Here is a 113,735-nt window from a genome sequence, read left to right as displayed (position 1 = left end):
GTTGCCGTTCACAAAGGCCCCGCCAGAGCGGCGTAGGGAGATGGAAGAAAGGTTCTCGCGCGCAGTGCGGCTAAGGCGCATATCACCGCCGGGCAGCATCCAGATATCGATGTCCAACCCAAGTTGATGCGAGCGATGGCCCGAGGTCATCGGCCCGCCCCTCGGCTGGCTGATATCCCCGATATAAAGGCCGTTCCACCCCGGTTGTTTGGCGGCAAAACGGCTGAGGTCCTGCACGTAGTCGATTGCCTCTGGATGGCCCCAGTTTCGGTTCCGCGACAGCCGCATCGCCTGCCATGTGGGCCCGGTTTCCGGCAACTGCACTGAACCGGCAGCGCAGCCGCGCGAATAACTGCCGAAAGCGGCCGGTTTTTGCTGTGAACTGGCCCTCTGCGCGCCAAATAACTGTTTGGCCAAAGGCTCGGCCGTTGCTGTACTTGCCAGGGTAAGCGCGGCCAAAACTATCAAAAAACGTCGTAAAATCATCTGCTCTGATCCCCTTCCGGTTTCACCCAGCGCATTAGGAACAGCCCCAGAATAAACAACAGGACGATGGGTGACACCCCCAGTCGCGCGCTGCCAGTCACGGTTGTGGCAATCCCGATCAGCAGCGGCGCGGCAAAGGCTGTGGCGCGACCCGACAGTCCATAAAGCCCAAAGCTTTCAACCGGGGTGGCGGGATCCGTGTGGCGCACCATCATCGAGCGGCTGGCCGATTGCAGAATCCCCCCCATGCCGCCGATCAGAACGCCGCAGCCAAAGAACACCAGATCCGGCAGGTTGGACCCTTCGGGCAGGCTGATGCCATAAATCTGCGTCCGGTCCATCATCACCACGGTGGCGCAGACAAAGATCAGCACCCAGATCGCGGTCAAAATCACCGGTTTAGGGCCGTATTTCCGATCCATCTTGCCGCCGATCCAAGCAAAGATGGCCGAGGCCAGAACGCTGACGATCCCGAACACGCCGATCTTGATCAGGTCCCATTCCAGCACCAGCCGCGCGTAAACGCCGCCAAAGCTGTAAAGCCCGTTCAGCGCGTCGCGGTAGAACATGGACGAACCCAGATAAGCCGCCAGACTGCCCCGATGACGCAAGGCGGCGATCGACTTGCCTAAAAGGCGCAACGCCTCTCCGACGCTGCCCTTCTTTTCGGTTTGCGGATCATCGCGCACCCACAGGAAATAGGGCACCATGAACAGAACGAACCACCCGGCGGTGAACGGACCGACAAAACGCGTGCCCTCGCGCGCGGCGGCGTCCAGCCCGAACAATGGCTCCATTCCGATCAGGGTCTTGCCATTGGGCTGTTCCACAAACAGCGCCAGCATGATCGCGAGCGAGATCAGACCGCCGAAATAGCCGAACGCAAAGCCCGAGCCGGAAATCTCGCCCACCTCATCGTCATTCCCCAGATCGGGCAACTGCGAGTTGATGAAGATCAGCGCATATTCCGCCCCTACAAAGCCCAGACCAAAAGCCGACAGCATCAGCCACATATTCGAGCCATCGGGCAGCGTGTACCACAGCGCAGCCGAGCCCACCGCATACATCACCGAAAAGGCAAATATCCAGGGGATGCGCCGCCCCGACACATCCGCCATTGCGCCCAGCAAGGGCGCCCCGAACGCGATGATCAGACCGGTGATGGTCAGGCAGTTTGCCCAGACCGTCTGCGCCTGCGCGGCGGCGGCCTCGGCACCAAGCCCGGTATTGGCGTAATACCCGGCGGCGACCCCTGCGAAATAGGGGCCGAACACAAATGTCACCAGCAAGGTGTGATAGGGCTGACTGGCCCAGTCGAAAAACCACCATCCCCAGATGCGCTTGCGCTTGGAAATCTCTGCCATGACTGCCCCTGTTCTTCTTTGACTTCATAAGACGGGGCTTTGTCCCAATTCGCAAGCTTTCAGTTGGCGCAGGCTTGCTCTTTGCGGCAGAGGATCTTAGGTCTCAGGCAACGAACGAGGAGTATTCGAACATGATGGCAATCTTTGGCCCGTTAGATTTGGTTCTGAGCATCGCATACTGGTTCGTTATCGTTCATGTCATCATGAGTTGGCTGATCAACTTTCAAGTTCTGAACCTGCATCAGCAGTTCGTCGCTCAGATCTGGTATGGCCTGAACCGCATTCTCGAACCGATTTATCGCCCAATTCGCCGCGTAATGCCGGACTTGGGCGGTATTGATTTGACACCATTGGTGGTGCTTATCGTCATCATTTCGCTTAGAAGTTATATTCTGCCGGAACTGTTCAGAGCTTTAAGCTGACACTGATCCCTCTTGTTCACCGAATCTTAGTATGTGATTGTCCTGTCTTAAGAGCAGATAAACCTTAAAACAGGGCACCCCCGCAGATGTTCGACTCCGCGCCTTTGCTGCGAGATGTCTTTGGATTCGACGCCTTCCGCCCCGGGCAGGAAGAGATTGTCGATGCCGTGACCGCTGGCGAAAACGTGCTGGCGATCATGCCCACGGGGGGCGGTAAATCCTTATGTTTCCAACTGCCTGCCCTGCTGCGCTACGGGGTCACGGTGGTAATCTCGCCTCTCATCGCCCTGATGCGCGATCAGGTGCGCGGCTTGCAAGAGGCGGGCGTTGAGGCCGGGGCGCTGACCTCCGGCAATACACAGGAAGAAACCGATGCCGTGTGGGACGCATTGGAGGCCGGGCGGCTGAAGCTGCTCTATATGGCCCCCGAACGTCTGTCTGCCGTGTCGGCACTGGGGATGCTGCGCCGGATCAACGTCAGCCTGATCGCCGTGGACGAGGCGCATTGCGTCAGCCAATGGGGCCACGATTTCCGCCCTGATTATTTGCGGATCGGAGAGCTACGGCGCGCGCTGAACGTGCCGCTGGCCGCCTTCACCGCCACGGCGGATGCGGAAACGCAGGACGAGATTGTCGAGAAACTGTTCGACGGCACCGCGCCGCGCAAGTTCCTGCGCGGGTTCGACCGACCCAACATCCATCTGGCCTTTGCCGCCAAGGACGGGCCACGCAAGCAGGTCCTCGACTTTGCCGCTGCCCGCAAGGGTCAGTCCGGCATCGTCTATTGCGGCACGCGCAACAAGACCGAGGTGCTGGCGCAGGCCCTGCGCGCCGAGGGCCACTCGGCCTGCCATTACCACGGCGGGATGGAGGCCGAGGACCGCCGCATCGTCGAAACCCGTTTCGCCCGCGAAGATGGGCTGATCGTGGTTGCCACCGTGGCTTTCGGTATGGGCATCGACAAACCCGATATCCGTTGGGTCGCCCACGCGGACCTGCCCAAGTCCATCGAGGCTTATTATCAGGAAATCGGCCGCGCCGGTCGCGACGGTGGCCCCGCCGAGACCCTAACCCTGTTTGGGCCGGATGATATCCGCCTGCGCCGATCCCAGATCGACGAAGGACTGGCCCCACCTGAACGGCGCATGGCCGATCATGCGCGGCTGAATGCCCTGCTAGGGCTGGCCGAGGCGCTGGTTTGCCGCCGTCAGACCCTGCTGGGCTATTTCGGCGAGCAGATCGACCCCTGTAGTAAATGCGACCTGTGCGATACTCCTCCGGACGTGTTTGACGGCACCACCCCTGTCCGTATGGCCTTGTCCGCCATCCTGCGGACCGAGGAATGGTTCGGCGCGGGCCATCTGATCGACATTCTGCTGGGCAATGAGACCGACAAGATCCGCGCCCGCCGTCACGACAACCTGTCCACTTACGGCATCGGCAAGGATTGGTCACGGCCCCAATGGCAGGCGATTTTCCGGCAGATGATGGGTCACGATCTGGTCCGCCCCGATCCCGACCGCCACGGCGCGCTGCGCATGACCGAGGCCGCCAAACCGATCCTGAAAGGCGAGACGCAGATCAACCTGCGCAAAGACACGATCCGCAAGGCCACCCGGCGGCCAGCGGTCAAGGCGATGGTGTCCGAGGAAGACGCGCCGCTGCTGTCCGCGCTCAAGGCCAAGCGCCGCGCGCTGGCGGAATCCGCACGGGTTCCGGCTTATGTCATTTTCCCTGACCGCACCCTGATCGAAATGGCCGAGACCCGCCCCGCGACGCTGGACGACATGGCCCGGATCGGCGGGGTCGGCGCGAAGAAGCTGGAACGCTACGGCGATACGTTTCTGGAGGTGATTGCGGGCGCGGTCGAGGCCCTTCACCCCGCGCGCCGCAAGCTGGCAGGCCGCGATCAGGGCGAGATTTATGACCGTTTGCTCGAGGTGCAATCTCAGCTGTCGCGTGGCCCGGACGGGATCGACAAACCGCTGACCTGCTCCGCCTCGCTATTGGCCAAGGTGGCGCAGCTGCGCCCCGACGATCCGCGCGCGCTCGAACAGGTTCTGGGCGACCGCCGTCACGAAAGGTTTGGCGCGGCCTTTCTGGACGTGCTGCGGGATGCGGGCTAAATACCCGGCATCAGGCAAGGAACGAGGGCGGATATGCTGGTAGTGATTTCCCCGGCCAAACGGCTGGACTGGGCAGAGCGGGATATTGAGGTCACAGCACCCGATTTTCAGGACGACGCGATCCGCCTGTCAAAAACCGCCCGCAACCTGACGCTGGGCGATCTGAAAAAGCTGATGGACCTGAGCGACGATCTGGCCCGCCTGAACCGCGACCGCTATCGCGCCTTTGCCGACGCGCCTGAGGCTGACACCACCCGCCCCGCCGCGCTGGCCTTTGCCGGGGATACCTATCAGGGGCTCGAGGCAGCCTCGCTGGACGCGGATGAGATGGCCTGGGCGCAGGATCATCTGCGCATTCTGTCGGGTCTTTACGGCGTGCTGCGCCCGCTGGACGCGATTCAGCCCTATCGGTTGGAGATGGGCAGCAAACTGAAAACCCGCCGCGGCAAGAACCTGTATGAATACTGGCGCGACCAGTTGAGCAAATCTCTGAACGCGCAGGCCGAAGAGATTGGTGGCGATGTTCTGGTGAACTGCGCAAGTCAGGAATATTTCGGTGCAGTCGACCTGAAGGCACTGAAACTGCGCGTGATCACGCCCGTGTTCATGGAAGACAAGGGCGGCACACCCAAGATCGTCAGCTTCTTTGCCAAGAAAGCGCGCGGCGCGATGGCGCGCTATATCATTCAGCATCGGTTGACCGATCCCAAAGGGCTGCTCGATTTCGACAGCGGCGGGTATGAATACCGCCCGGAACTGTCTGAGGAAAACAAGCCGGTTTTCCTGCGCCCTTATCAGGCTTGAACCTTACGCATGAAACCGGCCTGTGGTCCTGGTTGTTGATGGCGGAGCGAGGGGCGCTGCCCCTCGCGCTCCCCGAGATATTTTTGGCCAGATGAAGGGGATCCGGTTGCGCGGTTTGAAGCGTGGCGTGTGTGGGGCGAGCGGCGCTAGCCTGTCGGTGCCGGGCTGTCCGAGACCGGTTGGGCTTCATCCGGGCGGTGATCCAGAATCATCTGGTGGATCAGCTTCTTGTGCAGCGGTTTGGTCAGGTAGTGATCAAGCCCGGCGGACAGGATGCCCTGATCGTCACCCGCCATGGCATGCGCGGTCAGGGCAACAATGGGGACATGGCCGCCCGTTTCAATCTCATGCCGCCGGATTTCGGCGGTCGCCTGCTTGCCGTCCATTTTAGGCATGGAAATGTCCATGAAAATCAGGTCAGGGGCGAATTCCTGATAGGTTTCAACCGCCTCTAGCCCATTGCCTGCAAACTGAAGATCGATGTTCAGGTCTTTCACCATCTTCTTCAGGATCAGTTGGTTGGTGCGATTGTCCTCGGCCGCAAGGACGCGCATCCGCCTTTGGCGTTCTGGTTTCTGCGCAGAGCCAGCTTCGGCCACTTCCGGGGGGTCGGGTTTCAACGCGGCGTTGCCCAGCGCCATGAGGCGGCTATAAAGCTCGGATCGCGGGATTGGCTTTTGCAGAACGCCTTCGATCAGGTGCCGGGCGGGATCGGCGTAGATGACGCCCGGATTTGCCGACATGATCACCACCGGCAGCTCTGACCAGCCGCGATCTTTCACAGTTGTCGCAAGTTCCAGCCCGTCCATATCCGGCAGGTCGTGGTCACACAGGACCAGATCGACGGTTGCATCCAGCTTTGCCAAAGCCTCACCCCCCGAGGCGCACATCGTGACGTCTGCGCCAAGGCGGCCGAGTTGCTTGGCAAGGATGGCGCGGTTCACGGCCATATCTTCGACCACCATCACATGTTTCAGGCGACCATCCAGATCAGGCGGCGCGGGCTGAGGACCTTCGGCGGTGGGCAGCGACACCCGGAACCCAAAGCAAGAGCCCTGCCCCACCTCGCTTTCGACCCAGACTGTGCCGCCCATCATGGTGATCAGGCGCTTGGTGATCGCAAGACCCAGCCCGGTGCCTTCGAATTGGCGATTACGCTCATCCTCGACCTGGTTGAACTCGCCAAAGATGTGACTGATCTTGTCCGGCGCGATTCCGATGCCGGTGTCTTCGATCGCGATATGGATGTCGCATTCCTGCGTGTCCGGATGCGGTACGCCGGTAACCCGGATCAGGACGTGACCGTCACTGGTGAATTTGACGGCGTTGCCCACCAAGTTGGTCAGCACCTGCCGCACCCGACCCGGATCGCCCACAAACAGCGTTGGCAGGAACAGGTCGTAATCCACCAGCAGCGTCAGTCCCTTGTCCCGCACGCTGGGCTGCAACAGCATCGCCACTTCCAGAATGCAGCGTTCCAGATCGAACTGTTCGGGATGCAGGATCAGCTTGTCGGCTTCGATCTTCGAATAATCCAGCACGTCATTGATGATAACCAACAGCGCCTCGCCCGAGTTGCGGATGGTGTTGACGTAAAGGCGTTGTTCCTCGTCCATCGGGGTTTCGGACAGCAACTCGGTCATGCCGACGATGCCGTTCATCGGTGTGCGGATCTCATGGCTCATATTCGCAAGAAAAGCCGACTTGGCGCGGTTGGCGGCCTCGGCCCGGTCGCGGGCGGCCTGCAATTCAGCTTCGTGCCGGACCGAGGCGGTGATGTTCAGCGCCAGGCTGACCACATCGCCGCCATTGCCGCGTTGATCGATCAGGCGGATATATTCGCCGTTCCACAATTGAATTACTTCGGACGGCGGATTGGCCAATGCCCATCGATCCTGCATCCGGGTGCGCCATTCGGCGGCTTTCTCATCGCCGATATCCACGATCCCCTCGGTCGTCAGCAGGTCGAGAATCCTTGTATATGAGATACCCGGCGCGACCTCGTCCAACCCCTCAAATACGCTCAGATAAGCGGTGTTGGCGCTGATCAGGCGGCTGTCACCGTCAAAAAATGCGAACCCGTCCTGAATCGTCTGGATCGAATGCCACAGGCGGCGTTCTGCAACCTCGACCTTGGCATGCGCCACTGTCAGATCGGATTTGACCTTTTCGTTTTCATCCCGGACCGTCTCAACCTCGGCCTGAGTCTCACCGATGCGCTTGGTCAGGGCCATGGCGTGGCGACCCAGTTTGCGATTGGCCGCGTAAAGCTCGGCCTGTTTCATTTCCAGCATCCGCTCGGCCGCGAGACGCGCGCGCCGTTCCTGTGCCAGTTTCTGCGCAAGGCTCATGATGTTCAATTCCGGTCTGATCCGCAGCCAGCATCCGACCAACCGATGAAAAAGTGTTTAAGCCGTTGCGTGACCCGCGGGCCGCATGCGAGATTGATGGGGAATAGGAGGCCCCGATGCACCGCTTTGTTTTTATTTCAATTGCTTACATCTTTTCTTTGCTGATCCTGCCCATGGCGTCAGTGGCCCAGACAACGGTGCCGGAATTCCGCTATATCACCACGCGGGATGCGGATTTTTATGGCTCGGATCTGGACGCGCTGTTCGACACGGATCTGCAATCCTGCATTCGGGCGTGCTCGGCCAATCAGCAATGCACAGCGTTCACCTACAACACCCGATCCGATGCCTGTTTTCCCAAAAGCGGCGTGAACCGGCAGGAGCCCTATCAGGGCGCAGTGTCGGCGCAGAAGGTGTCGACGTCGGAACAGACCCTAACACTGGCGAAAACGCGCGCAGATGCGTTGACCTTCATCCGCCAGAAAGACCTCAACAGCGCAGCGCAGCAGGCGCGCGACCTTGGGTTTTTGCACAATGCCGGGGATCGTGATCTGCAGACTTTGCTGGATGCGGCGCGGAACGCGGATACCGACAGGTTGGCAATGCTCTGGACCGGGGCGGCTGTGACCCTGAGCGACGCGCCAGAATTGTGGGCGGAATATGCAAGGCTGTTGCTGGGCCTGGACCCCAATGGCTATCGCGAAGGGCGTGAGTTGCGAGAACGTGCCCTGAACGCAGCCGTCAACGGGTATCTACGTTCGGATGCGCCGGGGACTCAGATCGCGGCTTTGATGATCCTGGCGGACGCGCTGGAAGCGGCGGATCGCGGGCGGGACATGGTGTCTGCCCTGCGTCTGGCGGAACAGGTTCAGCCGCGTGCGGATGTGCTGGCCGCGTTGGATGAGGCAATCGGGAAATATGGCTTCCGCGTCATCGACAGCACCGTTGAAAGCAACGCCGCCGCGCCGCGTATCTGTGTTGAGTTCTCGGAACCGCTGGTCAAGGCCGGGGTCGATTATGACCCCTATGTGCAGCGCAGCACCGAGGGGTTGGTGGTGCAGGTTGAAGGCAAAAACCTCTGCGTTGATGGCGTGGCGCACGGCCAACGCTATCGTCTGAGCTTGCGTGAGGGGCTTCCAGCCGCATCGGGCGAGGCTTTGAACCGCACGGTGGAATTGACGCATTACGTGCGGGATCGCGCGCCGTCGGTCCGCTTTCCCGGACGCAGCTATGTGCTGCCGAAATCGGCGGATGCCGCCCTGCCGGTCGAAACGGTAAATACCGCATCTCTGGACCTGACCCTGCGGCGTGTCAGTGACCGCAACCTGATCCGCGCGGTGCAGCAGGATTTCTTTGGCCGCCCGCTAAGCGATTGGCAGGAAGAGACGTTCTCGGAAGAGATCGCCGAGGATATCTGGACCGGCACAGCTGATATTTCGAACGAGTTGAACCAAACCATGACCGCCCGTCTGCCGATGGCCGAGGCGATTGCCGAGCAGCCCGCAGGCATCTACGCGCTGACGGCGCGTGTTCCGGGCGTCGATCCCTATGACGATCCGGGTGCGACGCAATGGTTTGTCCTGACCGATCTGGGGATCAGCACGGCTTTGGGCACTGACGGTCTGCATGTGACCGTGCGTGGGCTTCATGATGCCGCGCCTCGGGCGGGGATCGACGTCTCGCTGGTGTCCAACGCCAATGCCGTGATTGCCCAGGCGCAGACCGATGACAGTGGCTACGTGCGGTTTGAACCCGGTTTGACTCGCGGCACGGGCGCAAGCGCGCCTGCTTTGGTGATGGTATCCGACGGGGATACAGATTTCAGCTTTCTATCTCTGACCGACCCGGCCTTTGACCTTTCGGATCGCGGGGTCGAAGGGCGCGCGCCTGCCGGGCCGGTGGATGTGTTCCTGACCACCGACCGGGGGGCCTATCGCGCGGGCGAGGTGATCCATGTCACCGCGTTGACGCGCGATAGCACAGCGCAGGCGATTGACGGCCTGCCGCTGACGGCCATTCTTTCGCGCCCGGATGGGGTGGAGTACCGCCGCGCAATCTCGGATGGTGGGGTCGCCGGGGGGCATGTCTTTGCTTTGCCCGTCGCGGCCGATGTGCCGCGCGGGGCGTGGAAGATCGAAATCAAGTCCGATCCCAAGGGCGCAGCGCTGGCCCGCCAAACCGTTCTGATCGAGGATTTCCTGCCCGAACGCATCGACTTTGACCTGACCCTGCCGGACGCCCCGCTGCGCCCCGGCGACACGCCGCCCTTGCAGATCGACGCGCGTTATCTGTTCGGCGCGCCGGGGTCGGATCTGGGCATCGACGGTCAGGTCATCGCCCGCCCTGCGGACACCGTTCCCGGCTATGAAACCTATCGCTTTGGCCGGTACGACGCCGAAACCTCGACCAAAAGCACTTATTTCGGTGACGCCCGCACGGATGCCGCCGGGCAAGCCACAATTGCCGTGGAAATCCCTGTGTTAGAGACCGATGGCGCTCCGGTCGAAGCGGTTGTCATCGCCCGTCTGTCCGATGGATCAGGTCGTCCGGTGGAGCGTCGGCTGACAGCCCCAGTCAGATCTGCGCAAGCGATGATCGGTGTCCGGCCCTTGTTCGACGATGTGATCCCCGAGGGGACCGAGGCCGCCTTTCAGATCGTCGGCCTGTCGCCCGACCTGACCCCGGAACCCATGCGCCTGCGCTGGACGCTGAACAAGGTGGAAACCCGCTATCAGTGGTACCAGCTATACGGCGACTGGAATTGGGAGCCGACCACCCGCCGCACCCGCATTGCCACGGGTGAGGTCGAAACGACCACAGACCCGCTGACCCTGACGCAGCCCGTAGATTGGGGGCAGTATGAACTGGTCGTTCAACGCCTTGATGGCGCTTACGCCGAGACGGCGGTTGAGTTCTCGGCAGGTTGGTATCAGGCGGCAGATGCATCCACCTCGCCCGACCGGTTGGAGATGTCGCTGGACCGCGACAGCTATCGCCCCGGCGACACCGCGCAATTGCGGATCGTCCCACGTATGGCCGGTATGGCACAGATCGAAGTGCTATCGAACCGCCTGATCCACCGCCAGATGGTCGAGGTGCCCGAAGGCGAATCCGTGATCCCCATCGAAATCACCGAAGACTGGGGCGCGGGCGCCTATGTCACCGCCACGGTGATCCGCCCGATGGACGTCGCCGCAGGCCAGAACCCGGCGCGGGCCATGGGTGTGGCCCATGCGACGGTCGAACCGGTGGGGCGCATGCTGGATGTGGCCATCGACGTGCCCCAGGTGACCGCGCCGCGGGAAACACAAAAAGCCCGTATCAGGGTCGAAAATGCGCGCGAAGGCGACCCGGTCTGGCTGACCTTGGCGGCTGTGGATGTGGGCATCCTCAACCTGACCGGATTCGAAACCCCGGACCCGCAGGGATATTTCTTTGGCCAGCGTCGTCTGGGCGTGGACCTGCGCGATGTCTATGGGCGTCTGATCGATGGCATGAACGGTGCGATGGGAACGATCCGCTCGGGCGGTGACAACGCTGGCACACGCCGACAATCTCCGCCACCAACGCAGGACCTGATGGCCGTTTTCAGCGGACCGGTTCAGGTCGATGCAAATGGCGAGGTCGAGATTGACATCCCCCTGCCCGCCTTCAACGGAACCGTGCGCCTGATGGCTGTGGCGTGGTCAAACGCTGCCGTCGGTCAGGCCGAGGCCGAAATGATCGTCCGCGACCCGGTGGTCGTCACCGCCAGCCTGCCACGCTTTCTAGCCCCCGGCGATCAAAGCCGAATGCTGTTGGAAATCGTCCATGCCGACGGGCCAAGCGGGGAAATGGCACTGGGGCTGACATCCTCATCCACGCTGCAACTAGGCTCAGCGCCCAGCAGTTTCGTGCTGGAAGACGGCGGCAAAACCACGTTCGAGATCCCGGTCAGCGCTCTTGCGGTTGGCGATCCTGAAATCAGCGTTGCGATCACCACTCCGGATGGCCGCGATCTATCGCAGACCCTGAGATTGCCTATCCGTGCAAATGACCCTGCTGTGGCTCAAACACGGCGGTTTTCGCTGGGCGAAGGCGATAGTTTCCTGCTTACACAGGATGTGTTTGACGGGTTCCAGCCCGGTTCGGCCAAGGCCATCCTGTCCGCCGGAGCGCTGGCGAAATTCGACACGCCCGGCTTGCTGGACCAACTGAACCGCTACCCCTATGGCTGCACCGAACAGATCACCAGCAAGGCGCTGCCCCTGCTCTATCTGTCATCGGTCGCGCAAGCCTCGGGGCTGGGGGATGGCCCGGCGGTGGATCAGCGCATCACCGACTCGATCCGCAGCATCCTGACCCGGCAGGCCCCGAACGGCGCCTTTGGCCTGTGGCGCGCGGGCAGCGGGGATTTCTGGCTGGACGCATATGTCACCGACTTCCTGTCGCGCGCCCGTGCGCAGGGGCACCCGGTGTCCGACCGCGCCTTTGCCCAAGCCATGGACAACCTGCGCAACCGCATCAACTATGCGCCCGACTTCGACAAGGGGGGTCAGGACATTGCCTATGCCCTGATGGTGCTGGCGCGCGAAGGGGCGGCCTCGATGGGCGATCTGCGATACTACGCAGACGCCAAGGGCGACGCGTTCGACACTCCGCTGGCTGCGGCTCAATTGGGGGCGGCGCTGGCCTCTTATGGGGATCAGACCCGCGCTGACGCCATGTTCGCCCGTGCCGCCCAAATGCTGCAACGCCGCCCCGCGCAAGAGAAATACCTGTGGCGTGCAGATTACGGCACCGATCTGCGCGACGCCGCCGGTCTGCTGACACTGGCCGTGGGTGCGGGCAGTCAGGCCGTGGACCGCGACGCCCTGATCCAGCGCGTCAGCGCCGGTCGCGGGTATCTGTCGACGCAGGAGGCATCGTGGTCTTTGCTGGCAGCCCACGCGCTGGTCTCGGACCCATCCGGGTCGCGGTTGATGGTGAACGGCGCGCCGGTCTCTGGCCCCTTCGTTCAGGTGCTGGAAAGCGGATTGACGGAAGAGCTGAACATCACCGCCACCGATGCAAACCCAACCGACATCACGTTGACTGTCACCGGCATCCCGACCGCACCGCCCGAGGCCGGTGGCACCGGCTATGCGATCGAGCGCAGCTATTACTCGATGGACGGTGAGCCGCTGGACCCGGCCAACTTCGCCATCGGCGACCGGTTTGTCACGGTTCTAACAGTCACGCCCTTTGAGCGCGGTGGCGCGCGGCTGATGGTGGATGACCCTCTGGCTGCGGGGATCGAGATCGACAATCCGAACCTGCTGCGTTCGGGCGATGTGCGCGCGCTGGACTGGTTGGACCTGTCCGAGGCGACGCATACCGAGTTCCGCTCGGACCGGTTTCTGGCCGCGGTTGATCTGTCGGGCGGTGAGACCGTGACGCTGGCCTATGTGGCCCGCGCGGTCACGCCGGGCACGTTCCACCACCCGGCGGCCTCGGTCGAGGATATGTACCGCCCGCAAAACCGCGCCCGGACCGGAACCGGGCAGATCGAGGTTCGGTGATCCGTCGCCCGACATATCAATCTGTGGGGCGTCAGGATGCCTAGAAGCACCACGATATTGATGGTGCTGGCGAGTGCACTCTACCTGACTGCCTATGCGCGGGACCGGGCGGCGGAGTGGGTGGATGCAACCGTCCTGCCCCCTGTTCTGGCGGAAACCTCGGTCGAGATGCGAGACCGGAACGGCACGTTGTTGCGCGCCTTCCCGGTCGAAGACGGGATCTGGCGGCTGCGCCCCGGTCCGGTCGATCCCGCCTTTACCGACATGCTGATCCGGTACGAGGATAAGCGGTTCTGGTCCCATTCCGGCGTCGATCCAATGGCGATGATCCGCGCTGCGGGGCAGGCGCTGTGGAACGGGCGCACTGTTTCGGGCGGATCGACCCTGACCATGCAGGTCGCGCGGCTGATCGAGGACGGCCCCACCGGGCGCTGGAGCGGCAAGATCCGCCAGGTTAGGGTCGCTTTGGCGCTGGAACGACGCCTGAGCAAAGACCAGATTCTGGGCCTGTATCTGACCCATGCGCCCTATGGCGGCAACCTGGAAGGTATCCGGGCGGGCACCCGCGCCTGGTTCGGCAAAGACCCGGTTCGCCTGACGCCTGCACAAGCTGCGTTGCTGGTCGCCCTGCCCCAATCCCCGGAAACGCGGCGACCCGACCGTGCCGCCGAAACCGCTCGAACAGCGCGCGACCGGGTTTTGCGACGGATGCAGCGGCACGGGGTGCTGTCTGACGCCCAGATGCTGAGCGCGCTGACCGAAACGGTTCCCACGCAGATGAAGGCCTTCCCGCGCCTCGCACCTCATCTGACCGACCGGGCCCAGCGCGCAAACCCCGAGACCGAGGCGCTGGATTTGACATTGGACGCCGGGTTGCAGGCCCGGCTGGAATCGCTGGTGGCTCAGGCCGCCGATCAGGCGGGGCCGCGCATCTCCGGTGCCCTGATCGTGGCAGATCACCGCAGCGGAGAGATTCTGGCCTCGGTCGGATCGGCGGGCTATCAGGACGACCGGCAAGGCTTTGTCGACATGACCCGCGCATTGCGCTCACCGGGCTCCACGCTGAAGCCCATGATCTATGGGCTGGCCTTCGATCAGGGGCTGGCCCATCCCGAAACCCTGATCAGCGACAGCCCGGTGATGTTCGGGCGCTATGCGCCGCGCAATTTCGATGGTGTCTTTCGGGGGGACATCCGGATGCGTGACGCGCTGCAATTGTCACTGAACATCCCGGTGGTGCGCCTGACCGACGCGCTTGGTCCCGCGCGGGTGATGGCCGCGCTGCAACAGGCCGGAAGTGATCCGCAACTTGGCGGCGGGACACCGGGCCTTGCCATCTCGCTGGGTGGTGTGGGGCTTAGCCTGCACGATCTGGTGCAACTCTACGCCACGCTTGCGGCAGGTGGACAAGGGCCGGTTCTGCATCATGACGCACTGGCCGAGCGGACCGAAACCGCCCGCGCCCTGTCGGACGTCGCCGCGTGGCAGGTGAGCGACGTATTGGCTGGACTCGCCCCGCCACCGGGGGCCGCCGCGCAGGGGTTGGCCTACAAGACCGGCACATCCTACGGGCATCGGGATGCCTGGGCCATTGGCTTTGACGGCCAGCATGTGATCGGCGTCTGGCTGGGCCGCGCCGACGGAACGCCGGTGCCCGGCGCGTTTGGCGGTGAACTGGCCGCGCCCCTACTGTTCGAGGCGTTTGGGCATCTGAAACCCATCCCCGTTCCGCTGCGCCCGCCTCCCCCATCCACCCTGATTGTCGGAGCCGCTGAATTGCCGCAACCCCTGCAACGGTTTCAGCCGCGCGGGGCTGCATTTGAGGATGACCCGAGCGCCCCTGACGTGATTTTCCCGCCAAATAATGCCGTATTAGAGACGGACGGAGCCCCTTTGACCGTCAAACTGCGCGGCGGGGTCGGGCCGTTTTCCCTGCTGGCCGACGGGGTTCCGGTTTTGACCGGACAGCGGCACCGCGAGTTCGAAATACCCAACCCGGGGCCGGGGTTTTCCGCGCTGGTGGTGGTTGACGCCCATGGCGCGTCTGACCGGGTTTCAGTTGGGATCGACTGAAAGGAGATCGATATGCGGTTTTGGCTTGCACTGGCTGTCGTGATGGCGGCCTCTTCGGCGTCTGCCGAATGTGCCTCGGACGCGCAGATCGACGCCTTTGTGCGCGATTATCTCGCCAACACCCCAACAACCGCCCTGTCGCCGGATGGAACGATGGAGGATGCGCTGTGTACCCAGGCCAAGCTGGCCGAGGCCATGGAACCGCATCTGGGCCCGGTCATCGGCTACAAGGCGGGCCTGACCAGCGCACCGGCGCAGGAACGGTTCGGGGCGTCCGAACCGGTTCAGGGCCTTTTGTACCGGGACATGATGCTGGACGATGGGGCCACGGTTCCGGTGAATTGGGGGGCCCGGCCCGTATTCGAGGCCGACCTGATCCTTGTCGTCGGCGACCCCGCAATCAATCAGGCCACAACCCCCGAGGAGGTCATCCGCAACGTCTCGGCCATTCGTCCGTTCATCGAACTGCCCGATCTGACACTGGCCGAGGGGCAGCCGATCACGCCTGTGACCCTTACGGCCATTGGTGTGGGGCCGAAACTGGGCGTGTTAGGCTCGGAAATCGCCGTAACGGACCCATTGGCTATGACAACGGCGCTAAGTGACATGACGGTCACGCTCAGCGCAGCAGATGGCGAAATACTGGCGCAAGCGCCGGGGCAGGCAGTGCTGGGGCATCCGGCCAATGCGGTGATTTGGCTGACCTCCAAAGGCATCACCTTTGAGCCCGGCGACATGGTTTCAGTCGGCTCTTTTGGTCCGCTGTTTCCGCCGGCCAAAGGCAAAGGCGGCGCGTCTGTCAGCTATGAGGGGCTGCCGGGGAACTCATCGGTCAGCGTTATTTTCAGCGAAGACTAACGACGGCCTTCGCGCAGCCAACCACCCAGCAGGAACCCACCCGCCAGCAACAGAACCAGCCAGGGCGGCAGCAACCCGGCCTGCGTGACATCGCGGGTCTCATAAGCCTCGCGCGGGGTCAGACCGATCCAGCCGCGTCCCGCCGCAGGACGCCCGGCCCGGACGTTGCGGATCGAAGGCAAGCCATCTTCCAAGCGGATCACCCCGCCACGCATCCCCGCGATCACAGGATCAAGCACATCGCCGGTGGCGATGGTGCGTTCAAATTCCTTGGGTGCAGCGGGGCCAAGGCCGATCACCGCCATCAACTCGCCTTCCTGCAAACGGTAGAGGCCGATCTCAGGCCCGAAATACTGCGCTTCGAACCGGCCCGGAGTGACCTCGTCCAGCGTGATCTCAAGCGTCTCGCCATTGGGGCGGGTGATTGTGACCGGCCCGACCTCATCCTCAAGCGTCTGACGGATGATGCGCATGGATTGACCATTGGCCTCGGCCCATAGCGCCTCTTCCTCAAGCTCGGGCTCTTTCATCATCCAATGGGCCAACCGGCGCAGCAGTTCTAGCTGCGGCCCGCCACCCTCGTAACCCCTGCTCCACAGCCAGGCATGGTCCGAGGCCAGCATCGCCACGCGCCCCTCGCCCACGCGGTCCAGTACCAGCAGCGGGCGTTCGTCCAGACCGGTCATCAGAACCTGACCCGAGCGCTGGTTCACATCGATCTGACGCAGCCATGCGCCCCAATCCTCGGAATCGCCCAGATTGGTGGTCACCGGATGCCGATGCCCCAGATCGCTGACCATGGGCACATAGCGTTCCTCGATCACCCGCGCCGTGGGTTGCGCGGGCAGGATGGGCGCAAGCGGTGAGCGGAAGATACTGTCTGCACTGGCGAAATCGGGACCCGCCGCGATCAGCACAGCACCGCCGCCGTTGATGTAATCGGTCACGTTATCCAGATAGATCGCGGGCAGGATGCCGCGACGTTTGTAGCGGTCAAAGATAATCAGATCGAAATCGTTGATCTTTTCCAGAAACAGCTCGCGCGTCGGGAAGGCGATCAGTGACAGTTCATCGACCGGGACGCCATCCTGCTTTTCCGGCGGGCGCAGAATGGTGAAATGCACCAGATCAACGGAACTGTCTGATTTCAAAAGGTTCCGCCATGTACGGCCACCGGGATGCGGCTCGCCCGAAACCAGCAGAACGCGCAGCCGGTCGCGCACGCCGTTCATCTGGATCAGCGCAGTGTTGTTGCGGTCGGTCAATTCGCCTTCGGCCTGCGGGACCGAGAACTGGATCACGTTGCGCCCGCCATGGGGCAGCGTGATCGGCAGTTCTACATCCACACCGATCGGGATACGGAACTCTTCCGCCTCGCCACCGTCGACCGAGATCTGAAGCGGCGCGTTGGGCGCTCCGCCCGGCGCGGCACCGCTGTCCTCGACGCGCAGGGTCAGGGTCACAGGCTCGCCGATAATGGCAAAGGCGGGTGCATTGCGAACGATCAGCCTGCGGTCCCAGTCGCTTTCGCGCCCGGTTTGCAGCAGATGCAGGGGCGCAGGCAGATCCGGGGCCTGATCGACATCGTGCACGATCCCGTCCGAGACGACCAGAACGCCCGCAATCCGTGCGCGCGGTTCCTCGGCCAAAGCGGCGTTGACGGCGGCCATGACCTGCGTGCCCTCATCACCGTCCCCGTCGCCAACGCGAATGCGGCGCAGTTCGGTGTTGTCACGGGATTCGATCTCGGCGGCCAGCGCCTCGGCGGCCTCGGCAGTCTGATCAGCGCGGTCGGAAAGCGTCTGACTGGCGCTTTCATCCTCAATCATCAGGACAATGTCGGTCAGCGGCGCGCGGTCTTCGATCTGGTACACGGGGCCAGCCAGCGCGGCGATCAACACCAAAGCCGCCAGGCCCCGCAGCGCCCAGCCGGACAGGCCGCGCCAGACAGCCAGAATCACCCCGCCAACCGCAAGCGCGGCGACAACGGCCAGAACGGGCCATGGGATCAGCGGATCGAATATGACGGTTCCGGTCATTGTCCCAACCTGTCCAGCAGAGCAGGCACATGCACCTGATCGGATTTGTAATTCCCGGTCAGCACATGCATCACCAGATTGACGCCAAAGCGGCTGGCCAGCTCGCGCTGCCGCTCACCCGCATAGCCGCGACCCACCGGCAGCAGGGCCTGCCCGTTGCGATCCACGGCCCAGGCCCCGGCCCAGTCATTGCCGCCGATCACCACCGGCGTCACATTGTCGTTGAGGTTGCGGAAAGGCATCCCCTCGATCTGTTCCGCATCCAACGGCGCGGCTTCGACCCAGACCTCGGTGCCTGAATAACGGCCCGGGAAGTCCTGCAGCAGATAGAAGGTCCGCGTCAGGACATGGTCTCGGGGAATCGGCTCTAACGCGGGAATATTCAGCGGCCCGGCCAGTTGTTGCAGCTTGCGCCCATTGGGGCTTGAGGCCCCGAACCCTGCGATATCGGCGTCCCGCGTGTCGAACAGGATCATCCCGCCCGAGCGCAGATAGGCGTTCAGCTTGGCATAAGCCTCGGCTGAGGGCTGCGACTGATCAGGCGTGATCGGCCAATAGAGCAGCGGGAAAAAGGCAAGCTCATCGCGTTCCAGATCCACGCCGATGGGTTCCGCCGGTTCCACGGATGTGCGGTAGAACAGCGTTTGCGCCAGCCCGCGCAGGCCCGCCTGCGCGATATCGTCCACCTGAGGATCCCCGGTCAGGACGTGGGCCAGAACCAATTCATGGGTGGCGGCCAGGGCGAAATCTGTCTCATCCGGCGTTTGCGCCTGTGCCTCGGGCACCAGCAGCATGGCCGCAAGGGCCGCTGCGGTCGCCTTGGCCAGACCCAACCGACCCGACAGCGCGAGTGAGGCGATCACGTCGATGGTCAACAGGATCAGCGCAAGGCTGAGCAGCAGGCCGCCCAACGGCGTCTCGGTCGTGACCTCCTGCCCCCGGATCGGCACGTCCGAGGGCCAGACCACCGGGCTCAGCACCGACTCCTCGGACAGAACGTTGCGCGCCAGCTTCTGCTTGCCGCTTTCATATAGACCCGGGCGAATGTCGGGGCCGATCTGACCCGAGACAAGTTCCACCCCGTCCACACCGGCCAATGTGCCCGCGTCGGACAGCACGCCAAAGCCGTCCATGATCTGAACCGGCTCCCACGTGGTGCCTTGCAACTGTTCCACTTGCCGGGATTTGGCCGCCGAGGCGACAGCCAGACGGTCCAGCATTTCCACGAACAGGCCCGACAACGGCAGGCTGGACCATTCCGCATCCGCCGTCACGTGGAACAGCACGACCTGCCCCAAACCCAGCGCCTTGCGCGTGACCAGTGGTGTTCCGTCCGACAGCGACGCAATCACCCGATCCGCCAGATTAGGGTCTGGTTGCGCCATGACCTGTGTTGAAACCACCACGTCATCCGGGATTTGCAACCCGTAGAAGGGCGAGTCTTCGGGGAACGGGGCCAGCGTCTTGGCCTCACCCCAACTCATCGCGCCGCCGACGGTGCGACCGCCGCTGCGCAGCCTTACCGGCAACAGCGTATCTTCCTCATCGCGGCCCAGATCGCTGGCCGCCATACGCGGCCCGGCAAAGCGCAGCAGCAGCCCGCCCTGTTCGACCCATGCGGTCAGATCAGCCTCTTCCATGGCTGACATCTGGGCCACATCCGACAGAACGATGACATCCGGATTCGCAGGCAAAACCTCAAGCAACCCGCCTTCGACAAAATCCGCTGTGGGGACCAGCACCTGAGTCAGGTAGTGCAAGGGTGATAGCAACTCCAACCCTTCGCGGTTGATCGATCCGGCAATCAGCGCGACCTCGCGCCGACGCAGGCTGTCATCGGTCAGGGTGACGGCCCCGGCGGACCGCTGGCCCTGAAGCTCGAACCGGGTGATCCGTGCGCGCAGTTCAGAGGGCAAAGCCAGCTCGATCCGCGCCTCGGTTGCGCCATTCTCAAAGGTCATGTCTGCGGATTGCAGAACGCGCGCTGTCCCCGCCGGGTCGCGACCCTGCGCCAGAACGGTAACGCGCTGTTCCGGTCCGGGTTCGGCCCGCAGCGCGGTCAGTTGGATCACCCCATCCTGATAGGCCGCGGGCAACAACGCCACCGCCCCGGAATTGGGCTGATACACCGTGACCTCGCCACGGGATTGCAGATCAGACACTAAATCGGCGTGACCCTCATAGCTCAGCCGGTCGCTGAACCAATGGGTGTCAAAACCGCCATCGACCTGATCCAGCGCCGCAAAGACCTGTGCGATCTGCGTCTCGGTCGGTTGCCACGGGTTCGGTGCCAGCCCCGGCAAACGGTTCCGCCACGCCTCAGCCGCCTGAAACACCGGTGTTTCCGGCTCGGTCAGGCGCAGGATCGAGACAGGTCGCCCTGCACGCCCGGCCTCGGTCAGTTGCGCATCGATCTGATCCAGCGTCGCCGACCAGCGTGTCGCCCCGGCCCAGCTGGCATCCAGCACCAGCAACAACGGCCCGGTGCCCGTCTGATCGCGCGACGGGTTCAGAACTGGCCCTGCCAGCCCGATGATGATCGCCGCCGCTGCCAGCATCCGCAGCATAAGCAGCCACCACGGGGTGCGGTCCGAGACACTCTCGTCATCCTTCAAGCCCAGCAGCAAAGTTACCGCCGGGAACAAACGCCGGATCGGCGCGGGCGGCACGGCGCGCAGGATCAGCCACAGGATCGGCAGGGTCAGCAGACCCAGCAGCACCCATGGGGCGGTAAAGCCGATGCCCGCCAGAACCGTCATCGCATTCCCCCGTCCAGCGCCCGATAGAGCCATAACAGAGCCGCTTGTGCGCTGTCTCCGGTGTGGTGCAGGCCCAGTTGCCAGCCAGTTGCGCGGCACAATTGGGTCAGCGCGTCCTTACGCTGTGCCAACCGGTCCAGATATCGATCACGCAGGTCTCCGGCCTTCAGCGTCTCGTGCCGGGTCGTGCCGCCGACACTTTCAAAGATGGTGCGGCCGCGATAGGGGAAGCTCTCTTCGGTTGGGTCCAACACCTGCAGGATCACACCCCGCACGCCCCGGTCGGCGGCTTTGGTCAAGGCCAGTTCGACCTCATCCATCGGGCCGAGGAAATCGGATATGAACACAGCCCGCGCATGCGGGATCATCGCCCGATGTTCGGGCGGGGCATAGTCAGGTTCGGCATCCTCGGACCACGCCTGCGCCAGCCGGATGATCTGCGCATTGCCACGCCGGGGTGGCAGGGTGGTTCCGGTCAGGCCCACACGCTCGCCCCCGCGCACCAATAGGATCGAGGTTGCCAATCCCAGCAAACGCGCCCGGTCGGCCTTGGTCGGCAACTCTTTGTTCGACGCAAAGCGCATCGAGGCACCCTGATCGACCCACAGCATCACCGATTGCGCAATCTGCCATTCGCGTTCGCGCACAAATTGCTGATCACCGCGCGCTGATCGCCTGTGATCGATCATCCGCCGACTGTCACCGATCTGTGCCGGGCGGTACTGCCAGAAATCATCGCCCAACCCCGAGCGTCGCCGCCCGTGGTCACCCAGCAGGACGGTCCCGGCCAGATGTTCGGCACGCGCCAACAGGGGCGGCAGCCGGGACGCCTCGGCCTCGGATCTTTCGCGAAGGGTCAGCGCGGCATTCACGCCGCGGCCTCGGTCCGGATCAGACCGGCGGCGGTGGATTCGATCAGTTCAGACAAGCTGTCGCCGCGTGCCCGCGCCGCAAAGTTCAGCGCCATACGGTGGCTCAGGACCGGGCGGGCCATATCCAGCACATCCTCGGCATTCGGGGACAGCCGCCCTTGCAGCATCGCGCGCGCTCGCACGGTCATCATCAATGCCTGCGCCGCACGCGGGCCGGGGCCCCAGGCGACGGTTTCGGCGACACGTTCCGAGACTCCGGGCTCATCAGGGCGGAAGGCGCGGACCAGATCGAGGATCAATTCGACGACCGAGTCCCCAACCGGCATCCGACGCAGCAGGACCTGCGCGGCCAGCAACTCTTCCTTGGTGAAAATCTGATGCGCCGCGTCCTCTTCGACGCCTGTTGTCGCCAACAGAATATCCCGCTCGGTCTGGCGATCCGGGTATTCGACGTCGATCTGAACAAGGAACCTGTCCAGTTGCGCCTCGGGCAGCGGATAGGTGCCCTCTTGCTCAATCGGGTTCTGCGTGGCCAAAACGTGGAAGGGCACACCTAACGAGCGATCCTCGCCCGCCACTGTCACCGTTCGTTCCTGCATCGCCTGCAGCAGCGCCGACTGGGTGCGCGGGCTGGCGCGGTTGATCTCATCCGCCATCAGCAACTGGCAAAAGATCGGACCCGAGATAAAGCGGAAATGACGGGTGCCATCATCGGCGGTGTCCAGAACCTCGGACCCCAGAATGTCGGCGGGCATCAGGTCCGGCGTGAACTGGATGCGATTGCCGTGCAGCCCCATCACGGTCGACAGCGTCTCGACCAAACGTGTCTTGCCCAGACCGGGCAAACCGATCAACAGCGCATGCCCACCGCACAACAGCGCGGTCAGGGTCAGCTCCACGACCCGTTCCTGCCCGATGAAGCGGCGAGTGATCGAGGACTTGGCCTCTTGCAGTTTTGTTTCCAGCGCTTCGATCTCGGACACGAGGTCGGCAGGTTCGGTCATGACTTTCCCTTCCGTGGACTATTATAAATGAAGTGTATCGCGCTAAGAGGAAATGGCAAAAGCAATGAGCGGACAAAAACCTGTGAAACCTTCGCCGGATGGTCTGGCTGCATCAGTCAAAGCGGCCAAAACCAGGGGTTTACCGCCCGTTCACCTGTGGAATCCTCCGTTTTGCGGCGATCTGGACATCCGGATCGCACGGGATGGTACCTGGAGTTACTTAGGGTCGCCGATCAACCGGTTCGAGTTGGTAAAGCTATTTTCCTCAATTCTTAAGAAAGAAGGCGACAGATATTACCTCGTCACCCCGGTCGAGAAGGTGGGAATCACCGTCGAGGATGCGCCCTTTGTCGCCGTGGACTTTGACCAAACAGGCGACGGCGCGGCGCAAGAGCTAACATTCACGACACATGTGGGCGATACGGCGGTGGCCGGGCCGGACCATCCCATCCGCATTGTCACCGATCCCGAAACAGAAGAACCCGCACCCTATATATTGATCCGCGCCGACCTTGAGGCGCGCATCGACCGCAAAAGCTTTTACCGGCTGGTCGACATCGGGACCGAGCACGAGGGGTGGTTCGGCGTCTGGTCCGGCGGGCAGTTTTTCCCGTTGATTGCGGCAGAGGCACTGACCGACGTTTAGGCCGGGCGCGGGAACCTGCGGTCCTGCGCGACCACCACCGCCAAAGCAACGATCCCCGCGCCCAGCGCGCGGGTCCAGTCCCATGCCTCGCCCAGCACCAGCATGATGATCATGACGTAGAAGGGCGCGACATTGATGTGGAACGAGGTCAGCGCGACGCCCATTTTGCCGACAGCGGCAATGAAGAACACCTGGCTGATGCCCATTGAGACCAGCGCATTAATCACCAGCATCGCGCCTTGGGCAAAATCAACGGGCAGTGAGGGGCGCAGATCAAACCCAAGCAGATACGCCCCCAACAGCAGCACTGCCGCCATCATCAACGCGCCGACAAAAGTGATCGTCGACCGGCCCATCTGGCTGAGGTCAGGGAAGTCGCGCGCTGTGGCCATGCTGCCCCAGCAGAACAGAAACGTGGACACAACCGCGCAGGCCGCCCCCAAACCCAGCTGAGCCGGAGCCAGCGCACTGGTGGCGATGATCCCACCGATGATCGAGACCAACACGCCGAGGGCAAAGTTCCATCGCAGGCGTCGCGTGCCGGTTGCCATTTCAAGCAAAGTGGCGGCCAAAGGCGCGCAAGATGCGATGATCGCCACCGTCACCGGATCGGTCAGCTTTTGCGCCAGAAGGATCAGGAACATGCCACCGCCGAACCCCACCGCTCCGACATACAGCGCCCGGCCCCAGCGGGCGTTCAGCACCCGCGCCGGACCGTCAAGCCAGATCCAGATCGGAACCATGACGGCCAAAGCCAACGCCATCCGCGCGGCAAACAGCGTAATCGGAGGCCAGCTTTGCAACAGGACCTCTGCCGCCGGAAACCCTGCCGCCCATGTCAGCATCGACGCGACCGCCAACCCGTTGCCGGACAGCGCAGCATTGCGGTCGGCGGGCAAAGAGAGTGCGGTCCCGCGCGCGGGGTCAGGGCTGTAAGCCATAAAGATCGGGCCTTTTTGTCAAAGCGGCGTCGGAAATGATTCGCCGCATTGGGGCGGATGGTCCCTCAGACCCGATCCTTGATCTGGTCGATTTTCGACAATCTGTCGTTTTCAGTCCCTTTCCTGAAAACCGCCCGCTCGCTAAGGTCCGGGGACCAAACACCTGGACCGCTCATGCCCAGATTTGCCGCCAATCTCTCGCTGCTCTTTACCGAGCTGCCCTACCTGGATCGCTTTGCCGCTGCAGCCGAGGCCGGGTTCAAGGCAGTCGAGATTCTGTTCCCCTATGATCTGGCCGCGAAAGAGACCCGCCGCGCCCTGTTGGCCAATGGGCTGGAACTGGTTCTGATCAACGCCCCACCGCCCAACTACACCGGCGGGCAGCCCGGTTACGCGGCAATTCCCGGCGGCGAGGCGCGGTTTCAATCCGATATCCGCAGGGTTCTGCGCTATGCCGACGCGCTGCGCCCGAAGATCATCCATATCATGTCCGGCTATGCGTCCGGGCCACAGGCGATGGCCAGCTTCGTGCAAAACCTGCAATGGGCGGCCGAGATCGCGCCCACCCAGCAGTTCACCATCGAGCCGCTGAACCCGGTGTCCCAACCGGACTACTTCCTGAACGACTACGCGCTGGCAGCCGAGGTTCTGGACCAGGTGGATCGCCGCAATATCGGTCTGCAATATGACAGCTTTCACGCCGATATGATCCATGGCGACGCGTTGGCCGTCTGGGATCAATACCATGACCGCGTGGTGCACGCTCAGATCGGGGCCGCGCCGGGTCGGTCGGAACCCGGCAGCGGACACACGGATTTCGACAGGCTTTTCAGTGCGATGGACAATAGCGGCTATGCTGGGTGGGTCAGCGCGGAATACACGCCTTCAACGCGCCGGACCGAGGAGTCGCTGGACTGGATGCGGTAGCCTGACAGCAACCACTGGCATTTGCGGCCAAAATACCCCACATGTTGCCAAGGCCAACGAACGGATGATGCCCATGACCGCCGCCCGCTTATCGCATGTCGTGTTTTGCCTGATCATGTCAGGGCTGATGTCCTGCATCGTAACCGGTATTGCGACGGTCAAGGCCGTGGGGCTGGGGCCCACCACCGTCTCGGACTGGATGGCCTCGTGGATGTTCTGCTGGCCCATCGCCTTCGCGGTCATTGTGGTTCTTGGGCCTGCAGTGAAACGGCTGGTGGACCGACTGGTCAGGCCCAAAGCCTGACCCGCTGCGAAGAGGGCCCGCCGGGCCTGATGAGCAGCGCTTTCCTTAATGCGCTTCGGCCCAGTTGGCCCCCTGCCCGGCATCCACCTCCAGCTTCACATCCAGCTTGACGGCCGGGTCCGATGCACCCTCCATCACGTCGCGCGCCACACCGATCACCTGATCCACCGCATCTTCGGCCACTTCAAACAGCAATTCGTCATGCACCTGCAACAGCATCCTGGCAGGCAGCCCGTTGATCGCATCCGGCATCCGCACCATCGCGCGCCGGATCACATCCGCCGCCGTCCCCTGAATCGGCGCGTTGATCGCCGCCCGGCGCGAAAACCCGGCATGTGGCCCCTTGGCATTGATCTCGGGCGTATGGATTTTCCGCCCGAACAGGGTCTGCACGTAGCCATGTTCCTTGGCAAAGGCGACCGTATCGTCCATGTACTGGCGAATGCCCGGGAAGCGCTCGAAATACCGGTCAATGAACCCCTGCGCCTCGGCCCGGGGGATGCGCAGGTTGCGCGCCAGACCAAAGCCCGAGATACCATAGATCACACCAAAGTTGATCGCCTTGGCCTGACGGCGGATATCCGGCGTCATCTCGTCCAGCGGCACGTCAAACATCTCAGACGCGGTCATGGCGTGAATGTCCAACCCATCCGAGAATGCCTGTTTCAGCGCATCAATCCCGGCGATATGCGCCAATATCCGTAGTTCGATCTGGCTGTAGTCGAGGCTGACCAGCACATTGCCCGGCTCGGCAATAAACGCCTCGCGAATGCGCCGCCCCTCTTCAGTGCGCACGGGGATATTCTGCAGGTTCGGATCGGTCGAGGCCAGACGCCCCGTGCTGGCCCCGGTGATCGAATAAGACGTATGCACCCGCCCGGTATCGGGGTTGATATGGGTCTGCAAAGCATCCGTGTAGGTCGATTTCAGCTTGGACAGTTGCCGCCAGTCCAGCACCCGGCGCGGCAATTCATGCTCGGTCGCCAGATCCTCAAGCACATCCGCCCCGGTCGAGTATTTCCCGGTTTTCCCCTTCTTGCCGCCTTCCAGCCCCATTTTGTCGAACAGGATCTCACCCAGCTGCGCGGGTGAGCCGACGTTGAAATTCTCACCGGCCAATTCGTGGATTTCAGCCTCTAACCCGGCCATTTTCTGGGCAAATGCGTTGGACATGCGGCAGAGAACATCGCGGTCAACCTTGATGCCATGCATCTCCATCTCGGCCAGCACCGGCACCAGCGGGCGCTCGAGGGTTTCATACACCGTCGTCACCTGCACCTGATGCAGTTGCGGCTTGAACAGCTTCCACAGCCGCAGGGTGATATCGGCATCCTCGGCGGCATAGGCCGTAGCCTCTTCAATCGGCACCTTGTCGAAGGTAATCGCCGATTTGCCCGAACCCAGCAGCGGTTTGATCGGGATCGGCGTGTGGCTCAGATACCGTTCGGACAGCGTGTCCATGCCATGCCCATGCTCACCGCCATGCATCGCGTAAGACATCAGCATCGTGTCATCGATGGGGGCCACGTCGATGCCGTAGCGCGCGAAAATCTTGGCATCATACTTCATATTCTGCCCGATTTTCAAGATCGACGGGTCTTCGAATACCGGTTTCAGCAGGGTTAGAGCCTCATCCAGCGGCATCTGTCCCTCGGCCAGCGCGTCCGAGCCAAACAGATCATCGGTCGCGCTTTGCCGGTGGATCAACGGGATGTAACAAGCCTCGCCCGGCTCAATGCACAGCGAAATGCCGACCAGATCGGCGATCATCTCATTCAACCCGGTGGTCTCGGTGTCCACCGCAACCCAGCCGCGCTCATAGGCCTGATCGATCCATTTTTGCAGCGCCCCGGCATCGCGCACGCATTCGTATTTCGAGGCATCAAACGGGATAACCTCGGCTTCAACTTCTTCGACCGGCGCAGGCGCGTCGGCAATCACCGGAGCCTCAGCCCCCAACTTATCCGCGATGCGCTTGGTGAGGGTGCGGAACTCCATCTCGGCCAGAAACGCCAGCAACTTCTCCGGCTCGGGGTCTTTCACCTCAAGATCGTCCAAGGTGAAATCCAGAGGCGTCTGCTCATCCAGTTGCACCAGCTTCTTCGACAATTCGATCTGGTCGCGCTTTTCGATCAGGGTCTGGCGGCGCTTGGGCTGCTTGATCTCTTCGGCGCGGTCCAGCAGGGTTTCCAGATCACCATATTCATTGATCAACAACGCCGCCGTCTTGATCCCGATCCCCGGCGCGCCCGGCACGTTATCCACCGAATCCCCGGCCAGCGCCTGCACATCGACCACCCGTTCCGGCCCGACGCCGAATTTCTCGAGCACCCCGTCCCGGTCGATGCGCTTGTTCTTCATCGCATCCAGCATTTCCACGCCGTCGCCGACCAGTTGCATCAGATCCTTGTCGGAACTGACGATGGTCACACGACCCCCGGCCTCACGCGCCTGAACGGCCAGCGTGGCGATGATGTCGTCGGCCTCATAGCCCTCAAGCTCCTTGCAGGCGATGTTGAACGCTTTCGTCGCCTCGCGGGTCAGGGGCATCTGCGGGCGCAGATCCTCGGGCATCGCCTCGCGGTTGGCTTTGTAGAGATCGTACAGATCATTGCGGAACGTGTGCGAGCCTTTGTCGAAAATCACCGCCACATGGGTCGGCGCATCTGGCCCGGCGTTCCCTTCGACATATTTCTGCAGCATGTTGCAGAACCCCGAAACCGCCCCGATCGGCAGCCCATCGGATTTGCGCGTCAGCGGAGGCAGCGCGTGATAGGCCCTGAAAATAAAGGCCGATCCGTCGATCAGATGCAGGTGACACCCTTTTCCGAAATTGCTCATGCGCGCTCTCCCTGTCGGTCAGGGATGGTTCTGCCACAGGGGCAGGCGACTGACCAGTCAGGAACGTGGGTTAACCACCAAAGAGGCCGCTGAAAACGTCCGAGAAGCTGTTCAGAAGCGCCATGATCACCAGCACGCCAAGGAAGGCGAAAAAGGCAAAGGCGAAGAACTGGAACAGGATCGCACCGATGCCAACGCAGACACCCGCGATAGCAGGGCGCATCCGTTCGTGGCGCAGAATGCCAATTACCGAGACAACAATCGCCAGCCCGCCCAGCATGGCCACGCCGATTTGCAGGAAATCGTCCAGATCGCGGGTTTGGGCGACCGGTTCAGGCTGTTCCAGCCCAGCGGCAGCGCGGAGGGTCGATTTTCCAATCTCGGCGGCCAGTTCCCCCAGCGACACGCCGGTTGATTGCTGCGGCGCAAACGGCCCGGCCCAGAACACAAACAGCGCGGCAAACAACGCCATCGCCGCCAGGCAAAACCCGATCCAGCCAAAAACCGGGCTGGCGTTCTGTGTAGCAGTCATGTCGGTCATCGCATTCACCCGCGTTGGTCCCACCAAAGAGTTACCATGAGAAACGCGGCAAGATTTGGGCAGCGACCGGAGCGGTGGACGATCAGCTTTGCTCTGTGCCCCTCAGAACATATTTGCAGTCGCAATAGGGGCATTCGACCCAGCCGGTATCCTCGGGGATCTGCAACCAGACGCGCGGATGACCCAATGCGCCCTCACCCCCGTCACAGGCGACACGGGTGGTTTCGACGATCCTGGTTTCCGGGGCTTCGATGGTCACGGCTGGCGATCCTTCTGCGGTTGTCGGCCTCGCGGGCATGTACTAGGTGCGTTTATGAGCGATGAGCAAACCGGGGGCAAGAGCCACATGGCCGATGCGGCAATCAGGATCGAAGGGCTGCGCAAGACCTATCGCGGCAGCAAGGGCCAGCCCGAGAAACAGGCGCTGAAAGGTATTGATCTGACCATCCCGCGCGGGTCGGTCTTTGGGCTGCTGGGGCCAAACGGGGCCGGGAAATCGACGCTGATCAATATTCTGGCCGGTCTGGTGGTGAAATCTTCGGGCAATGTGTCGATCTGGGGCTTCGATCAGGATCAGAACCCGCGCCAATCCCGCGCCGCCATCGGCGTGATGCCGCAGGAACTGAACCTCGACCCGTTCTTCACCCCACGCGGCGCGCTAGAGGTTCAGGCCGGGCTGTATGGCGTGCCCAAAGCGCAACGCCGCAGCGATGAGATCCTTGAACTGGTCGGCCTCAGCGACAAGGCCGAGGCTTATGCCCGCACTCTGTCGGGCGGGATGCGCAGGCGGTTGCTGCTGGCCAAAGCGCTGGTGCATCATCCCAAGGTGCTGGTGCTGGACGAACCGACGGCGGGCGTGGATATCGAGCTGCGCCAGATGCTGTGGGCCAATGTGCGCAAGCTGAACGAACAGGGCATGACCATCATCCTGACCACGCACTATCTGGAAGAGGCGCAGGAGATGTGCGACCAGATCGCCATCATCAACCACGGCGAAAAGATCGCGCAGGACAGCACCGCAAACCTGCTGGGCCGCATGGACAGTCGCACCATGGTGATTGTCCCCGACCGTCCTGTCACCGATTTGCCCGCAACCGAGGGCGTCGAAGCCACGCTGCGTGACGATGGCAATCTGGTGTTGAACTACCGCAGCGCCCAAACCAGCGCCGAGCAGGTTCTGGAATCCGTCCGCGCCGCAGGTATCCGCATTCGCGATGTCCGGACCGAAGAGGCCGACCTCGAGGATGTCTTCCTCGCCCTGACATCCTCGCGCGTGGATGAACCGGCGGACGATCAGGACCAGCCGCGCCGGGGGATGCACCGGGTCAAGCTTTAGACCCGGTCGATCCGCGCCTGATAGCAGTTGTTGCGGGCAGATCGGACATGGATATAGGCGATATCCGGACGGGCAAAGATATCCCGGACCTTTGCGCCGATCTGATCCGTGGGTGTGATCGCCCCGGTGCCATAAATGATCCGGTTGTCCATCCCATAGCCTTTGATCAGATAGTCCGGCGAGGTGGTCAGAATCTCGGGCAGTTCCGTGCCCTCATACCGCTGACAAGGCGACGTACACAGAAAGATCGGGCCGGTTTCTGCATAGGGATGTGTCTCTAAAAAGGGCCGATGCGCCAGGATCAGCATCTCTTCGCCTTCCGGAATGTTGCGCAGGCAATGGCGGCAGGGATTGCCAGCGCCGGTCGAAACGGCCCGCTCGGGCGGGACACCATAGGCATCCGGGCCGCCTGCCTGAAGGGCGCGGACATCGTCAGTGGGCAATGCGGTGATCTTGAACATATCGGGTCTCCTTTTTCCTGACCCTGCCCGCCTCATCGGCCTCAATCGACCCGTTTCCTGCGCAAAGGACTCGAAAAAGAACAAAGCGTGAATATAATAGAGAATCGCCATGTATGCCGAATTGTCGATCACCTCGAATTTCACCTTCCTCACCGGGGCCTCGCACCCCGAGGAGTACATGGAGCGTGCCGTCACCCTGGGCCTGCCCGCCATCGCCATTGCCGATGACAACTCGGTCGCCGGGATCGTCCGCGCCCACACCCAAGGGCGCGAGATAGCCCGCAGGGTGCGTGAGCGGCTGGAGTGGGAGGCGCAGAACACCTCCATCGGCCCGCCCTGCCCGGATCATATTCCCAAACCGCCCTCCTACCCGATCCACGCGGTGCCCCGCCTGATCCCGGCGGCAAGGCTGATCTTCACCGATGCGCCCACCGTTACCGCCCTGCCTCTGAATCGGCAGGGCTGGGGCAACCTGTGCCGTATTCTGTCCACCGGCCGCCGGCGTGCCGAGAAAGGCGACTGCATCCTGCACCTGTCGGACCTGTTGGCGTTTTCCGACGGTCTCCACTTGCTGCTCTGGCCACAGGCGGACCGGTCGCAGGGCGGCGCGAGCCCATGGCGGACACAGGCGCAGCAGCTGACGCGCCGCTTTGCCGGGCGGATGCATCTGTTGATGCACCCCCGGTATGATGGCGCAGACAGCATCTATTTCTCTTTATTAGAGACGGAATCGAAACATCTCGGCATCCCCACCCTCGCCAGCGCCACGCCGATGATGCATCACGGTGCGCGTCGCAAGCTGGGGGATGTGCTGACCGCCATTCGTCTGCGCCGCAAGGTGGATGATCTGGGCCGTGCAGCGTTGGCCAATGGCGAACAGCGCCTGCGATCCGAGGCTGAGATGCTGCGCATCTTCAAGGGGCATGAAGGGGCTGTCGCCCGCGCCCATGACCTCAGCGAACGGCTTACCTTCTCGCTGGACGAACTGCGCTATGAATACCCCAGCGAGGGCAGCGCGCAGGAAACCCCAACCGAACGCCTGCACCGTCTGGCCCATGAGGGGCTGAAATGGCGCTACCCGGCGGGCGCATCCGAGAAGGCCAGGAAGATGCTGGCCCATGAGCTCACCCTGATCGGCAAGCTGAAATACGAACCCTACTTTCTGACCGTCCGGGACATCGTCAAATTCGCGCGGTCCCGCGATATCCTGTGTCAGGGGCGCGGCTCGGCGGCCAATTCGGTGGTCTGCTACTGCCTTGGCATTACCGAAGTCAGCCCCGAACTGGGCACGATGGTGTTCGAACGCTTTGTCTCGGAGGCCCGCGATGAACCGCCCGATATCGACGTGGATTTCGAGCACGAACGCCGCGAAGAGGTGATCCAGCACATCTATGACCGCTATGGCCGGGACCGCGCGGGCCTCTGCGCCACGGTGGTGCATTACCGTGGTAAACGCGCCATTCGCGAGGTTGGGCGGGCCATGGGTCTGACCGAAGACACGATCTCGGCGCTGTCCTCACAGTTATGGGGTTTCTTCTCAACCGTCGGGCTCGAAGCGCACCGGATGCGCGAGATTGGCCTCGACCCCGAAGATCGCCGCCTGAAACAGACTCTGTCTTTGGTCTATGAGATCGACGGCTTCCCCCGGCACCTTTCGCAGCATGTCGGCGGGTTCATCATCACCGAGGGGCGTTTGGACGAACTTGTCCCCGTCGAAAACGCCACCATGGAAGACCGCACGGTGATCTGCTGGGACAAAGATGACATCGACAGCTTAGGCATTCTGAAGGTCGATGTGCTCAGCCTTGGGATGCTGACCTGCATTCGCAAGGCGTTCGACCTGATCGGGCAACATCACCAGACCAGCTATACGCTGGCCACCCTGCCGCCCGAAGATCCCCAAGTATACGATATGCTGTGCAAAGCGGATTCGGTTGGCGTGTTTCAGGTGGAATCACGGGCACAGATGAATTTCCTGCCCCGGATGCGGCCGCGCAATTTCTATGATCTGGTGATCGAGGTCGCCATCATCCGCCCCGGACCCATTCAGGGTGACATGGTCCACCCCTATATCCGCCGCCGGAATGGCGAGGAAGAGGTCAGCTTCCCCTCGGACGAACTGGGCGAGGTGCTGGGCAAAACGCTGGGCGTACCGCTGTTTCAGGAACAAGCGATGCAGATCGCCATCGTCGGCGCGGGGTTCACCCCGGAACAGGCCGACCGGCTGCGGCGGTCTCTGGCAACCTTCAAGAAGCATGGCAATGTCAGCGAGTTTCGCGCGCTGTTCCTGCGCGGGATGAAGCGCAACGGGTATGAACAGGATTTTGCGGAACGCTGTTTCTCGCAGATCGAAGGGTTCGGGTCCTATGGCTTCCCTGAAAGCCACGCGGCCAGCTTTGCGCTGCTGGTCTATGCCTCGGCCTGGATCAAATGCCACCACCCCGGCATCTTCGCCTGTGCGCTGCTGAATTCGCAGCCGATGGGCTTCTATGCCCCCGCCCAGATCGTGCGGGATGCGCGCGAACACGGGGTGCAGGTGCGCCCGGTCTGCATCAATGCCAGCTTCTGGGACAACGTGATGGAGCCGGATGGCCAGGGCGGCTTGGCCCTGCGGCTGGGGTTCCGTCAGATCAAGGGGCTCAGCGAAGAGGACGCCAGTTGGCTGACCGCCGCGCGCGGCAATGGCTACCATCAGGTCGATGACGTCTGGCGCCGGGCGGGGTTGGGCCCGTCGGTGATCGAGCGGCTGGCCGAAGCCGACGCCTTCGCCGCCTGCGACCTGACCCGGCGCGAGGCGCTGTGGCAGGCCAAGGCAATTGCCACCGCCAAACCCTTGCCGCTGTTCTCGCAGGATCTGGAGGGTGAGGCGCTGGATGAGCCCGAAGCCTATCTGCCGCAGATGACACTGGGCGAGCAGGTAGTCGAGGATTACGTCGCCACCCGCCTCAGCCTGCGGGCGCATCCGGTCGCCCTGCTGCGGCATCTGCTGACGCCGGATCAGCGCGACAAAACCACGCCTGTCGCGTGACGACAGAACGGGATATTGGCCCGGAACAGAGTCGAAACCGGTGCCCTCATGACCAGACCCGCCCTGCCGCCGCGCTTTCCGGCAACGCCCGATCAGATCAACACTCAGGTCCGCGCCTTCTATGCCCGCGTGCGCGAGGATGCTGTGCTGGGTCCGGTCTTTGGCAACCATGTCACCGACTGGCCCAGCCATGAGGAAAAGATCGCCGCTTTCTGGCGCAACGCCATCCTGTTCGAGCGCTGCTATGACGGCAATCCCCAACGCGTCCATATCGAGCGGCCCGACGTGAAGCCCGAGATGTTCGCCCATTGGCTGGACCTGTTTGAAGAGGTCGCCACCCAGACATTGCCACCGGAAACCGCAACCCCATGGGTCGCGCTGGCCCGGCGTATCGGGGTCGGGATGAAGGCCGGTGTGCAATCGGCCCGCCAACCCAAGGACGCTCCGCCGATCCTGCGTTGATCCCTGAACATGGCGGCTTTGCGATGTTAGCGGTAAAATAGGGGCTATGCGCCCCGGTAAAATCGGTTTACTCAGGGGCAAGACAGCCTTTTTGCGCTGCGACGGCATAGTGCCACCACACCGACATCACCCGAGGCCATATCGATGAGCACTCAAAACACCACCCTTCGGGGACTTGGTTTCGCGTTTGCGGGATTCGCGGTCTTTGCCAGCCATGACGCGCTGATCAAAGTGCTGGGCGGGACCTATTCGGTGATGCAGATCATCTTCTTCGCCACGCTGTTTTCCTTTGTCCCCATGGCGGTCACAATCCTGACCGACCGGACAACGGGCAACTTCCTGCCGCATCACCCGTGGCTGGTGCTGCTGCGCTCGGCGCTGATGGTCACGGCCATGTCCTGCGCCTTTTACGCCTTCTCGGTCCTGCCGCTGGCCGAGGTCTATTCGCTGCTGTTTTCCTTCCCGCTGATCGTCACGGTCCTGTCGATCCCGATTCTGGGCGAAGTTGTCCGCGCCCAGCGCTGGGCCGCCGTTGGCGTCGGCCTGATCGGCGTTCTGATCGTGCTGCGCCCCGGTTCAACGGATATCACTTTGGGCCACCTCGCCGCCCTGACGGCTGCGTTTTGCAGCGCCTTTGCATCCGTTCTGGTGCGCAAGATCGGGAATGAGGAACGCTCGGCCGTGCTGATCCTCTACCCCATGCTACTGGCTATTGTGGTCATGAGCTTGCTGCAACCCGCCGTCTACCAGCCGCCCTCGCTGCTGCATCTGGCGATGATGGCGCTGGTCGGCGTGTTCTCGGTCATCGCGCAACACCTGATCATCCTGGCCTACCGCGCCGCGCCCGCCGGTGTTGTCGCCCCCAGCCAATACAGCCAGATCATCTGGGCAACGCTGTTTGGAATGATCTTCTTTGGCGAGCGACCGGACGGCTGGGTCGCCGTCGGGGCAAGCATCATCATCGCGTCTGGTGTATTCGTGGTCTGGCGCGAGAGCCGGTCGAATACCACCTCAACCAACACCCCGGTTTTGCGGGTGCGCTCACCGCGCTCGGATACAGGGGCGTCGCGGCCGGGGGATTGAATCAAGGCTTTAGGTGTCACTGCACCTGATCTTGAGTCCTCCATTTATGTTACCTTCTTCAAAGCGGCCAATGGCTCTAACCAAATCGCTCAGCCTTTTGTGACCGTAAGTACGGGAGTCGAAGTCCGGATACATCTTACCTAATTGACTACCGACAAAAGCGAGACTGGCCCATCCATCCGCCTCGTTCGTGTTCAGCACAACGTTTCGGATCAATTGGTAAGCATGGTTCAACTCATGCTTCGCCTTTGGTGTCTCTGCACTCTTCGCGCGTGATGCAATGGGTTCGGATTTTTCAATATTCTCTATGTAAATGAAACGATTGCACGCATTGACGAACGCTTTGGGTGCTTTTCGCTCGCAGATTCCATATACATCCAATCCCTGTTCGCGAATGCGGCTTGCCATGCGGGTGAAGTCGCTGTCTGACGACACCAGTACAAACCCGCCGAAGCGCTCAGAATGCAGGATGTCCATGGCATCAATTACCAAGGCAATATCGCTGGAATTCTTCCCAGATGTATTGGCGAACTGCTGATGGGGAACGATGGCAAATTCAGCCAGCAATGCGGCATCCCATCCTTGGGGTGCGCCGTTGGAAAAGTCTCCGTAAATCTGCCTGAGACCGGCTTCGCCCAATGTCGCAATTTCTTCGAATATCTCTTTGGCATGTTTCGCGGGCACATTGTCCGCATCTATCAATACTGCCAATCGGTAGGATTTTCCTTTTGTCACTTCAAATCCTCAATTCAAAATAATTCTATCATCAAAAATTAGGTACGAAAAAAGGGCGAGCTAAAGCCCGCCCTTCAAGAACATTTCATTGTATCAGTAAACCACAACCGACCGAATGCTCTCACCTTTATGCATCAGGTCGAAGCCGTGGTTGATGTCGTCCAGACCCATAGTGTGGGTGATCATCGGGTCGATCTCGATCTTGCCGTCCATGTACCAGTCGACGATCTTGGGAACGTCGGTCCGGCCCCGCGCACCGCCAAAGGCGGTACCGCGCCAGGATCGGCCGGTGACCAGCTGGAACGGACGGGTCGAGATTTCGGCACCCGCAGGGGCCACGCCGATGATGATCGACTCACCCCAGCCCTTGTGGGCCGATTCCAGTGCGTCGCGCATGACGCCGACATTGCCGGTGGCGTCGAACGTATAGTCCGCGCCGCCCTTGGTGAGGTTGACCAGATAGGGAACCAGATCGCCTTCGACCTCTTTGGGGTTCACAAAATCGGTCATGCCGAATTTCGTCGCCATTTCCACCTTGGCAGGGTTCAGGTCAACGCCCACGATCTGATCGGCCCCGGCCAGACGCAGGCCCTGAATGACGTTCAGGCCGATACCACCCAGACCAAAGACGATGGCCCGGCTACCGATCTCGACCTTGGCGGTGTTGATGACGGCTCCGATACCGGTGGTCACGCCGCAGCCGATATAGCAGATCTTGTCGAACGGCGCGTCCTCGCGCACCTTGGCCAGCGCAATCTCGGGCAGGACCGTGTGGTTCGAAAAGGTCGAGCAGCCCATGTAGTGCAGGATCGGATCACCATCCAGCGTCGAAAAGCGCGAGGTGCCGTCGGGCATCAGGCCTTTACCTTGCGTTTCGCGGATCGCCTGACACAGGTTGGTCTTGGGGTGCAGACAGTATTCACACTCACGACATTCGGGGGTGTAGAGCGGGATCACATGGTCGCCGGGCTTCAGGCTGGTGACACCGGGGCCGACCTCGACCACGACGCCTGCGCCTTCGTGGCCCAGAATGGCGGGAAACAGGCCCTCGGGGTCGGCACCCGACAGGGTGAATTCGTCGGTGTGACAAATGCCGGTCGCTTTGATTTCAACCAGAACCTCGCCCGCTTTGGGGCCTTCCAGGTTCACGTCCATCACTTCCAAAGGTTTGCCCGCCTGAACGGCGACGGCGGCACGGGTGCGCATTGTGCTTGTCTCCCTGTCTTGTTTGCCCCGACCCTGCGCCAATTGCAGGGTGTTTTCAACTGTGCTTTGATGACAGGCAGGTTAAACGCTTGATATTGCAGAAACGACATTGCCGGAATGAGGAGCGCCAATGCACCGATTTATCCCGATCCTGATCCTTCTTGCGGCCTGCGCCGAACCTCCTGCCCCGGAAGAGGCGCGGACCGAGCCCGAAGCCGCGCCGGTCGATCTGGCCTTTTGTCAGGGCGATCCGTTTGCTGACTCGGTCGGTCAGCCCGTGTCTTCCATTCAGGCCGATCTGCCCGAACGGGCGCGGGTTCTGGGACCAAACGACATTGCGACGCAGGATTATCGCATCGACCGGCTGAATGTCTTCGTGAACGGTGCGGGCGTCATTCAGCGTCTGACCTGCGGGTAGGCGTGGACTCGGGCGCTGATTCTCAGGTAAGAACAAAATAAGAACATTTTGATGTCTGCCGATGCCAAAACGCCGAATACTTTCACTGTGGTTTCCCCGTCTGGGGGCTGAACGGCTGATCCGCGCCGCGCGGGGGCTGCATAGCGGACCTTTGGCTGTCGTGGCCGAACAGTCGAACATGCAGGTCGTGACCTCTCTGAACGCCGAAGCTCAGGCTGCCGGGCTGCGCGTGGGTCAGCCGGTGCGCGATGCCCATGCCATGTGTGCCTCGCTGATCACCAGACACCGCAACGCCCCGGCCGAGGCTGCGTTTCTGACCGCGCTGCGCCGCTGGGCGGGCAAGTTCAGCCCGTGGGTGGCCGAGGAAGCGCCGGACGGGCTGATCGTCGATCTGTCGGGCTGCGCCCATCTGTTCGGCGGGGAAGAGGCATTGCTGAGCGTGCTTGAAACCGACTGCGCCGATATGGGCCTCAGCGTGCAGATGGGGATCGCGGATACGCTGGGCGCGGCCTGGGCGCTGGCACGCTATGCAGGGCAAGAGGCCACATCCGACCGCAATGGCGACGCCATCAGTCAGGAGGCCCGTGCCACCCGCGCGCGGGCGGGCAAGCGGCGGCACTGGACCAGAGGCGGGGCCGCGCCGCAGGTGATGGCGCTGGGCGGCGGGGCCCGGATCGCCGCGCCAGGGCAATCCTACGGCGCGCTCAGCCCGCTGCCCATCGCGGCGCTGCGGCTTGAGGATCAGGTGGTCGCACAGCTCAACCGTCTGGGCCTGCGCCGGATCGGCGATCTGCTGGGGCAACCACGCGCCAGTTTGGCGCGGCGGTTCGGACGCGGGCTGGTGCTGCGGCTGGATCAGGCCATGGGCAGCGCGCCCGAGCCCGTCTCGCCCGCCCGCCCGCCACATCAGTTTGCGGTGCGGATGACCCTGCCCAACCCGATCGGGTTGATCGAGGACGTGATGGCTGCTGTTGATCGCGTTCTGCCGACGCTTTGTACCAAGCTGGAAGAGAAAGGGCGCGGCGTCCGGACCCTGCGGTTGGAAGCCCACCGCGCCGATCAGGCGGCTGAGATCATCGAGGTCGGTCTGGCCCGTCCGACCTATGACAAACACCGCATTCGCCCCTTGTTAGAGATGAAAATCGATAAGATCGACGCTGGCTATGGCATCGACATGCTGCGGCTTGAGGCGATCCAGACCGAACCTATCCACGCCCGAACGATGGCAGGACATGCCGAAGCCAGACAGGTGGCCCGCAACCGGCTTGAAGGGAATACAGCCGTGGATGACCTGATCGGCAAGCTGGGCGCGCGGGTCGGGCTTGAGGCGATCACACGGCGACATCCCGCTGCCTCGCACATCCCCGAGAAGACGGCGCAGGTGCTGGCGGCGGCGTGGTCGGAACCGGCTCGCGATTGGCCTGCGCCGGCACGTCCGCGCCCCTTGCAGATGTGGCAGCCCGAGCCGGTGATGGCCCCGGAAACCCCGGATGTGCCCGGCAGCTTTCGCTGGCGCGGGCGCGACTGGCAATTGGCACAGGCCACCGGCCCGGAACGGATCGCGCCCGAATGGTGGCTGGACGATCCCAACTGGCGCAGCGGCGTGCGCGATTACTGGGTGGTGGTGACGGAACAGGGGGAACGGCTGTGGCTGTTCTACGGCCATGGCGGCACCATGTCAGCGGGCTGGTTCTGTCAGGGGCAGTTTGGTTAGGGTCTATTTTCCACGATACACCAGCCAATCCGGCAGGTAATCTACCAACCGGACCACCCAGGAAAACGGTGCAGGAAAATCGGTGCGAAAACGACGGCGCGACATCGCTTTGATGACACGCTCTGCCGCGTCCTCAGGCGTCATCAGCATCGGCATCTTGAAGTCATTCTTCTCGGTCAGGCGGGTCTTGATGAAACCCGGATTGACGATCCGAACCGTGACCCCCGTGCCCGCCAGATCGAACCGCATCGTCTCGGCCAGCGACACCAACGCCGCCTTGCTGGCCGCATAACCCACCGCCGCAGGCAGGCCACGATAGCCGGACAAAGAGCCGATCAGAGTAATGTCCCCCCGACCTGCGCGCATGAAGCCCGGCACCGTCTCACCCAGTACCCGCAACGCGCCAGTGTAGTTCACGTCGGTCATGGCCAGAACCGCCTCGGTGTCCCAATCGGCCGAGCGCATCGGCTCATAGGCTCCGGCGTTGTAGACCAGCCCGTCGATCTCTCCGGTCTCGGCCACGGCGCGGCGTACGGCGTCCAGATCGGTCACGTCGAAGGGCACCGACCGCGCATTGGGCAGCTTGGCGCAGATTTCGGCCAGGCGGTCGGCATTGCGCGCCGACAGGATCAGATGCGCACCGTCGCGGGCCAGCCCCTCGGCCACGGCCCGGCCCAGCCCTTCGCTGGCGCCTACGATCCAATAGGTTTTTCCGTGAAAACTGCTCATCCCCGGGCCATATCTGTTGTGCTGTATCTTCTACGGTTGGGCCAAAGGGCTGGATCACGCAACCACACAGGAAACTCAGCCCAGACGTCACAGTCTAGAGCACGTGGCAAATTAATCTAATCTGATTGATCCGGCGTGAACCCTGCTACGTATCCCTTTGTAAAATGTCGCACTAAGGGGATCACATGTTCGACGAAACACGGGGCGTACGTAAGAAAATCGCAATCGTAGGTGCAGGCATTTCAGGTCTATCCGCAGCTTACTACCTTTCAGAAGACCACGACATCACAGTTTACGAGGCCGAACCCCGACTGGGGGGGCATGCCCGCACGGTCATGGCGGGAAAGAAAGGTGATCAACCGGTGGATACCGGGTTCATCGTGTTCAACTACGCGACCTATCCTTACCTGACCAAACTGTTCGACGAATTGAACGTGCCGGTCACCAAATCCGAGATGAGCTTTGGCGCAACCATCGACAACGGTCGGATCGAGTATGGGCTGAACAACCTGCGCACCCTGACCGCACAGAAACGCAATCTGGCGCGGCCGTCTTATTACAAGATGATCGCCGACATCCTGCGCTTCAGCAAAGAAGCGCCCGAGGCCGCTAAGGACGACGACACCACGATCGGAGAGCTGGTGGATCAGATGCGTCTGGGTCACTGGTTCCGCCACAACTATCTGATGCCGATGTGCGGCGCGATCTGGTCGACGCCAGTTGAATTCGTGGATCAGTTCCCAGCGCGCTCGCTGGTGCAGTTCTTCCGCAATCACGCCTTGCTGGCCAGCGGCCGCGCCAACCAGCACCAGTGGTACACGGTCAAAGGCGGCAGCATCGAGTATGTGCGTCGCATCGACGCCGCCCTGCGCGAACGGGGATGTGACATCCGTCTGGGTGCTCCGGTCGATCATGTTCAGCGTGACGACATGGGCGTTTCGGTTACAAGTCAGGGCCACACCGACCGGTTTGATGAAATCATTCTGGCCACCCATTCCGATCAGTCCCGCGCCATTCTGGGCGACAATGCCACCGCCGCCGAAGCTGCAGCATTGGAAGCGATCCGCTATCAGCCCAACAGCGCCATCCTGCATTGCGACCCCGGCCAGATGCCCAAGCGTCGTGCTTGCTGGTCCAGTTGGACCTATCGCTCGCAAGCCGGGAATGTCGGCGTCACCTATTGGATGAACCGTTTGCAGAACATTCCAGACAGCGATCCGCTGTTCGTGACGCTGAACGCGTCGTCAGAAATTCCCGCGGACAATATCTATGATCAGGTCGAGTTCGCCCATCCGGTGTTCGACAAGGCCGCCCTGAAAGCACAAGGGCAAATCCGCGAGATGCAGGGACAGAACCGGACTTGGTTCGCCGGAGCGTATAACCGGCACGGGTTTCACGAAGACGGGATTGCCAGCGCGATGCATGTCGTGGATCGCATCAAGGGCACCCCGCAAACGATCGGAGCTGACCATGGCACTTTGGAACAAGACCCGGCCATCCCTGCTGTTGCGGCTGAATAGGCGCCTCTGGCGCGCCGGGCTTTTGTCTTTGACGCTGCTGGCCCCGGTTGGGCTGGCAGCGGATCCGCTGTCGCGCGAATTGAAAGACCCCAAGCAGATCGGCAGCGGGACCTTTCGGTTTCTGGGTCTGCCGCTTTACGACGCGAAACTCTACACCCCCGGCGGGGCCGCGTTTAACTGGGCCGAGGATTTTGGCCTGCAACTGACCTACCGCAAGAACCTAAAACAAAAGGCACTTGTGGAATCGACGCTGGAAGAGATGGCCCGTCAGGGCAACCCACAGCCCACACAGGCACAGCTTGAAGCCTGTTTTCAGGCCGTCAGCAAAGGTGACAACTATCTGGCGATCTCGGAAGGGCCCAACAAGGTCGGGTTCTGGCGCAATGGTACCCAAACCTGCACGCTGGCGAGTACCGACATCAAGAAATCCTTCATGTCGATCTTTCTGGGCGACAACACCCGGTCGGCCAGCTTTACGCAGAGTTTGAAGGGTCGGTGATGCTGTACCCCCGTGTCAGCCTCTATGCGCTGATGCTCGCTGCGGCGGGTATTCCGCTTTATATTCACCTGCCGCGCTTTGCGGCGGTGAATCTGGGCATTGGCCTTGGGGTGATCGGTACGGTCTTGCTGGTGATCCGACTGGTCGATCTGGTGCAGGACCCGCTGATCGGCTGGGCCATCGACCGCTGGCCGGGGGGGCAGCTTTTGTTCGCAGCTTTGGCCGCGTTGGGATTGGCCATCGGCTTTCCCTTGCTGTTTGGCCTGCCCGAAGGCGCAAGCGTCACAGCCCTGATCACGGTTCTGATCCTGCTGTTTTCGGCCTACAGCCTGGGCACAATCCTTCTATACGGCCGCAGCGCGACGCTTGCGAAAAAGGCTGACGCGAAAGAACTGATGACACTCGCCGCCTACCGCGAAGGCGGGCAACTGACGGGCGTGGTCATCGCGGCCAGCGCGCCAGCCCTGTTCGTGGCCTTGGGTGCATCAGCGCAAGGTTACCCCGCTTTCGGGCTGTTTCTCGGCCTGTTGGCGCTGTTGACCCTGGTTCTGACAATACCGATCTGGCGGCGCACGCCGATCACCGGTCAGGGCCTGTCCTTCGCCGGTCTTGGGCAGGCCGGAGCGCTGAGACTGCTGGCATTGGCACTGGTCAACAGCCTTCCGGTCGCCATCACCTCAACGCTGTTCCTGTTCTTTGTCGAAGATCGCCTGCAACTGGCCGGCAAGGCGGGGCCGCTGCTGATCCTGTTCTTCCTCAGCGCGGGCGCAAGCGTGCCGCTTTGGGCCAAGCTCAGCAACCGGATCGGCCCGAAAAAGACCCTGATCATCGCCATGCCGCTCTCGATCGCGGGCTTCATCGGTGCCGCAACGCTATCCGCCGGAGACCTCACCGGTTTCGCCATCATCTGCATCGCATCCGGCGCGGCGCTTGGGGCGGATATGGTGGTGCTGCCCGCCATGTTCTCGGTCGTGCTGACGCGCGCGGGGCTGAACGCCTCGGCCGCGTTTGGCATCTGGTCATTCGCTGGCAAGCTGGGCCTTGCGCTCGCTGCCTTTTTCACTCTGCCGCTTCTGGAACGCAGCGGCTTTACACCCGGTCAAACCAACAGTGCCGAGGCGTTGAACACGCTCAACCTCGCCTACGCCGTGCTGCCCTGCATCCTAAAGCTTGGGGCGTTCGGGATGGTTCTGACCCTTCCTACGGAGGTTACAGCCAAATGAATACGCTTATCGTGTTTCTGCTCGCCATCCTCGCTGTTCTTGCGGCCCGGGGCCGGTTTCTGAGCTTTCGGTCCCAATCGCCTGCCGATTACACGGGCACCGGCCCGGATTTCTCGCTGAAGAAACACCTCAATGGCGAGATCCTGTCCGAAGGCTTGATCTATGGCCCCAATGGCAAGATGTCGAACAGCTTCGTGGCGCGCATGGTCGGCGAATGGGACGGCAACTCAGGCACATTGGCGGAATGGTTCACCTATTCCAACGGCAAGCAGATGACCCGCAAATGGTATCTGACTATGGGCACCGGCAACACTTTCATCGCCACGGCAGATGACATTGTGGGGGAAGGAAAAGGTGAAATCTCGGGCTCAACCGTCAAGCTGACCTACAGGATCATCCTGCCCGAAGATGCGGGCGGTCACACGCTGGATGTGACCGACTGGATGTATCTGACCGAAAATGGCGCGATCATGAACCGATCCGAAATGCGCAAATTCGGCATCAAAGTGGCCGAGCTGGTCGCGACCATGCGCCCTGCACCCGAGATCAAGACCACGCATCTGTCCGGCACAAACGGCTATGATGCCGACGCGGACGGCAGGCTGTTGCAATGATCCGTATCCGCGCGCTCATATCCATTGCCGCGATCGCCTGTCTGTTGGTGCTGGCGGCGTGCTCGGCCAAACCGAGGGTTCCCAAATCCTTCCTGTCGGATCGCGAGTTGAACCTTGAGGAGTTTTTCGAAGGCAAAACCGTTGCCTACGGTCAGTTTCAGGACATCCTCGGCAACGTCCCGCGCCGCTTTACCGTTGATATCGACGGCACCTGGGACGGAGAAACGCTCACCTTGGTCGAAGATTTCGTCTATGATGACGGCTCGACCGAGCAGCGTATCTGGACCCTGACCAAAACCGGCGCCGATACCTGGACCGGCACCGCCCCCGGCGTGCTTGGCACCGCTGAAGGGATCGAGCGCGGTGACACCTTCAACTGGAAATACAAGATCGACCTGCCGATCAAGGACGGCTCCATGCGCGTGAAGTTCGACGACTGGATGTGGCTGCTGGAAGATGACCGCCTGCTGAACCGCGCCTATGTCTCACGCTTCGGGATCCGCATCGGAGAGGTCATCCTGTTCTTCGAAAAGAAGTAGTTCGAGGGTTGGGATGCGCCTACATCCGACCCCAACGGTCTTTTGCATATTTCTATGCGGTTCCATACCGCTTGATTGCAGCTGACGCGGGAAAATCCCGCCTGTTCAAGCTTGCCTTGCGGAAAAAGTGGTGAGCCGTGCAGGATTCGAACCTGCGACCCACTGATTAAAAGTCAGTTGCTCTACCAACTGAGCTAACGGCCCACTCTTTCGTTGGATCTTGACGATCCGTGGCGCTCTGTAAGGCAATTACCCGACCGGGTTCAAGCCCTTATTTTGCGCCTCGTTTCGCCGGTTTAATCAGTGTTTCCCGCGACCCGATAGGCGGCCTAATTAGGCAGGTGGCGCGGGGGGGTCAACCCCTTTTTTCAGGAATCTGCGCGACAGGGTGGATTCATGTTCAGAGCAACGTTATATGCCCGCCATGCAACAGATAAGCGATACCGGTTTGCCCTTTATGAAGATGCACGGGCTGGGCAATGACTTTGTCATTGTGGATGCGCGCGCGCATGCCGTTCCGATCAGCGCGGAATTGGCCAGGGGAATCGGGCATCGTCAGTTTGGCGTCGGATTCGACCAGTTGGCCGTGATCGAAACCGGCCCAGCCGACGCACATCTGGTATTTTACAACGCGGACGGCTCGACCTCGGCCGCCTGTGGGAACGCCACCCGCTGTATCGCCCGGTTTCTGATGGAGGAAAGCGGGAAATCCGATCTGACGCTGACGACTGAACGGGGCACATTGTTGGCCAAAGAGGCCGGGAACGGCCTGACCTCGGTCAATATGGGGCAACCTCAGCTGGAGTGGCACGACGTCCCGCTGGCGGAAGAGATGGACACTCTGGAACTGCCCATAGAAGGCGCGCCAACGGCGACCGGCATGGGCAACCCGCACTGCACCTTCTTTGTGGAAAACGCCGAAGCGATTCCCTTGACCGAGTTCGGGTCGCGCTACGAACACCACCCTCTCTACCCGAAACGCACCAATGTTCAGGTTGCTCAGGTGATCGGGCCGGATCATATCCGTATGCGCGTCTGGGAACGCGGTGTGGGCATCACGCTGGCCTCTGGCTCATCCTCTTGCGCCACAGCGGTTGCGGCTGCCCGGCGGGGCCTGACCGGGCGCAAGGTGCAGATCGAACTGGACGGCGGCACCATCTGGATCGACTGGCGCGACGATGGTGTCTGGATGACCGGACCAACAGCCCATGTATTCTCGGGCACCCTGACGCCCGAATTCATAAGGTCGCTGGGATGAGCGCCCCGAAATTCACCACGCTGGGCTGTCGCCTGAACGCCTATGAGACCGAGGCGATGAAAGAGCTGTCGCAACAGGCGGGGCTGACCGATGCGGTGGTCGTGAACACCTGTGCTGTGACGGCCGAGGCCGTGCGCAAGGCCCGGCAAGAGATTCGCAAGCTGCGCCGGGAAAACCCAAACGCCCGCCTGATCGTCACCGGTTGCGCGGCACAGACCGAGCCTGAGACCTTTGCCCAAATGGAAGAGGTCGACGCAGTCATCGGCAATACCGAGAAAATGCGGCCCGATACCTGGAAGGGTATGGCGGCCGATTTCATTGGCGAAACCGAAACAGTGCAGGTCGATGACATCATGTCGGTCACTGTAACCGCTGGCCACCTGATCGACGGTTTCGGAACCCGATCCCGCGCTTATGTGCAGGTCCAGAACGGATGCGACCATCGCTGCACCTTCTGCATTATCCCCTATGGCCGCGGAAACTCGCGCAGTGTCCCTGCGGGCGTGGTTGTCGATCAGATCAAGCGGCTGGTGGACAAAGGCTATAATGAGGTCGTCCTGACAGGCGTAGACCTCACCTCGTGGGGGGCCGACCTGCCGGCGCAGCCCAGGCTGGGCGATCTGGTGATGCGCATCCTCAAGCTGGTGCCAGACCTGCCCCGCTTGCGGATCAGTTCGATCGATTCCATCGAAGTGGACGAGAACCTGATGCAGGCCATCGCGACCGAGCCGCGCCTGATGCCGCATCTGCATCTGTCGCTGCAACATGGCGACGATCTGATCCTGAAACGCATGAAACGCCGCCACCTGCGCGACGACGCCATCCGCTTCACCGAAGAGGCCCGCAAGCTGCGCCCGCAGATGACCTTTGGCGCAGACATCATCGCAGGTTTCCCGACCGAGTCAGAGGCGCATTTCGAGAACTCGCTGAAACTGGTCGCTGATTGCGATCTGACCTGGCTGCACGTCTTCCCCTACTCCAAACGCGACGGCACCCCGGCGGCCCGCATCCCGCAGCAGGTCAACGGCAACATCATCAAAGACCGCGCCGCCCGCCTGCGCGCCGCAGGTGATGCGCAGGTCACCCGGCACCTGTCAGACCAGATCGGCAAAACCCATCACATCCTGATGGAAAACCCCCATATGGGTCGGACCGAACAATTCACCGAGGTCGCCTTCAACGCGCCTCAGCCCGAAGGCCAGATCGTGACGGCAACAATCACCGGGCAGACCTCGGGCCAACTCACGGTCTGATCCCCCCTTCTTCTGTTCGAAAATACCTCGGGGTGAATTGGCCACAGGCCAAGAGGGGCTGGCCCCTTCTGGCGACCTCAAAAAGAAACCCCCGCAACCTTAGGGCGCGGGGGTTCTTGTGTCAGTATTCCGAAAAGGATCAGTCCTCGTTGCGAAGCTTACCCTTGTGCGGCGCCCACAGACGCTTGTTCACCAGGTACAGCAGCACCGACAGAACGGTCAGGAAGATCACGCCGACAAAACCGGCATTCTTGCGATCCATCATCTTGGGCTCGGCGGCCCACATCAGGAAGGCGGCAACGTCCTCGGACATGGCTTCGACAGTGGCCGGGTGGCCATCGGCAAACTCGACCTGATCTTCCGAAATCGGCGGGGCCATCGAAATCCAGCCGCCGGGGAAGGCCTTGTTTTCGTACAGGATGGTGCCTGCTTCTTCCTTCTCTTCGCCAGTATAGCCATCCAGCAGCGAGGCGATGTATTCCGCGCCGCCCATACCTTTGACCAGCTGGTTGATGCCCAGGCCATAAGGACCATGGAAGCCCGCACGCGCCTTGGCCATCAGGCTCAGGTCGGGTGCGCCAACCGCGTCATTGACCGGGAAATGGTCGGTCGGGATCGCCGGGCGGAAATCGTCCAGCTCGGGGTCGAAGACCTCGAAATTGTCGGCCGCGTAGGTGATGACCTGCTCTTCCGAATAACCCAGCGCTTCCAGATCGCGCAGGGGCACATATCTCAGCCCGTGACAGGCTGCGCAAACCTCGGTGTAGACCTGAAGGCCGCGCTGCAGCTGGTTCTGATCCCAGGTTCCGAACGGACCCTCGAACGAGAAGTCGAAATCCTCGATATGCTGCTCGCCGCCACCTGCCGCAAAGGATGCAGCAGGGGTCAGAGCGAGGGCAAACGCGGCGCCGATTGCAAGTTTCTTGAACATGTTTCCGGTCCCTCTTCTTACTCGGCCGGCGTGGCTTCGGCGTCAGCCTTGCCATAATGCGCGTTGAAGTCTTCTTCGATGGTCTCGGGCTGCGGCAGCGGCTTCTCGATCACCCCAAGGATTGGCAGGATCACGAAGAAATAAGCGAACCAGTAGGCCGATGCGATCAGCGAGAAGGTCGCATAGGGCTCTTCCGCGGGCATCGCACCCAGCCACATCAGGGCGAAGAAATCGATGATCAGCAGGTAGAACCACCATTTGAACATCGGACGGTATTTGCCCGAACGCACGGTCGAGGTGTCCAGCCAGGGTGCCAGAGCCATCGCCAGGATCGCACCGAACATCGCGACCACACCAAAGAACTTGGCGTCGACGATGCCGCCGGTGATGAAGCTGGCGAATTGCACGACCCAGACCTCGCCGGTGAAGGCCCGCAGGATCGCGTAGAACGGCAGGAAGTACCATTCGGGCACGATATGCGCAGGTGTAACCAGCGGGTTGGCTTCGATGTAGTTATCCGGGTGGCCCAGGTAGTTCGGCATAAAGCCGACAATGGCCCAGAACACGACCAGAATAACCGCCAGCGCGAACAGGTCCTTGATCACGAAGTAAGGCCAGAAGGGCAGCGTGTCCTTGTCGGCCTCGGCTTTCGAGCCACGACGCACTTCAACACCTGTGGGGTTGTTGTTGCCGGTGGTGTGGAAGGCCCAGATATGCACGATGACCAGCGCCGCGATGATGAACGGCAGCAGATAGTGCAGCGAAAAGAAGCGGTTCAGCGTGGCGTTATCCACCGCCGGTCCGCCCAGCAGCCAGGTCTGCAGCGCATCACCCACAAACGGGATGGCGCCAAACAGGCCGGTGATCACGGTCGCACCCCAGAAGGACATCTGACCCCAGGGCAGAACATAGCCCATGAAGGCGGTGCCCATCATCATCAGATAGATCAGCATCCCGATGATCCACGTGATCTCACGCGGGGCTTTGTACGAGCCGTAGAACAGGCCGCGGAACATGTGAATATAGACCGCAACAAAGAACAGCGACGCGCCGTTCATGTGCAGGTAGCGGATGAAGTAGCCGCCATTCACATTGCGCATGATGTGCTCGACACTGGCAAAGGCCAGATCGACATGCGGGGTGTAGTGCATCACCAGGATGATGCCGGTGACGATTTGCAGCGCCAGGCAGAACGCCAGAACGATGCCCCAGATCCACCACCAGTTCAGGTTCTTGGGGGTGGGAATCATCAGGGTGTCATACAAAAGGCCGACGATGGGCAGGCGGCTGTGCAGCCACTTTTCGCCGTTTGACTTCGGCTCGTAATGATCGTGGGGAATTCCGGACATAAGTTGGGTCTCCCTTAGCCGAGTTTGAGGGTTGATGCGTCCACCCATTCAACGGGCGGAATCGGCAGGTTCTCAGGCGCGGGGCCTTTGCGGATCCGGCCAGCCAAATCGTAGTGCGAGCCGTGGCAGGGGCAGAACCATCCACCGAAATCACCGGCGTCGCCCAGCGGAACACAGCCCAGGTGGGTGCAAACGCCCATCTGCACGATCCAGGCACCCGGGGCTTCGCCTTCGGGCGAGGGCAGCACGCGGTTGGCGTCGGTTGCGGGCGCATCCGCGTTCAGGTTGAAGTTCCGGGCCAGCGGGTCGGGCAGGTTGCCAACCGCTTCCTCATCCTGTTGCTGCGCTTCGGCAATCTCGGCACCGGTGCGGTGGCGGATGAACACGGGTTTACCCAGCCATTTCACGGTCAACTGTGTGCCCGGCTCAACCCCGCTGACATCTGTACGGATCGAGGACAGGGCCTGCACATCCGCCGACGGGTTCATCTGGTTGATCAGGGGCCATACGGCTGCACCTGTCGCAACGACTCCTGCGCCGCCAGCGACGTAATAGAGGAAATCTCTGCGGGTGCCTTCGTGGTCTTCTGCGTGGGACACGAGGTTATCTCCGGTTTTCTGGCGCCCGCGGACGGGCAAATAGCTCGCGCACCGCACGAATGCGGTGTCTTAACCGCGCTGTCTATCGACGCAAATAGCGTTCGTCCAGCGGTCATAAACGCGCAATACGCCGCATCTGTGCTATTTGTCACAATGCATCGGGTATTTTTGGTGATTCAAGCCCACATCTTTTCCGATCATCCCGAATCGGCGGGGTTTGATTCGATGGTCAGGGACACATCCCCGCTATGCCTGACCCAAGCGGATTCGGGGCACATCTTCCGGCAGAAGATTGATGCCACGTCATGCAATATCCATGACGGCAGAGCCGCATTGTTCCGCGACAAATGACACCTCTGAAATAGACCATTTGTTCAGTGGGATAGCGGTCTTTTTGCTGTTGAATCCTGTGCCTGAATGCCGGACATCCCGGTCTGCGCGAACGCCGATCAGGAGACCCCGATGTCAAAAACCCCCTTGGCCGCCGTTCTGTTAACGATTGCACTGTCCACCCAAACCGCCGCCGCAGGCGATCCCGCCAAAGGCAAGCAGCTTTATAACCGCTGTTCTTCGTGCCACGCGATCATCAAAGATGGCGAGGTTCTGGAGAAAGGCGGCATCACCGGACCGAATCTCTATGGCGTCGTGGGCCGCGTCGCCGGGTCCGAGACCGATTATCTGAATGGCAGCGAGCGCCTGCCCATCGGCATGTTCACCGACGATATGATCCGGGCGGGCGAACAGGGGCTTGTCTGGACCGAGGAAAACATCGCGGTCTATTCAAAGGACCCGATCGGTTTCATTCAGGAGTTTCTGCAGGACGATACCGCCCGCCCCAACATGAGCGTCAAGCTCAGGAAAGGGGCCGAAGACATCGCCGCCTATCTGGCAACCTTCAGCGACTAGGGGCGCGGGTCGCCCTCAGCCTTGCGGGCGGGTGGCGACCATACTGGGCCGCTCGCCAAACTCGGCAAACCAGGCCGCAAGCGCATCATTGCCCTTGCGCCAGCCGCGCACATCGTGGCGCAAATCAAGATAACCCAGCGCACAGCCGACAGCCACTTGCCCCATATCCAGCGGGCCGGACAGATGCGCCATCCAGCGCTGGTTCAGGGCGGCACAGGCCCGGTCGATCTTGACCCATTGCGACTCGGTCCAGTCGTCCCATTGCTTGTCTTCGGGGCGCAACCGGTCTTCGTAGGTCATCAACAGGGCCGCATCCAGAATACCATCTGCCAGCGCCTCAAGCGTCAGTACATCCCAGCGGCGCGCGCCATCGGGATAAAGCCGCCCTCCGGCGCGGGCATCCAGAAACGCGCAGATCACCCGACTGTCGAACAGGGTTGGCCCATCCGGGCGTTCCAACGCCGGAACCTTGGTCAGAGGGGCCTTGCTGATCAAAGATGCCGCCGGTGAAATCGGCGTACTGGCCACCGTCTCAAGCTCGACATCCTCCAGCTGATCCGTTTCGTGCAGCAGCACCATGACTTTGCGCACATAAGGCGAGGTCAGACTGTGATAGAGTTTCATTCGCACGCTCCCTGATTGCGCCGACCTTACAACAAGGGCGAAAAAACAAAAGCGGTCAGTCGTCTGACGGCTTGGCCCCGCGCATCAGCGTCTGCAGCACCTGCAACTCGGACCCAATCCCTGACGCGATGTGATCGGACGCCTGCATCCGCACATCATCGGGTTTGTTCTGGTTCAGCTTCCAGGTACCCTGAATGTCATCGATCCGCATCCGACAGGGCACAATCATCCGCATCATGCGATCCAGCGCCTCATCGGTCATCTTGTCGGTACGCCACGGCGGCTTCGGACGCAGCCGATCTTCGTAGAACGCCGACTGCCGGTCCAACAGATCGCGCAATTCCTGCGGCGGGCGCATCTCAAGAACGCCGGTCAGATGGGCGGCCACATAATTCCAGGTCGGCACCTGATCCGCGATCCCGTACCAGTCGGGTGACACATACCCATCCGGCCCCGATACCGCGATTCGCGCCGTCACAGGCTGCTTCAACACCCGCACAATCGGGTTCGAGCGGACTAGATGCAGCTCGGCCACCGCCCCGTCTTCGGACAGCAAAAACGGAACATGGCTTACAATCGGCGCGCCATCGGTCGAGATTGCCAACACGCCAAAGGCCCTATCACGGGCAAACGCAATATGACGCGCGCGGTCCTCGGCGCGGAAGGCGGGGTTCGGGTGCATGGCATTCCTCCTGCCAAATCTCTTGCAGAAGGGGCCCGATCTATGCAAGGTCCGTCTCGTTCTCAGGGCGGGGTGAAATTCCCCACCGGCGGTATGCGGGCAATGACCCGTAAGCCCGCGAGCGGCTTCGGATCATCCGGGGTGACAAGCAGATCTGGTGAGAGGCCAGAGCCGACGGTTAAAGTCCGGATGAAAGAGAACGTGCAGCGTGCCGCCTCGGCGCGTCTGCTCGTGATCGCCTTGGGTGACGTGTCTGTCTACTTAAGGAGGTCCAAATGACACACACCCGCTATGCTTTCATCAAAGCCAATTGGCATTCCGATATCGTCGACCGCGCGCTTGACGGCTTCTTTGAGCTCATCCCAGCCGAACAGGTCGACGTCTACGACGCCCCCGGCGCGTTCGAAATGCCCCTGCTGGCGCGCGATCTGGCCCAAACCGGCCAATATGCCGCGATCGCCTGCGCCGCCTTTGTCGTCGATGGCGGCATCTACCGGCATGATTTCGTGGCACAAGCCGTGGTGGACGGCCTGATGCGCGCAGGCCTGGATACCGGCGTCCCGATCCTGTCGGTCTCACTCACCCCGCACCAATATCAGGAAACCGACCACCACAACGCCATCTACCGCGCGCATTTCGTCGAAAAAGGCCGCGAAGCCGCACAAGCCGCGCTCAAGATAACCGCGACGCGCGCGACCATCGCAAAAGCCGCCTGATCCTTCTTCTGTTCAAAAATACCTCGGGGGAGTCGCGCTTGCGCGACGGGGGCAGAGCCCCCTCCCCGACCCCAAGAAGCAAATCCGCTTGAGGCCAAAGGCCCACAAGGCTAATCACTTCGCTCAAAGGAGCACGCCCATGTCGATGAACAGCTTTGGACACCTCTTCCGCGTCACCACCTGGGGTGAAAGCCACGGCCCCGCTTTGGGCGCCACTGTTGACGGCTGCCCGCCAGGCGTCACAATCGATGAGGGCATGATTCAGCACTGGCTGGACAAGCGCAAACCGGGGCAGAACAAATTCACCACCCAACGGCGCGAGCCCGATCAGGTGAAAATCCTCTCCGGCGTGTTCGAAGGCCAGACCACCGGCACCCCTGTCCAGCTGATGATCGAGAACACCGATCAACGCTCGAAAGACTACGGCGACATCATGGACAAGTTCCGTCCGGGCCATGCCGATATCACCTATTGGCAGAAATACGGCATCCGCGATTATCGCGGTGGCGGGCGCAGCTCAGCCCGCGAAACCGCGTCGCGTGTTGCCGCCGGTGGCTTGGCACGAGAGGCCATCAAACAGATCGCGCCCAATGTGCAGATCACCGGCTACATGACCCAGATCGGCCCGCACAAGATCGACCGCGCCAATTTCGACTGGTCGCAGATCGAACAGAACCCGTTCTGGACGCCCGACGCCCAAGCGGCCGGGGACTGGGCCGCCTATCTGGACGACCTGCGCAAATCCGGCAACTCGGTCGGTGCGGTGGTCGAGGTTATGGCGCGCGGCGTTCCCGCCGGGCTGGGCGCACCGATTTACGCCAAGTTAGACACTGATCTGGCCGCTGCAATGATGTCGATCAACGCTGTCAAGGGCGTCGAGATCGGTGAAGGCATGGCCGCCGCTGAACTGACCGGCGAGGCCAACGCGGACGAGATCTTCATGGGCCAGAACGGCCCGCAATACAGCTCAAACCACGCGGGCGGCATTCTGGGCGGTATCTCGACCGGGCAGGACATTGTGGTGCGGTTTGCGGTCAAACCGACCTCGTCGATCCTGACCACCCGCAAGACCATTACCAAATCCGGTGAGGAGACCGAGATCATCACCAAAGGCCGCCACGACCCCTGCGTCGGTATCCGCGCGGTTCCCGTGGGTGAGGCGATGATGGCCTGCGTCATCCTCGACCACTTGCTGCTGCATCGGGGTCAGATCGGCGAGAATCGTGGACATATCGGCTGATCTGTGCGCCCGTCTGCGGGGCATCGTCGCGCAGCGCATGCAGGCCGACCCGGCGCATGATCTGGCGCATCTGGATCGCGTCTGGAGCAATGCGCGGGCCATCGCCGATGAACAGACAGACATGCAGGTCCTTCTGGCCGCCTGCTATCTGCACGATCTAGTCAACCTGCCCAAGAACGATCCGAACCGGCACCTCGCCTCTCGTCTGTCCGCGCAGGAATCAGAGCCTATTTTGGGTGATCTGGGCTTTGATGCCGCGTCGATCCGCGCCACCCAGCACGCGATTGAGGCCCACAGTTTCTCGGCCAACATCCCCCCGCGCACTGCCGAGGCCCGCATCCTGCGCGACGCAGACCGGCTGGACGCACTGGGCGCGATTGGCATCGCCCGCACCTTTGTTGTTGCTGGCGCGCTGGGCCGCGACCTTTATGATCCCGATGATCCCTTTGCCGAAGCGCGCGCGCTGGACGATCTGAAATTCTCGCTCGACCACTGGAAAGTCAAACTGCTGACCCTGCCTGCCGATATGCTGACCCCTGCCGGGCGGGCGCTTGCACAGGAACGGGTGTCACAGATGCTTGAGTTTCTGGATGCCTTCGCGGATGAAATCGGCCACCCCGTTCCCGATCACTGGAATTCCGCCTGATTGGTACAATCCCGTCGTTGATCTTTCGCCGCCAAAGGCGCAGGGTCCCGGCCAATGGCACAATCCTTAACATCGCATCGACCCATGCTTGCCGTGGGTTTGAAACTGGCTGCGCTGATGCTGTTCACCTCGATGTCGGCACTGGTCAAAGCCCTGTCCGAGGATTTCCCGCCGGGTGAGCTGGTCTTTTTCCGCTCGCTCTTTGCCATTCCGGTCATCATCATCTGGCTGATCTGGCGGGGCGAACTGGCGCAAGGTTTTGTCGTCAAGAAACCCATGGGCCATTTCTGGCGCGGCGTTCTGGGCACCAGCGCCATGGGGCTGACGTTCACCGGCCTCAGCCTTCTGCCCCTGCCCGAGGTCACGGCCATCGGCTATGCCACCCCGATCTTCACCCTGATTCTGGCCGCGCTGATGCTGGGCGAACGCATCCGCATGATCCGAATCGGAGCGGTGGCGCTGGGCCTGCTGGGGGTCCTGATCATGATCTGGCCCCGGCTCGGCAGCACTCAGATGGAAGTCACTGCTACCATTGGTGCTCTTTGCGTGCTGGGGGCTACTATGGCCCGTGCCTTCGTGCAGATTCATATTCGGCAACTGGTCAAAGTCGATCACCCTGCGGCCATTGTGTTCTACTTTTCCATGACCGCGACGCTGTTATCTGCGCTGACGGCCTTCTGGGGGTGGGCCATGCCAACCCTGAATCAGGCTCTGATACTGGTCATTATGGGGCTGATTGGGGGGGTCGCGCAGATTCTGGTGACCTCGTCCTATCGGTTCGGGCAGGCCTCGATGCTGGCGCCGTACGATTATTCGACCATGCTGTTTGCGATTTTCATCGGCTATGTCTGGTTCGATGAGTTGCCAACAGTCGCCATCCTGATCGGCGCAGCGCTGGTGATCGCAGGCAATGTCGTCGTGATCTGGCGCGAGCATCAATTGGGGCTAGAGCGCGGCAAGGCGCGATCCGTCACCGACCCCAAAGCGTGACTTTACCTTTCGCAAACTTCGCCTAGGTTGGGCGCGACAGTCAAAGAGGGTTTCCCATGAGCGACGCACAGGATCACAAGGAAAAGATGCAGCAGGTGCAGGCCAAGCACCGCAAGAAAGTGTCCGAGGCGGTTGATCCGGGGCGCGGGCTGGTGCTGATCAACACCGGCAAGGGCAAGGGCAAATCCTCGGCCGCGTTTGGTGTGGTGATCCGGGCGCTGGGCTGGGGTCAGACAGTCGCGGTGGTGCAATTCATCAAGGGTAAGTGGAAGACCGGTGAACGCCGGTTTTTTGAAGACCGCGATCTGGTCACATGGCACACGATGGGCGAAGGTTTCACCTGGGATACGCAGGACCGCGAGCGTGACATTGCCGCCGCCACCGCCGCCTTTGACAAGGCTTGCGATCTGATGGCCAGCGGTGAATATGATCTGGTCGTGCTGGACGAAATCAACATCGCCCTGCGCTATGAATACCTGTCGGTTGAGCGTGTGATCGAGGGGCTGAAGGCACGGTCCGACAAGACCAGCGTCTTCCTGACCGGTCGCGACGCCCCGCAAGCGCTGCGCGACTATGCCGATCTGGTCACCGAAATGACCGAGGAAAAACACCCGTTTCAGGCTGGTATCAAAGCCCAGCGCGGCGTGGACTTTTAGGAATGGTCAAGGTGGGCGTCGCCATACCCACCTTAACCTGCGCGCTTGCCTGACAGGTTTTCAAATACGTAGCGCACAGACTTGCGGCGGCTTGCGGCGCTCTCTGGCAGAGTGTCGTCTTTTCCCGCCGCATCGCGGGCAGCCTTGCGGTTCTTTTGGTCCACGTAAGCCGTGTAGTCGGTGTCGCAGCAGCTGCACCCACAGGCAGTGGCGGCATCGTGCCGGGCAATGATCTCGTCCATCTTTTCGCGCATACCGAAGCCCTGCGATTGTCTCGTTTCCGAGGCGGCGGCAGGCCCTCACTGTGTCACGCGCTAAGCCCGCAAACCGCCCCGAAACCCTGTGCTGGATAATACATCATCTGGCGTTGATCTATATCTGATTATTTTAGTCAGGCAATTCAAGCCAAAAAAATGCGCCCACGAATTTCTTCGGGGCGCAAGTTACGGGGAAGATAGGATCAGATGGCCCGGTCACGCGGATCCAGCGTTACCGACCATAGCTCGGTATCCGCACGGTCCATCAGGCGAACGGTCATTTGCTGCGTTGAACCGTCGATATCCACGAGGCCAAAGAACTGCAGACCCGCACTGGGGGGCAGGTTCACCCCTTGATCTTCGGTCGGAGCTTTGACGAATTTCACCTCGGGCCCGAAGGTTCCGTCCAACGCGTTCGGACCAAAGGTCCCAGCGTGCAGGGGGCCCGAAACAAACTCCCAAAACGGTTCAAAATCCTGAAATTGGGCTTTGTTAGGGTCGTAGTAGTGCGCCGAGGTGTAGTGAACATCTGCTGTAAACCAGACCGTGTTCGTGATGCCCGCCGTCTTGATGAAACGCAGCAGATCGGCGATCTCCAACTCGCGACCCTTGGCCGGCCCACTGTCACCGTTCGAGATCGCCTCCGCTCCGGCCTGTTCCTTCCAATTGTCCCAGACGATCAACCCGATCGGCATGTCCGAGGCAATCACCTTCCAGGTGGCTTGCGAGGCTGCAAGTTCGCGTTTCAGCCAAGCCAGTTGCGCGGCACCCAGAATGCGGGACTGATCGGTGATTTCATCCTCCATCGCAGGTCCGTTGGGGCCGCGATAGCTGCGCAGATCCAGGAAAAACACATCCAGCATCGGACCGTATGAGATCTTGCGATAGACGCGACCGGGCTCAGCCGGGGTTATGCGCAGCGGTGTCATCTCGTGAAACGCCCGTCCGGCGCGGGCTTGCAGCACATGCACCGATTTCTCGGAATACCGATCATCCGAGATCAGGTCCTTGGCGTCCGACCAGTTGTTGACAACCTCGTGGTCATCCCACTGGAAGAAGGTGGGGCAGACGGCGTTCATGGCGCGCACGTGCTCGTCCATCATGTTGTATTTCCACTGGGCGCGGAATTCGTCCAGCGTCTCGGCAACCTTGCGCTTTTCGTCGATCAGGGTGGCGTTCTTCCAGATCACCTGCCCGTCCTTTTCGACCTCGTCCTGCATCGGGCCGTCGGCATAGACCGTATCGCCGGAATGGATGAAAAAGTCAGGCCGGTGCTGCGCCATGGTCGCATAGGTGCGCATCCCGTCATCATCAATCCCCCAACCCTGACCTGCGGTGTCGCCGGACCAGGCAAATCGAATGTTGCGGCGCGCGGACGGAGCGGTGCGGAATTGCCCAATAACAGGCTCTGATACGGTATTGATTTCGCTTAGATCGGCGGCGACAAACCGATAGAAGATATCCTGATCCGCTGGCAGCCCGTCGATCAGGCGTTTGACCGCGAAGTCTCCGTTCGGGATTGCATCCAATGGCGGCAATCGGCGGGCATCGGCAAAGCTCTCGGTGGTCGAGACCTCCATCATCACGCGCGCAGGCCGGTCGGTGCGAGTCCAGACCATGCCCGAGCTTGCATCCACGTCACCCGACTGAACACCATGTGTGAAAACGGGTCGCGACGCGGCGCGGCTGATGGCAGGCATGGCCAGCGACGCAGCAAATGCAGTGCTGCCAGCCAGAAATGTGCGGCGGGTCGGGCGAATAATCTTGGTCATCTCGGGGCTCTCCTGTCTGGTGATCGTCTCAAAGATCACGCGATTGGTGAACCGATAAGAACCGCCCGTTTGTAAAACGCGCGGCTCAGTTTCTTGACAGTATCACGATGATACTATGACAGCTGTGGATAATTTTCAGGCGGCAACACCCTGTTCAGGCGCGCTGAGCGAGATCACCAGCACCACCGCAGCACCGTTCAGCCAGTAAAAGACGGCATCCAGACCCGAAAACCCGAAAAGGCTGGGGGCGAACAGGAAGGTGATGCCGACGATAAGGTCCACGGCCAGATGGAACTTATAGCTCAGGACACGCCAGACCCCCAGGTGATGGTCGGTAAGCACGGTCAGGACAAAGGCCGCGACCCCGGTGATAACCGACAACCACAAAGCCATGGGGTTGGACTGACCCAGCCCCAGAACAAAGGGCAGCACGATCAGCGCCAGCGCGACGGGGTAGTCCAGATAGGCGTGAATGTTACGAGTTACAAAACGAAGAGACATCGGAAGATCCTTTTCTTGCTTGGGATAATCCGAAGATAAGGCAGTGAAAGCGGACGTATCAGTTCGGTTCGTTCAGGTCTTTTTGCAGATCGTACAAATGCGCCGGTCGATCAGTGCATCGCCCGATAGGCCGCGGGGGAAACGCCGACCTGCTTCTTGAACACCCGCGAAAATGCCGCCTCGGACGCGTAACCGACCTCGGCCGCCGCATCCGCCACGTTCCAGCGGCTTTCCGTCAACCCGTGGCAGGCGATCTGCATCCGCCACGAGGTCAGGTATTGCATCGGGGTCGTTTCCATCTTCTCGGCAAATAACTGGGCAAAGGCAGTGCGTGACATCCCGGCTTCGCGGGCCAGAGTCTCGACACTCCATTCCTGTGCGGGGCCGTGGTGAAAGGCGGTCAGAGCGCGGGATATGCGGGGGTCGGCAAATCCGGCCAGCGCCGTATCGGTCGGGCTCTGGCATTCCAGATAGGCGCGGATTGCCTGGGCAAACAGGACCTCGGACAGTTTCAGCGCGATCAGGTCACCGCCGATCCGTGCGCCGCCCACTTCGGACCCGATCATGCGCAGCGTGGCCTCGATCCAGGCCCCGGCTTCTTCGCCATAATTCTCGATCAGAATGTAGGGCGGCAGCCGGTCGATCAGCATATGCCCAGTGCCGCGTCGCCCCGGCGGACCAGTGAACGAGAAATGGCCGCAGATCAATTGCGTATCGCGGCTTTTGTCCTCGCCACCATAAACCAGAACGCCGTCACCCTGATACCCGGCGTCCTCCAGCACCTGCTCCAGCGGCAGGGCGTCCAGCGGATTGACCTCATTGCACAGCAGCGCATGGGCCGCGCCGTGCGGGATCAGAATCAGATCGCCTTGCTTCAAACGCAAGGTTTCGCCCGTGTTAGAGACAAAAACCTTCAACTCCCCACGCTGCACAAAGTGAAACCGGGCCACGTTTTCGAACGCGGGCACCTGAATACCGAAAGGCGGCGTGAAAGAGGTGCGGAAATAGAACGTCCCCCGCAGGGACAGACGGGTGAGGATATCGCTGAGCAGGTCCAACATGAATGTAACGTAACCCCACCTGCGCTTTCGTCCAGCCATCTGAACGATCTGCACAATGTCTTGAACGGCAGGCAAAGAAAAAACCCCGCGCAAGGCAGGGGTTTGGAGTTCAGGATCTGCGCAGATCAGGCGCGGACAAGCTTTTCGTAATCTTCGGCAATCTCGCGGGTCAGATCGCCCACTTTGAACGTATAGTCACCAATCTGCCCGACCGGAGTGACCTCGGCAGCCGTACCGGTCAGCCAGCATTGTTCGAAATCGGCCATTTCCTCGGGCTTGATGCGGCGTTCGTGGACGGTGATGCCCTTGTCTTTCAGCATCTGGATCACGGTCTGGCGGGTGATGCCGTTCAGGAAGCAATCGGCCAGCGGGGTGTGCACCTCTCCGTCCTTGACGAAGAACACATTCGCGCCGGTCGCCTCGGCCACGTAGCCGCGCCAATCCATGAACAACGCGTCCGAACATCCCTTGGCCTCGGCCTTGTGCTTGGAGATGGTGCAGATCATGTAAAGACCCGCCGCTTTGGCGTGAACCGGGATGGTTTCCGGGCTGGGGCGTTTCCATTCCGCGATGTCCAGCTTGGCGCCCTGCATCTTGGCGTCGCCGTAATAGGCGCCCCAGGGCCAGACCGCGACGGCCATGCGAACCGGGTTCTTGGCCGAGGCCACGCCCATATCCTCGCCCGAGCCCCGCCAGACCAGCGCGCGGACATAGGCGTCCTGCAAGCCGCTGGCTTTCAGCGCCTCGTCCTTGGCGGCCTCGATCTGATCGACGTCATAGGGCATCGGCATATCCAGCGCCTCGGCCGAGGCGATCAGACGCTCGGAATGTTCGCGGCTTTTGAAGATCTTGCCGTTATAGGCGCGCTCGCCCTCGAACACGGATGAGGCATAGTGCATCGCGTGGGTCAGCAGGTGCACATTGGCCTCGCGCCAGGGCACCAGTTCACCATCCATCCAGATGACACCGTCACGATCATCGTACCCCGCCATGCGAAACCTCCTGAACCGGGTTGAATTTTCGATTGTTGCGCTATTTAGGTCCGAAGCGGACACATTCTTGCGCAAAAACTGCGATTCGATACCTGTCCGCCCTTGGAATGTCAATAAGGCTGACATAAACTGAGCATTGTGTAACGAATGAGGCAAGATATGTCCGAAATCCGCCCCGCCCCGATGTTTGGGGGCGAAAGCCTGTTGTTTCTTACGGATGAGCAGTTGCGACAGGGGATCGAGGCCATGTTTTTCGCCTATCGCGGCTTTACCGCCGATCCTGACCGCATCCTGTCCGAGATGTCCTATGGCCGCGCGCACCACCGGGCGATTCACTTCGTCAATCGCGCGCCGGGGACCACGGTGAACAACCTGCTGGCCATTCTGGGGGTGACAAAACAATCCCTGAACCGGGTGCTGCGGACGCTGATCGAGGATGGCATGGTCGAAAGCCGGGTGGGTACCGCCGACAAGCGCGAGCGGCACCTGTTTCTGACCGAAAAGGGCCGCGCGCTGGAGGCCACGCTGTCCGATGCCCAGCGCGCCCGGATGCGTGCGGCATATAAGGACGCAGGCCCCGAAGCGGTGGCCGGTTTTCGTAAAGTGCTTGAAGCGATGATGGATGCTGATATGCGTCATGCGTATACGAAGTTGCGGGATACGACCTCATGAGCGATATGGACGCCCATCTGCTGATCGTCGACGATGACGAGCGCATTCGCGATCTGTTGAAGAAGTTCCTGATGCGGAACGGGTTTCTGGTAACCGCCGCCCGCGACGCGGCCCATGCGCGCCGGGTGCTGTCGGGGCTGGATTTCGACATGATCGTGCTGGACGTGATGATGCCGGGCGAGGATGGCGTGAGCCTGACAAAGGCGCTGCGCGAAACCCATGCGACTCCGATCCTGCTGCTGACCGCGCGGGGTGAAACCGAGCACCGGATTGCCGGGCTTGAGGCCGGGGCGGATGATTATCTGGCCAAGCCGTTCGAGCCAAAGGAACTGCTGCTGCGCATCAACGCCATTCTGCGGCGGATGCCGGAAACGCCAGCCCAGGATACCGCGGCAAAAATCCTGACGCTGGGCCCGATCCGTTATGACATCGAACGTGGTGAGATGTGGCAGGGCGAAGACCCGGTGCGTCTGACCGCAACGGAAAGCCAGTTGATGAAGATCTTCTCGGCCCAGCCGGGGGAACCGATCAGCCGCGCGAAGCTGGTCGAGGATCTGGGCCGCGACAAGGGGCAAGCGCAGGAACGCGCGGTGGACGTGCAGATCACCCGGTTGCGTCGGAAGATCGAACAGGATCCGAAGCAGCCCAGATACCTGCAGACGGTTCGGGGTGCTGGTTACATGCTGGCGCCGGATTGAATAGGCCGCTGCGCGGCGATTTTATGCCTTCGGCGAAGGTATTTTTAGCCAGATGAAGAAGGGATTCCGATGAAGACTGTCTTGTTGACCCATGCCGATTGTCTGGGGCACGTGACGCCGGATGGGCATCCTGAGCGGGTGGCGCGGCTGGAGCATATTCTTCATGCGCTGGAGCCTTTGGATCTGGATCGCAGGACGGCCCCGATGGCGGCGGATGATGATTTGCTGCGGGTCCATCCCGAAGATTACATCCGGGATATTCGGGCCACGCGGCCTGCGGAGGGGTTTGCGCAGATCGATGGGGATACGTTTATGTCTCCGGGCTCTGTCGATGCCGCCTATCGCGCGGCGGGGGCCGTGGTGCGGGCTGTGGATCTGGTGCTGGGCGGTGAGGCTGCGAATGCGTTCTGTGCGATCCGACCGCCGGGGCACCATGCGGAAACGGACAAGGCGATGGGGTTCTGCCTGTTCGGCAATGCGGCTTTGGCGGCGAAACATGCGCTGGATCATCATGGGCTGAGCCGGGTCGCCGTTGTGGATTTCGATGTCCATCACGGCAATGGCACGCAGGATTTGCTGTGGGACGAAAAGCGCGCGCTGGTGATCACCAGCCAACAGATGCCCTTGTGGCCCGGATCAGGGCGACCGGATGAGACCGGCGCTTATGAGACTGTTTTGAACATACCGCTGGCCCCCGGCACAGGCGGGGCCGAGATGCGAGCAGCTTATGAGGCACAGGCTTTCCCGCGTTTGCACGCGTTCAGGCCCGAATTGATCATTATCTCAGCCGGGTTTGACGCGCATCAGGACGATCCGCTGGCCAATCTGAACTGGTCCACGGGCGATTTTGCCTGGATCACGGCTGAGCTATGCAGGATCGCGGATGAGGTTTGTGAGGGCCGTATCGTCTCGACTCTGGAAGGCGGGTATGATCTGAACGCGTTGTCCGAGGCGACACGCGCCCATGTGGAAGAACTGATGAAGGCAGCACGATGACCGATACCCCCGTTGATCAGATGACGTTCGAACAGGCGATGAAAGAGCTTGAGGCCGTGGTCGGCCAATTGGAACGCGGCGATGTGGCGCTGGATCAGTCGATTGATCTCTATGAAAGAGGCGCGAAGCTGAAGAAACGCTGCGAGGATGAGTTGAAGCGGGCCGAGGAAAAGGTCGCCGCGATCACCTTGGATGCTGGCGGCCAGCCGACCGGGACGACGCCTGTCGAAGGTCAGTAAATGTTTCGCGACCAGTTGGCGCGGGATGCGGCGCGCATTCAGGCGCAGTTTGACCATGTCCTGAGCGCCTTTGACGATTTCGATGTGACGCGGGCGATGGGTTATGCCACCGAAGGCGGCAAGCGGTTGCGCGGGTTTCTGGTGCTGGAAAGCGCCCGTCTGCACGACGTGGACGAGGCCCGCGCGATCTGGCCTGCCACGGCGATTGAGGCGCTGCACGCCTATTCTCTGGTCCATGATGATCTGCCTTGTATGGATGACGACGATCTGCGGCGCGGTCGCCCCACGACCCATGTGAAATGGGATGAGGGCACGGCAGTTCTGGCCGGAGATGCCTTGCAGACATTGGCCTTTGAGCTTTGCGCGCGACCCGAAGTTGGGCTGGCAGATATACGGGCTGAATTGACCCTGACATTGGCCAAAGCCAGCGGCGCGCAAGGTATGGTCATGGGGCAGGCGCTGGACATTGCGGCCGAGACTGCAGCAGAACCCTTGTCGCTGCAGGCAATCACGCATTTGCAGGCCGGAAAGACAGGCGCTTTGATCGAATGGTCCGCCTGTGCGGGTGCTCGATTGGCGCAGTCCGATCCCGCCCCGCTGCGCCAATACGCCCAAGCGCTTGGGCTTGCTTTTCAAATCGCAGATGACATTTTGGATGTGGAAGGCGACGCCGAAAAGGCCGGTAAGCGCCTGCAAAAGGATGCGGATGCGGGAAAAGCCACGTTTGTCTCTTTGTTGGGGCTGGGCCCTGCCAAAGCCCGCGCGGCGGAGCTTGTGGATCAGGCCTGCGCCGCGCTGGATGGCTACGGCCCAAGGGCGGAAACCTTGAAGGACGCCGCCCGCTTCGTTATTGCCCGGGACAGCTAAGTCAGGAACGCGCTAAATGTCTGATCGCCCGAACACGCCTCTGTTGGATCTTGTGAGCCGTCCTGCCGACCTAAAGCAATTCTCGGACACGCAGTTGCATCAGGTGGCACAGGAGTTGCGGGCCGAGACGATTTCCGCCGTCTCAGTGACAGGCGGGCATCTGGGCGCAGGTCTGGGCGTTGTGGAACTGACCACCGCGTTGCATGCTGTGTTCGACACCCCGCGCGACAAGATCATCTGGGATGTGGGGCATCAGTGCTATCCGCATAAAATCCTGACCGAGCGGCGCGACCGTATCCGCACGCTGCGCATGAAGGATGGCCTGAGCGGGTTCACCAAGCGCAGCGAAAGCCCGTATGACCCGTTTGGGGCGGCGCATAGCTCGACCTCGATCAGTGCTGCGCTGGGCTTTGCCGTTGCGCGCGATCTGGGTGGCGTCACGCCCGAGGGGCTGGGTGACGCGATTGCGGTGATCGGCGACGGGTCGATGTCGGCGGGCATGGCCTTTGAGGCGATGAACAATGCGGGCCACCTGAAAAAGCGCCTGATCGTCATCCTGAACGACAATGAGATGAGCATCGCCCCCCCGGTTGGTGCGCTGTCCAACTATCTGTCGCGCATCTATGCCGAGGAACCATTCCACGATCTGAAAGCCGCCGCCAAAGGCGCGGTGTCGCTGTTGCCCGAACCGTTCCGCGAAGGGGCCAAGCGCGCCAAGGAAATGCTGAAAGGCATGGCAGTGGGCGGCACCTTGTTCGAAGAACTGGGCTTTTCCTATGTCGGCCCCATCGACGGCCATGATCTGGACCAGTTGCTGCCGGTACTGCGCACGGTCAAGGCCCGCGCAACCGGACCGATCCTGATCCATGTGCTGACCAAGAAGGGCAAAGGCTACGCCCCGGCCGAGCAGGCCCGCGACAAGGGCCACGCCACCGCCAAGTTCGACGTTGTGACGGGCGAGCAGAAGAAGGCACCCTCGAACGCGCCGTCCTATACCTCGGTCTTTGGCAAGACGCTGGTGGATGAGGCCGCGCGCGATGACAAGATCGTGGCTGTCACGGCGGCAATGCCGGATGGGACCGGGCTGAACCTGTTTGCGGAACGCTATCCTTCGCGCTGTTTCGATGTGGCGATTGCGGAACAGCATGGGGTGACCTTTTCGGCGGCGCTGGCGGCGGGCGGGATGAAGCCGTTCTGCGCGATGTATTCGACCTTTTTGCAGCGCGGTTACGATCAGGTGGTGCATGATGTGGCGATCCAGCGCCTGCCGGTGCGATTTGCCATCGACCGCGCGGGGCTGGTCGGCGCAGATGGGGCGACCCATGCCGGGTCGTTTGACATTGCCTATCTGTCGAACCTGCCGGGTATGGTCGTAATGGCCGCCGCAGACGAGGCCGAGTTGATGCATATGATCGCCACAGCCGTTGCCCATGATGACGGCCCCATTGCCTTCCGCTATCCACGTGGCGAAGGCGTAGGCGTCGACCTGCCCGAACGCGGCGAAGTGCTGGAGATCGGCAAGGGCCGTATGATCCAAAAGGGCGCGCGCGTGGCGCTGCTGTCTTTTGGTACTCGTCTGGCCGAGGTTCAGAAGGCGGCCGAAGCGCTTGGCGCGCGGGGGATCACCCCCACCATCGCCGACGCCCGCTTTGCCAAACCGCTGGACCGCGACCTGATCCTGACCCTGGCCGACGACCATGAGGCGCTGATCACCATCGAAGAAGGCGCTGTGGGCGGCTTTGGCAGCCATGTGGCGCAGCTTTTGGCGGATGAAGGCGTGTTTGATCGCGGCCTGAAATACCGCTCGATGGTATTGCCGGACATCTTCATCGATCAGGCCAGCCCGGCGGATATGTACGCGGTCGCTGGCATGAATGCCGAACAGATCGAAGCCAGGGTTCTGGATGTTCTGGGCGTTGCCTCGATCGGTGAAAAACGCGCCTAGGCCGGGCGGTCATGCGGCTTGCAACCCTGATGGGCGAAAGTTAGGCTCGGGTCAGGCTGTTTGAGGCAGCCACCCGGTCCGCGGAAAGCTGTCATCGGCACCTCATTAAGACGACTTGTAAACCAAATCGGTTTCTCAGCCCGGATCAGCGGACCGTCGGGCAGCGGAGGGAAGACCGATGACCAAATCACTCGACCAACTGCGCCGTGACGCGAAGGCCTTGGGCAAAGCTCTGACTGCGGGCGACAAGGGCGCGATGTTACGCGTCCATGGTATTGTCAAAACGCCCAGAAACGGGGTCTACAAACATGCCGACTGCCTGCATGTGATCGCGCGCGAAACGGGGTATGCTACATGGTCCGCGCTGAAACTGGCCGTCGAAACGCAAGGCATGGACCGGGCGCAGAAACAAGGGCGGCTGCGCTGGGCGCTTTACAACGGCTCGGCGGAAACGGTGGCGTATCTGCTGACGCAGGAGCCTGACCTGGCCGGGGATCAGGTGCCGCTGTTGGTTGCGCTTTACGACGTGAATGCGATGCGCCGGGTTCTGGCGCAGGATCCGGGCGCCGCAACGCGCGAATACCCGCCTCGGCGCCCGATGTGCCATCTGGCGTTTTCGCGGCACATCAAGACCGCCCCCGAGAAAGAAGGCGACATGCTGGCCATGGCGGATCTGTTACTGGCCCACGGCGCGGATGTGAATGACAGCTTTGCCTTCGACCCGGAGTCAGACCATCGCCTGTCCGCGCTTTATGGCGCTGTCGGCCATGCGGACAACATGCCCCTGGCCGAATGGCTTTTGGATCACGGCGCGGACCCCAATGACAACGAATCCCTCTACCATTCCACCGAGCTTGGCCATACCGACGGGCTGCGGATGTTGCTGAACCATGGGGCCGATCCCAAGGGCACCAACGCGCTGCCAAGGGCTATTGATTTCAACAGCACCGACGCGGTGCGCCTGTTGCTGGACCATGGCGCAGACCCCAACGAAGGCATCGCGCCTCACCCGTCGGGCGAGCCATCGCTGGTGATCCCCGCCTTGCATCAGACCGCCCGGCGCTTGGCGTCGGGTGAGATCGCCCGGCTCTTGCTGGATCACGGCGCGGACCCAAACGCCGTCAGTCGCGGCCATACGCCCTATGCCTTTGCCCGCGTCTTCGGGAACCGGGATGTGGCGGATGTTCTGGAGCAGGCGGGGGTATCCACGCAGCTATCAGAGACCGAGGCACTTTTGGCGCGTGCAGCGGATGGAGTGCCAAGGCCCGGCGACCGGATCGATATGACTGCCCTATCGGAAGAATTGACCTATCTTCTGGGTCGTCTGGTGTGGCGAGAAGGCAGCCTGCCCCATATGCAGCGCCTTGTGGAGATGGGCTTTGACGCCAACCTGCCGGATGAGATGGGGATGCCGCCGCTGCATCTTGCCGGGTGGGAAGGGATGGCCGATGTCACGGCCTTTTTTCTGCACCAGAACCCGGACCTTGACCACACCAACGCTTATGGGGGCACATTGCTGTCGACGATCATTCACGGGTCAGAAAACTGCCCGCAACGCGCGCATCGCGACCATATCGACTGCGCCCGGATGGCGTTAGAGCGGGGCGTACCATTGCCCCGAAAAGCCCCGCAATTTGCAACCCGGCCCGAGATGTCCGAATTTCTTGCCGATTGGGCGGAGGCGCATCCGGATCAGGTTGCGGAACACGGGGTGATTTGACACGCACCGATGAAAGAAAAGCGGCGGCGCAATTCAAGCGCCGCCGCCCGGCTTGCACTACTGGCGTCAGCCGTCCAGGCAGAAGCCTTCGATGTCGCCATTTGTCCAGTTGTTCGGACCACTGTTCAGAATGGTGCGGTCGCTTACATGGATGCGGATGTTGTAGCCGCAGGGATCCATGCCGGTGGTATCAAGCTCCCAATTGCCAGACGCGCCATCGGTACTCAGCGATCCAGCCGCGTAGCTGATCGTGACCGACGAACTGCCGCCCACAAACGGGGGCAGAACCGTCGCCGCAGGTGCGGCGGAAGTGATGACCATGGTGCCGCCCGCAGCCTCGGGCAGCGGGGTCACATGGATGCGCAGGCTTCCGCAGTGATTGCCCGTCATCGAATACGTGCCCGAGATCACTTCGCCAATGCCGAACTTGCCACAATTCCCTGCGCCGCTTGTGATTTCGACATCTGCGCCGGGCCGGGTGTTGTCGACCATAAAGACCGTCGATACGGTTGTGCCCAGAACCGGACCTGCCGGTTGCCGGAACTCGATGAAGACCGAGTGCAACCCGTTCTCCAGCCCCGTCAATGCGCCCAACAGATCGTCGGCGACCGAGACCAGCGGCGAGGCGGCCAGATAGGGGAACCAATCCCCAACCGCGTTGACCGTCTGCTTGACCGAAAACGGGCTTGGGAAGGTGGTAACATCGGCCTCGAACGGGTTTGTGTAGGCCCGTGGTGCGATATCGGAAGGTCCCTGGATCATGATCCGGTACTCCATCGCGCCTGCCGGGATGTTGAAGGCCCGGCCCTTCAGCAGCGTCCGCCCGCCAAACGGCGCATCGTCGGCATTGGGGATGATACCGCCCACGCCCGCGCCATTGGCATATCCCATGGCGTTGATCTGCGGGATCGGCATGTTTCCGATGGATTCCAGGAAGGGCAGGAACTGTCCGGGCACGCCGCCTTTCGGAAGATGTTCGACCTCGATCGTGCAATCGGCCCGGTCGCCCCAATGGGGCACGAAATCCGGATCATTCGGCGCGGGCGGGACGGCCCAGGACAGGATACCGCGAATCCGCGCCTGCCCGGTCTTGCACCATTCTTTGCGATGATCATCCAGATCCACCGGCAGCGAGGCCTGATACCACAGCCCGTCATCCGGGATCTGATCGATATTGTGCACATCGACCCAGGTGATGCCCTGGAATTCCCAGCCCGATCCGAAATCAAGGTAGAAGGCGACATATTCCCGCGACCCTTGCGAACACAGATCGCCCGAATAGCCACTGGCGCGCTTGATCTCGATCACGCCATGCAGGTGCGAGGTGTCGCGATCCAGACCAACGCAGTGAAGCTCTTCATATGTCGTGTTGAAGTCGGGCTTCATGATGAAGTCATCGAAATCCGAAAGGTCGATGTCAATATCCGGTATCTGGAAGGCCGCCATCGTCTGGCTTGCGGCGATATCCGTGCTGTCGGCCGCAAGTTTGACCATGGTGGGAAAGACATTACGCAGAACCTGCATCTTGTCCGCCCGGTCGGTCTTTTTCATCAACTGCGCCAGCGAGGCCGCCGGTTTGTTCGCAACCAACTGGGTTTCCAGCAGCGATGTCGCCTGCTGCAGCACTTTCGGATCGATCTGTTGAATGCCGATATCGGTGATATGATCGATCAGGTTGCATAGGAACGGGCTTCTGGGGTTGATCTGAATGTCGCGCTCCAGCCTGTTGCCCCAGATCGGCAGCCAGTTCGGCATGTTGGCCGGCGGGACCACGTTCCAGGACAGAACGGCCCGAACGGTCGGCAAAACCGGGTCGCGGTCGCAACATGTCCGTTTCTTGGGATCGACCTTGATCGACACCGCGTAACACAGGTCATCCTTGAACCCAAGGTCATGGATGTTGAAGCTGTTCACCCCGCTGTCGACCCACACGCCGTCACCGTAATCGAGGTAAAAGCGCACATATTCCTGCGACCCGTCGGTGCAGGGCCCGCCGCCATAGCCATCGGCCTGCTTGATCCGCACAATCGCGGTCAGGATGCTGCTGTCGGGGTTGTAGCCGATGCAGGTCAGTTCTTCGAACGCGACGTCCTGAATCTTTTTCAGAACCGGCTTTTGCAGCCCTTTCAGGTCCAGTTGGGACAGGTTGCCAAAATAGTTCGGGTTCTGAAGCAGCCTGAAATTGGCAGAGGTTCGAAGTTCAATTTCCTTGCTGACATCCGTCATGGGAATTCTCCAATAAATGCTTAAAATAAATAAAAAACATGCAGTCAAAAATACCTGCACAGGTTGTATTATACACGATTTTGGCTGATTCCGCGACTGCCCGTTGGGGCTTGGCTGCAAATGGCCGATGCCAGCGCGGCACAACCTGGCGGTGATGCAGGCCTGGCCAATCTGTGCTAGTCTATGGGTAAGCCAAGCGCACGAACACTCCTGATAGTTGCTGACTTTTTTCATGCCGTAGGAGGGCTTTTGATGGTTACCCCGAACGCCGAAGGCGATCTTTATCCGCTGCTCAGGGCCTACAAGAAACAGCATTTGGGCAAGGGTGCGTTTCGACGATATGACGCCCATGCGATTGGGATCGGGCAGAAAATCGTATCGGGCAAACCAACCGATACGCTGTGCCTGCGGTTCTATGTCAGCTGCAAGCACCCGACAGACCGAATAGCGCCGGATCGCCGGGTGCCCGCCGCATTCCGAACTTGGTCGCAGCGCGACGGGCGCGAGGTCGAATTGCCGACCGATGTGATCGAGCAGCCGCCGATGCGCTTTACTGCCGACCCGACAGACAGGTTCCGCCCCGTGCCGGGCGGGGTCAGCGGCGGCTCGGTCTTTACCGGCACGATCGGTGGCTGGGCGTGGGACCGGACCGATGCAAGCTTTGTGATGCTGACGGCGTGTCACGTCGTGGGGTTCTTTGACGTTGTGGTCCTGTTGAACGGACCGATGCTGCAGCCGGGCTTGTCGGATGGTGGCGACGTGACGGACGACCGGGTGGGAACCGTCAAGCGGCTGATTGAGTTGCAGGCAGGCGAAACCAGAACCGTCGACGCGGCCATTGCCGAACCCACCAACACCGACATGGTGCAAACCGTTGTGCTGAACGTCGGCTCGGCGATCTATGCGGTGGACACACCGACGCTGGGCATGGCTGTGCAGAAGTCGGGCAAATCCAGCGGGTTGACCCAGGGCCAGATTGTCGATGCGGATGTGGACACTGCCGTGTTCCTGGCCGACGACATCTTCTTTTTCGAGGATGTCGTGCAGATTCAGGCCTCTGACGGTGGCGTTTGGGCGGAACCGGGCGACTCGGGCTCTGTCGTGTTTTCGCAGGCAGGGTTGCCGACGTCCTCGGTCATCCACCCGGCTGTGGGACTGCATTTCGCCAGTTCCACGGATTCTGACGGGCTGGCCTGCAAGATGCGAAATGTTTTCGAGCAGCTTGATCTGGCACCGATTTGCGATGGCCTGTTTGCTGATTTTGTCGAAGAGATGGCGGTTGCGCCAGGCTTCACCTCACCCGACGCAGATGTGTCACCGGCGGCGGGGCTGCATCCCTTCACACCGCGCGAAAGACGCTGGGCAAGGGCCGGGTCCCCGGCCCGCGGTCTTGGGCGCGATCTGCAGACCCGTCTGGACGGATCGGGCAGCGGGCGTCAGTTGAACACTCTGGTCAGTGCACACCGCGCAGCCCTGACCGAGTTGATGATCCGAAATGGCGATGTGCGCCGCGCCGCGGTTGCCGCCATAGGCCCGATCCTGTCCGGGGCGGTCACCACAAGTGACGTCTTGTCCCGACGTATCTGTGCCCAGGATGTCAAGCGGCTGCAAAAACTGATCCATGAGATCGAACGATCCGGCGATGAAAAGCTGGTGGCGTCGGTGCAGGCCATGGCCAAAATGCTGGAGGTGGTTGAGGGCAAGTCCCTGTCCGACCTGTTCGAACAGGGTGCCGCTTATTGAACGGTTGGGCCGAGGCCAAGATCAGGTTGCGACAGGATTGCCGTCCGGCTGCGTTCGGCAAGACCACAGGATCAGCAGCAGGAAGGACAGGTTCAGCACAACGTTGAACGGCGCGCCCACAAGGATGGATCCTGCGCTATCGGTGCAGAACCATGTCCACGCTGCAATCTTTGCAACCTTCGCGGCCACCATCGCAGACAAAGGCGCAACATGGGTACCCAATGCCCATTGCATAGCGCCCAGCCCGGCCGTCAGACCGCCCGTGATCGCCAGCAATAATGTGGTCGGAGCGGATATATCCGAAGGAACCGTTTGGAACGGCCAATACGCGACCGTCAGAAAAATATGCGCAAGACCGTGCAAAGCCGGAAGCGCGGTAAGCGCGAATAGAACGCCGGTCACGATCAGAATAATGCCGGACAGGCGCATTGCGGAATGTTGTCGGGTCATGGTCCCCTCCTGTTCAAGACCCGCCCTTGATGCGCCATGCGCCGAACACAAAGCAATTACGTCAGAGGTAAGTGATTTCTGCACCCGTGATTGCTAGGCTGACGCCATGACCCCGTATCCCCGATTGCTGAAAGAGTGGCGCAAGCGGCGCCGGATGAGCCAGCTTGATCTGGCGGTTGAGGCTGATGTCAGCGCCCGCCATATCTCGTTCCTAGAAACCGGCAGGTCCCGGCCCAGCCCGGACATGATCCTGCACCTGTCCGAGGTCATGGATGTGCCGGTCGATGCGCGCAATCAGATGATGCGGGCCGAAGGGTTTGCCGCGCGATTTGCGGCGACGCCCTTCGATGATGCCGCCATGGCCCCCATCCGCAGCGCCGTGGAGTGGACGCTAAAACAGCATGAACCTTACCCGGCAATGGTGCTGGACCGGCTGTGGCACCTTGTTCGGCTGAACAAACCCGCCGAAATGCTGTTTGCACCGCTTGGGATCGCGCAAGGTCAAAGCCTTCTGACGCTGATCACCAGCCCACTGATGGCCGAGCTTGTCGAGAACTGGCCCGAGGTTGCCCATCACACAATGCTGCGCCTGCGGTCCGAAAGCGCCAATGCCGGTGGCCTGCCGGAACTGGACGCCGCCGCGCGGGCCCTGGCGGAACAGGCGCAGATTCGCAGTGACGCCGCAATTGGCCCAACCATTCCGACGATCTATCGGTTTGGCGACCAACGCGTTTCGATGTTCGGCACCATCGCACAGTTCAGCACCGTTACGGATGTGACGCTGGATGATCTGAAGATCGAACTGTTCTTTCCGTCCGATGATGCCAGCGCGGATTTCCTGCAAGCCTTGTCCCATTCGGCGCAGCATTGAGGATGCCCCAAGCGGCAATTGACCAGTGCCACTACGCCAGTTGCTTCAACCGGGGCATCAAATCCAGCAGCTCTTTGGTATAGGCATGCTGAGGGGCCGAGAATAGGGCATCGGTGTCCTGAACCTCGACCAGTTTGCCCTGTCGCATGACGCCCACCCGATCACACATCTGCCGCACGACGGGCAGATCGTGGCTGATGAACAGCATTGTCAGGCCAAGGTGATCCTGTAGGTCCTTCAGAATGTTCAAAATCTGTGCCTGAATCGAGACGTCCAGCGCGCTTGTCGGCTCGTCACAGATCAGGAACCGGGGCTGCGTGGCCAGCGCGCGGGCGATACAGATGCGCTGGCGCTGCCCGCCCGAGAATTCATGCGGGTATTTGCGCCAGGCATCCTTGGCCAGACCGACCCAATCCAGCAACTCGCGCACGCGCGGCTCAACGGCGGGTTTTGGCAGGATTTTGTGGTGATGGATCGGCTCGGCCACAAGGTCCCCGACCTTCATGCGGGGGTTTAGGCTTGAGAACGGGTCCTGAAAGATCATCTGGATCTGGCGGCGATAGGCCTGCAGTGCGTCCGCCCCCATGGCGGTCACGTCCTGCCCATCAAAGATCACTTGGCCACCGTCCACCGGATAAAGCGTGCCGATCATCCGTGCGACAGTGGATTTGCCGGACCCGCTTTCGCCGACAAGGCCAAACACCTCACCGTCGCGAATATCAAAACTGACCTGATCCACGGCGGTAAAGTACTTGCGCTGCGACGGCAGCAGACCGCCCTTTTGCAGGAAGGTCTTGGTGATGTTCTCGACCTCAAGCAGCTTGCCCGATCTGGACAAATCGGTTTTGTCCCAATGGGCTGCCAGATCGTCGATCTTGAAGGTTCTCTCCCGCTCGCCATAGCTGACGACCGGAAAGCGTTCGACCTTGGTGTGCGGGCGCGGCACAGCGGCAATCAGGGATTTGGTATAGTCATGCGTGGGTGCGCCGAGGATCTGATCGGTGGTGCCACTCTCGACCACATGGCCGGAATACATCACGGTCACTGTGTCTGTGGTATCGGCAATGACTCCCATGTCATGCGTCACAAGAATCACGCCGACCTGACGTTCCTTGGCCAGTTCCTTGATCAGATCCAGCACTTGTGCCTGCACCGACACGTCCAACGCGGTCGTGGGTTCATCTGCGATCAACACGCTGGGTTCGGTACACAGCGCAAGCGCGATCACCACCCGCTGACGCATCCCGCCGGAAAACTGGTGCGGGTATTGATTGAACCGATCCGCCGGGTCCGGGATGGACACCCGATCCAGCAGGGCAATGGCGCGTTTCTTCGCCTCGGACGCCGACAGGCCAAGATGCAGCTGGATTGTCTCGACCAATTGCTCACCCACCGTGAACAGCGGGTTCAGGGAGGTCAGAGGGTCCTGAAAGATCATCCCGATCTCTTTGCCCCGGATTCTGCGCTTGTCCTCGGCGTCCAACTCGTCAATCCGGCGACCGTTCAGCCAGACCTCGCCCTCGGAGACATGGGCCGGAGGGTCCAGCAGGCCGATCACGGCGTTGCCGGTCATGGACTTTCCAGCCCCGCTTTCGCCGACAACGCCCCGGATTTCACCGGGATGTAGGTCATAGGTCACATGCTCGACCGGCTTGAAGATGCCGTGGCGGGTGGGGATTTCCACCGTCAGGTTGCGGATCGAAAGAACGGGGTCGGTCATTTCAGCCTCGGGTTCAGAACATCGCGCAGCCAGTCGCCAAGCAGGTTCACACTCAGCGCCAGCGCCAGCAGGGTGCAGGCGGGGAAGAACAGGATCCACCACTCACCCGAGAACAGGAAGCCCTGCCCGATACGGATCAGCGTGCCCAGCGACGGTTGCGTAGGCGGCGCACCAACACCAAGGAAACTGAGCGTCGCCTCGGCAATGATCGCCAGCGCCAATGAGATGGTGGCGATCACCAGCACCGGTGACAGCACGTTGGGCAGGATATGGCGCAGCATGATGGTCAGCGGGCTTTGCCCAATGATGCGCGCGGCGGCGACGTAATCCTTGTTCTTTTCAACCAGCGTGGCACCCCGGACGACGCGTGCGAACTGCACCCAGTCGGACAGGCCAATGGCAAGGATCAGCACCCAGATCGCCATCTGGTCTCGGTATTCAATGGGCGTGATGCCCTTGGCGATGCCAAAGATCAGCATGGCCAGAAGGATTGATGGGAAGGTCAGCTGCACATCCGCCGTACGCATGATGATGGTTTCGGTCCAGCCGCCGAAATAGCCGGACAGCAAGCCCAGAATGATCCCCAGAACCATGGCAAACAGAACCGCCGCCACGCCCACAAACAGCGAGATTCGCATGCCGTAGAGAATGGTTGAGAACACATCCCGGCCCTGATCGTCGGTGCCCATCAGGAAGCTTTCACCGGTAAAGGCATTGGGCTCCATGGGCGGGGTGAAGCCATTCATCAGGTTCAGGCTGGCCGGATCAAACGGGTTCGTCGGCGCAATCAGCGGTGCAAGGATGGTGGCAAGGATCAGCACCAAAGCCACCGTCGCAGAGACTATGGCCACGGGCGAGCGGCGAAAGGCGTAGAACTGGTCGCTGTCCAGAATGCGTCTTACTCGGCTCATGCGCTGACCCTCAGGCGCGGGTCGATGAAGGCGTAAAGGATGTCGACCGCAAGGTTGATGGTGACGAAGATGACCGAGATCATCATCAGGTAAGCTGCCATGACAGGAATATCCACGAACTGGATTGCATTGATGAACAAAAGGCCAAGGCCCGGCCACTGGAACACCGTTTCGGTGATGATGGCAAAGGCGATGATGGCCCCCAATTGCAGGCCAATGATGGTGATGACGGGAACCATGGTGTTTTTCAGCGCATGGCGGAAGTTTATGGTCCGGTCGCTCAGTCCACGGGCGCGGGCAAAGCGGATGTAGTCCTGCCGCAGCACCTCCAGCATCTCGGATCGCACCAGCCGCATGATCAGGGTCATTTGGTACAATCCCAGCGTGATCGCGGGCAGGATCAACGCCTTGAGGCCACTGGCGGTCAGGAACCCGGTGTTCCACCAGCCAAGGTCAACGACCTCACCGCGCCCAAAGCTGGGCAGCCAGCCCAGTTCGACCGAGAAGACGTAGATCAACAGAATACCGATCAGGAAGGTGGGCAGAGACACCCCGATCAGCGAGGCCGACATGATGAAATTCGCCGCAAACCCGTCCCGCCGGATTGCGGTAAAGACGCCCAGCGCAATGCCCAGAACAATGGCAAACACGGCTGACACCATTGCCAGTTCCAGCGTCGCAGGGGCGCGTTCGGCCAGAATCTCGGCCACCGGGCGACCCTGGCGGAAGCTGACGCCGAAATTGCCCTGCACCGCCTCTTGCAGGAACTTCACATATTGCACCGGAAATGGCTGATCGAGGCCCAATTGGCTGCGCAACCGTTCCACGTCTTCCATGGTCCGTTCCTGCCCCAGCATGTTGTCGATCGGATCACCGACAAAGCGGAACATGGAAAAGGCGACAAGGCCCACGACGAACAGAACCAGCGCCGACTGGGCCACACGCCTGATGATGTATGACAGCATTTAGTTGACCGTGACCCAGCGCAGAAGAAAGAAGTTGTCGGGCCGTTGCGTCAGCTCGATATTGCTGCGGGCACCCCAGACCAAAGGCTGAACGTAAAGCGGCACGTAAGCTACCTCGTCCTGCAGGATACCTGCGACCTCATCCAGCATTGCCTGACGTGCGGGTTCGTCAATCTCGGACTGGATCAGCGGCAGCAGTTCATCCACGCGAGGGTTCGAATAGCCGCCAAAGTTCCACGAACCCAGCTTCTTTTCCTCATTCGGGGTCGCGGCGAGAAAGCGCACGGGATGTTCGGCATCAAACGTGCCAGGCGACCAGCCCAGAAGATACATGTCGAAATTGTCGGCCCGCAGTTCCGGCCAGTAGTTTTGCACCGGCATCGCATCCAGCGTCACATTCAGCCCGGCCTGCGTCAGCATGGCGGTGATCGCCTGACAAACCGCTTCATCATTCAGATAGCGATTGTTGGAGCATTTGAAGCTGACCTCGGCCCCCTCTGCCCCCGCTTCGGCAAGCAGCGCCTTGGCCCCATCGGGGTCATAGGCGTAAGGGTTTGAATTGGCCGCTGAATAGCCGCGCATCGCCGGGCTGACCAACTGACTGGCTACCTCGGCATTGCCACGCATGATGGTCTGAAGGATGGCCGGAACGTTAACCGCCTTGGCCACCGCCTCGCGGGTTCGCGGATCAAGGAACAGGTCGGAATCACCCTGCCCGGCCTCGCTTGCGCCTTCTTTCTGGTCAAAGCCCAGCATAATCACGCGCGCTTCGATCCCCTGAATGACTTTCACATCCGGGTTGCCCTGCAACCGCGCCACATCCTGAATGGGGACCGGGTTAATAAAATCCACATCGCCCGACAGCAGAGCCGCCAGAGCGGTTGCCGGGTTCTGGATCGGCACCAGTTCGGCGCGGGTCAGGTTGTGCTCTGCCTCGTCCCACCAGCCCTCGAAAGGCTCAAGGACAGAACGCAACCCCGGTTCGCGTGCGGTGACACGAAAGGCACCGGTGCCGTTGGCGTTAATCGTCGCATGGTTCCCGGCCTCTTTGTCGGGAAGGGCGGCATCGTTGGCCTCGGCCCAGCCGCTGTCCATGATCATCCAGTTGGCGATGCTGTCAGGAAAGATCGGATTTGGCGCGGTGGTCATCACATCGACGGTGTAATCGTTAACTTTCACCACCTCACTGACCGGCGCGAACCAACTACGGGTGTCTGAATTTTCATCGGACGCGCGCTGATACGAGAAAATCACATCATCGGCATTGAATTCGGACCCATCATGAAATGTCACGCCCTCGCGCAGCTTGAACCGCCAGCCTGCACCGTCCCCGATGGTTTCCCAACTGGTGGCCAGCGCCGGTTCGATGGTCATATCCTTGCCCCGACGCACCAGCCCTTCGTAGACATTGTTCAGGAACCCCAGAACAGGGGCGGAATTCACCGCATGAGGATCCATCGTTTGCGGATCGGTGGTGACGGCAAAGGTGAACTCTTCGGCCGCAACCGGCATGGCAAGCGCGCCCAAAAGCGCGGCAGTGGTCAGACGTTTCATGATAGCTCCCACTTTTTTGGTGCCGGGCCCCGTATCCCGAGGCCCGGCGACACGGGTTAGTTCAGGCCGAAATGTTTCACCATCGGCTGATCTTCGGGATCGACGTTGATGTCCAGATTCTCGGCCATGCCCCAGTTCAGCACCTGATGGTGGATCGGGATATACAGCTGTTCATCCTGCACCACGCGCCAGATCTCGGCGATAGCCTGATCGCGCGCAACGAGGTCCGTGTTCGAGGCCAGAGACTTGATCTTGGCGTCCAGCTCGTCATTGTCAAAGCCGGTTCCGTTCCACGTGCCAATGTCGCTTTCACGACCGTGAACCAGGAAGTTGAAGATGTATTCCGAGTCATAGGTCGGAACGCCCCAACCCAGCATGTAGAAATCGGTCTTTCCATCCGTGATCAGCGGGAAGTGCTGCGCCTTGGGCTTGGCATCCAGATTCACGGTGATGCCGATCTGACCCAGCATCCCGACAGCGGCCTGACAGATGCCTTCATCGTTGATGTAACGGTCGTTCGGGCAATCCAGCCGGATCGAGAATCCGTCAGGATAGCCCGCCTCGGCCAGCAGGGCCTTGGCGCCTTCGACATCCGTGCTGCTTTCACCGTCCATCTCGGCCGTCCAGCCATTTACGAAGGGCGGCGCGATCATCCCGGCAGGTTGCGACTGACCGCGCATGACCACCTGCTTGATAGCGTCGCGGTTGATGGCCTTGGACATGGCCTGACGCACGCGCACATCGGCCAAAGGATTCTTGCCATCGACATTATCCGCTTCGATGTCATCCCCGCCCTGGTTCATGCCAAAAAAGATCACCCGGTTCTGAGGTGCCTGTTTGACAACCAGACCATCCACGGCATTGACCCGGTCGAGATCCTGAACCGGCATGTCCTGAAGGAAATTCACCTCACCCGACAGCATCGCCGCGACGCGGGTCGCGTCGTTCTGGATCGGCGTATAGATGATTTCGCTGATCGCCATCGGGAACTGATCGCGGCCCCAGTAATCCTCGTTCCGCTGCATCACGGTTTTCACGTCCGGCTCGCGGCTGACCAGTTTGTAGGGCCCGGTACCGTTTACGTTGGTGGTGGCAAAGGTAATCTCTCCGCCTTCGAAATCCTGCACATCGACCGTGTTGTTCGCCTCGGTCCAGCCCTGATCCATGATGAACAGGTCCGTCAGGTTCGCCGGCAGGATCGGGTTCGGGCCGTCGGTCACAATCTCGACCGTGTGGTCATCGACAGCGCGCACTTCGACGATCGAGTTGATCAGTTCCTTCATGTCCGAGTTCGGCTGTTTGGCACGGTTGATGCTGAACACCACGTCTTCCGCCGTGAAATCGGCCCCATCATGGAACTTCACGCCCTGACGCAGGTTGAACACCCAGACATTGGGATCACTCTCACTGGGGGCCCAATCCGTGGCAAGTGCAGGCTCAAAAGCGCCGGATGTATCGCGGATAATCAGCGGTTCATACATCTGATGGCGCACGGTATGCGTGGGCCCTTCGTTTTGCGAATGCGGATCCAGCGTCAGCGCATCGCCCGAGCGCGCCCAGCGCAGGGTTTCCGCACTGGCCAACGTCGTCGACGTCATCAGCACCGCAAGTGCAAGCATTGGTTTGTTCATAATTTCCTCCCTTTTTGCAGTCATTTAGCTGCACCGAATTCACGATGCAGTGCCGCAAATTTCTGTGATTGTTATGGGAGTGGATAGCATACCAACTGCGAGAGCATGTCAATCATTCTGGGTCGGGTCCCCTGAATCGGTCTGGGCCTTGGGCCAAGAGGGCTGGTGTTCGCTCGGATGCGCCGACGGGTTCAATCCCTGTTTTGAGGGTGCTCCGCAGCTGATGGTTATTCCCATAGTGACTGACAACTATTGCGCTGATGATAAAGTAGGGCGCATGCGTGCCTTCGAAATTCTCTGGATCGTTCTGTTTCGCTTCAAGCCAATTGCCAGAGCTTGGGCCATCTGCCTGATACTTGTGAATCTGGCCTCTCTGCTCTTCCTCGATTCCTATTATGCTTGGTTCAACCTTGTCGCGGTCGGGGTCGGTATTTCGCTGATGATCGTGATTTACTTCAGATTGGGTTTTGTCAGGCTGCTTGGCGCAGGCCACTTTCTATGGGTCCCAATGATCGCCTATTTCGTTTCTAATTTGCCGGACAAAGACACGGACCCTGCGCTTTTTTGGTGGGTTTGTGTTCTTGCAGGCTTCAACAGTGTTTCATTGGTCATTGACGCAATTGATGTTGCACGGTTTTTGAAAGGCGAACGCAATCCGCATTACGTATGGCAATAGAGTAAGCCAATGACTGAAGTCAGATCATCAAAGAACCAAACACAGATGCCGCACAAAGATACTCAGGACTGGCTACCGCCCTATTCTCAATCATTGGGGCTAGAGCTGAAATCGGTTGAGCCAGAAAAAGTCATTGCCACTTTGCGTGTCAGACCGGACATGGGCAACCGGAACGGCGTCATGCACGGTGGGGCGATCATGGGGGCAGCGGACTCGATTGGCGGTGTTGCGGCGGCTCTGAACCTCGAAGAAGGGGCCAGCACCACGACATTGGAAAGCAAAACCAACTTTATTCGGCCAATTCAGATCGAAGACCAGATCACACTGACCTGCATTCCGTTGCACCGAGGTCGGAAGACGATGATATGGCAAACCACTGTCGCGCTGTCGGACGGCCGCCCGGCTGCCATTGTGACACAGACGCAGTTGACGCTGACCTGGTCAGATTGATGGTGCTAAGTCGACTTTGACTGTGCTTTTTTCTTTCGACGTTTTGGCAAGTCCCGGTCCATCTCGACAAACGCGACATGAAAGAGATCCCGCAGCTCGTCCTTCTTCAGTCCGGGAGATCCCTGTTCCTCGTCCAATACTATGACGCACTGGTGATCGTGATGATTCACGTCAGCGTTCTCGCTCGTTTGAGCCTTGCGAAGAACAGACAAGACATACGGTATCAAATTCTCTCCTCCCACTTATTTGCCCAAGCTTTGCCGCTGCGGGCCACATCCGAGCGCAACTGGTGAGGCAGGCTCTAGGATCCCCTTCCGTGAGTGCTTCCCGCAGCGACACCGCGGATGTAGGGGTTTCGTTTTGAGACGTAAGGGGGAAGGAATCGACGATTTGCATCAGTTTTTGACCGCGCAGTCAAAATAACCAGCGATAGTTGACGCTTACGTCAACTTGTTAAGGAAAGTGTCAACCAAAGCGACGTTACGTCGTTTTTTCGGCCGTCTCAGATTCAATGCTGTATGATGGCTTCAATTCTGACCATCCAACTGTCATCCGAAGCGATTGAGTCAATAATCGACGGCGTTTTCACTGAGAAGAACTGGTGCCGCTGAAGGGACTCGAACCCCCGACCCCATCATTACGAATGACGTGCTCTACCAGCTGAGCTACAGCGGCACCTTGGGCCACCCGGACCCGGGTGTGAAGGCTCGTTTAAACCGTCGCTCTTGCGCCTGCAAGTCCAGATGCGCGGGAACCGGGCTTTGATCACGCTGCGCAGCGGTGACATCCTGGTTTGTGAAATTTTTGTAACGGCACCAGTCGCGAATTGATCTGCAACTCTTATTTCGATATTTCATGAAATATGATAGAAAGAATCACTGACCAACTGGCCATCCTGGGCCACCCGCAGCGTATCACTGTGTTTCGCATGTTAATGCGACGGTTTCCTGACAGCGTGCCTGCGGGCGAGCTTGCGGGGGAACTGGGCATCAAACCCAGCACCATGTCGAACTACCTGAACGCACTGCAACGGTCGGGGCTGGTCACTCAGGAACGATCCGGAACTTCGCTGCGCTACTCGGTCGACATGAAGAATGTGCAGGGGATGCTGGATTTTCTGATTGTCGATTGCTGCCGGGGCCGCCCGGACATCTGCATGCCTTTCACAAAAGGAAATGACACTATGACAGATCGCAAGTTCAACGTCCTTTTTCTGTGTGTTGGCAATTCTGCCCGCTCGATCTTTGCCGAATCCCTGCTGCGCCAACTCGGTGGGGATCGGTTCAATGTGCATTCCGCCGGAACCCAGCCCGCGTCCGAACTGAACCCGTTCGCCGTTCAGGTGTTGAAGGACAAAGGGCATGACACCTCGGTGCTGCGGTCAAAGCATATGTCCGAGTTCGCAACCGAGGACGCACCGGAAATGGATTTCGTCTTTACCGTCTGCAATCAGGCCGCCAACGAAGAATGCCCGGCCTGGGAAGGTCAGCCCATCAGCGGCCATTGGGGCATGGAAGATCCGGTCAAAGCCACCGGAACCGATGCCGAGAAAAGTCTGGCGTTCCAAAGCGCCTATGGCGCGTTGAAGCACCGGATCGAAGCCTTCACATCACTGCCGGTCGAAAGCCTTGACCGGATCGCGCTGCAATCTGCTGTCGATGACATCGGCAGAAACTCGGTCGGGGAATGATATGACCACATATGCTGTAAACGGCCTGGGCCGAATTGGAAAACTGGCGCTCAAGCCATTGCTGGAGAAAGGCGCAAAGATCGCCTGGATCAATGACGCGGTCGGCGACCCCGAGATGCACGCGCATCTGCTGGAGTTCGACACTGTGCACGGCCGCTGGGATGCAACATTCGATCATGACACCGACAGCGTCACCATCAACGGCACCCGTCTGCCCTTTATCGGCACCAAGGACCTGAGTGCCCTGCCATTGGACGGTGTCGATGTGGTGATCGACTGCACCGGCGTCTTCAAGACCCAGGCGAAGCTGGCCCCTTATTTCGACGCGGGCGTGAAGAAGGTTGTCGTCTCGGCCCCGGTCAAGGACGGACCAACCGCCAACATCGTTTTTGGGGTCAATGATGCGATCTACGACCCTGCCGCTCATCAGATCGTGACGGCGGCCTCATGCACGACCAACTGCCTCGCCCCGGTGGTCAAGGTGATCCACGAGAATCTGGGCATCCGACACGGCTCGATAACGACGATCCATGACGTGACCAACACGCAGACCATCGTGGACCGCCCCGCCAAGGACCTGCGCCGCGCGCGGTCTGCGCTGAACTCGCTGATCCCGACCACAACCGGGTCAGCCACCGCGATCACACTGATCTATCCAGAGCTCAAAGGACGCCTGAACGGCCATGCAGTGCGGGTGCCGCTGTTGAACGCCTCGCTGACCAATTGCGTGTTCGAGGTCGAGCGCGATACCACGGTTGAAGAGGTCAACGCCCTGTTCAAAACCGCTGCCGAAGGCGAATTGAAGGGTATTCTGGGCTATGAAACCCGGCCTTTGGTCTCGACTGACTACACCAATGACGAACGCTCCTCGATCGTCGATGCGCCGTCGACCATGGTGGTGAACGGCACGCAGGTGAAAATCTACGCCTGGTATGACAACGAAATGGGCTATGCCCACCGTCTGGTGGATGTGGCGCTGATGGTCGGGGCCTCGCTGTGACCAACCGGCCCGAGGGACTGTCGGCCTATATCGCGGTCACGGCGGCCTATTGGGCCTTTATGCTGACCGACGGGGCCTTGCGGATGCTGGTGCTGCTGCACTTTCATACGTTGGGATTCTCGCCGGTGCAGTTGGCGTATCTGTTTGTTCTCTACGAAATCGCCGGGATGGTGACAAACCTGGCCGCGGGCTGGATTGCGGCGCGGTTCGGGTTGACCTCGACCCTTTATGCCGGGCTGGGGCTACAGGTCGCGGCGCTGCTGACAATGACCTTTCTGGACCCGCACTGGACCGTCGCCACATCGGTTGCCTTTGTCATGGTTGTGCAAGGGGCCAGCGGGGTGGCCAAGGATCTGGCGAAAATGTCCTCGAAATCCGCTGTCAAACTGCTGGCCCCAGCCGAGGGCGGCGGGCTGTTCCGCTGGGTTGCCGTGCTGACCGGGTCCAAGAACGCAGTCAAAGGTTTGGGCTTTCTGCTGGGTGCTGCGATGCTGGCAACGCTGGGCTTCATGACCGCCATCGTGGTCATGGCTGTTGTTCTGGCAGTGATCCTGTTCGCCGTCATCCGGTTCATGCCGCCGGGGCTGCCCAAAGGGCGCAAAGGCGCGAAATTCTCCGAGGTGTTCTCGAAATCCGCCAACGTGAACTGGCTGTCAGCGGCCCGCGTCTTTCTGTTCGGCGCGCGGGATGTCTGGTTCGTGGTCGGCATCCCGATCTATTTCTACGCCGTCCTGTCCGACGGCACCGAGGATGGCAATCGCGCCGCGTTCTTCATGATCGGCACGTTCATGGCGATATGGGTCATCCTCTACGGCGCGGTACAGGCCAGCGCCCCCAAGATCCTGCGCGCCTCGGACCGCAGCGAGGGTGACCTGATCCGCGCCGCCCGCAGCTGGGCGGCAGGTTTGTTCTGCATTCCTGCGGCTCTGACACTGGCTGTTTTGCTGTCCTCGGGACCCGAGACGTGGCTGACGATCACGTTGGTCATCGGCCTGCTGGTGTTCGGAGCGATCTTCGCTGTCAACTCATCCCTGCATTCCTACCTGATCCTCGCTTTCACCAAATCTGAGCGGGTCACGATGGACGTAGGCTTTTATTACATGGCCAACGCAACGGGCCGTTTGGTCGGCACCGTCCTGTCCGGCCTCACCTATCAGATCGGCGGTCTGTCCCTTGTGCTGGGCACGGCGGCGGTGATGGTTGCGCTGGCTGCGCTGACATCGGGCAAACTGACCGACCAAACGTCCGAGGCATATTCATGAGCATATTCGAACGCTACCTGACCATCTGGGTTGCTCTCGCCATGGTCGCGGGCGTGTTGATCGGGTTGGCCGCGCCCGGCCTCGTCGGGCTGGTCGCCTCGGCTGAGGTCGCCAGCGTCAACCTTGTGGTCGCCATCCTGATCTGGGCCATGGTCTATCCGATGATGGTTGGCGTCGATTTCGGGGCGGTCGCGGGCGTGGCGCGCCAACCAAAGGGGCTGATCGTGACGCTGGTCGTCAACTGGCTGATCAAACCGTTCACCATGGCGCTGCTGGCCGTACTGTTCTTCGACTATGTCTTCGCCCCGTGGATCAAACCCGAGGATGCGGCCCAATACACCGCCGGCCTGATCCTGCTGGGCGCGGCCCCTTGCACGGCGATGGTCTTCGTCTGGTCCCAGCTGACCAAGGGGGATGCGACCTATACGCTGGTGCAGGTTTCGGTCAACGACCTGATCATGGTTGTGGCTTTCGCGCCCATCGTGGCGTTTCTGCTCGGCGTCACCGACATCTCGGTCCCGTGGCAGACCTTGGTACTGGCCACGGTTCTGTATGTTGTGCTGCCCCTGATCGCCGGGCTGATCACGCGGCGCAAGCTGGGCTCGCAACAGGCCATCGATGCCTTCTCGGCCCGGGTCAAGCCATGGTCCATCATGGGCCTGATCGCAACGGTTGTGATCCTGTTCGGTCTGCAAGGCCAGACGATCCTGTCGAAACCGATGGTCATCGTCCTGATCGCCGTCCCGATCCTTATCCAAAGCTACGGCATCTTTGCCCTGGCCTACGGAGCCGCCTACGCACTGAAAGTCCCCCACCGCATCGCCGCCCCATGCGCGATGATCGGCACATCGAACTTTTTTGAACTGGCCGTGGCCGTCGCCATCAGCCTGTTCGGGCTGAACTCGGGCGCGGCGCTGGCAACGGTCGTGGGCGTTCTGGTCGAGGTTCCGGTCATGTTGTCCCTGGTCGCCTTCGCCAACCGCACCCGCGCGCGGTTTCCAGAGCCAATAACAACCTAAACTGGCGACCCCGGCAGGATTCGAACCTGCAACCTGCCCCTTAGGAGGGGGCTGCTCTATCCAGTTGAGCCACGGGGCCGCGCAAGGGTCTCTGTACCTGTGTTTTTTCGGCTTGTCATGGGGTTTACGGCGGGTTTACGGCGGGTTCGTAGAACAGTTGTAAACTGCGCCCTGTTCACGCTACCATCGGGCAAAACAACAACGCAGGTGCCCTCTCGTGAATACTGAAACTAAACGCCCGCTTACCCTTCGCGATGTATCCGAGGCTTCGGGGGTCTCCGAGATGACCGTCAGCCGGGTCCTGCGTAACCGGGGCGACGTGTCCGACGCCACCCGCACCCGCGTTCTGGCTGCGGCCAAAGAACTGGGCTACGTCCCCAACAAGATCGCCGGTGCGCTGGCGTCCAGCCGGGTCAATCTGGTCGCGGTGATCATCCCGTCGCTGTCGAACATGGTGTTCCCCGAGGTTCTGACCGGCATCAATCAGGTGCTGGAAGATACCGAATTGCAGCCGGTGGTGGGCGTCACCGATTATTTGCCTGAAAAGGAAGAGAAGGTGCTGTACGAGATGCTCTCGTGGCGGCCTTCGGGCGTGATCATTGCGGGGCTGGAACACACCGAAGCGGCGCGGGCCATGCTGGATTCAGCCGGTATTCCGGTGGTCGAGATCATGGATACCGACGGCAAGCCGGTGGACGCAATGGTGGGCATTTCCCACCGTCGCGCGGGTCGTGAGATGGCGCAGGCGATCCTTAAAGCGGGCTATGAACATATCGGGTTCATGGGCACCAAGATGCCTTTGGATCACCGGGCACGGAAGCGGTTCGAAGGGTTTACCGAGGTGCTGGGCAAGCACGGGATCGAGATCGAGGATCGTGAGTTCTATTCCGGCGGCTCCGCTCTGGCCAAGGGCCGTGAGATGACGCAGACCATGCTGGAACGCTCACCCGAGTTAGATTTTCTGTATTATTCCAACGACATGATCGGTGCGGGCGGGCTGTTGTATCTGCTGGAGCAGGGCATCGACATTCCCGGACAAATCGGTCTGGCCGGGTTCAACAACGTGGAATTGCTGCAGGGCCTGCCGCGGAAATTGGCGACGATGGATGCCTGCCGGTTGGAGATTGGTCGCCAGGCGGCCGAGATCATTGCCGAACGGCTTAAAGATCCGAATTCCGAGATCGAAACCCGTGTGACCCTGACCCCCAAGATCAGCTATGGCGATACGCTGAAGCGGCGCTGACCCAATGGCGCTGCGACGGTTAGACAACCGGACGGCGCGGGCGCTGTTTATGGATCGCCACGCGCTGGCCGAGCCACCTGCGGGCGGTGCAAAAGGCGCGGAGTTGCTGGATCTGATCCAGCGGCTGGGTTTTGTACAACTGGACAGCATTAACACCGTCGCCCGCGCCCATGACATGATCCTGTTCTCGCGCAGGCCCAGCTATCGCAGCGGCAACCTCAAACGCCTGTACGAGCGGGATCGGGCCTTGTTCGAACACTGGACCCATGATGCCGCCGTCATTCCGATGGACTACTATCGCCATTGGCATCTGCGATTTCAGCGCGATGCAGCGTTGCTTAAGTCGCGCTGGAAGAACTGGCGCCGGGACGGGTTCGAACAGCAGTTCCAGATCGTTTTGGATCATATCCGCGACCATGGGCCGGTGTCGTCTTCGGATGTCGGGAAGGACGAAAAGAAGGGCTCTGGCGGCTGGTGGGATTGGCACCCGTCCAAGACCGCGCTTGAGTTTCTGTGGCGGTCGGGGGCTTTGACCGTTGTGGGGCGCGACGGATTTCAGAAACGCTATGACCTGACCGAGCGGGTGATCGAAACACATCTGTGCCCCGGACAGCGACCTTGTGACGAAGCGGCGACGGTCGATTGGCTATGCAACGCGGCACTGGACCGGCTTGGCTTTGCAACCTCGGGCGAGTTGGCCGCATTCTGGGATACGGTCAGCCCGGCAGAGGCGAAGAATTGGTGCGCCAGGGGGCTGAAATCAGGTGCTCTGGAAGAGATTGAGATCACCTGTGTGGACGGGCGCGCGCGCAAGCTGTTCGCGCGACCCGACCTGATCGACGCTTCGTATGACCTGCCGCAGCCCACGGGCCGCATCCGGGTGCTCAGCCCGTTTGACCCGATGTTGCGCGACCGAAACCGGGCCGAGCGGTTGTTCGGCTTCTACTATCGGATCGAGGTTTTTGTGCCCGAGGCGAAACGGACCTATGGCTACTACGTATTCCCCCTGCTTGAGGGCGACAAGCTGATCGGGCGGATCGACATGAAAGCCCATCGGGATGCGGGCGTTTTGCGGGTCAAAGCCATGTGGCCCGAGCGCAAGGTCCGGTGGTCGGACGCCCGCACCCGTCGATTGGACGCGGAACTGGATCGGGTCCGCCGCTTTGCCGGTCTGGATAGGGTCGAGTTTGCGCAGGATTGGCTGAAAGACCCTAAATAGGGTCTATTCTGCGTCTGTCAGTGTCAGACGAATGGGCTCTAACCCGTCAATCCCGCCTTCGATTTTGTCCCCTGCAACCACTGGCCCGACTCCGGCAGGTGTACCGGTCAGGATCAGATCGCCGGGGCGCAAGTGATAGAAACCGGACAGGTGGCAGATGATCTCATCGATCTTCCAGATCAGCTCTTGCAGGGTCGCGTCCTGACGGACTTCGGAATTGACGCTCAGGTGGATGCGCTTGTCATCGTCGGGCGACCAACCGGCGGCCGGGGTCAGCGGCGCAAAAACCGCGCCGTTTTCGACGTCCTTGCCCAGATCCCAAGGTCGTTGCTTGTTGCGTTCGCGGATTTGCAGGTCACGACGGGTCATATCCAGCGCGCAGCCATAGGCGTAGACCGCCTCCCATGCCTGCGCACGGGTGGCCTTGAACACCGGTTTGCCAATGGCAACCGCAAGCTCCATCTCGTGGTGGTAATTCCCTGTGCCGGGCGGATAGGGCACTGTCGCATCCGTCAAAACGGCATTGGCGGCGGATTTGGTGAAGTAAAAAGGCGCCTCGCGATCAACCTCATGCCCCATTTCGGCGGCATGAGCGGCATAGTTTCGACCGACGCAAAAGATGCGACCGACGGGATAAAAGGCCCTTTCCCCGACAACAGGAAGGCCGAGCGTGTCCGGAACCGGAAACAAATAGTGTTGCACGATGACCCCTAATTGCGTGTTCAGACGCATCTTAGTTAAGACCGCGCCATCGGCAACCGGCGGAAACACGCCTGTTTTTACCAACGCCTTTAGATTGTTTCGGCATGGAACTGCTCAATTCCGGCACACAACCACAGATATGTTCCCTGAATCTGATCAACCCGGTTTGATCAAGTCCAGAGCGTCCATGCTTTTTGACCCCCGGCACAGATCGTTCAAAGGCATGTGTTGCAGGACCACATGCCTGAATTGAAGAATATAGCTTGGAAACCGCGGCTTTCGCACTAGAACACGTGGTATCGAAGCAAAAAAGACATTTGCCGCACGGCACCTGTCGTCGAGACAGGGAAAGACACACATCCGGTCCTATAGAAGACCGGAACAACAGCACGACCAAACTGACTCGAAGAAACCTCTTGCGGACAACCCCACAAGTCTGCAATTGGACGCGACTGTTTCGGAAGGAGCAAGGGCCAAAGGTCTACCCCCTAGACCCCAAACCCCGGTACTGAGCCATTTTCGGTTCTGCACTTTCTGAAACACGGGCCAGGCACAATTCCAGTCCGGGTCTGGCCACCCCGCCGGAGATTTCCCCCTACCATCTCCGGCGGGGTTTTAATGCAAATCGCGAATTTGCCCCTTAGCTTTCCAGATCTTTCAGCTCGTTCAACAGATCCAGCAGCATTTCATGCTTGTCCGGGCCAAGCTGGGTGCGGATGCGCTCGGCCTGTTCGACGCTGACGGCCAGATTGGCATGGATCACCTGAATACCGTCGGCGCTGATCTCGACGATCTGGCGACGTCGGTCCTGAGGGTGGCTGCGCCGGACAATCAGCTTCTTCTGTTCCAGCTTTTGCAGAATCCGTGTGAGGCTGGGCAACAGAAGACAGGCGCGTTCGGCAATATGGGTGGGTTCTTGCGGGCCTTCTTCGTTCAGCACCCGCAGGACCCGCCATTGCTGTTCGGTGACACCAGCGTCCACCAGCAATTTCCGAATGGGTCCCATAACCTTTTCCCGCGCCCGCAACAAAGCAATGGGCAAAGATCGCGACGTTAGGGGAAGTTCGTCGGTCATACTGAATCCTCACCTAAATCCAGAAATTGCGCAAGTTTTTGCAGTTGAAATTCGTGATACCAATCGATCTGGCTTTGTTTTGTTTAATGGGATGAGGCGGCTAATTCGCGGGGAAAAGAAGTAGAACTTGACCCCGGCCAATTGGCGGAATTCACTGACACCGCAAGAGCCTGAAACAGGAGTGTTCCCAATGCCCGCCCCACATAACCCGTTCAAACAGGCTCTGACACAGGGCAAACGGCAGATCGGCTGCTGGATGAGCTTTGCCGAACCAATCACCGCCGAGATCATGGGAACCGCGGGTTTCGATTGGCTGGTCATCGATGGAGAACACGCGCCAAATGACATCCGCTCGATCCGGGATCAGTTGGTGGCTTTGGCGAACAGCCCCTCGCATCCGGTGGTGCGTGTGCCCGTGGGGGAAACCTGGCTGATCAAGATGGTGCTGGATGCAGGCGCGCAGACTATTCTTGTGCCCATCGTGGAAAGCGCTGAACAGGCCCGCGCGCTTGTCCGCGCCTGCACCTATCCGCCCGAAGGGGTGCGCGGTGTCGGGGCAACCTCGGCGCGGGCGACGATGTATGGGTCCGTCAAAGACTATATCCAAACCGCCGATCAGGAAATCTGCCTGCTGGTGCAGGTGGAAAACCGCGCCGGGATCGCGGCGCTGGACGAGATTTTGCAGGTCGAGGGTATCGACGGGGTGTTCATCGGCCCCGCCGATCTGTCCACGGATATGGGCCACCAAGGCAACAGCGCCGCGCCCGAGGTTCGCGCGGTGATCGCAGACGCAATGAAACGGATCAGGGCTGCCGGCAAGGCTCCGGGCATTTTGGGCACGAATGACGAGGCGACCTCGGCCTATCTTGAGATGGATCCGGCGTTTCTGGCCGTGGGCATTGACGTGATGCTGTTGGCGCAATCCGCCCGTGCACTGGCGGCACAGTGGAAGCCGGAATAACCGCTTAGCCGCGCATGACCGCTGCGGCCTGCGCATATCCACCTGATGCACCATCGACAAAATGCACATGGTCGTCGCGGGTGGCTGCAGGGACAAAGCAGGTCATCATCGCCTCATCCTGCGCGTGCAGGCCGTATCTGATCTTGCCGCGCCCGCGCGCCTCTTCCAGCATCTGCTCGATCTGGGCCAACGTCGCCGGGTCGCAATCCAGCGTCATTTTCAGCCCGTCATCGAATTTGCGGAAATCGGCGTTGCGACTGACCATATGCCTGTAATGCCCAGGTTCGAACTGGCCCATGCGTTTGCCGGTCCAGAACAGCATCGCGATCAGCAGGTTCTGACCCAACAGCATCAGCTTTTGCGCCAACAGGTTCCGCCCGGCGCGGGACACATGAGCATCCAAGCCCACATCCGGGGGCGGCCAGGTCATGGGCGGGCCCGTCTCGGGCACCGGATGGCCTGCACGGGCCAACCCGTCCGAGGCGCGCAGAACCGATTGCGCCAGATCGGCAAAGTCGCTTTCGGTGGCGCTTGCGGTCGGCTGCACCACAACCGACACGATGCGACCATGCTGCGCCGGACTGTTGGACCAGCGGCAGGACAGGCCGGTCAGATCCGGTTGGCTGCCCGGCTCAGCCATAGGTACTTCATGCACACCTGCTTTCATCTGCGCCTCGGCCCAGGCCAGTCCGCCGCCCGTGAACATGGCATAATCCACCCCGTTCGAGGGCGCGTAGCGTGCCACGCGCAAATCCTTGCCCGCCTTGCGCAACTCGGCCACCGGCACCAAGGCGGCGCGCAAGGGCATCGAGAATTCCTCCTCCGCCCAGCGCCGCAGGTCAGACAGTGTAGTGCGCGCGGTATCCGCTGCGCTGGGTGGCACCGCAAATCCGGCCCCGTCGCCACCAAAGACATAGGGAAACAGCTTGCCGTCCATGGCGTTGATCATGCCCGAGATTACCGCCGCGCCGACCATGTTGACCGTCTTGTAGCGCCCGCGCGCGATCTCTCCGGTCGAATCGACAATATCGGCGACGCCCAGAATCCAGTCATCGGGAACGGGTGCGAAGGTCGACGGGTCTGCCAGCCGGTTAAAATCCCGCAGCAGCGGAAGGTTTTCATAAAACGCAGAATGGAGGTCTTTCATTGTCCCCCTCAAATTGGCTTGACCCAAAAGCTAGCTCAAACGTGATCGAAGTCCGCCCTCTGCAACATTCTACACGCGCTTGTGCGTTTTGCCACGACGTGCCAAGGATTGGTGCCAAGATGTGAAGGGGATGTTACATGAAGTCAGGGCTGGTTGTACTGTGTCTGGCTTACGTCCTCAGCCAGTTCTTCCGCGCGTTTCTGGCCGTGCTCAGCCTGGATCTTGAGAAGGATATCGGTGCCACGCCCGAGGATCTGGCCTTTGCCTCGGGCCTTTGGTTTCTGGTCTTTGCCGCCATGCAGTTGCCCGTGGGCTGGGCGCTGGACCGGGTCGGCCCGCGCCTGACCGCCGCCGCTCTGCTGCTGGTGGGCGGTGCTGGCGGGGCGGCTGTGTTTGCCGCCGCATCCTCGGCCTTTCATATCAGCGTTGCAATGGCGCTGATCGGGGTCGGATGCTCTCCGGTCCTGATGGCGTCTTACTTCATCTTTGCCCGCGAATACCCGCCTGCCCGGTTTGCAACCCTTGCGGCGGTGATGCTGGGTGTGGGGTCGGTGGGAAATCTGGTCGCCTCTTACCCCACCGCGCTGGCGGTCGAACTGATGGGCTGGCGCGCCACCCTGCTGGGGCTGGCGGTGATCTCTGCCGTGATCGCCCTTGGCATATGGGTCAGCGTTAGCGACCCGGCCAAGGTCGAGACCGAGCATAGGGGATCAGTTCTGGACCTGTTGAAGGAACCCGCCTTGTGGCTGATCCTGCCGCTGATGCTGGTGGCCTATGCGCCCTCTGCCGCGCTGCGGGGATTGTGGGCCGGGCCGTATCTGAACGACGTCTTCGGGCTCAGCACCACTCAGATCGGGACCGCAACTCTGATCATGGGATCGGCGATGATCGGCGGGACCTTTGCCTACGGGCCGCTGGATCGCATACTGGGCACGCGGAAATGGGTGATCTTCGGCGGTAATGCGCTGGGGGCAGCGGCGCTGGGTATGCTGTGCCTGTGGATCGACAGCGCGATATGGGTCTCGGTCCTGCTGCTGGCGGTCATTGGGTTTCTGGGGGCCAGCTTTCCGGTGATCATGGCCCATGGCCGGGCTTTTGTGCCGCCACATCTGGTGGGGCGCGGGGTCACCTTGCTGAACCTCTTTGGCATCGGCGGGGTTGGGATCGCGCAATTCGTGACCGGTCGCATCCATGCGGCCAATACCGCCGCCGGAGCCACCGCGCCTTATCTGGCCATCTTCGGCTTTTTCGCCGTGACCCTTGCCATTGGCTGCGTGATCTATCTATTCAGCCGGGACAACGTGGATTGATTTAGAACCGGAGGGACGGCCCGTGCAGGATATCGAGGTGATCGCACCCAACCTGAAACACAGCCTGTCCGGGGTCACAACCACGGTCATCCGCCTGCTGCCGATCCAGAAAGAGATGATCGGGATCGTCGCCACCGGCCCCGGCCTGCCGGATGACCTGCCGCATATCCGCCTGATCAAGGTTCCGTTCCTGTCCAACCGCACTCGCCGGGTCTGGCACGCGCGGCGCAATACGGAAATGCTGATGGGCCTGTTTCTGCGCAAGGTCCTGCGGCGCAATCTGAAACTTCTGTTCACCTCTGCGGCGCAACGGGATCATTCCGGGTTTACCAAGAAGCTGATCTCGCAAATGGATGCCTTGATCGCGACAACGCCGCAGGCAGCCTCGTTCCTGCAGCACCCTTCGACGGTGATCATGCATGGCGTGAACACCGAACTGTTCCACCCGGCGACCGACAAACAAGCCCTGCGCGACAAGCTGGGCCTGCCCAGCGGTACGCTGATCGGCTGTTTCGGACGCATCAGGCCACAAAAAGGCGTCGATTTGCTGGTCGACGCCGCGCTCAGCGTTCTGCCCAACCATCCCAACGCCCACATCATCTTCACCGGTCGCGCCACCAGCGAATTCGAAGCCTTTCAGGCCGAGCAGGAAGCCAAGCTGCAAGCCGCTGGCTTGTGCGACCGTGTCCATTTTCTTGGCGAACGCCCGTGGGAGGAAATAGTCGAGACCTATCGTGCCCTCGATCTGTTCGTCGCCCCCGCCCGCCACGAAGGGTTTGGTCTGACCCCGCTTGAGGCGATGGCCTCGGGCGTGCCCGCCATCGCCTGCCATGGTGTGGGCGCGTTCAGTGCCCAGATCAAGGACACTGAGACCGGACGGCTGGTTGAAAAAGACAACGCCCCGGCATTGGCCGAGGCGCTGGATCAGATGCTGTCCGACCCGGCCCAACTGGCCACCGCCGGACAGGCCGCACGCGCCCATGTGGAACAGAATTTTCGAATCGAAGGCGAGGCCGAAGCCATCGTAAAGGTCTACCGCTCTCTGCTGGATGCGGAATAAGCGCAGCGAACCGCCTCAAATCCGCGTCAATCGGTGAAATACCCTGCGAAAGCCCTTTTTTCTTCGCTGCAACGCGGCTATGAACGCGCGTCCTTAACTTTGGAGACATGAAATGGGCTATCGCGTCGTCGTCGTCGGCGCCACGGGTAACGTGGGCCGCGAAATGCTGAACATCCTGGCGGAACGCCAGTTCCCCGTGGACGAACTTGCCGCTCTGGCAAGCCGCCGTTCGCTGGGCACTGAGGTGACTTTTGGCGACAAGACACTCACGACCAAAGACCTGGACACCTTTGATTTCACCGGCTGGGACATCGCCCTGTTTGCCGTAGGCTCTGCCGCGACCAAGGATTATGCGCCCAAGGCCGCTGCGGCGGGCTGCGTGGTGATCGATAACTCGTCGCTCTATCGCTACGACCCGGACATTCCGCTGATCGTGCCCGAGTGCAACCCGCAGGCGATCCACGATTACAAGAACAAGAACATCATCGCCAACCCCAACTGCTCGACCGCGCAGATGGTCGTCGCGCTGAAGCCGCTGCATGACCGCGCCAAGATCAAACGCGTTGTCGTTTCGACCTATCAGTCGGTGTCCGGTGCGGGCAAAGAGGGTATGGACGAGCTGTGGGACCAGACCAAAGCCGTCTACAACCCGATCAACGAGGTTGAGCCGAAGAAGTTCCAGAAGCAGATCGCCTTCAACGTCATTCCGCAGATCGACGTCTTCATGGAAGACGGTTCGACCAAGGAAGAGTGGAAGATGGTTGTCGAGACCAAAAAGATCGTCGATCCGTCGATCAAGGTCACAGCCACCTGCGTCCGCGTTCCGGTCTTCGTCGGCCATTCCGAGGCGGTGAACATCGAGTTCGAGGAATTCCTGGACGAAGACGAGGCCCGCGACATCCTGCGCGAAGCACCGGGCATCATGGTGATCGACAAGCGTGAGGCCGGCGGCTACGTCTCGCCCGCCGAATGCGTCGGCGATTTCGCTACGTTCATCAGCCGCATCCGTCAGGACTCGACCGTCGAGAACGGCATCAACCTGTGGTGTGTGTCCGACAACCTGCGCAAAGGTGCGGCACTGAACGCGGTACAGATCGCCGAACTGCTGGGCCGTGAGGTTCTGAAGAAGGGCTGAGCCCACTGAAGGATCAAGGACTTTGAAACAGACCCTGCCACCGCGGTGGCGGGGTTTTTTTGTGCGGTACGCGCGAATTCAGGCCTATGTGACCACTTCGCGACAAAACGCTATTACCGGGCAGCAGAGAAAACCCCGTTTTCGGTGGTCATTTATTCCCCCTGCTTTCAGCAACTTGCATGCCCTGCCTTGTTTGATATTCAGCAAATCATCCAAATCGGTTTCTCAGCGCCCGCCACGAAACAGGAGGCACAATGTCCTGGTCAGAACTGCATTTCGTCGAGGCCAGTAAGCTTGAAATTGCTTATCATGAGTTCGGTCCAACCGATGGTAAGCCGGTCATTCTGCTGCACGGCTTTCCCTATGACGTGCGCTCTTACGATTCGGTTGCACCGGATCTCGCCGGACAGGGGTTTCGGTGTTTTGTGCCGTACTTGCGCGGCTACGGTCCAACGCGGTTTCTGTCCCCCGACACGATGCGTTCAGGGCAACAGGCAGCAATCGCCGCTGATTTGCTGGCCTTCATGGATGCGCTGAGGATCGAACGTGCAACGCTTGGCGGCTATGACTGGGGTGGCCGGGCCGCCTGCATTGTGGCCGCGCTTTGGCCGGAACGCGTCAGTGGTTTGGTCAGTTGCGGCGATGGCTACAACATTCAGGACATTCCAAACGCATGGAAACCGGCATCGCCCGAGAAAGAAGCCCGCTACTGGTATCAGTATTATTTCCACACCGACCGCGGGCGTACGGGTCTGATTCAGCAGCGGTATGATCTGTGCCGCCACATATGGTCCCTTTGGTCGCCCAGTTGGGCGTTCGATGAAGTGACGTTTGCAACCACCGCCGCATCATTCGAAAACCCCGATTTCGTGGACATCGTGCTGCATTCCTACCAACACCGCTATGGCGGGGTTTCGGGTGACCCCGATTACAACGAGATCGAGCAGCTTTTGACCGGGCAACCCGACATCACGGTCCCCAGTATTGTTTTGTTGGGGCGCGACGATGGGGTTGAGCCTCCGTCTGACGAAGACCTCGATCAGCGCCACTTTATCGGCCCATACCAGCGCCGGATCATCGACGGAGTCGGCCACAATCTGCCGCAGGAAGCCCCGCAGGCGTTTGCGGCGGCGATCTCAGATTTGCGGGCCACGGCTGACTGAACGGATTCTGGTGGCGGGCGGCCGGTTTCTGACGGGCAAGCCGCGCGCAAAGCTGGTTCTGTCACCCCTGCCCCTCGACCAGTGCCTTCAGGTTGGTTAATCCGCGCTCATAATCTCCGCCGACCCAGCCATCCATCATCAGCCCCATCCAGCGCGTCATCGGGTTCAGGCCCAGATCAGATGTGAAGCCCCAAGTGACCAGAGTCTGCCCGCCTTCGGGTTGCAGGGTAAACGACGCCGTAGCCGTGCCCATGGGGCCGAAATCCAGCGCTGTCTGGACGCTCTGGTTCTCGACGCTTTCCACAATCTCTTGCGAGCCGGTACCGACCTGCGGGTGGTCCGACGCCCAGTTCAGAGTATTGCCGACACCCGACGCTGGCCCGGAATAGGACAGCTGGGTTTCGGGATCGCGGTGCAGCCAGGGCGACCATTTCTCGGTCTTTTGCATGGAATTCACATAAGGAAAGATCGCCTCGGGCAGTGCGTCGATGGTGATGCTGCGGGACACCTCGGCCTTGCCGGGCAGCAGGTAAGAGATGCCCACAAGCGCCAGAACAAGCACGATCAGGCTCAGAACAATGCGTTTAATCCATTTCATAATATGCTCCGGAGATTGCGATCAATGACCTAAGCATACCGGAATACAACTGAAAACCAGACCCTGAACTGCACCTGATGCCTGCGCTGGCGGTTCGGCGCTGTCAGACCGGCACGAATCTCTTCTGGTGCGGATCGAAACACTCCAGCCCGCCCGCACCGATATCCGTCCAGAGCCCGTGCAGGCTGAGCGTGTCGTCTTCGACCGCTGACGCCACAAATGGGAAGGTCATCAGGTTCTCCAGCGACGCCACAACCGCCTGCCGTTCGAACTGGCGGGCCTGGTCGGCGCTGTCTTCGATATCTGCGACCAGATCATATTTGGGCTTCAGGATGTCCATCCAGCGGCCCACAAAGCTTTCCTTGGCCTCAAGTTGCGGGGCCTGCCCCTTGCACATGTCGATACAGCCCTGCACACCGCCGCATTGCGAATGCCCCAACACGATCAGATGCGCCACTTTCAGGGCCGTCACGGCGTATTCGATAGCGGCACTTGTACCATGATGGTCGCCGTCGGGCGCGTAAGGCGGGACAAGATTGGCGATATTGCGGTGAATGAAGAACTCACCCTGATCCGCCCCGAAGATCGAGGTCACATGCACCCGGCTGTCGCAGCAGGAAATCACCATGGCTCGGGGGCGCTGCCCCTCATCCGCCAGACGCCGATACCAGACCTGATTTTCGGAATATGTCGTCGCCTTCCAGCCGTGATACCGTTTCACCAGATAGGTTGGCAAAGGTTTGGCTATATCCATTTCGGTGTTCCTGTCTTCAATTGCTTAGGCCGCTGTAAACTGAATTCAAGGAAAATTCGAGCCATTATCCGAACTCGGCGCAAGGATTTGCAAAGAATTTCCCGCCAAACATCAGGCCTACGCCGTGGGGGCGTCTGAACTAGGGTGAATGTGGTGGATAAGATACTCACACTTGAACATAAGGAAACCGTGCGACTGGACCCGGATCGCCTCAGCGGGCTGTACCGGCAACTGGGCGACAAGAACGCGTTGGATGTGCTGTGCCGCACGGTCGAGGAACTGGCCGTGCGCCTGTCGAATTGCGAACGGTTCTGGCGCCAGCGCGATTGGGAGAACCTGCGCAAATGCTCGAAATCGCTGGTGGCGATCGCCGATCAGGTCGGGATGACCGCACTGGCGCGGGTTGCGGGCGACGTGGCAAGCGCGGTCGATGCCGGGGATGCGGTGGCGGCGGGCGCAACGCTGGGGCGGTTGATCCGTGTAGGTGAGCGGTCGCTGACCGCCGTTTGGGATCAGCAGGACCTTTCCGTCTGACGGGGCTTGCGGGTGGGTCGCAGGTGGCTAGTCTGGGCGCGAATTCAATCAGCCGAGACGCCCATGACCCTAAGCTTTGCCCCGCCCTCTGACGTTTCTGTTCCGCTGCATGTGCTTGGTCAATCCGATCTGGACGGATGGCTTCAGGACCAGCCGGATCATGTTCGTGATTGGGTGGAGGTGAACGGGTTCACCGGTGCAATAGGTCAGGCGCTTTTGGTGCCGGGCAAGGATGGCCGGGCCGGGTTTGCGCTGGCGGGCTATGGAACGCAGGCCAAACGCGCCCGCAAACGGTTCCCTCTGGCCGCCGCTGCCGAGGCGCTGCCCGATGGCACGTATCACCTCGGGTCCGATGTCCCGCCCGATCAGTTGGAGATGGAGTGTCTGGGCTGGCTGCTGACCGGCTATGCGTTTGACCGCTACGCCAGCCAATCCCCGGCCAAGGCGCGTCTGGTCGCGCCGGATACTGTAGATGCCGCGCCGCTTGAGGCGATGGCCAATGCCGAGGCGCTGACCCGCGATCTGGTCAACACCCCGGCCTCGGACATGGGACCCGACCAGTTGCAACAGGCGGCGGAAGCGCTGGCGCAGGAATTCGGGGCGACATCCAGCACCATCACCGGTGATGCGCTGCGGGAGCAGAACTTTCCGATGATCCACGCAGTTGGCCGCGCAGCGGATCAGGCCCCGCGCCTGATCGAGATAAACTGGGGCACCAAAGGGCCCAAACTGACTTTAGTCGGTAAGGGCGTGTGTTTCGATACGGGTGGTCTGAACCTGAAACCGGGTGCCTCCATGGCTCTGATGAAAAAGGATATGGGCGGTGCAGCCAACGTGCTGGGGCTGGCCCGGATGATCATGGAGCTGAATCTGCCGCTGCAACTACAGGTGCTGATCCCGGCGGTTGAGAACGCGGTGGCAGGCAACGCCTTCCGCCCCGGTGACATCCTGACCTCGCGCAAGGGTCTGACGGTCGAGATCAACAACACCGATGCCGAGGGGCGGCTGGTGCTGGCCGACGCGCTTGCGCTGGCGGATGAGGGGCAGCCGGATCTGGTGATCTCGATGGCAACCCTGACAGGGGCTGCGCGCGTGGCCGTTGGTCCGGATCTGGCCCCGTTCTATACGGATGACGATCAGGCGGCGGCGGCACTGACGCAGGCCGCGCAACGCTCGGCCGATCCGGTCTGGCGGATGCCGTTCCATACACCTTATGAGGCGATGATCGAGCCGGGGATTGCCGATCTGGACAACGCCCCCTCGGGCGGGTTCGCGGGATCCATAACCGCCGCCCTTTTCCTGCGCCGCTTTGTCGAAAACAGCGCCTATATGCATTTCGACATCTATGCGTGGCAGCCCAGCAAGTCGCCCGGCCGCAGCAAAGGCGGTTTGGGCCAAGGCCCGCGCGCCGTCCTGAACGCCCTGCCCGAGATTCTGGGCCTGTGACCCGCCTGCGCGTCATCCAGCCCGTCATTGACCTGCTGCGCAGTCCCGATGGTGCGCGTGACCGGCAATTGTTGTTCGGGGACACCGTGCAGGTTGCCATAGAACAAGACGGGTGGAGCCGGATTACCGCAGACAAGGACACCTATTCCGGCTGGGTTCGTTCAGCCCAATTGGGCCCCGAGGTGCCGCAAACCCACAGGATCACCGCCCCCGCAACCCACGCCTATGAACAGGCGGATATGAAAACCCGCGATCTGGCTTCGCTGAGTTTCGGCAGCACGGTGCAGGCCCTGTCGCAGACGGACGGGTTTCTGGAAACCGAATTGGGGTTCATTCCTGCGGTCCACACCGCGCCGGTTTCGGACATTCAAACCGACCCGGTGACAGTGGCCGAGCTGTTTCTGGGCACGCCCTATCTGTGGGGCGGCAACAGCCGGTTCGGGATCGACTGTTCCGGGCTGGTTCAGGCCGGGTTGCTGGCTTGCGGTATCGCGTGTCCGGGTGACAGTGGCGATCAGGAGCAGGCATTTGGCACTGCGCTACCTGAGGGCACACCGCCCCAACGCGGCGACCTGCTGTTCTGGAAGGGCCATGTGGCATGGGTTTCAGGGCCGAACATGCTGTTGCATGCGAACGCGTATCACATGGCAGTGGCCTATGAGCCTATGGATCAGGCAATCGCCCGCATTCTGGCCCAAGGCGACGGACCTGTGACAGCCCATAAAAGGCTCTAATCCGGGGAAACCGAGCGGATCAGCTTACGCTCCAGCACCCTCAGTACCGTGCGCAGATCATGGCCGCGTTTCAGGATACGTCCGTCCATACCGACAACCGAATACATCCCTTGTTTCTGCCGCAGGCGTGGGTGCTTTTCGATGCGATAGATCGGATGTTCCGCCGTGCGCCGGAAAATCGAGAAAATCGCCATGTCACACAGGTTGGAAATTCCGTAATCGCGCCATTCTCCGGCGGCGACCATCCGGCCGTATACGGACAGGATATGGGACATCTCGCGCCGGTCGAACGCGACGGGCATCTGGGCCGAGTTTGCAGAAAACCGGCTGGGAGGCTGCATGTTCATACCCCAAGCCTTGCCGGAAATCGCGCCCGAATCAAGCCTGTTGCGCTGCTATGCTTCAATTCGTCAAAAGGTGTTACCGGCGTCCGACCTGTCGGCAAATCAGGATCACGGGCAGCAATCCGACGGCCAGAATGACCAATGAGGGCACCGCCGCGCCCTCAAGCCGCTCGTCCGAGGCCAGCCGGTACGCCTGCACCGCCAGCGTATCAAAGTTGAAAGGCCGCATGATCAGTGTGGCGGGCAGTTCCTTCATCACATCGACAAAGACGATCAGCAATGCAGTCAGCAGCGATGGCGTCAGAATGGGCAGATGCACCCGCCGCAGAGTGCCCAAGGGCGTTTGCCCCAGGGATCGCGCGGCGGCGTCCATATTGGCGTGAACCGTGCTCTGCCCGCCTTCATACGCGCTCAGCGCTGCTGCCAGAAACCGCACCATGTAGGCCGCAACCAACAACCAGATCGAGCCGGTGACCAGCAGGCCGGTTGAGATATCAAACGTCTGGCGCATCCACGCATCGAGCGCGTTGTCGAAGGCAGCAAAGGGGACGATAAGCCCAACCGCGATCACCCCACCCGGAACCGCGTAACCAAGACGCGAGATATAAGCCGCACCTGACGAGGCGCGACCGGGGCGAAGGCGCTGAAAAAACCCGACGCTGATGGCGGCAGACACGGTGACAACCGCTGCGGTCCCCGCAAGGATCAGTGAGTTGCGGATGAACCCGAGATAACGCTCCGACAGCAGGTTCTGCTCGGATTCCATTCCCATCTCAACAAGAATGATCACCGGCAGCAGAAACCCGAACAGCACCGGGACAGCGCATAGAACAAAGGCACCGACAGCGCGCCAGCCGGTCAGATGTGCGGCGGGCTGCGCTGCGTGCTGCTTGCCCGCCTGATAGTATTTTGCCTTGCCCCGCTGCGTGCGTTCAGCCACTGCCATGACCAAAGCAAAGGTCAAAAGGCATAAGGCCAGTTGCGCGGCACCCGCGCGATCGGCCAGCGAAAACCAACTGGTATAGATACCCGTCGCAAAGGTCTGGACACCGAAATAGGACACGGTGCCAAAATCCGCGATGGTCTCCATCACCGCCAACAGCACGCCGCCCGCAATCGCCGGGCGCGCCATCGGCAGAGACACGCGCCGAAACGCGAGCCATGGGTTGTTGCCCAACGCACGCGCCGCCAGAAAGGCGGTTGCGCTTTGCTGCAAAAAGGCCGCGCGGGCCAGCAGGTAGACATACGGATACAGCACAAGGATCAGCATCGCCGCCGCACCCTCGGTCGAGCGGATCTCGGGGAACCAGTAATCGCGCGGGCCCCACCCCGTTACATCGCGCAGGGTGGATTGCACGATCCCCGGATGATCCAGAATAAAGGTATAGGCATAGGCCAGCACATATGCCGGAAAGGCCAGCGGCAGAACCAGCGCAATCTCAAGCAAGCGTACGCCGGGAAACCGGGTCATCGTGACCAGCCACGCGGCCCCGGTGCCAATGCTGAACGTACCCGCAGCGACCAAAACAACCAGGATGAGCGTGGTCACCGTGTACCGGGGCAGCACCGTCTCGGCCAGATGCGCAATCGTGTCGGTCCCGCCGGTCAGCGCCGCCAGAACAACGGCCACCATCGGCAACAGGCAGGCCGCTGCAACCACATAGGCCAGCCCGGCCAAAAGCCGGGTGCCGCGTACGCCGCGGTTCCGCGATCCGTTTTCAGAATAGTCGATCTGGGTCATCCGGCGTCTTCAGAATGCTCTGAGTGTCCTTTTCGACTAAAATCGTCGGGATTGCCAGCACCAATACAGCTAACTACCGCTCCCGAGTTTGCTCAATCCCCCATTCGTGACTTGTACGTGATAAGGGATTCCAGACTTGCTGCCGGACAACGCTTCTGTTCGGCTGAGGCATTACGCCAAGATTGGATATGTAATGCCCTGCCGAGTTTTTCTGACCATGTCGATATTAGCGCTGGCGGGCTTTCCAGTGCGGGCAGAAACAATCGTCGACACCGAATTCGCGAAAGCATGCTTGGTAGCAGAGGATGAGACTTTGGAAAATTCGACCCTAAACTGGCAAAAGATCAGATTTCTGGAAGAATTGGACTATTGCTTGATCGCCGTCGCCCAGCACCTGTCGAGCCCAAACAAACTGATCAGTTGGATGAAGGCCAGCGGCTTCCATGTGTCCAATCCTATTGCCTATTCGCGAAAAATTATGTGGGCATCATATAAGTACGACGGAGAGGGAGTTTTGATCAACGGTCGCATTCCAAAGAGGGAATTTCAGTGGAGCATTTACCCTTTGAGAACTTTCGGCGCCTACAGCCTACATTCCGGGATATTGCTTAGGAACAATGGCCATCCGGAATTGGTAACCAGCGTTCTGAACACCAAGTGAGTTCGTCAAACGTAAGGCGAAGAAAACCTCGCCTTACGCGGGTGTCATTCATAAACCCGCTGATCCTCGATCACCAAACCGTCTTTCGGCAGCGATCCGGGGGCGACAACCTCGATGGCGCCTTTCAGTTTCAGCACCTCGGCGACCGATTTGGCATAGGCCGTGTCATCCCCGCCCGGGCTTTCGATCTGGACGGTCATGGTGTCCATCTCACCCTGACGGGCGGCGATCACGCGGGCTTTGACGATCTCGTCGTGTTTTTCGACCAGAGCCGCCACCTGTTCGGGCCGCACGAACATGCCCTTGATCTTGGTGGTCTGATCGGCACGGCCCATCCAGCCCTTGATCCGCATATTGGTCCGACCGCAGGGCGAGACGCCGGGCATCAGCGCCGACAGGTCTCCGGTCGCGAACCGGATCAGGGGATAGTCGGGGTTCAGCGAGGTCACGACAACCTCACCCACTTCACCAATGGCCACAGGAATGCCGGTTCCGGGGGTCACGATCTCGACGATGACATGCTCGTCAATGATCATTCCTTCCATCGCAGCGCTTTCATAGGCGACATTGCCCAGATCAGCCGTGGCATAGCATTGCAGGCAGGAAATCCCGCGATCCGCATATTCCTGACGTAGCGACGGGAACAGCGCACCGCCCCCCACTGCCGCCTTCGAGAAGTTCAGCGCAACGCCCATCGCGTCCGCCTTGTCCAGAATGACCTTCAGATAGTCCGGCGTGCCCGCATAAGCGGTGCATCCGACATCGCGCGCCGCTGTGACCTGCAATTCGGTCTGGCCGGTTCCGGCGGGCAGAACCGCGGCGCCAACCGCACGTGCGCCGTTTTCAAAGATCATGCCCGCAGGTGTCAGGTGATAGCCGAAACAGTTCTGAACGATATCGCCAGCCCCAACACCCACTGCGTTCAGGAACCGCCCCATGCGCCACCAATCGTGATCGGTGCTGCCCGGCTCGTAAATCGGGCCGGGGGATTGGAACACGTGATGAAAGTGCCGCGCCGGTTTCACCGTGAAGCCGCCAAAAGGCGGACGACTGGCTTGCGCGCGGGTCAGGTCCGATTTGCGCAGCACTGGCAACATGGGCAGATCATCCGCAGATTCCACCTTATTAGTGTCTTTTCCTGCCAGATGCGCCGTAAAGCCCGGAGAAGATTTCGCCCGTTCCAGCTGCGCGCGCAAAGCGGCGGCCTGATCCGAGGCGCGTTCGTCGGCTGAGCGCGTTTCGAGTGTGTCGAAATAGGTCATCGCCATATCCTCCATCAGATCACAACCACCGCTTGCGGCGACGGTACGAGCGGACGTCGCGAAAGCTCTTGCGGCCTTCCTCGGACATGCCAAGGTAGAATTCTTTCACATCCGGGTTCTCGCGCAGCTCGGCGGCGGGGCCGTCCATCACCACGCGGCCCGATTCCAGAATGTAGCCGTAATGGGCAAAGCGCAGCGCCACGTTGGTGTTCTGTTCGGCCAGCAGGAAAGACACGCCCTCTTTTTCGTTCAAATCCTTCACGATGCCGAAAATCTCTTCGACCAGTTGCGGCGCCAGACCCATCGAGGGTTCGTCCAGCAGGATCGTCTCGGGCCGTGACATTAGCGCCCGGCCCATCGCCACCATCTGCTGTTCCCCACCCGAGGTATAACCGGCCTGAGATTTGCGACGTTCTTTCAGACGGGGGAAATAACTATAGACCAGTTCCAGATCCTGTTGGATCGCGGCATTGCCGTCTTTACGGGTATAGGCCCCGGTCAACAGGTTTTCCTCGACCGTCAGGTGTTCGAAACAGTGGCGGCCTTCCATCACCTGGATGACGCCCTTTTCCACCAGATCGGCAGGGTCGCTTTCATGCACGCTTTGGCCGCGATATTTGATCGAGCCCTTGGTGACCTCGCCCCGTTCCGAATGCAGCAGGTTCGATACGGCCTTGAGCGTCGTTGTCTTACCCGCACCATTGCCACCCAGCAAAGCCGTGATACCGCCCTTGGGCACGGTCAGGCTGACGCCTTTCAGCACAAGGATCACATGGTTGTAGATCACCTCGATATTGTTGACCTCAAGCAGGGTTTCTGCCTGCACTTCGGTGGTGTGTGCCGCATCAAGCATCAGCGCGTGTCCTCGTGCCTGCCCCCGAAGGAGCTGTTCGTGAGGAGCGGCAGTGCAACCGCCGCTCCGGATTTTCAGCGCCCCGGATCAGGACCGGGACAGGGGGTCGCTTATTCGCAGCGCCCTTCGATGTTGTTTTCGGCGGCATAAGCGGCCGAGTCTTCCTCGATCAGCGCGTTGATCACCTCGACATCGGTTGGCTTGAAGTCCTGAACCGAATTCCAGGTACCTGCGGCGGCATCCCACTGCACGACGCCGACCAGGCCGGGGCCACCGTGGTTGTCACAGCTGACCGAGAATTCAGGCCCGAAGCCCGACATGCCCAAGCCTTCCATCTTGGCGCTGGTGATTTCCAGTGCCTCCATGCCATCGCGCATCATCGACGCGTCGATTTCAGCCGTTCCATGCATGTCCTGCGCAGTCTTCACCGCCTCGGCAGCCAGCATCGCAGCATAGAGACCACGGTTATACTGAACCGTACCAAGCTGATCACCTGCGCCTGCGGCTTTGCCCGCATCGACGACATATTTCTGCAGATCGTCATAGACCGGATAATCCATGCCGAGACCGGTGAAGGTCAGCGCCTTATAGCCAGTGGCTTTATCACCCGCAGGTTCCACGTCGAATTCAGCGCCAGACCACCAGACGCCGATGAAGTTTTCCATAGGGAAGCGGATATTGGCGGCCTCTTGTACGGCAACCTGGTTCATCACGCCCCAGCCCCACATGATCACATAATCGGGCTTTTCACGGCGGATCTGCAGCCACTGCGACTTTTGCTCTTGCCCCGGATGATCCACGGGCAGCAGGGACAGGTCATAGCCATGCTTTTCGGCCAGTGTTTCCAGCGTGCGGATCGGTTCCTTGCCGTAAGCCGAGTTGTGATAGACCAGCGCAATTTTCTTGCCGTTCAGGTCACCGCCATTCTCGTCCAGCAGATAGTTGATCGCGCCCGACGCACCGTTCCAGTAGTTGGCCGGATAGTTGAACACATGGCTGAACACCTTGCCGTTCGCAGCCGAGGTGCGGCCATAGCCCATCGTGTGCAGCGGAATGCCATCTGCGGTCACTTTGGGGATCAGCTGATAGGTAATCCCGGTCGACAACGGCTGATAGACCAGCGCGCCTTCGCCCTTGGTTGATTCATAGCATTCCACGCCTTTTTCGGTGTTATAGCCGGTTTCGCATTCGATCACGCGGGCTGGGACACCTCCGATGCCACCATCGCGCTCGTTCAGCAGGGTGAAATAGTCGGCATAGCCATCCGCAAACGGAATACCGCCTGCCGCATAAGGTCCGGTCCGATAGCTGAGCGACGGGAACACAAGGTCGGCCATGACCGGACCTGCGGCCATCACAGCGCCCAGCGCCAGGGTTGCCAGTTTCTTGTTCATCGGGTGTCTCCTCCCTTGGTTGGTCCGATGTTGGTTTCGGGCTTTCCGCCCGTCTTTTTGATTGGGCCAGCCCCTTAGTGCGGGAACGGCCAGAGTCTGAGTTTCTCTTTCGCCACGCGCCACAGCTGTGCCAGCCCGTGCGGTTCAAGAATCAGGAACATGATGATCAGCGCACCCACGATCACAAGGTTCAGGTGCGCCACAATATCCGTGGGCCAGCCCAGCACATCGACGCCGACCACCTTCAGCACCACCGGCAGCAGCACAAGGAAGGCCGCCCCGGCGAAGGACCCGAAAATCGATCCTAACCCGCCGATAATCACCATGAACAGCACCAGGAATGACTTCTGGATGCCGAACACTTCGCCCACTTCTACCGCGCCCAGATAGACCGCAAAGAACAGCGCACCCGCGATGCCGACAAAGAAAGAGCTGACGGCAAAGGCGCTGATCTTGGCCTTGAGCGGGTTCACCCCGATGATCTCGGCCGCGATGTCCATGTCGCGGATCGCCATCCATGTCCGACCCGTGGTGCCGCGCGTCAGGTTGCGGGCGATGATCGCGGACACAGTCAGGAAGATCAGGCAGAACAGATAGGTGGCCCAGGCCGGAGCATTGGGTCCGGTGATGATGATCCCGAACACGTCCCGCTCGGGCGCGTTGATCTGGCCCGAGGCCGAGTAGTTGTAGAACCACGGCACCCGGTTGAACAGCCACACCAGAAAGAACTGCGCCGCCAGTGTGGCCACCGCCAGATAGAACCCTTTGATCCGCAAGCTTGGCAGGCCGAACAGCACACCGACGATGGCGGTGATCCCGCCCGCAAGCAGCACATGGATGAACATGCTGACATCCGGAAAGGCCGTCATCAGCTTATAGCAAGCATAAGCCCCCACAGCCATGAACCCGCCGGTGCCCAATGACACCTGCCCGCAATAGCCCACCAGAATGTTCAGCCCGATGGCCGCAATGGCATAGATCAGGAACGGCAGCAGCAGCGCGTTGGCCCAATAATCGTTGATGATGAACGGAATGATCCCGAACGCCACCGCCAGCACGACGTAGTACCGATACCGGTCAAACTTGATCGGGAAAGTCTGGCTGTCAGCGACATAGGAGGTTTTGAAATCTCCGGCCTCACGATAGAACATATCTTACTTTCCCCATTCTTCCTGCGCCCGGTTCCGGGTCGCGGCGTCCAGTTGTTTTGATCCCTTGGCGTATCCGCTCGCCTCGGACGAACGCACCAGTTTCATGTAGGCCATGATGCCCGTGACCAGCCCGGCAAAGGCCAGGATCGCCGCGACCACCAACTGAGCGTCCGTCAGGCCTTCGGCGGTGATGGCGATATAGCCAAAAGCCCAGAAGCCGGCCCATGCGATCACGTTGATGATGGCGATCAGCTTTTGCACAGCCTACACCCTCTCAATGATCTTCTCGCCGAACAGACCCTGCGGCCGGAAGACAAGGAAGATCAGCGCCAGCACATAAGCAAACCAGTTCTCGGTCGCGCCACCCAATGCGGGGCCCAGCGCAAACTCGAACAGCTTCTCGCCCACGCCGATGATCAGCCCGCCAACGATGGCCCCGGGGATCGAGGTGAACCCGCCCAGCATCAGCACCGGCAACGCCTTGAGCGCGATCAGGCTCAGCGAGAACTGCACGCCCGACTTGGTGCCCCACATGATCCCCGCGACCAGCGCCACGAACCCGGCCACCGACCAGACCATGACCCAGATGAAGTTCAGCGAAATCCCCACCGACAGCGCCGCCTGATGGTCATCAGCCACCGCGCGCATCGCCCGGCCTTGCTTGGTGTACTGGCTGAACGCAACCAGCGCGGCCACCAACAGCGCGGCAATGACCGTTGCCACAATATCCAGATTGTCGATGAAAAAGCCGTAGTCGAAGATGTTAAAGGTGGTCTCGTCAATCCACAGGTTGATACCCTGCGGCAGCCCCACATCCAGCGTCTTGATCTCGGACCCCCACATCAGGTCGGCCACACCTTCGAGGAAATAGGCCAGACCGATTGTGGCCATGAACAGGATGATCGGTTCCTGCCCGACCAGATGGCGCATGACGAACCGTTGCACCGCCCAGGCCAGCAACACCATCACTGCCATGGTCAGAATAACCGCAAGCAGCGCGGGCACGTTCCAGCCGAAATAATGGATATGCGTGCCGAAAATCGCGTTGATCAGATGCGCAAACGGCACCTGTCCGTTCATGATCCCCACCAGCGTCATCGCCGCAAACAGGGCCATTACCCCTTGGGCATAATTGAAAATCCCCGACGCCTTGTAGATCAGCACAAAGCCCAGCGCGACCAGAGCATAAAGCACCCCGGCCATCAGACCGTTGAGGATGACCTCCATCGCAAAAACGAGTTGTTCAGGCATGCTCGCCTCCCCAAATATCTGCCCGGATATCAGTCATGGCTGACCCCCAGATAAGCGTCGATGACTTCCTGATTGTTGCGCACCTCATCGGGTGTGCCGTCGCCAATCTTCTTGCCGTAATCCATCACGACCACCCGGTCGCTCAGGTCCATCACCACGCCCATATCATGCTCGATCAGGGCGATGGTGGTGCCGAACTCGTCATTCACGTCGAGGATAAAGCGGCTCATGTCCTCTTTCTCTTCGACATTCATCCCCGCCATCGGTTCGTCCAGCAGCAGCAGTTTGGGCTCTGCGGCCAGCGCGCGGGCCAGTTCGACGCGCTTTTTCAAACCGTAAGGCAGGCGCGCGACGGGTGTCTTGCGGATGTGCTGGATTTCCAGAAAATCGATGATCTTCTCGACCGCCTCGCGGTTTTCGGTCTCTTCCGCCTCGGCCTTGCCCTTCCACAGTGCCTGTTGAAGGATGTTGGTTTTCATATAGTTCAGCCGCCCGGTCATGACGTTGTCCAGCACGCTCATGCCTTCGAACAGGGCGATGTTCTGGAACGTCCGCGCGATCCCCTGCCGCGCCACTTCATAGGGACGCATCGGCGGGCGTTTCGCGCCGTGAAACCAGACCTCGCCTTCCTGCGGGACATAAAAGCCCGAAATCACGTTCAGCATCGAGGATTTACCCGCCCCGTTCGGCCCGATGATGGCCCGGATTTCACCCTCGCGAATGTCGAACGAGATATCCTTGATCGCCACCACACCGCCGAACCGCAGGGTGATGTTCTTCATCTCCATCACCACACCGCCGATCTTGCGGCCGTCTTCGGTGACATATCCTTCGGAACTATCCAGCATCAGTCACTCCCTGACACAAAAAACGGGACGGCGGGCGGGGCGATGACCGCAGGTCGAGCGGCGCTCGAACGGCCCTCATTCCGCCGCCACCTTATGCTGTGCGACCGGCACAACCGGCGCGTCGACAATCTCCAGCGTGGCGCTGATCGAGCCCTTGCGACCGTCCTCATACGTCACCTCGGTGGTGGTCGAGACCGACTGGGATCCGTCATAAAGCGCATCGATGATGTCCTGGAATTTCTCTTCCACGAACCGACGCCGCACCTTGCGCGTCCGGGTCATCTCACCATCATCCGCGTCCAGTTCCTTGTGCAGCACCACAAAGCGATGCACCTGACAGCCCGACAGCATCTCATCGGCGGCAACGGATTTGTTCACCGCTTCCACATGGGCCTTGATCGTCTCTAACACACGGGGATGACCCGCCAGTTCCTGATAGGACGCATAGGCCACATTGTTGCGCTCCGCCCAGTTGCCTACCGCTGTCAGGTCGATATTGATGAACGCCACGCAGCGATCCTTGCCGTTGCCAAACAGCACGACCTCAAGAATGTCGGGATAGAATTTCAGCTTGTTCTCGACATATTTCGGCGCAAACATCGACCCGTCGGCCATCTTGCCCACATCCTTGGCGCGGTCGATGATCCGCAGATGGCCGCTGCCTTCCTCGATGAACCCGGCATCCCCGGTGGCCACCCAACCCTCGGCATCCTTGGTCGAGGCGGTCGAATCCGGGTTGTTGTAATATTCAACAAACACCCCGGGCGAGCGGTAGTGGATCTCTCCGCTGTCGTCGATTTTCAACTCAACATCCGGCGCAGGCACGCCCACCGTATCCGCACGCACCTCGCCATCAGGCTGCACGGTGATGAACACGGTCGCTTCGGTCTGGCCATAAAGCTGCTTCAGATTGATGCCCAGCGAGCGGTAGAAATCGAAAATCTCGGGCCCGATCGCCTCACCCGCCGTGTACCCCACACGGAACCGGCCATAGCCCAGAGTGTCCTTGAGCGGCCCGTAAACCAGCAGATTGCCCAGCGCATATTTAATCTTGTCACCAAGACCCACCGGTTTGCCGTCCAGCAGCAGACCACCAACCTTCTTGGCATGGGCCATGAAGTGATGGAACATCCGCTGCTTCAGCTTGCCCGCATCCTCCATCCGGATCATCACATTGGTCAGCTGGGTTTCAAACACGCGCGGCGGGGCGAAGAAATAGGTTGGCCCGATCTCGCGCAGGTCGGTCATCATCGTGTCGGCGCTTTCGGGGCAGTTCACGCAGAAACCGCACCAATAGGCCTGACCAACGGAAAAGATGAAATCGCCCACCCAGGCCATCGGCAGATAAGACAGGATGTCTTCGTTCCGGGTCAGATGATCGAACTCGGCCGAGTTCTTGGCGCTTTCGATCACGTTGCGGTTCGACAGCACCACGCCCTTGGGCTTGCCGGTGGTGCCGGAGGTATAAAGCATCACGCATGTGTCGTCATAGGTGATCGCGGCGATACGCTTGTCCAGTTCCGCATCAAACCGCGCGTGACCGGCGCTGCCTTCGGCCATGATGTCCTCAAGCGCGTTCATCTGGGAATGGTCGTATTTCCGCATCCCCCGCTTGTCGGTATAGAGGATGTGTTTGACCTGATGCACGTTTTCCTGAATTTCGATGACCTTGTCGACCTGCTCCTGATCGCCGCAGACAACGTATTTCGCGCCGCAATGTTCCAGCACATAGGCCATCTCTTCGGCGACCGAGTCCTGATACAGCGGCACAGGTACCGCGCCGACCATCTGCGCGGCAACCATTGACCAGTAATGCGCCGGACGGTTGCGGCCTATGACGGCGATATGGTCGCCCTTTTCGACGCCCAGTTCCAGAAAGCCCAGCGCGATGGCGCGGATTTCCCGCGCGGCCTCGGCCCAGGTCCAGCATTGCCAGATCCCGAATTCCTTTTCGCGGTACGCCGGGGCATCCCCGAACTGCGTGACATTGCGGTGTAACAGCGCCGGAAGGGACTGCATCCCCTCGGCGCCCGACTGCGTCTGAGCCAATCTTCCTCTCCTCCCCATCCGGCCCCTCCTCCGGGCCGGAAATGGCGGGTCCGGGTCGTTGCCCGAACACCTGCGCCCCGATAAGGGACGGTTGCACGATCAGCGTCAACTTTTTCCTGATGTTTTCTCAATTCTTACGAATTGTAACAGGGGTCGTGCCGCCAATCCGGGTGACCTTGGCAACGCCCTTCTTCCCAACGCCTGCAAGCAATGCTATGTGGCCCGTCAAGCTCTTTGGCGATGGCGTCGCCAGAGGTAAATCAGCGACGAACCCCATATCCTGTACGCCGGGACTTTCAATCAGGAGATTGAGGGCCCCGTCCTGATCTCCGCCACAACAGGAGACAGCCATGGCCTGGTCCCCCGACAAAACCGAAGTCAAAAGCTGGAATGAATGGGACACCCTGCGCCACGTCATCGTGGGCCGCGCGGATGACTGCCACATTCCGCCCGAGGAACCCGCGCTGGACGCTAAGGTGCCCGAGGACAGCGACATGCGCGGCCAGTGGGGCCGCCGCCCGCAGGAAACCATCGACCGGGCCAACGAGTTGCTGGACAATTTCGCCGATCAACTGCGCAAGCGCGGTATTCGCGTGGATCGCCCGACGTCGATTGATCATTCGCAACCGGCTACCACTCCGGATTTTCACACCGAAAGCCAGTTCGGCTGTATGCCCCCGCGCGATGTGCTGCTGACCGTTGGGCACGAAATCCTCGAAGCGACGATGTCCTACCGCTGCCGCTGGTTCGAATACCTGAACTATCGCCCCCTGATGCAACAATACTGGGACGAAGACCCGAACTTCCGCCACGAGGCTGCACCCAAGCCGCGCCTGACCGATGCGGATTACCATCCCGATTACCTCAGCGACAAAATCGGCGTCGAAAAGCGCCTGC

At 60.8% G+C, this 113,735-nt stretch carries 102 protein-coding genes, 3 tRNA genes and 1 riboswitch (2 of these 106 only partly in view); of the genes, 55 read left to right on the top strand and 50 right to left on the bottom strand.

Translation table 11 applies throughout. The annotated features are described in order from the left end of the window. Both mepA and ACR0KJ_RS09715 read right to left on the bottom strand, forming a co-directional pair. Positions 1-486 carry the 5' portion of a penicillin-insensitive murein endopeptidase gene (mepA, locus tag ACR0KJ_RS09720; protein ID WP_170453555.1) on the bottom strand. 378 nt of this gene lie to the left of the window's left edge, so 486 of the gene's 864 nt are visible here — the first part of the coding sequence; it begins with the start codon at positions 484-486; its stop codon lies beyond the left edge, outside the window. Further along, positions 483-1,850, bottom strand: coding sequence for an MFS transporter (locus ACR0KJ_RS09715; protein WP_170453554.1), 1,368 nt, complete (start codon positions 1,848-1,850; stop codon positions 483-485). Before ACR0KJ_RS09715 ends, mepA begins: the two co-directional genes overlap by 4 nt. 131 nt (positions 1,851-1,981) lie before the next feature. On the opposite strand from ACR0KJ_RS09715, the gene ACR0KJ_RS09710 reads away from it, so the two are divergent. The 3 genes from ACR0KJ_RS09710 (at position 1,982) to yaaA (ending at position 5,202) form a co-directional block, all read left to right on the top strand. Then, positions 1,982-2,272, top strand: a complete 291-nt coding sequence (locus ACR0KJ_RS09710) for a YggT family protein (RefSeq protein WP_480626546.1) — start codon at positions 1,982-1,984, stop codon at positions 2,270-2,272. A gap of 86 nt (positions 2,273-2,358) precedes the next feature. Beyond that, positions 2,359-4,398 (top strand): DNA helicase RecQ, encoded by a 2,040-nt coding sequence (recQ, locus tag ACR0KJ_RS09705; protein WP_480626545.1) that lies wholly within the window; start codon positions 2,359-2,361, stop codon positions 4,396-4,398. A gap of 33 nt (positions 4,399-4,431) precedes the next feature. Continuing rightward, positions 4,432-5,202 (top strand): peroxide stress protein YaaA, encoded by a 771-nt coding sequence (gene yaaA, locus ACR0KJ_RS09700; protein WP_170735720.1) that lies wholly within the window; start codon positions 4,432-4,434, stop codon positions 5,200-5,202. A 146-nt stretch (positions 5,203-5,348) separates the two neighbouring features. Here the strand turns inward: yaaA and ACR0KJ_RS09695 are convergent, their stop codons facing one another. After that, entirely contained in the window at positions 5,349-7,553 is a 2,205-nt protein-coding gene (locus tag ACR0KJ_RS09695; protein ID WP_480626544.1) for a response regulator, read from the bottom strand. A gap of 116 nt (positions 7,554-7,669) precedes the next feature. Between ACR0KJ_RS09695 and ACR0KJ_RS09690 the strand changes: the two genes are divergently transcribed. From ACR0KJ_RS09690 to ACR0KJ_RS09680, 3 genes are read left to right on the top strand one after another with little or no spacing between them, the layout of a single operon-like run. Beyond that, on the top strand, positions 7,670-13,093 hold the full coding sequence (locus ACR0KJ_RS09690; protein WP_480626543.1) for an alpha-2-macroglobulin family protein: 5,424 nt from the start codon (positions 7,670-7,672) through the stop codon (positions 13,091-13,093). Between the two features lie 36 nt (positions 13,094-13,129). Then, on the top strand, positions 13,130-15,166 hold the full coding sequence (pbpC, locus tag ACR0KJ_RS09685; protein WP_480626542.1) for a penicillin-binding protein 1C: 2,037 nt from the start codon (positions 13,130-13,132) through the stop codon (positions 15,164-15,166). Positions 15,167-15,178: 12 nt separating this feature from the next. Next, entirely contained in the window at positions 15,179-16,024 is an 846-nt protein-coding gene (locus ACR0KJ_RS09680) for a 2-keto-4-pentenoate hydratase (protein WP_480626541.1), read from the top strand. Here the strand turns inward: ACR0KJ_RS09680 and ACR0KJ_RS09675 are convergent. Genes ACR0KJ_RS09675 through ACR0KJ_RS09660 form a run of 4 tightly spaced genes read right to left on the bottom strand, consistent with a single transcriptional unit; the run spans position 16,021 to position 22,698 of the window. Beyond that, positions 16,021-18,063, bottom strand: a complete 2,043-nt coding sequence (locus ACR0KJ_RS09675) for a hypothetical protein (RefSeq protein ID WP_480626540.1) — start codon at positions 18,061-18,063, stop codon at positions 16,021-16,023. The genes ACR0KJ_RS09680 and ACR0KJ_RS09675 overlap by 4 nt on opposite strands. Next, positions 18,060-20,822 carry a DUF4159 domain-containing protein gene (locus tag ACR0KJ_RS09670; RefSeq protein ID WP_480626539.1) on the bottom strand — a complete coding sequence of 921 codons (2,763 nt, stop codon included), beginning with the start codon at positions 20,820-20,822 and terminating at the stop codon, positions 18,060-18,062. The genes ACR0KJ_RS09675 and ACR0KJ_RS09670 overlap by 4 nt, the downstream gene beginning before the upstream one ends. Beyond that, on the bottom strand, positions 20,819-21,694 hold the full coding sequence (locus ACR0KJ_RS09665; RefSeq protein ID WP_480626538.1) for a DUF58 domain-containing protein: 876 nt from the start codon (positions 21,692-21,694) through the stop codon (positions 20,819-20,821). The genes ACR0KJ_RS09670 and ACR0KJ_RS09665 overlap by 4 nt, the downstream gene beginning before the upstream one ends. Beyond that, a complete protein-coding gene (locus tag ACR0KJ_RS09660) occupies positions 21,691-22,698 on the bottom strand; it encodes an AAA family ATPase (protein ID WP_480626537.1) in 1,008 nt (335 codons plus the stop codon). The genes ACR0KJ_RS09665 and ACR0KJ_RS09660 overlap by 4 nt, the downstream gene beginning before the upstream one ends. A 64-nt stretch (positions 22,699-22,762) precedes the next feature. Between ACR0KJ_RS09660 and ACR0KJ_RS09655 the strand changes: the two genes are divergently transcribed. Continuing rightward, positions 22,763-23,344 carry a DUF1285 domain-containing protein gene (locus ACR0KJ_RS09655; protein WP_480626536.1) on the top strand — a complete coding sequence of 194 codons (582 nt, stop codon included), beginning with the start codon at positions 22,763-22,765 and terminating at the stop codon, positions 23,342-23,344. Here ACR0KJ_RS09655 and ACR0KJ_RS09650 read toward each other — a convergent pair. After that, the gene (locus ACR0KJ_RS09650; RefSeq protein ID WP_480626535.1) at positions 23,341-24,285 is read right to left on the bottom strand and encodes a DMT family transporter; all 945 of its coding nucleotides are present in this window, start codon (positions 24,283-24,285) and stop codon (positions 23,341-23,343) included. The genes ACR0KJ_RS09655 and ACR0KJ_RS09650 overlap by 4 nt on opposite strands. A gap of 174 nt (positions 24,286-24,459) precedes the next feature. On the opposite strand from ACR0KJ_RS09650, the gene ACR0KJ_RS09645 reads away from it, so the two are divergent. Together ACR0KJ_RS09645 and ACR0KJ_RS09640 are read left to right on the top strand one after the other, a co-directional pair. After that, positions 24,460-25,212: a hydroxypyruvate isomerase family protein gene (locus ACR0KJ_RS09645; protein ID WP_480626534.1), complete on the top strand. Its 753-nt coding sequence runs from the start codon at positions 24,460-24,462 to the stop codon at positions 25,210-25,212. Between the two features lie 73 nt (positions 25,213-25,285). Beyond that, positions 25,286-25,516, top strand: coding sequence for a DUF2798 domain-containing protein (locus tag ACR0KJ_RS09640; RefSeq protein WP_170453539.1), 231 nt, complete (start codon positions 25,286-25,288; stop codon positions 25,514-25,516). Between the two features lie 45 nt (positions 25,517-25,561). On the opposite strand, the gene polA is transcribed toward ACR0KJ_RS09640, so the two are convergent. From polA to ACR0KJ_RS09625, 3 genes are all read right to left on the bottom strand, one after another. Beyond that, positions 25,562-28,357, bottom strand: coding sequence for a DNA polymerase I (gene polA / locus ACR0KJ_RS09635; RefSeq protein ID WP_480626533.1), 2,796 nt, complete (start codon positions 28,355-28,357; stop codon positions 25,562-25,564). A 70-nt stretch (positions 28,358-28,427) separates the two neighbouring features. Further along, positions 28,428-28,898, bottom strand: coding sequence for a hypothetical protein (locus ACR0KJ_RS09630; RefSeq protein ID WP_480583618.1), 471 nt, complete (start codon positions 28,896-28,898; stop codon positions 28,428-28,430). Positions 28,899-28,980: 82 nt separating this feature from the next. Then, complete coding sequence (locus ACR0KJ_RS09625; protein WP_170453536.1) at positions 28,981-29,157, bottom strand: zinc-finger domain-containing protein; 177 nt, start codon at positions 29,155-29,157, stop codon at positions 28,981-28,983. 87 nt (positions 29,158-29,244) lie between these two features. On the opposite strand from ACR0KJ_RS09625, the gene ACR0KJ_RS09620 reads away from it, so the two are divergent. Further along, positions 29,245-30,234 carry an ABC transporter ATP-binding protein gene (locus tag ACR0KJ_RS09620; protein WP_480626607.1) on the top strand — a complete coding sequence of 330 codons (990 nt, stop codon included), beginning with the start codon at positions 29,245-29,247 and terminating at the stop codon, positions 30,232-30,234. Here ACR0KJ_RS09620 and ACR0KJ_RS09615 read toward each other — a convergent pair. After that, on the bottom strand, positions 30,231-30,695 hold the full coding sequence (locus tag ACR0KJ_RS09615; RefSeq protein WP_480626532.1) for a DUF1203 domain-containing protein: 465 nt from the start codon (positions 30,693-30,695) through the stop codon (positions 30,231-30,233). The two genes, ACR0KJ_RS09620 and ACR0KJ_RS09615, sit on opposite strands and share 4 nt — an antisense overlap. Before the next feature lie 109 nt (positions 30,696-30,804). Between ACR0KJ_RS09615 and ACR0KJ_RS09610 the strand changes: the two genes are divergently transcribed. The 3 genes from ACR0KJ_RS09610 (at position 30,805) to ACR0KJ_RS09600 (ending at position 35,268) form a co-directional block, all read left to right on the top strand. Continuing rightward, positions 30,805-33,723 (top strand): error-prone DNA polymerase, encoded by a 2,919-nt coding sequence (locus ACR0KJ_RS09610; RefSeq protein ID WP_480626531.1) that lies wholly within the window; start codon positions 30,805-30,807, stop codon positions 33,721-33,723. A 48-nt stretch (positions 33,724-33,771) separates the two neighbouring features. Continuing rightward, positions 33,772-34,185, top strand: coding sequence for a group III truncated hemoglobin (locus ACR0KJ_RS09605; protein WP_170453533.1), 414 nt, complete (start codon positions 33,772-33,774; stop codon positions 34,183-34,185). A gap of 144 nt (positions 34,186-34,329) precedes the next feature. Then, on the top strand, positions 34,330-35,268 hold the full coding sequence (locus ACR0KJ_RS09600) for a DMT family transporter (protein ID WP_170521133.1): 939 nt from the start codon (positions 34,330-34,332) through the stop codon (positions 35,266-35,268). A gap of 9 nt (positions 35,269-35,277) precedes the next feature. Here the strand turns inward: ACR0KJ_RS09600 and ACR0KJ_RS09595 are convergent, their stop codons facing one another. Both ACR0KJ_RS09595 and ACR0KJ_RS09590 read right to left on the bottom strand, forming a co-directional pair. Continuing rightward, on the bottom strand, positions 35,278-36,003 hold the full coding sequence (locus tag ACR0KJ_RS09595; protein WP_480626530.1) for an NYN domain-containing protein: 726 nt from the start codon (positions 36,001-36,003) through the stop codon (positions 35,278-35,280). A gap of 93 nt (positions 36,004-36,096) precedes the next feature. After that, the gene (locus ACR0KJ_RS09590) at positions 36,097-37,209 is read right to left on the bottom strand and encodes an S-(hydroxymethyl)glutathione dehydrogenase/class III alcohol dehydrogenase (protein ID WP_170453530.1); all 1,113 of its coding nucleotides are present in this window, start codon (positions 37,207-37,209) and stop codon (positions 36,097-36,099) included. A gap of 130 nt (positions 37,210-37,339) precedes the next feature. On the opposite strand from ACR0KJ_RS09590, the gene ACR0KJ_RS09585 reads away from it, so the two are divergent. Both ACR0KJ_RS09585 and ACR0KJ_RS09580 read left to right on the top strand, forming a co-directional pair. Then, the gene (locus tag ACR0KJ_RS09585; RefSeq protein ID WP_170453529.1) at positions 37,340-37,627 is read left to right on the top strand and encodes an I78 family peptidase inhibitor; all 288 of its coding nucleotides are present in this window, start codon (positions 37,340-37,342) and stop codon (positions 37,625-37,627) included. A gap of 61 nt (positions 37,628-37,688) precedes the next feature. Next, a complete protein-coding gene (locus ACR0KJ_RS09580; RefSeq protein WP_170453528.1) occupies positions 37,689-39,341 on the top strand; it encodes a Y-family DNA polymerase in 1,653 nt (550 codons plus the stop codon). Between the two features lie 3 nt (positions 39,342-39,344). Here the strand turns inward: ACR0KJ_RS09580 and ACR0KJ_RS09575 are convergent, their stop codons facing one another. Beyond that, positions 39,345-40,070: an SDR family NAD(P)-dependent oxidoreductase gene (locus tag ACR0KJ_RS09575; protein WP_170453527.1), complete on the bottom strand. Its 726-nt coding sequence runs from the start codon at positions 40,068-40,070 to the stop codon at positions 39,345-39,347. Positions 40,071-40,255: 185 nt separating this feature from the next. Between ACR0KJ_RS09575 and ACR0KJ_RS09570 the strand changes: the two genes are divergently transcribed. The 5 genes from ACR0KJ_RS09570 to ACR0KJ_RS09550 are packed head-to-tail and all read left to right on the top strand — an operon-like array spanning position 40,256 to position 44,465. Further along, complete coding sequence (locus tag ACR0KJ_RS09570) at positions 40,256-41,590, top strand: FAD-dependent oxidoreductase (protein WP_170453526.1); 1,335 nt, start codon at positions 40,256-40,258, stop codon at positions 41,588-41,590. Further along, the gene (locus tag ACR0KJ_RS09565; RefSeq protein ID WP_480626529.1) at positions 41,541-42,089 is read left to right on the top strand and encodes a hypothetical protein; all 549 of its coding nucleotides are present in this window, start codon (positions 41,541-41,543) and stop codon (positions 42,087-42,089) included. Before ACR0KJ_RS09570 ends, ACR0KJ_RS09565 begins: the two co-directional genes overlap by 50 nt. Continuing rightward, a complete protein-coding gene (locus ACR0KJ_RS09560) occupies positions 42,089-43,312 on the top strand; it encodes an MFS transporter (protein ID WP_170453525.1) in 1,224 nt (407 codons plus the stop codon). Before ACR0KJ_RS09565 ends, ACR0KJ_RS09560 begins: the two co-directional genes overlap by 1 nt. Next, positions 43,309-43,926 carry a DUF3833 domain-containing protein gene (locus tag ACR0KJ_RS09555; RefSeq protein WP_170453524.1) on the top strand — a complete coding sequence of 206 codons (618 nt, stop codon included), beginning with the start codon at positions 43,309-43,311 and terminating at the stop codon, positions 43,924-43,926. The genes ACR0KJ_RS09560 and ACR0KJ_RS09555 overlap by 4 nt, the downstream gene beginning before the upstream one ends. Continuing rightward, positions 43,923-44,465 (top strand): DUF3833 domain-containing protein, encoded by a 543-nt coding sequence (locus tag ACR0KJ_RS09550; RefSeq protein ID WP_480626528.1) that lies wholly within the window; start codon positions 43,923-43,925, stop codon positions 44,463-44,465. Before ACR0KJ_RS09555 ends, ACR0KJ_RS09550 begins: the two co-directional genes overlap by 4 nt. 128 nt (positions 44,466-44,593) lie before the next feature. Here ACR0KJ_RS09550 and ACR0KJ_RS09545 read toward each other — a convergent pair. Beyond that, positions 44,594-44,669, bottom strand: a tRNA-Lys gene (locus tag ACR0KJ_RS09545). A gap of 211 nt (positions 44,670-44,880) precedes the next feature. Here ACR0KJ_RS09545 and dapF point away from each other — a divergent pair. Continuing rightward, positions 44,881-45,723 carry a diaminopimelate epimerase gene (gene dapF, locus ACR0KJ_RS09540; protein WP_480626527.1) on the top strand — a complete coding sequence of 281 codons (843 nt, stop codon included), beginning with the start codon at positions 44,881-44,883 and terminating at the stop codon, positions 45,721-45,723. Beyond that, the gene (gene mtaB, locus ACR0KJ_RS09535; protein ID WP_480626526.1) at positions 45,720-46,976 is read left to right on the top strand and encodes a tRNA (N(6)-L-threonylcarbamoyladenosine(37)-C(2))-methylthiotransferase MtaB; all 1,257 of its coding nucleotides are present in this window, start codon (positions 45,720-45,722) and stop codon (positions 46,974-46,976) included. The genes dapF and mtaB overlap by 4 nt, the downstream gene beginning before the upstream one ends. A 139-nt stretch (positions 46,977-47,115) precedes the next feature. Here mtaB and ACR0KJ_RS09530 read toward each other — a convergent pair whose 3' ends face one another. The 3 genes from ACR0KJ_RS09530 to petA are packed head-to-tail and all read right to left on the bottom strand — an operon-like array spanning position 47,116 to position 49,855. Then, positions 47,116-47,907, bottom strand: coding sequence for a cytochrome c1 (locus ACR0KJ_RS09530; protein ID WP_170453477.1), 792 nt, complete (start codon positions 47,905-47,907; stop codon positions 47,116-47,118). A gap of 17 nt (positions 47,908-47,924) precedes the next feature. Then, entirely contained in the window at positions 47,925-49,256 is a 1,332-nt protein-coding gene (gene petB / locus ACR0KJ_RS09525) for a cytochrome b (RefSeq protein WP_170453476.1), read from the bottom strand. Positions 49,257-49,270: 14 nt separating this feature from the next. After that, complete coding sequence (gene petA / locus ACR0KJ_RS09520; RefSeq protein ID WP_480626525.1) at positions 49,271-49,855, bottom strand: ubiquinol-cytochrome c reductase iron-sulfur subunit; 585 nt, start codon at positions 49,853-49,855, stop codon at positions 49,271-49,273. Between the two features lie 462 nt (positions 49,856-50,317). Here petA and ACR0KJ_RS09515 point away from each other — a divergent pair, with 462 nt between their 5' ends. Then, on the top strand, positions 50,318-50,761 hold the full coding sequence (locus ACR0KJ_RS09515; protein ID WP_170623358.1) for a c-type cytochrome: 444 nt from the start codon (positions 50,318-50,320) through the stop codon (positions 50,759-50,761). A gap of 15 nt (positions 50,762-50,776) precedes the next feature. On the opposite strand, the gene ACR0KJ_RS09510 is transcribed toward ACR0KJ_RS09515, so the two are convergent. Continuing rightward, positions 50,777-51,385 (bottom strand): glutathione S-transferase, encoded by a 609-nt coding sequence (locus ACR0KJ_RS09510; RefSeq protein WP_480626524.1) that lies wholly within the window; start codon positions 51,383-51,385, stop codon positions 50,777-50,779. Between the two features lie 55 nt (positions 51,386-51,440). After that, the gene (locus tag ACR0KJ_RS09505) at positions 51,441-52,067 is read right to left on the bottom strand and encodes an FMN-binding negative transcriptional regulator (RefSeq protein ID WP_170453472.1); all 627 of its coding nucleotides are present in this window, start codon (positions 52,065-52,067) and stop codon (positions 51,441-51,443) included. Between the two features lie 54 nt (positions 52,068-52,121). Continuing rightward, a riboswitch (FMN riboswitch) is annotated at positions 52,122-52,272 on the top strand. 70 nt (positions 52,273-52,342) lie between these two features. Between ACR0KJ_RS09505 and ACR0KJ_RS09500 the strand changes: the two genes are divergently transcribed. The 5 genes from ACR0KJ_RS09500 to cobO all read left to right on the top strand — a co-directional run bounded on the left by ACR0KJ_RS09500 (position 52,343) and on the right by cobO (position 56,315). Further along, positions 52,343-52,783 (top strand): 6,7-dimethyl-8-ribityllumazine synthase, encoded by a 441-nt coding sequence (locus ACR0KJ_RS09500; RefSeq protein WP_170453471.1) that lies wholly within the window; start codon positions 52,343-52,345, stop codon positions 52,781-52,783. 139 nt (positions 52,784-52,922) lie between these two features. Next, on the top strand, positions 52,923-54,023 hold the full coding sequence (gene aroC, locus ACR0KJ_RS09495) for a chorismate synthase (protein ID WP_170453470.1): 1,101 nt from the start codon (positions 52,923-52,925) through the stop codon (positions 54,021-54,023). Beyond that, positions 54,007-54,669 carry an HD domain-containing protein gene (locus ACR0KJ_RS09490; protein ID WP_480626523.1) on the top strand — a complete coding sequence of 221 codons (663 nt, stop codon included), beginning with the start codon at positions 54,007-54,009 and terminating at the stop codon, positions 54,667-54,669. Before aroC ends, ACR0KJ_RS09490 begins: the two co-directional genes overlap by 17 nt. Before the next feature lie 54 nt (positions 54,670-54,723). Then, positions 54,724-55,659, top strand: coding sequence for a DMT family transporter (locus ACR0KJ_RS09485; protein WP_170453468.1), 936 nt, complete (start codon positions 54,724-54,726; stop codon positions 55,657-55,659). A 56-nt stretch (positions 55,660-55,715) separates the two neighbouring features. Continuing rightward, positions 55,716-56,315: a cob(I)yrinic acid a,c-diamide adenosyltransferase gene (cobO, locus tag ACR0KJ_RS09480; protein ID WP_170453467.1), complete on the top strand. Its 600-nt coding sequence runs from the start codon at positions 55,716-55,718 to the stop codon at positions 56,313-56,315. Between the two features lie 32 nt (positions 56,316-56,347). Here the strand turns inward: cobO and ACR0KJ_RS09475 are convergent, their stop codons facing one another. The 5 genes from ACR0KJ_RS09475 to ACR0KJ_RS09455 form a co-directional block, all read right to left on the bottom strand. Next, entirely contained in the window at positions 56,348-56,569 is a 222-nt protein-coding gene (locus ACR0KJ_RS09475) for a hypothetical protein (RefSeq protein ID WP_170453466.1), read from the bottom strand. Between the two features lie 206 nt (positions 56,570-56,775). Further along, a complete protein-coding gene (locus ACR0KJ_RS09470; protein WP_480626522.1) occupies positions 56,776-58,344 on the bottom strand; it encodes an alkaline phosphatase D family protein in 1,569 nt (522 codons plus the stop codon). A gap of 135 nt (positions 58,345-58,479) precedes the next feature. After that, positions 58,480-58,845: an SPW repeat domain-containing protein gene (locus tag ACR0KJ_RS09465; RefSeq protein ID WP_170453465.1), complete on the bottom strand. Its 366-nt coding sequence runs from the start codon at positions 58,843-58,845 to the stop codon at positions 58,480-58,482. A gap of 110 nt (positions 58,846-58,955) precedes the next feature. Next, the gene (locus ACR0KJ_RS09460) at positions 58,956-59,906 is read right to left on the bottom strand and encodes an AraC family transcriptional regulator (protein WP_170521083.1); all 951 of its coding nucleotides are present in this window, start codon (positions 59,904-59,906) and stop codon (positions 58,956-58,958) included. A 125-nt stretch (positions 59,907-60,031) separates the two neighbouring features. Then, positions 60,032-60,898, bottom strand: coding sequence for a branched-chain amino acid aminotransferase (locus tag ACR0KJ_RS09455; RefSeq protein ID WP_170453463.1), 867 nt, complete (start codon positions 60,896-60,898; stop codon positions 60,032-60,034). Positions 60,899-61,057: 159 nt separating this feature from the next. On the opposite strand from ACR0KJ_RS09455, the gene ACR0KJ_RS09450 reads away from it, so the two are divergent. The 7 genes from ACR0KJ_RS09450 (at position 61,058) to ACR0KJ_RS09420 (ending at position 68,035) form a co-directional block, all read left to right on the top strand. Beyond that, positions 61,058-61,570 (top strand): MarR family transcriptional regulator, encoded by a 513-nt coding sequence (locus ACR0KJ_RS09450; RefSeq protein WP_170623372.1) that lies wholly within the window; start codon positions 61,058-61,060, stop codon positions 61,568-61,570. Further along, positions 61,567-62,268, top strand: coding sequence for a response regulator (locus ACR0KJ_RS09445; protein ID WP_170453461.1), 702 nt, complete (start codon positions 61,567-61,569; stop codon positions 62,266-62,268). The genes ACR0KJ_RS09450 and ACR0KJ_RS09445 overlap by 4 nt, the downstream gene beginning before the upstream one ends. A 69-nt stretch (positions 62,269-62,337) precedes the next feature. Then, positions 62,338-63,264, top strand: coding sequence for a histone deacetylase family protein (locus ACR0KJ_RS09440; protein WP_480626521.1), 927 nt, complete (start codon positions 62,338-62,340; stop codon positions 63,262-63,264). Next, the gene (locus ACR0KJ_RS09435; RefSeq protein WP_170453459.1) at positions 63,261-63,503 is read left to right on the top strand and encodes an exodeoxyribonuclease VII small subunit; all 243 of its coding nucleotides are present in this window, start codon (positions 63,261-63,263) and stop codon (positions 63,501-63,503) included. Before ACR0KJ_RS09440 ends, ACR0KJ_RS09435 begins: the two co-directional genes overlap by 4 nt. Beyond that, positions 63,504-64,370, top strand: coding sequence for a polyprenyl synthetase family protein (locus tag ACR0KJ_RS09430; RefSeq protein WP_170453458.1), 867 nt, complete (start codon positions 63,504-63,506; stop codon positions 64,368-64,370). 16 nt (positions 64,371-64,386) lie between these two features. Then, positions 64,387-66,315 (top strand): 1-deoxy-D-xylulose-5-phosphate synthase, encoded by a 1,929-nt coding sequence (gene dxs, locus ACR0KJ_RS09425; protein ID WP_170453457.1) that lies wholly within the window; start codon positions 64,387-64,389, stop codon positions 66,313-66,315. A gap of 178 nt (positions 66,316-66,493) precedes the next feature. Beyond that, positions 66,494-68,035 carry an ankyrin repeat domain-containing protein gene (locus ACR0KJ_RS09420; RefSeq protein WP_170623378.1) on the top strand — a complete coding sequence of 514 codons (1,542 nt, stop codon included), beginning with the start codon at positions 66,494-66,496 and terminating at the stop codon, positions 68,033-68,035. A 66-nt stretch (positions 68,036-68,101) separates the two neighbouring features. On the opposite strand, the gene ACR0KJ_RS09415 is transcribed toward ACR0KJ_RS09420, so the two are convergent. After that, positions 68,102-70,261: a hypothetical protein gene (locus ACR0KJ_RS09415; protein WP_480626520.1), complete on the bottom strand. Its 2,160-nt coding sequence runs from the start codon at positions 70,259-70,261 to the stop codon at positions 68,102-68,104. A 252-nt stretch (positions 70,262-70,513) separates the two neighbouring features. Here ACR0KJ_RS09415 and ACR0KJ_RS09410 point away from each other — a divergent pair, with 252 nt between their 5' ends. Then, positions 70,514-72,004, top strand: coding sequence for a chymotrypsin family serine protease (locus ACR0KJ_RS09410; RefSeq protein ID WP_480626519.1), 1,491 nt, complete (start codon positions 70,514-70,516; stop codon positions 72,002-72,004). A 21-nt stretch (positions 72,005-72,025) separates the two neighbouring features. Here ACR0KJ_RS09410 and ACR0KJ_RS09405 read toward each other — a convergent pair whose 3' ends face one another. Next, positions 72,026-72,454, bottom strand: coding sequence for a hypothetical protein (locus ACR0KJ_RS09405; RefSeq protein ID WP_480626518.1), 429 nt, complete (start codon positions 72,452-72,454; stop codon positions 72,026-72,028). 106 nt (positions 72,455-72,560) lie between these two features. On the opposite strand from ACR0KJ_RS09405, the gene ACR0KJ_RS09400 reads away from it, so the two are divergent. Next, positions 72,561-73,325, top strand: coding sequence for a helix-turn-helix domain-containing protein (locus tag ACR0KJ_RS09400; RefSeq protein ID WP_480626517.1), 765 nt, complete (start codon positions 72,561-72,563; stop codon positions 73,323-73,325). 31 nt (positions 73,326-73,356) lie between these two features. Here ACR0KJ_RS09400 and ACR0KJ_RS09395 read toward each other — a convergent pair whose 3' ends face one another. Genes ACR0KJ_RS09395 through ACR0KJ_RS09375 form a run of 5 tightly spaced genes read right to left on the bottom strand, consistent with a single transcriptional unit; the run spans position 73,357 to position 80,106 of the window. Next, complete coding sequence (locus ACR0KJ_RS09395; protein WP_480626516.1) at positions 73,357-75,045, bottom strand: ABC transporter ATP-binding protein; 1,689 nt, start codon at positions 75,043-75,045, stop codon at positions 73,357-73,359. Next, entirely contained in the window at positions 75,042-75,956 is a 915-nt protein-coding gene (locus tag ACR0KJ_RS09390) for an ABC transporter permease (RefSeq protein ID WP_170521057.1), read from the bottom strand. Before ACR0KJ_RS09390 ends, ACR0KJ_RS09395 begins: the two co-directional genes overlap by 4 nt. Further along, a complete protein-coding gene (locus ACR0KJ_RS09385) occupies positions 75,953-76,921 on the bottom strand; it encodes an ABC transporter permease (protein WP_170521055.1) in 969 nt (322 codons plus the stop codon). Before ACR0KJ_RS09385 ends, ACR0KJ_RS09390 begins: the two co-directional genes overlap by 4 nt. Beyond that, a complete protein-coding gene (locus ACR0KJ_RS09380; protein WP_480626515.1) occupies positions 76,922-78,475 on the bottom strand; it encodes an ABC transporter substrate-binding protein in 1,554 nt (517 codons plus the stop codon). 56 nt (positions 78,476-78,531) lie between these two features. Continuing rightward, a complete protein-coding gene (locus tag ACR0KJ_RS09375) occupies positions 78,532-80,106 on the bottom strand; it encodes an ABC transporter substrate-binding protein (RefSeq protein WP_480626514.1) in 1,575 nt (524 codons plus the stop codon). Positions 80,107-80,344: 238 nt separating this feature from the next. Here ACR0KJ_RS09375 and ACR0KJ_RS09370 point away from each other — a divergent pair, with 238 nt between their 5' ends. Next, a complete protein-coding gene (locus tag ACR0KJ_RS09370; protein WP_480583467.1) occupies positions 80,345-80,782 on the top strand; it encodes a hypothetical protein in 438 nt (145 codons plus the stop codon). Positions 80,783-80,827: 45 nt separating this feature from the next. Beyond that, positions 80,828-81,232 (top strand): PaaI family thioesterase, encoded by a 405-nt coding sequence (locus tag ACR0KJ_RS09365; RefSeq protein ID WP_170735618.1) that lies wholly within the window; start codon positions 80,828-80,830, stop codon positions 81,230-81,232. Positions 81,233-81,831: 599 nt separating this feature from the next. Here ACR0KJ_RS09365 and ACR0KJ_RS09360 read toward each other — a convergent pair. After that, positions 81,832-81,907 (bottom strand) — tRNA-Thr (locus ACR0KJ_RS09360). 187 nt (positions 81,908-82,094) lie between these two features. Here ACR0KJ_RS09360 and ACR0KJ_RS09355 point away from each other — a divergent pair. Genes ACR0KJ_RS09355 through arsB form a run of 4 tightly spaced genes read left to right on the top strand, consistent with a single transcriptional unit; the run spans position 82,095 to position 86,203 of the window. Further along, a complete protein-coding gene (locus ACR0KJ_RS09355) occupies positions 82,095-82,922 on the top strand; it encodes an arsenate reductase/protein-tyrosine-phosphatase family protein (protein ID WP_170735616.1) in 828 nt (275 codons plus the stop codon). Between the two features lies 1 nt (position 82,923). Further along, positions 82,924-83,922 (top strand): ArsJ-associated glyceraldehyde-3-phosphate dehydrogenase, encoded by a 999-nt coding sequence (locus ACR0KJ_RS09350; RefSeq protein ID WP_480626513.1) that lies wholly within the window; start codon positions 82,924-82,926, stop codon positions 83,920-83,922. Continuing rightward, a complete protein-coding gene (gene arsJ / locus ACR0KJ_RS09345; protein WP_480626512.1) occupies positions 83,919-85,184 on the top strand; it encodes an organoarsenical effux MFS transporter ArsJ in 1,266 nt (421 codons plus the stop codon). The genes ACR0KJ_RS09350 and arsJ overlap by 4 nt, the downstream gene beginning before the upstream one ends. Further along, positions 85,181-86,203: an ACR3 family arsenite efflux transporter gene (arsB, locus tag ACR0KJ_RS09340; protein WP_480626511.1), complete on the top strand. Its 1,023-nt coding sequence runs from the start codon at positions 85,181-85,183 to the stop codon at positions 86,201-86,203. The genes arsJ and arsB overlap by 4 nt, the downstream gene beginning before the upstream one ends. 2 nt (positions 86,204-86,205) lie before the next feature. Here arsB and ACR0KJ_RS09335 read toward each other — a convergent pair. Continuing rightward, positions 86,206-86,282 (bottom strand) — tRNA-Arg (locus ACR0KJ_RS09335). 138 nt (positions 86,283-86,420) lie between these two features. Between ACR0KJ_RS09335 and ACR0KJ_RS09330 the strand changes: the two genes are divergently transcribed. Together ACR0KJ_RS09330 and ACR0KJ_RS09325 are read left to right on the top strand one after the other, a co-directional pair. After that, positions 86,421-87,446: a LacI family DNA-binding transcriptional regulator gene (locus ACR0KJ_RS09330; RefSeq protein ID WP_170521041.1), complete on the top strand. Its 1,026-nt coding sequence runs from the start codon at positions 86,421-86,423 to the stop codon at positions 87,444-87,446. A 4-nt stretch (positions 87,447-87,450) separates the two neighbouring features. Then, a complete protein-coding gene (locus ACR0KJ_RS09325; protein WP_170453438.1) occupies positions 87,451-88,665 on the top strand; it encodes a DNA glycosylase AlkZ-like family protein in 1,215 nt (404 codons plus the stop codon). Between the two features lie 3 nt (positions 88,666-88,668). Here ACR0KJ_RS09325 and ACR0KJ_RS09320 read toward each other — a convergent pair whose 3' ends face one another. Continuing rightward, the gene (locus ACR0KJ_RS09320; protein ID WP_480626510.1) at positions 88,669-89,397 is read right to left on the bottom strand and encodes a fumarylacetoacetate hydrolase family protein; all 729 of its coding nucleotides are present in this window, start codon (positions 89,395-89,397) and stop codon (positions 88,669-88,671) included. Between the two features lie 610 nt (positions 89,398-90,007). Next, positions 90,008-90,442, bottom strand: coding sequence for a homoprotocatechuate degradation operon regulator HpaR (gene hpaR / locus ACR0KJ_RS09315; RefSeq protein WP_170453436.1), 435 nt, complete (start codon positions 90,440-90,442; stop codon positions 90,008-90,010). Between the two features lie 190 nt (positions 90,443-90,632). Here hpaR and ACR0KJ_RS09310 point away from each other — a divergent pair, with 190 nt between their 5' ends. Beyond that, positions 90,633-91,403 carry an HpcH/HpaI aldolase family protein gene (locus ACR0KJ_RS09310; RefSeq protein ID WP_170623416.1) on the top strand — a complete coding sequence of 257 codons (771 nt, stop codon included), beginning with the start codon at positions 90,633-90,635 and terminating at the stop codon, positions 91,401-91,403. 4 nt (positions 91,404-91,407) lie between these two features. Here ACR0KJ_RS09310 and ACR0KJ_RS09305 read toward each other — a convergent pair whose 3' ends face one another. Continuing rightward, positions 91,408-92,550 carry a DUF3095 domain-containing protein gene (locus ACR0KJ_RS09305; RefSeq protein ID WP_480626509.1) on the bottom strand — a complete coding sequence of 381 codons (1,143 nt, stop codon included), beginning with the start codon at positions 92,548-92,550 and terminating at the stop codon, positions 91,408-91,410. Positions 92,551-92,687: 137 nt separating this feature from the next. Between ACR0KJ_RS09305 and ACR0KJ_RS09300 the strand changes: the two genes are divergently transcribed. The 4 genes from ACR0KJ_RS09300 (at position 92,688) to ACR0KJ_RS09285 (ending at position 97,218) form a co-directional block, all read left to right on the top strand. Then, positions 92,688-93,860: an MFS transporter gene (locus tag ACR0KJ_RS09300; RefSeq protein ID WP_480626508.1), complete on the top strand. Its 1,173-nt coding sequence runs from the start codon at positions 92,688-92,690 to the stop codon at positions 93,858-93,860. 22 nt (positions 93,861-93,882) lie between these two features. Then, complete coding sequence (locus ACR0KJ_RS09295; protein ID WP_480626507.1) at positions 93,883-94,920, top strand: glycosyltransferase family 4 protein; 1,038 nt, start codon at positions 93,883-93,885, stop codon at positions 94,918-94,920. 112 nt (positions 94,921-95,032) lie between these two features. Then, complete coding sequence (locus ACR0KJ_RS09290; RefSeq protein ID WP_170521026.1) at positions 95,033-96,055, top strand: aspartate-semialdehyde dehydrogenase; 1,023 nt, start codon at positions 95,033-95,035, stop codon at positions 96,053-96,055. 254 nt (positions 96,056-96,309) lie between these two features. Further along, positions 96,310-97,218 carry an alpha/beta fold hydrolase gene (locus tag ACR0KJ_RS09285; RefSeq protein WP_480626506.1) on the top strand — a complete coding sequence of 303 codons (909 nt, stop codon included), beginning with the start codon at positions 96,310-96,312 and terminating at the stop codon, positions 97,216-97,218. A gap of 61 nt (positions 97,219-97,279) precedes the next feature. On the opposite strand, the gene ACR0KJ_RS09280 is transcribed toward ACR0KJ_RS09285, so the two are convergent. Together ACR0KJ_RS09280 and ACR0KJ_RS09275 are read right to left on the bottom strand one after the other, a co-directional pair. Further along, positions 97,280-97,816 (bottom strand): SRPBCC family protein, encoded by a 537-nt coding sequence (locus ACR0KJ_RS09280; protein ID WP_170735602.1) that lies wholly within the window; start codon positions 97,814-97,816, stop codon positions 97,280-97,282. 103 nt (positions 97,817-97,919) lie between these two features. Further along, complete coding sequence (locus tag ACR0KJ_RS09275) at positions 97,920-98,570, bottom strand: carbonic anhydrase (RefSeq protein ID WP_170453429.1); 651 nt, start codon at positions 98,568-98,570, stop codon at positions 97,920-97,922. A 144-nt stretch (positions 98,571-98,714) separates the two neighbouring features. Between ACR0KJ_RS09275 and ACR0KJ_RS09270 the strand changes: the two genes are divergently transcribed. The 3 genes from ACR0KJ_RS09270 (at position 98,715) to ACR0KJ_RS09260 (ending at position 101,284) form a co-directional block, all read left to right on the top strand. Beyond that, positions 98,715-99,104 (top strand): hypothetical protein, encoded by a 390-nt coding sequence (locus tag ACR0KJ_RS09270; protein WP_170453428.1) that lies wholly within the window; start codon positions 98,715-98,717, stop codon positions 99,102-99,104. Positions 99,105-99,167: 63 nt separating this feature from the next. Continuing rightward, a complete protein-coding gene (locus ACR0KJ_RS09265) occupies positions 99,168-100,550 on the top strand; it encodes a leucyl aminopeptidase family protein (protein WP_480626505.1) in 1,383 nt (460 codons plus the stop codon). Next, positions 100,547-101,284, top strand: a complete 738-nt coding sequence (locus ACR0KJ_RS09260; RefSeq protein WP_480626504.1) for a C40 family peptidase — start codon at positions 100,547-100,549, stop codon at positions 101,282-101,284. The genes ACR0KJ_RS09265 and ACR0KJ_RS09260 overlap by 4 nt, the downstream gene beginning before the upstream one ends. Here the strand turns inward: ACR0KJ_RS09260 and ACR0KJ_RS09255 are convergent. Both ACR0KJ_RS09255 and ACR0KJ_RS09250 read right to left on the bottom strand, forming a co-directional pair. Beyond that, a complete protein-coding gene (locus ACR0KJ_RS09255; RefSeq protein WP_170521016.1) occupies positions 101,281-101,631 on the bottom strand; it encodes a DUF2794 domain-containing protein in 351 nt (116 codons plus the stop codon). The two genes, ACR0KJ_RS09260 and ACR0KJ_RS09255, sit on opposite strands and share 4 nt — an antisense overlap. 73 nt (positions 101,632-101,704) lie before the next feature. After that, complete coding sequence (locus ACR0KJ_RS09250) at positions 101,705-103,369, bottom strand: ABC transporter permease (RefSeq protein ID WP_480583421.1); 1,665 nt, start codon at positions 103,367-103,369, stop codon at positions 101,705-101,707. Positions 103,370-103,505: 136 nt separating this feature from the next. Between ACR0KJ_RS09250 and ACR0KJ_RS09245 the strand changes: the two genes are divergently transcribed. Next, positions 103,506-104,030, top strand: coding sequence for a hypothetical protein (locus ACR0KJ_RS09245; protein ID WP_480626503.1), 525 nt, complete (start codon positions 103,506-103,508; stop codon positions 104,028-104,030). A 44-nt stretch (positions 104,031-104,074) separates the two neighbouring features. Here the strand turns inward: ACR0KJ_RS09245 and ACR0KJ_RS09240 are convergent, their stop codons facing one another. From ACR0KJ_RS09240 to ACR0KJ_RS09205, 8 genes are all read right to left on the bottom strand, one after another. Then, positions 104,075-105,292: an acyl-CoA synthetase family protein gene (locus ACR0KJ_RS09240; RefSeq protein ID WP_170453423.1), complete on the bottom strand. Its 1,218-nt coding sequence runs from the start codon at positions 105,290-105,292 to the stop codon at positions 104,075-104,077. Positions 105,293-105,311: 19 nt separating this feature from the next. Next, the gene (locus ACR0KJ_RS09235) at positions 105,312-106,145 is read right to left on the bottom strand and encodes an ABC transporter ATP-binding protein (RefSeq protein ID WP_170453422.1); all 834 of its coding nucleotides are present in this window, start codon (positions 106,143-106,145) and stop codon (positions 105,312-105,314) included. 110 nt (positions 106,146-106,255) lie between these two features. Further along, the gene (locus tag ACR0KJ_RS09230) at positions 106,256-107,539 is read right to left on the bottom strand and encodes an ABC transporter substrate-binding protein (protein ID WP_480626502.1); all 1,284 of its coding nucleotides are present in this window, start codon (positions 107,537-107,539) and stop codon (positions 106,256-106,258) included. Between the two features lie 74 nt (positions 107,540-107,613). After that, positions 107,614-108,690, bottom strand: a complete 1,077-nt coding sequence (locus tag ACR0KJ_RS09225; RefSeq protein WP_170453420.1) for a branched-chain amino acid ABC transporter permease — start codon at positions 108,688-108,690, stop codon at positions 107,614-107,616. 3 nt (positions 108,691-108,693) lie between these two features. Further along, positions 108,694-108,951, bottom strand: coding sequence for a hypothetical protein (locus ACR0KJ_RS09220; protein ID WP_170453419.1), 258 nt, complete (start codon positions 108,949-108,951; stop codon positions 108,694-108,696). Between the two features lie 3 nt (positions 108,952-108,954). Then, positions 108,955-109,941 (bottom strand): branched-chain amino acid ABC transporter permease, encoded by a 987-nt coding sequence (locus ACR0KJ_RS09215; RefSeq protein WP_170453418.1) that lies wholly within the window; start codon positions 109,939-109,941, stop codon positions 108,955-108,957. Positions 109,942-109,970: 29 nt separating this feature from the next. Next, positions 109,971-110,789: an ABC transporter ATP-binding protein gene (locus ACR0KJ_RS09210; RefSeq protein WP_170453417.1), complete on the bottom strand. Its 819-nt coding sequence runs from the start codon at positions 110,787-110,789 to the stop codon at positions 109,971-109,973. Between the two features lie 75 nt (positions 110,790-110,864). Further along, entirely contained in the window at positions 110,865-112,808 is a 1,944-nt protein-coding gene (locus tag ACR0KJ_RS09205; RefSeq protein WP_480626606.1) for an AMP-binding protein, read from the bottom strand. A gap of 380 nt (positions 112,809-113,188) precedes the next feature. Between ACR0KJ_RS09205 and ACR0KJ_RS09200 the strand changes: the two genes are divergently transcribed. Continuing rightward, positions 113,189-113,735, top strand: partial view of an amidinotransferase domain-containing protein gene (locus ACR0KJ_RS09200; protein ID WP_170623438.1) — the 5' end (the start) only. It continues 575 nt past the right edge of the window; only the first 547 of its 1,122 coding nucleotides appear in the window; its start codon is at positions 113,189-113,191; the stop codon falls past the right edge of the window.

It is taken from the genome of Ruegeria sp. AD6 (assembly GCF_056542325.1).
This window is presented reverse-complemented; position numbering and strand designations above follow the sequence as displayed.

Excerpts from the sequence above, each read along its gene's own strand:
- dxs (WP_170453457.1), top strand. The coding sequence starts at position 64,387 with ATGTCTGATCGCCCGAACACGCCTCTGTTGGATCTTGTGAGCCGTCCT.
- ACR0KJ_RS09500 (WP_170453471.1), top strand. The coding sequence starts at position 52,343 with ATGACACACACCCGCTATGCTTTCATCAAAGCCAATTGGCATTCCGAT.
- ACR0KJ_RS09460 (WP_170521083.1), bottom strand. The coding sequence starts at position 59,906 with ATGTTGGACCTGCTCAGCGATATCCTCACCCGTCTGTCCCTGCGGGGG.
- ACR0KJ_RS09230 (WP_480626502.1), bottom strand. The coding sequence starts at position 107,539 with ATGAACAAGAAACTGGCAACCCTGGCGCTGGGCGCTGTGATGGCCGCA.
- ACR0KJ_RS09485 (WP_170453468.1), top strand. The coding sequence starts at position 54,724 with ATGGCACAATCCTTAACATCGCATCGACCCATGCTTGCCGTGGGTTTG.
- ACR0KJ_RS09405 (WP_480626518.1), bottom strand. The coding sequence starts at position 72,454 with ATGACCCGACAACATTCCGCAATGCGCCTGTCCGGCATTATTCTGATC.
- cobO (WP_170453467.1), top strand. The coding sequence starts at position 55,716 with ATGAGCGACGCACAGGATCACAAGGAAAAGATGCAGCAGGTGCAGGCC.
- ACR0KJ_RS09390 (WP_170521057.1), bottom strand. The coding sequence starts at position 75,956 with ATGAGCCGAGTAAGACGCATTCTGGACAGCGACCAGTTCTACGCCTTT.
- ACR0KJ_RS09225 (WP_170453420.1), bottom strand. The coding sequence starts at position 108,690 with ATGTTCTATCGTGAGGCCGGAGATTTCAAAACCTCCTATGTCGCTGAC.
- ACR0KJ_RS09600 (WP_170521133.1), top strand. The coding sequence starts at position 34,330 with ATGAGCACTCAAAACACCACCCTTCGGGGACTTGGTTTCGCGTTTGCG.
- ACR0KJ_RS09670 (WP_480626539.1), bottom strand. The coding sequence starts at position 20,822 with ATGACGGTTCTGGCGGGCATCGGCTTTACCGCCCCATGGGTGCTGCTG.
- ACR0KJ_RS09395 (WP_480626516.1), bottom strand. The coding sequence starts at position 75,045 with ATGACCGACCCCGTTCTTTCGATCCGCAACCTGACGGTGGAAATCCCC.
- ACR0KJ_RS09555 (WP_170453524.1), top strand. The coding sequence starts at position 43,309 with ATGAATACGCTTATCGTGTTTCTGCTCGCCATCCTCGCTGTTCTTGCG.
- ACR0KJ_RS09715 (WP_170453554.1), bottom strand. The coding sequence starts at position 1,850 with ATGGCAGAGATTTCCAAGCGCAAGCGCATCTGGGGATGGTGGTTTTTC.
- ACR0KJ_RS09510 (WP_480626524.1), bottom strand. The coding sequence starts at position 51,385 with ATGAAACTCTATCACAGTCTGACCTCGCCTTATGTGCGCAAAGTCATG.
- ACR0KJ_RS09615 (WP_480626532.1), bottom strand. The coding sequence starts at position 30,695 with ATGTTCAAGATCACCGCATTGCCCACTGACGATGTCCGCGCCCTTCAG.
- ACR0KJ_RS09565 (WP_480626529.1), top strand. The coding sequence starts at position 41,541 with ATGGCACTTTGGAACAAGACCCGGCCATCCCTGCTGTTGCGGCTGAAT.
- ACR0KJ_RS09400 (WP_480626517.1), top strand. The coding sequence starts at position 72,561 with ATGACCCCGTATCCCCGATTGCTGAAAGAGTGGCGCAAGCGGCGCCGG.
- ACR0KJ_RS09660 (WP_480626537.1), bottom strand. The coding sequence starts at position 22,698 with ATGACCGAACCTGCCGACCTCGTGTCCGAGATCGAAGCGCTGGAAACA.
- ACR0KJ_RS09440 (WP_480626521.1), top strand. The coding sequence starts at position 62,338 with ATGAAGACTGTCTTGTTGACCCATGCCGATTGTCTGGGGCACGTGACG.
- ACR0KJ_RS09310 (WP_170623416.1), top strand. The coding sequence starts at position 90,633 with ATGCCCGCCCCACATAACCCGTTCAAACAGGCTCTGACACAGGGCAAA.
- ACR0KJ_RS09410 (WP_480626519.1), top strand. The coding sequence starts at position 70,514 with ATGGTTACCCCGAACGCCGAAGGCGATCTTTATCCGCTGCTCAGGGCC.
- polA (WP_480626533.1), bottom strand. The coding sequence starts at position 28,357 with ATGAGCAATTTCGGAAAAGGGTGTCACCTGCATCTGATCGACGGATCG.
- ACR0KJ_RS09325 (WP_170453438.1), top strand. The coding sequence starts at position 87,451 with ATGGCGCTGCGACGGTTAGACAACCGGACGGCGCGGGCGCTGTTTATG.
- ACR0KJ_RS09610 (WP_480626531.1), top strand. The coding sequence starts at position 30,805 with ATGTATGCCGAATTGTCGATCACCTCGAATTTCACCTTCCTCACCGGG.
- ACR0KJ_RS09235 (WP_170453422.1), bottom strand. The coding sequence starts at position 106,145 with ATGCTTGATGCGGCACACACCACCGAAGTGCAGGCAGAAACCCTGCTT.
- ACR0KJ_RS09690 (WP_480626543.1), top strand. The coding sequence starts at position 7,670 with ATGCACCGCTTTGTTTTTATTTCAATTGCTTACATCTTTTCTTTGCTG.
- ACR0KJ_RS09675 (WP_480626540.1), bottom strand. The coding sequence starts at position 18,063 with ATGACCGGAACCGTCATATTCGATCCGCTGATCCCATGGCCCGTTCTG.
- ACR0KJ_RS09465 (WP_170453465.1), bottom strand. The coding sequence starts at position 58,845 with ATGTCTCTTCGTTTTGTAACTCGTAACATTCACGCCTATCTGGACTAC.
- ACR0KJ_RS09505 (WP_170453472.1), bottom strand. The coding sequence starts at position 52,067 with ATGCACCCGAACCCCGCCTTCCGCGCCGAGGACCGCGCGCGTCATATT.
- aroC (WP_170453470.1), top strand. The coding sequence starts at position 52,923 with ATGTCGATGAACAGCTTTGGACACCTCTTCCGCGTCACCACCTGGGGT.
- ACR0KJ_RS09435 (WP_170453459.1), top strand. The coding sequence starts at position 63,261 with ATGACCGATACCCCCGTTGATCAGATGACGTTCGAACAGGCGATGAAA.
- ACR0KJ_RS09365 (WP_170735618.1), top strand. The coding sequence starts at position 80,828 with ATGCCGCACAAAGATACTCAGGACTGGCTACCGCCCTATTCTCAATCA.
- ACR0KJ_RS09205 (WP_480626606.1), bottom strand. The coding sequence starts at position 112,808 with ATGCAGTCCCTTCCGGCGCTGTTACACCGCAATGTCACGCAGTTCGGG.
- ACR0KJ_RS09515 (WP_170623358.1), top strand. The coding sequence starts at position 50,318 with ATGTCAAAAACCCCCTTGGCCGCCGTTCTGTTAACGATTGCACTGTCC.
- ACR0KJ_RS09475 (WP_170453466.1), bottom strand. The coding sequence starts at position 56,569 with ATGCGCGAAAAGATGGACGAGATCATTGCCCGGCACGATGCCGCCACT.
- ACR0KJ_RS09575 (WP_170453527.1), bottom strand. The coding sequence starts at position 40,070 with ATGAGCAGTTTTCACGGAAAAACCTATTGGATCGTAGGCGCCAGCGAA.
- ACR0KJ_RS09650 (WP_480626535.1), bottom strand. The coding sequence starts at position 24,285 with ATGGCTTACAGCCCTGACCCCGCGCGCGGGACCGCACTCTCTTTGCCC.
- ACR0KJ_RS09240 (WP_170453423.1), bottom strand. The coding sequence starts at position 105,292 with ATGACCTATTTCGACACACTCGAAACGCGCTCAGCCGACGAACGCGCC.
- ACR0KJ_RS09280 (WP_170735602.1), bottom strand. The coding sequence starts at position 97,816 with ATGAAATGGATTAAACGCATTGTTCTGAGCCTGATCGTGCTTGTTCTG.
- ACR0KJ_RS09570 (WP_170453526.1), top strand. The coding sequence starts at position 40,256 with ATGTTCGACGAAACACGGGGCGTACGTAAGAAAATCGCAATCGTAGGT.
- arsB (WP_480626511.1), top strand. The coding sequence starts at position 85,181 with ATGAGCATATTCGAACGCTACCTGACCATCTGGGTTGCTCTCGCCATG.
- pbpC (WP_480626542.1), top strand. The coding sequence starts at position 13,130 with ATGCCTAGAAGCACCACGATATTGATGGTGCTGGCGAGTGCACTCTAC.
- ACR0KJ_RS09300 (WP_480626508.1), top strand. The coding sequence starts at position 92,688 with ATGAAGTCAGGGCTGGTTGTACTGTGTCTGGCTTACGTCCTCAGCCAG.
- mtaB (WP_480626526.1), top strand. The coding sequence starts at position 45,720 with ATGAGCGCCCCGAAATTCACCACGCTGGGCTGTCGCCTGAACGCCTAT.
- ACR0KJ_RS09605 (WP_170453533.1), top strand. The coding sequence starts at position 33,772 with ATGACCAGACCCGCCCTGCCGCCGCGCTTTCCGGCAACGCCCGATCAG.
- dapF (WP_480626527.1), top strand. The coding sequence starts at position 44,881 with ATGCCCGCCATGCAACAGATAAGCGATACCGGTTTGCCCTTTATGAAG.
- ACR0KJ_RS09620 (WP_480626607.1), top strand. The coding sequence starts at position 29,245 with ATGGCCGATGCGGCAATCAGGATCGAAGGGCTGCGCAAGACCTATCGC.
- ACR0KJ_RS09645 (WP_480626534.1), top strand. The coding sequence starts at position 24,460 with ATGCCCAGATTTGCCGCCAATCTCTCGCTGCTCTTTACCGAGCTGCCC.
- yaaA (WP_170735720.1), top strand. The coding sequence starts at position 4,432 with ATGCTGGTAGTGATTTCCCCGGCCAAACGGCTGGACTGGGCAGAGCGG.
- ACR0KJ_RS09450 (WP_170623372.1), top strand. The coding sequence starts at position 61,058 with ATGTCCGAAATCCGCCCCGCCCCGATGTTTGGGGGCGAAAGCCTGTTG.
- petB (WP_170453476.1), bottom strand. The coding sequence starts at position 49,256 with ATGTCCGGAATTCCCCACGATCATTACGAGCCGAAGTCAAACGGCGAA.
- ACR0KJ_RS09590 (WP_170453530.1), bottom strand. The coding sequence starts at position 37,209 with ATGCGCACCCGTGCCGCCGTCGCCGTTCAGGCGGGCAAACCTTTGGAA.
- ACR0KJ_RS09210 (WP_170453417.1), bottom strand. The coding sequence starts at position 110,789 with ATGCTGGATAGTTCCGAAGGATATGTCACCGAAGACGGCCGCAAGATC.
- ACR0KJ_RS09290 (WP_170521026.1), top strand. The coding sequence starts at position 95,033 with ATGGGCTATCGCGTCGTCGTCGTCGGCGCCACGGGTAACGTGGGCCGC.
- ACR0KJ_RS09585 (WP_170453529.1), top strand. The coding sequence starts at position 37,340 with ATGCACCGATTTATCCCGATCCTGATCCTTCTTGCGGCCTGCGCCGAA.
- ACR0KJ_RS09530 (WP_170453477.1), bottom strand. The coding sequence starts at position 47,907 with ATGTTCAAGAAACTTGCAATCGGCGCCGCGTTTGCCCTCGCTCTGACC.
- ACR0KJ_RS09380 (WP_480626515.1), bottom strand. The coding sequence starts at position 78,475 with ATGAAACGTCTGACCACTGCCGCGCTTTTGGGCGCGCTTGCCATGCCG.
- ACR0KJ_RS09285 (WP_480626506.1), top strand. The coding sequence starts at position 96,310 with ATGTCCTGGTCAGAACTGCATTTCGTCGAGGCCAGTAAGCTTGAAATT.
- recQ (WP_480626545.1), top strand. The coding sequence starts at position 2,359 with ATGTTCGACTCCGCGCCTTTGCTGCGAGATGTCTTTGGATTCGACGCC.
- ACR0KJ_RS09255 (WP_170521016.1), bottom strand. The coding sequence starts at position 101,631 with ATGAACATGCAGCCTCCCAGCCGGTTTTCTGCAAACTCGGCCCAGATG.
- ACR0KJ_RS09430 (WP_170453458.1), top strand. The coding sequence starts at position 63,504 with ATGTTTCGCGACCAGTTGGCGCGGGATGCGGCGCGCATTCAGGCGCAG.
- ACR0KJ_RS09580 (WP_170453528.1), top strand. The coding sequence starts at position 37,689 with ATGCCAAAACGCCGAATACTTTCACTGTGGTTTCCCCGTCTGGGGGCT.
- ACR0KJ_RS09640 (WP_170453539.1), top strand. The coding sequence starts at position 25,286 with ATGACCGCCGCCCGCTTATCGCATGTCGTGTTTTGCCTGATCATGTCA.
- ACR0KJ_RS09250 (WP_480583421.1), bottom strand. The coding sequence starts at position 103,369 with ATGACCCAGATCGACTATTCTGAAAACGGATCGCGGAACCGCGGCGTA.
- hpaR (WP_170453436.1), bottom strand. The coding sequence starts at position 90,442 with ATGACCGACGAACTTCCCCTAACGTCGCGATCTTTGCCCATTGCTTTG.
- ACR0KJ_RS09550 (WP_480626528.1), top strand. The coding sequence starts at position 43,923 with ATGATCCGTATCCGCGCGCTCATATCCATTGCCGCGATCGCCTGTCTG.
- ACR0KJ_RS09305 (WP_480626509.1), bottom strand. The coding sequence starts at position 92,550 with ATGAAAGACCTCCATTCTGCGTTTTATGAAAACCTTCCGCTGCTGCGG.
- ACR0KJ_RS09455 (WP_170453463.1), bottom strand. The coding sequence starts at position 60,898 with ATGGCGGGGTACGATGATCGTGACGGTGTCATCTGGATGGATGGTGAA.
- ACR0KJ_RS09560 (WP_170453525.1), top strand. The coding sequence starts at position 42,089 with ATGCTGTACCCCCGTGTCAGCCTCTATGCGCTGATGCTCGCTGCGGCG.
- ACR0KJ_RS09385 (WP_170521055.1), bottom strand. The coding sequence starts at position 76,921 with ATGCTGTCATACATCATCAGGCGTGTGGCCCAGTCGGCGCTGGTTCTG.
- ACR0KJ_RS09695 (WP_480626544.1), bottom strand. The coding sequence starts at position 7,553 with ATGAGCCTTGCGCAGAAACTGGCACAGGAACGGCGCGCGCGTCTCGCG.
- ACR0KJ_RS09680 (WP_480626541.1), top strand. The coding sequence starts at position 15,179 with ATGCGGTTTTGGCTTGCACTGGCTGTCGTGATGGCGGCCTCTTCGGCG.
- ACR0KJ_RS09710 (WP_480626546.1), top strand. The coding sequence starts at position 1,982 with ATGATGGCAATCTTTGGCCCGTTAGATTTGGTTCTGAGCATCGCATAC.
- ACR0KJ_RS09265 (WP_480626505.1), top strand. The coding sequence starts at position 99,168 with ATGACCCTAAGCTTTGCCCCGCCCTCTGACGTTTCTGTTCCGCTGCAT.
- ACR0KJ_RS09415 (WP_480626520.1), bottom strand. The coding sequence starts at position 70,261 with ATGACGGATGTCAGCAAGGAAATTGAACTTCGAACCTCTGCCAATTTC.
- ACR0KJ_RS09420 (WP_170623378.1), top strand. The coding sequence starts at position 66,494 with ATGACCAAATCACTCGACCAACTGCGCCGTGACGCGAAGGCCTTGGGC.
- ACR0KJ_RS09630 (WP_480583618.1), bottom strand. The coding sequence starts at position 28,898 with ATGACCGACATGACTGCTACACAGAACGCCAGCCCGGTTTTTGGCTGG.
- ACR0KJ_RS09320 (WP_480626510.1), bottom strand. The coding sequence starts at position 89,397 with ATGCGTCTGAACACGCAATTAGGGGTCATCGTGCAACACTATTTGTTT.
- ACR0KJ_RS09470 (WP_480626522.1), bottom strand. The coding sequence starts at position 58,344 with ATGACCAAGATTATTCGCCCGACCCGCCGCACATTTCTGGCTGGCAGC.
- ACR0KJ_RS09215 (WP_170453418.1), bottom strand. The coding sequence starts at position 109,941 with ATGCCTGAACAACTCGTTTTTGCGATGGAGGTCATCCTCAACGGTCTG.
- ACR0KJ_RS09275 (WP_170453429.1), bottom strand. The coding sequence starts at position 98,570 with ATGGATATAGCCAAACCTTTGCCAACCTATCTGGTGAAACGGTATCAC.
- ACR0KJ_RS09375 (WP_480626514.1), bottom strand. The coding sequence starts at position 80,106 with ATGAACAAACCAATGCTTGCACTTGCGGTGCTGATGACGTCGACGACG.
- ACR0KJ_RS09445 (WP_170453461.1), top strand. The coding sequence starts at position 61,567 with ATGAGCGATATGGACGCCCATCTGCTGATCGTCGACGATGACGAGCGC.
- ACR0KJ_RS09350 (WP_480626513.1), top strand. The coding sequence starts at position 82,924 with ATGACCACATATGCTGTAAACGGCCTGGGCCGAATTGGAAAACTGGCG.
- ACR0KJ_RS09355 (WP_170735616.1), top strand. The coding sequence starts at position 82,095 with ATGATAGAAAGAATCACTGACCAACTGGCCATCCTGGGCCACCCGCAG.
- ACR0KJ_RS09655 (WP_480626536.1), top strand. The coding sequence starts at position 22,763 with ATGAGCGGACAAAAACCTGTGAAACCTTCGCCGGATGGTCTGGCTGCA.